This is a genomic window from Actinosynnema sp. ALI-1.44 (assembly GCF_001984155.1).
GTDB lineage: Bacteria > Actinomycetota > Actinomycetes > Mycobacteriales > Pseudonocardiaceae > Kibdelosporangium.
Genome location: NZ_MTQO01000052.1, coordinates 226,087 through 341,429 on the forward strand (window position 1 = coordinate 226,087; position 115,343 = coordinate 341,429).

Annotated in this window: 105 protein-coding genes and 4 pseudogenes (2 of these 109 only partly in view); 49 read left to right on the forward strand and 60 right to left on the reverse strand. The window is 68.7% G+C overall.

The features are described from left to right. The 4 genes in view from ALI144C_RS38950 to ALI144C_RS38965 are tightly spaced (at most 11 nt apart) and all read right to left on the reverse strand, a layout consistent with a single transcriptional unit that may run on beyond the window. Positions 1–107 carry the 5' portion of an ABC transporter permease gene (locus ALI144C_RS38950; RefSeq protein ID WP_076992250.1) on the reverse strand. It extends 742 nt beyond the left edge of the window, so only the first 107 of its 849 coding nucleotides appear in the window; its start codon is at positions 105–107; the stop codon falls past the left edge of the window. Next, a complete protein-coding gene (locus tag ALI144C_RS38955) occupies positions 100–1,083 on the reverse strand; it encodes an ABC transporter permease (protein WP_076992251.1) in 984 nt (327 codons plus the stop codon). Before ALI144C_RS38955 ends, ALI144C_RS38950 begins: the two co-directional genes overlap by 8 nt. An 11-nt stretch (positions 1,084–1,094) precedes the next feature. Continuing rightward, entirely contained in the window at positions 1,095–2,465 is a 1,371-nt protein-coding gene (locus tag ALI144C_RS38960) for an ABC transporter ATP-binding protein (RefSeq protein WP_193441264.1), read from the reverse strand. Between the two features lie 11 nt (positions 2,466–2,476). Next, positions 2,477–3,526, reverse strand: coding sequence for a BMP family ABC transporter substrate-binding protein (locus ALI144C_RS38965; RefSeq protein WP_076992252.1), 1,050 nt, complete (start codon positions 3,524–3,526; stop codon positions 2,477–2,479). Between the two features lie 267 nt (positions 3,527–3,793). Between ALI144C_RS38965 and ALI144C_RS38970 the strand changes: the two genes are divergently transcribed. After that, complete coding sequence (locus tag ALI144C_RS38970) at positions 3,794–7,114, forward strand: EAL domain-containing protein (RefSeq protein ID WP_168211465.1); 3,321 nt, start codon at positions 3,794–3,796, stop codon at positions 7,112–7,114. Between the two features lie 22 nt (positions 7,115–7,136). Continuing rightward, on the forward strand, positions 7,137–8,297 hold the full coding sequence (locus ALI144C_RS38975) for a cyclase family protein (protein WP_076992254.1): 1,161 nt from the start codon (positions 7,137–7,139) through the stop codon (positions 8,295–8,297). Between the two features lie 13 nt (positions 8,298–8,310). Here the strand turns inward: ALI144C_RS38975 and ALI144C_RS38980 are convergent, their stop codons facing one another. Beyond that, a complete protein-coding gene (locus tag ALI144C_RS38980; protein ID WP_076992255.1) occupies positions 8,311–10,200 on the reverse strand; it encodes a S9 family peptidase in 1,890 nt (629 codons plus the stop codon). Between the two features lie 15 nt (positions 10,201–10,215). Beyond that, complete coding sequence (locus ALI144C_RS55965; RefSeq protein ID WP_168211466.1) at positions 10,216–10,584, reverse strand: DUF2294 domain-containing protein; 369 nt, start codon at positions 10,582–10,584, stop codon at positions 10,216–10,218. Positions 10,585–10,756: 172 nt separating this feature from the next. Between ALI144C_RS55965 and ALI144C_RS38990 the strand changes: the two genes are divergently transcribed. The 3 genes from ALI144C_RS38990 to ALI144C_RS39000 all read left to right on the forward strand — a co-directional run bounded on the left by ALI144C_RS38990 (position 10,757) and on the right by ALI144C_RS39000 (position 12,159). Further along, the gene (locus tag ALI144C_RS38990; protein ID WP_076992257.1) at positions 10,757–11,287 is read left to right on the forward strand and encodes a cysteine dioxygenase; all 531 of its coding nucleotides are present in this window, start codon (positions 10,757–10,759) and stop codon (positions 11,285–11,287) included. After that, positions 11,284–11,679: a rhodanese-like domain-containing protein gene (locus ALI144C_RS38995; RefSeq protein ID WP_076992258.1), complete on the forward strand. Its 396-nt coding sequence runs from the start codon at positions 11,284–11,286 to the stop codon at positions 11,677–11,679. Before ALI144C_RS38990 ends, ALI144C_RS38995 begins: the two co-directional genes overlap by 4 nt. 102 nt (positions 11,680–11,781) lie before the next feature. Continuing rightward, positions 11,782–12,159 (forward strand): YybH family protein, encoded by a 378-nt coding sequence (locus ALI144C_RS39000; RefSeq protein ID WP_076992786.1) that lies wholly within the window; start codon positions 11,782–11,784, stop codon positions 12,157–12,159. A 57-nt stretch (positions 12,160–12,216) separates the two neighbouring features. Here ALI144C_RS39000 and ALI144C_RS39005 read toward each other — a convergent pair whose 3' ends face one another. The 6 genes from ALI144C_RS39005 to ALI144C_RS39030 all read right to left on the reverse strand — a co-directional run bounded on the left by ALI144C_RS39005 (position 12,217) and on the right by ALI144C_RS39030 (position 18,127). After that, a complete protein-coding gene (locus ALI144C_RS39005; RefSeq protein WP_076992259.1) occupies positions 12,217–13,812 on the reverse strand; it encodes a solute symporter family protein in 1,596 nt (531 codons plus the stop codon). After that, positions 13,809–14,156 (reverse strand): DUF485 domain-containing protein, encoded by a 348-nt coding sequence (locus tag ALI144C_RS39010; protein ID WP_076992260.1) that lies wholly within the window; start codon positions 14,154–14,156, stop codon positions 13,809–13,811. The genes ALI144C_RS39005 and ALI144C_RS39010 overlap by 4 nt, the downstream gene beginning before the upstream one ends. A 65-nt stretch (positions 14,157–14,221) precedes the next feature. Next, positions 14,222–15,967 carry a sodium/solute symporter gene (locus ALI144C_RS39015; protein WP_076992261.1) on the reverse strand — a complete coding sequence of 582 codons (1,746 nt, stop codon included), beginning with the start codon at positions 15,965–15,967 and terminating at the stop codon, positions 14,222–14,224. Then, a complete protein-coding gene (locus tag ALI144C_RS39020) occupies positions 15,964–16,311 on the reverse strand; it encodes a hypothetical protein (protein ID WP_076992262.1) in 348 nt (115 codons plus the stop codon). The genes ALI144C_RS39015 and ALI144C_RS39020 overlap by 4 nt, the downstream gene beginning before the upstream one ends. Beyond that, complete coding sequence (locus ALI144C_RS39025; RefSeq protein ID WP_076992263.1) at positions 16,311–17,060, reverse strand: LytR/AlgR family response regulator transcription factor; 750 nt, start codon at positions 17,058–17,060, stop codon at positions 16,311–16,313. Before ALI144C_RS39025 ends, ALI144C_RS39020 begins: the two co-directional genes overlap by 1 nt. Continuing rightward, positions 17,060–18,127: a sensor histidine kinase gene (locus ALI144C_RS39030; protein ID WP_083753785.1), complete on the reverse strand. Its 1,068-nt coding sequence runs from the start codon at positions 18,125–18,127 to the stop codon at positions 17,060–17,062. Before ALI144C_RS39030 ends, ALI144C_RS39025 begins: the two co-directional genes overlap by 1 nt. Positions 18,128–18,215: 88 nt before the next feature. On the opposite strand from ALI144C_RS39030, the gene ALI144C_RS39035 reads away from it, so the two are divergent. From ALI144C_RS39035 to ALI144C_RS39050, 6 genes and pseudogenes are all read left to right on the forward strand, one after another. Next, positions 18,216–18,800 (forward strand): 3-keto-disaccharide hydrolase, encoded by a 585-nt coding sequence (locus tag ALI144C_RS39035; protein WP_237774527.1) that lies wholly within the window; start codon positions 18,216–18,218, stop codon positions 18,798–18,800. A gap of 18 nt (positions 18,801–18,818) precedes the next feature. Continuing rightward, complete coding sequence (locus tag ALI144C_RS39040; RefSeq protein WP_076992264.1) at positions 18,819–19,700, forward strand: hypothetical protein; 882 nt, start codon at positions 18,819–18,821, stop codon at positions 19,698–19,700. Positions 19,701–20,005: 305 nt separating this feature from the next. Next, complete coding sequence (locus tag ALI144C_RS58055) at positions 20,006–20,191, forward strand: hypothetical protein (protein ID WP_237774528.1); 186 nt, start codon at positions 20,006–20,008, stop codon at positions 20,189–20,191. A 140-nt stretch (positions 20,192–20,331) separates the two neighbouring features. After that, a pseudogene (locus tag ALI144C_RS58555) lies at positions 20,332–20,514 on the forward strand (aspartate--tRNA(Asn) ligase); the annotation flags it as partial. 121 nt (positions 20,515–20,635) lie between these two features. Beyond that, complete coding sequence (locus ALI144C_RS58560; protein ID WP_269086732.1) at positions 20,636–20,755, forward strand: amino acid--tRNA ligase-related protein; 120 nt, start codon at positions 20,636–20,638, stop codon at positions 20,753–20,755. A gap of 19 nt (positions 20,756–20,774) precedes the next feature. After that, positions 20,775–21,740, forward strand: coding sequence for a magnesium transporter CorA family protein (locus ALI144C_RS39050; protein ID WP_193441265.1), 966 nt, complete (start codon positions 20,775–20,777; stop codon positions 21,738–21,740). 4 nt (positions 21,741–21,744) lie between these two features. Here the strand turns inward: ALI144C_RS39050 and ALI144C_RS39055 are convergent, their stop codons facing one another. Beyond that, entirely contained in the window at positions 21,745–23,895 is a 2,151-nt protein-coding gene (locus tag ALI144C_RS39055; RefSeq protein ID WP_143231136.1) for a DUF7507 domain-containing protein, read from the reverse strand. A 123-nt stretch (positions 23,896–24,018) separates the two neighbouring features. Between ALI144C_RS39055 and ALI144C_RS39060 the strand changes: the two genes are divergently transcribed. Beyond that, a complete protein-coding gene (locus ALI144C_RS39060) occupies positions 24,019–24,792 on the forward strand; it encodes a bestrophin-like domain (RefSeq protein WP_076992266.1) in 774 nt (257 codons plus the stop codon). Here the strand turns inward: ALI144C_RS39060 and ALI144C_RS39065 are convergent. The 3 genes from ALI144C_RS39065 to pruA all read right to left on the reverse strand — a co-directional run bounded on the left by ALI144C_RS39065 (position 24,789) and on the right by pruA (position 29,116). Continuing rightward, positions 24,789–26,483 carry a PHP domain-containing protein gene (locus ALI144C_RS39065; protein ID WP_076992267.1) on the reverse strand — a complete coding sequence of 565 codons (1,695 nt, stop codon included), beginning with the start codon at positions 26,481–26,483 and terminating at the stop codon, positions 24,789–24,791. The two genes, ALI144C_RS39060 and ALI144C_RS39065, sit on opposite strands and share 4 nt — an antisense overlap. Positions 26,484–26,566: 83 nt before the next feature. Then, positions 26,567–27,481, reverse strand: a complete 915-nt coding sequence (locus tag ALI144C_RS39070; RefSeq protein WP_076992268.1) for a proline dehydrogenase family protein — start codon at positions 27,479–27,481, stop codon at positions 26,567–26,569. 9 nt (positions 27,482–27,490) lie between these two features. Beyond that, positions 27,491–29,116 carry an L-glutamate gamma-semialdehyde dehydrogenase gene (gene pruA / locus ALI144C_RS39075; protein ID WP_076992269.1) on the reverse strand — a complete coding sequence of 542 codons (1,626 nt, stop codon included), beginning with the start codon at positions 29,114–29,116 and terminating at the stop codon, positions 27,491–27,493. 62 nt (positions 29,117–29,178) lie between these two features. Here pruA and ALI144C_RS39080 point away from each other — a divergent pair, with 62 nt between their 5' ends. Beyond that, entirely contained in the window at positions 29,179–30,729 is a 1,551-nt protein-coding gene (locus ALI144C_RS39080) for a PucR family transcriptional regulator (protein ID WP_076992270.1), read from the forward strand. On the opposite strand, the gene ALI144C_RS39085 is transcribed toward ALI144C_RS39080, so the two are convergent. Then, complete coding sequence (locus tag ALI144C_RS39085) at positions 30,692–31,807, reverse strand: FAD-dependent monooxygenase (protein ID WP_076992271.1); 1,116 nt, start codon at positions 31,805–31,807, stop codon at positions 30,692–30,694. The two genes, ALI144C_RS39080 and ALI144C_RS39085, sit on opposite strands and share 38 nt — an antisense overlap. A 117-nt stretch (positions 31,808–31,924) precedes the next feature. Here ALI144C_RS39085 and ALI144C_RS39090 point away from each other — a divergent pair, with 117 nt between their 5' ends. After that, on the forward strand, positions 31,925–32,872 hold the full coding sequence (locus tag ALI144C_RS39090) for a GntR family transcriptional regulator (RefSeq protein ID WP_076992272.1): 948 nt from the start codon (positions 31,925–31,927) through the stop codon (positions 32,870–32,872). On the opposite strand, the gene ALI144C_RS39095 is transcribed toward ALI144C_RS39090, so the two are convergent. After that, on the reverse strand, positions 32,862–33,701 hold the full coding sequence (locus ALI144C_RS39095; protein WP_076992273.1) for an ESX secretion-associated protein EspG: 840 nt from the start codon (positions 33,699–33,701) through the stop codon (positions 32,862–32,864). The two genes, ALI144C_RS39090 and ALI144C_RS39095, sit on opposite strands and share 11 nt — an antisense overlap. Before the next feature lie 78 nt (positions 33,702–33,779). Between ALI144C_RS39095 and ALI144C_RS39100 the strand changes: the two genes are divergently transcribed. The 3 genes from ALI144C_RS39100 to ALI144C_RS39110 all read left to right on the forward strand — a co-directional run bounded on the left by ALI144C_RS39100 (position 33,780) and on the right by ALI144C_RS39110 (position 36,483). Continuing rightward, positions 33,780–34,778 (forward strand): serine hydrolase, encoded by a 999-nt coding sequence (locus ALI144C_RS39100; protein ID WP_193441266.1) that lies wholly within the window; start codon positions 33,780–33,782, stop codon positions 34,776–34,778. 148 nt (positions 34,779–34,926) lie between these two features. Beyond that, complete coding sequence (locus tag ALI144C_RS39105; RefSeq protein ID WP_076992274.1) at positions 34,927–35,451, forward strand: general stress protein; 525 nt, start codon at positions 34,927–34,929, stop codon at positions 35,449–35,451. A 186-nt stretch (positions 35,452–35,637) separates the two neighbouring features. After that, complete coding sequence (locus tag ALI144C_RS39110; protein WP_076992275.1) at positions 35,638–36,483, forward strand: alpha/beta fold hydrolase; 846 nt, start codon at positions 35,638–35,640, stop codon at positions 36,481–36,483. A gap of 6 nt (positions 36,484–36,489) precedes the next feature. Here ALI144C_RS39110 and ALI144C_RS39115 read toward each other — a convergent pair whose 3' ends face one another. Continuing rightward, the gene (locus ALI144C_RS39115; RefSeq protein ID WP_076992276.1) at positions 36,490–37,095 is read right to left on the reverse strand and encodes a TetR/AcrR family transcriptional regulator; all 606 of its coding nucleotides are present in this window, start codon (positions 37,093–37,095) and stop codon (positions 36,490–36,492) included. Positions 37,096–37,235: 140 nt separating this feature from the next. Here ALI144C_RS39115 and ALI144C_RS39120 point away from each other — a divergent pair, with 140 nt between their 5' ends. Next, positions 37,236–38,459: a cytochrome P450 gene (locus tag ALI144C_RS39120; RefSeq protein WP_076992277.1), complete on the forward strand. Its 1,224-nt coding sequence runs from the start codon at positions 37,236–37,238 to the stop codon at positions 38,457–38,459. A 6-nt stretch (positions 38,460–38,465) separates the two neighbouring features. Next, positions 38,466–39,623 carry an NAD(P)/FAD-dependent oxidoreductase gene (locus tag ALI144C_RS39125; RefSeq protein WP_076992278.1) on the forward strand — a complete coding sequence of 386 codons (1,158 nt, stop codon included), beginning with the start codon at positions 38,466–38,468 and terminating at the stop codon, positions 39,621–39,623. A 427-nt stretch (positions 39,624–40,050) separates the two neighbouring features. On the opposite strand, the gene ALI144C_RS58565 is transcribed toward ALI144C_RS39125, so the two are convergent. Continuing rightward, the gene (locus ALI144C_RS58565) at positions 40,051–40,176 is read right to left on the reverse strand and encodes a hypothetical protein (protein ID WP_269086726.1); all 126 of its coding nucleotides are present in this window, start codon (positions 40,174–40,176) and stop codon (positions 40,051–40,053) included. Between the two features lie 192 nt (positions 40,177–40,368). On the opposite strand from ALI144C_RS58565, the gene ALI144C_RS39130 reads away from it, so the two are divergent. After that, positions 40,369–42,474 carry a dehydrogenase E1 component subunit alpha/beta gene (locus ALI144C_RS39130; RefSeq protein ID WP_237774529.1) on the forward strand — a complete coding sequence of 702 codons (2,106 nt, stop codon included), beginning with the start codon at positions 40,369–40,371 and terminating at the stop codon, positions 42,472–42,474. Here the strand turns inward: ALI144C_RS39130 and ALI144C_RS39135 are convergent. From ALI144C_RS39135 to ALI144C_RS39200, 14 genes are all read right to left on the reverse strand, one after another. Next, the gene (locus ALI144C_RS39135; RefSeq protein ID WP_168211467.1) at positions 42,464–43,345 is read right to left on the reverse strand and encodes an ABC transporter substrate-binding protein; all 882 of its coding nucleotides are present in this window, start codon (positions 43,343–43,345) and stop codon (positions 42,464–42,466) included. The two genes, ALI144C_RS39130 and ALI144C_RS39135, sit on opposite strands and share 11 nt — an antisense overlap. 303 nt (positions 43,346–43,648) lie before the next feature. Continuing rightward, positions 43,649–44,170, reverse strand: coding sequence for a G/U mismatch-specific DNA glycosylase (gene mug / locus ALI144C_RS39140; protein WP_237774530.1), 522 nt, complete (start codon positions 44,168–44,170; stop codon positions 43,649–43,651). Next, positions 44,167–44,553 (reverse strand): metal-sulfur cluster assembly factor, encoded by a 387-nt coding sequence (locus tag ALI144C_RS39145; protein ID WP_076992280.1) that lies wholly within the window; start codon positions 44,551–44,553, stop codon positions 44,167–44,169. The genes mug and ALI144C_RS39145 overlap by 4 nt, the downstream gene beginning before the upstream one ends. Next, complete coding sequence (sufU, locus tag ALI144C_RS39150) at positions 44,550–44,993, reverse strand: Fe-S cluster assembly sulfur transfer protein SufU (RefSeq protein ID WP_076992281.1); 444 nt, start codon at positions 44,991–44,993, stop codon at positions 44,550–44,552. Before sufU ends, ALI144C_RS39145 begins: the two co-directional genes overlap by 4 nt. 2 nt (positions 44,994–44,995) lie before the next feature. Continuing rightward, positions 44,996–46,303, reverse strand: a complete 1,308-nt coding sequence (locus ALI144C_RS39155) for a cysteine desulfurase (RefSeq protein WP_076992282.1) — start codon at positions 46,301–46,303, stop codon at positions 44,996–44,998. After that, positions 46,300–47,073 (reverse strand): Fe-S cluster assembly ATPase SufC, encoded by a 774-nt coding sequence (gene sufC, locus ALI144C_RS39160; protein ID WP_076992283.1) that lies wholly within the window; start codon positions 47,071–47,073, stop codon positions 46,300–46,302. Before sufC ends, ALI144C_RS39155 begins: the two co-directional genes overlap by 4 nt. Positions 47,074–47,104: 31 nt before the next feature. Further along, positions 47,105–47,431 (reverse strand): non-heme iron oxygenase ferredoxin subunit, encoded by a 327-nt coding sequence (locus ALI144C_RS39165; RefSeq protein ID WP_076992284.1) that lies wholly within the window; start codon positions 47,429–47,431, stop codon positions 47,105–47,107. Next, entirely contained in the window at positions 47,428–48,588 is a 1,161-nt protein-coding gene (sufD, locus tag ALI144C_RS39170) for a Fe-S cluster assembly protein SufD (RefSeq protein WP_076992285.1), read from the reverse strand. The genes ALI144C_RS39165 and sufD overlap by 4 nt, the downstream gene beginning before the upstream one ends. A gap of 1 nt (position 48,589) precedes the next feature. Then, positions 48,590–50,041: a Fe-S cluster assembly protein SufB gene (sufB, locus tag ALI144C_RS39175; protein WP_076992286.1), complete on the reverse strand. Its 1,452-nt coding sequence runs from the start codon at positions 50,039–50,041 to the stop codon at positions 48,590–48,592. After that, positions 50,038–50,748, reverse strand: a complete 711-nt coding sequence (locus tag ALI144C_RS39180) for a helix-turn-helix transcriptional regulator (protein ID WP_237774531.1) — start codon at positions 50,746–50,748, stop codon at positions 50,038–50,040. Before ALI144C_RS39180 ends, sufB begins: the two co-directional genes overlap by 4 nt. A 104-nt stretch (positions 50,749–50,852) precedes the next feature. Beyond that, on the reverse strand, positions 50,853–53,090 hold the full coding sequence (locus tag ALI144C_RS39185; RefSeq protein WP_076992288.1) for a hypothetical protein: 2,238 nt from the start codon (positions 53,088–53,090) through the stop codon (positions 50,853–50,855). 32 nt (positions 53,091–53,122) lie between these two features. Next, on the reverse strand, positions 53,123–53,905 hold the full coding sequence (locus ALI144C_RS39190) for a hypothetical protein (RefSeq protein WP_076992289.1): 783 nt from the start codon (positions 53,903–53,905) through the stop codon (positions 53,123–53,125). Continuing rightward, a complete protein-coding gene (locus ALI144C_RS39195; RefSeq protein ID WP_076992290.1) occupies positions 53,905–55,239 on the reverse strand; it encodes an NACHT domain-containing protein in 1,335 nt (444 codons plus the stop codon). The genes ALI144C_RS39190 and ALI144C_RS39195 overlap by 1 nt, the downstream gene beginning before the upstream one ends. Positions 55,240–55,242: 3 nt before the next feature. After that, positions 55,243–55,932, reverse strand: coding sequence for a hypothetical protein (locus tag ALI144C_RS39200; RefSeq protein ID WP_076992291.1), 690 nt, complete (start codon positions 55,930–55,932; stop codon positions 55,243–55,245). A gap of 45 nt (positions 55,933–55,977) precedes the next feature. On the opposite strand from ALI144C_RS39200, the gene ALI144C_RS39205 reads away from it, so the two are divergent. Then, positions 55,978–57,729 carry a GNAT family N-acetyltransferase gene (locus ALI144C_RS39205; protein ID WP_076992292.1) on the forward strand — a complete coding sequence of 584 codons (1,752 nt, stop codon included), beginning with the start codon at positions 55,978–55,980 and terminating at the stop codon, positions 57,727–57,729. On the opposite strand, the gene ALI144C_RS39210 is transcribed toward ALI144C_RS39205, so the two are convergent. Next, positions 57,671–58,408, reverse strand: coding sequence for an AMP-binding enzyme (locus tag ALI144C_RS39210; protein WP_076992293.1), 738 nt, complete (start codon positions 58,406–58,408; stop codon positions 57,671–57,673). The genes ALI144C_RS39205 and ALI144C_RS39210 overlap by 59 nt on opposite strands. A 51-nt stretch (positions 58,409–58,459) precedes the next feature. Between ALI144C_RS39210 and ALI144C_RS39215 the strand changes: the two genes are divergently transcribed. The 6 genes from ALI144C_RS39215 to ALI144C_RS39240 all read left to right on the forward strand — a co-directional run bounded on the left by ALI144C_RS39215 (position 58,460) and on the right by ALI144C_RS39240 (position 64,757). Continuing rightward, positions 58,460–59,215, forward strand: coding sequence for a nucleoside phosphorylase (locus tag ALI144C_RS39215; RefSeq protein WP_076992294.1), 756 nt, complete (start codon positions 58,460–58,462; stop codon positions 59,213–59,215). A gap of 211 nt (positions 59,216–59,426) precedes the next feature. Then, positions 59,427–61,055: a polyprenol phosphomannose-dependent alpha 1,6 mannosyltransferase MptB gene (gene mptB, locus ALI144C_RS39220; protein WP_237774532.1), complete on the forward strand. Its 1,629-nt coding sequence runs from the start codon at positions 59,427–59,429 to the stop codon at positions 61,053–61,055. Positions 61,056–61,066: 11 nt separating this feature from the next. Next, positions 61,067–62,002: an ABC transporter ATP-binding protein gene (locus ALI144C_RS39225; RefSeq protein ID WP_076992295.1), complete on the forward strand. Its 936-nt coding sequence runs from the start codon at positions 61,067–61,069 to the stop codon at positions 62,000–62,002. A gap of 86 nt (positions 62,003–62,088) precedes the next feature. After that, positions 62,089–62,802 carry an ABC transporter permease gene (locus ALI144C_RS39230; RefSeq protein WP_083753858.1) on the forward strand — a complete coding sequence of 238 codons (714 nt, stop codon included), beginning with the start codon at positions 62,089–62,091 and terminating at the stop codon, positions 62,800–62,802. A 37-nt stretch (positions 62,803–62,839) separates the two neighbouring features. After that, on the forward strand, positions 62,840–63,790 hold the full coding sequence (locus tag ALI144C_RS39235; protein ID WP_076992297.1) for a COX15/CtaA family protein: 951 nt from the start codon (positions 62,840–62,842) through the stop codon (positions 63,788–63,790). Between the two features lie 4 nt (positions 63,791–63,794). After that, positions 63,795–64,757, forward strand: a complete 963-nt coding sequence (locus ALI144C_RS39240; protein WP_076992298.1) for an acyl-CoA desaturase — start codon at positions 63,795–63,797, stop codon at positions 64,755–64,757. Here the strand turns inward: ALI144C_RS39240 and ALI144C_RS39245 are convergent. Then, positions 64,752–65,495, reverse strand: a complete 744-nt coding sequence (locus ALI144C_RS39245) for an aminotransferase class IV (protein WP_076992299.1) — start codon at positions 65,493–65,495, stop codon at positions 64,752–64,754. The genes ALI144C_RS39240 and ALI144C_RS39245 overlap by 6 nt on opposite strands. Positions 65,496–65,580: 85 nt before the next feature. On the opposite strand from ALI144C_RS39245, the gene ALI144C_RS39250 reads away from it, so the two are divergent. After that, positions 65,581–66,543 carry a quinone oxidoreductase family protein gene (locus ALI144C_RS39250; RefSeq protein WP_076992300.1) on the forward strand — a complete coding sequence of 321 codons (963 nt, stop codon included), beginning with the start codon at positions 65,581–65,583 and terminating at the stop codon, positions 66,541–66,543. Positions 66,544–66,583: 40 nt separating this feature from the next. Here ALI144C_RS39250 and ALI144C_RS39255 read toward each other — a convergent pair whose 3' ends face one another. The 3 genes from ALI144C_RS39255 to ALI144C_RS39265 form a co-directional block, all read right to left on the reverse strand. After that, positions 66,584–67,243 (reverse strand): HD family phosphohydrolase, encoded by a 660-nt coding sequence (locus ALI144C_RS39255; protein WP_076992301.1) that lies wholly within the window; start codon positions 67,241–67,243, stop codon positions 66,584–66,586. A 126-nt stretch (positions 67,244–67,369) separates the two neighbouring features. Continuing rightward, positions 67,370–67,996: a hypothetical protein gene (locus ALI144C_RS39260; RefSeq protein WP_076992302.1), complete on the reverse strand. Its 627-nt coding sequence runs from the start codon at positions 67,994–67,996 to the stop codon at positions 67,370–67,372. 1 nt (position 67,997) lies between these two features. Next, a complete protein-coding gene (locus ALI144C_RS39265; RefSeq protein ID WP_237774534.1) occupies positions 67,998–69,002 on the reverse strand; it encodes a hypothetical protein in 1,005 nt (334 codons plus the stop codon). Between the two features lie 197 nt (positions 69,003–69,199). Here ALI144C_RS39265 and ALI144C_RS39270 point away from each other — a divergent pair, with 197 nt between their 5' ends. Then, positions 69,200–69,802: an FKBP-type peptidyl-prolyl cis-trans isomerase gene (locus ALI144C_RS39270; RefSeq protein ID WP_076992303.1), complete on the forward strand. Its 603-nt coding sequence runs from the start codon at positions 69,200–69,202 to the stop codon at positions 69,800–69,802. A 175-nt stretch (positions 69,803–69,977) separates the two neighbouring features. On the opposite strand, the gene ALI144C_RS39275 is transcribed toward ALI144C_RS39270, so the two are convergent. The 4 genes from ALI144C_RS39275 to ALI144C_RS39290 form a co-directional block, all read right to left on the reverse strand. Beyond that, complete coding sequence (locus tag ALI144C_RS39275) at positions 69,978–70,445, reverse strand: nitroreductase family deazaflavin-dependent oxidoreductase (RefSeq protein ID WP_076992304.1); 468 nt, start codon at positions 70,443–70,445, stop codon at positions 69,978–69,980. A 20-nt stretch (positions 70,446–70,465) separates the two neighbouring features. Then, on the reverse strand, positions 70,466–71,230 hold the full coding sequence (locus ALI144C_RS39280; RefSeq protein ID WP_076992305.1) for a polysaccharide deacetylase family protein: 765 nt from the start codon (positions 71,228–71,230) through the stop codon (positions 70,466–70,468). Between the two features lie 78 nt (positions 71,231–71,308). Then, positions 71,309–72,328, reverse strand: coding sequence for a PQQ-dependent sugar dehydrogenase (locus tag ALI144C_RS39285; RefSeq protein ID WP_076992306.1), 1,020 nt, complete (start codon positions 72,326–72,328; stop codon positions 71,309–71,311). A gap of 89 nt (positions 72,329–72,417) precedes the next feature. Continuing rightward, on the reverse strand, positions 72,418–73,350 hold the full coding sequence (locus tag ALI144C_RS39290) for a heme o synthase (protein WP_076992307.1): 933 nt from the start codon (positions 73,348–73,350) through the stop codon (positions 72,418–72,420). Between the two features lie 204 nt (positions 73,351–73,554). On the opposite strand from ALI144C_RS39290, the gene tkt reads away from it, so the two are divergent. The 5 genes from tkt to opcA are packed head-to-tail and all read left to right on the forward strand — an operon-like array spanning position 73,555 to position 80,943. After that, positions 73,555–75,753, forward strand: coding sequence for a transketolase (gene tkt, locus ALI144C_RS39295; RefSeq protein ID WP_202819162.1), 2,199 nt, complete (start codon positions 73,555–73,557; stop codon positions 75,751–75,753). After that, on the forward strand, positions 75,750–76,862 hold the full coding sequence (gene tal, locus ALI144C_RS39300; RefSeq protein WP_076992309.1) for a transaldolase: 1,113 nt from the start codon (positions 75,750–75,752) through the stop codon (positions 76,860–76,862). The genes tkt and tal overlap by 4 nt, the downstream gene beginning before the upstream one ends. Before the next feature lie 9 nt (positions 76,863–76,871). Further along, positions 76,872–78,479: a glucose-6-phosphate isomerase gene (locus ALI144C_RS39305; RefSeq protein ID WP_076992310.1), complete on the forward strand. Its 1,608-nt coding sequence runs from the start codon at positions 76,872–76,874 to the stop codon at positions 78,477–78,479. Then, a complete protein-coding gene (gene zwf, locus ALI144C_RS39310) occupies positions 78,476–80,002 on the forward strand; it encodes a glucose-6-phosphate dehydrogenase (RefSeq protein ID WP_076992311.1) in 1,527 nt (508 codons plus the stop codon). Before ALI144C_RS39305 ends, zwf begins: the two co-directional genes overlap by 4 nt. Then, positions 79,999–80,943: a glucose-6-phosphate dehydrogenase assembly protein OpcA gene (gene opcA / locus ALI144C_RS39315; protein ID WP_076992794.1), complete on the forward strand. Its 945-nt coding sequence runs from the start codon at positions 79,999–80,001 to the stop codon at positions 80,941–80,943. Before zwf ends, opcA begins: the two co-directional genes overlap by 4 nt. Positions 80,944–80,954: 11 nt before the next feature. Here opcA and ALI144C_RS39320 read toward each other — a convergent pair whose 3' ends face one another. Beyond that, entirely contained in the window at positions 80,955–81,473 is a 519-nt protein-coding gene (locus ALI144C_RS39320; RefSeq protein WP_076992312.1) for a hypothetical protein, read from the reverse strand. Positions 81,474–81,561: 88 nt separating this feature from the next. Then, a complete protein-coding gene (locus ALI144C_RS39325; RefSeq protein WP_076992313.1) occupies positions 81,562–81,969 on the reverse strand; it encodes a hypothetical protein in 408 nt (135 codons plus the stop codon). A 156-nt stretch (positions 81,970–82,125) separates the two neighbouring features. On the opposite strand from ALI144C_RS39325, the pseudogene lon reads away from it, so the two are divergent. The 6 genes and pseudogenes from lon to ALI144C_RS39355 all read left to right on the forward strand — a co-directional run bounded on the left by lon (position 82,126) and on the right by ALI144C_RS39355 (position 88,552). Then, positions 82,126–84,475, forward strand: a pseudogene (lon, locus tag ALI144C_RS39330) (endopeptidase La). A 91-nt stretch (positions 84,476–84,566) separates the two neighbouring features. Beyond that, the gene (locus ALI144C_RS39335) at positions 84,567–85,256 is read left to right on the forward strand and encodes a Clp protease N-terminal domain-containing protein (RefSeq protein WP_076992314.1); all 690 of its coding nucleotides are present in this window, start codon (positions 84,567–84,569) and stop codon (positions 85,254–85,256) included. Between the two features lie 55 nt (positions 85,257–85,311). Then, the gene (locus ALI144C_RS39340) at positions 85,312–86,244 is read left to right on the forward strand and encodes an asparaginase (protein ID WP_076992315.1); all 933 of its coding nucleotides are present in this window, start codon (positions 85,312–85,314) and stop codon (positions 86,242–86,244) included. A gap of 4 nt (positions 86,245–86,248) precedes the next feature. Then, positions 86,249–87,013 carry a 6-phosphogluconolactonase gene (gene pgl / locus ALI144C_RS39345; RefSeq protein WP_076992316.1) on the forward strand — a complete coding sequence of 255 codons (765 nt, stop codon included), beginning with the start codon at positions 86,249–86,251 and terminating at the stop codon, positions 87,011–87,013. A 50-nt stretch (positions 87,014–87,063) separates the two neighbouring features. Next, positions 87,064–87,390, forward strand: a complete 327-nt coding sequence (locus ALI144C_RS39350; protein WP_076992317.1) for a hypothetical protein — start codon at positions 87,064–87,066, stop codon at positions 87,388–87,390. Next, positions 87,365–88,552: a serine/threonine-protein kinase gene (locus ALI144C_RS39355; RefSeq protein ID WP_076992318.1), complete on the forward strand. Its 1,188-nt coding sequence runs from the start codon at positions 87,365–87,367 to the stop codon at positions 88,550–88,552. Before ALI144C_RS39350 ends, ALI144C_RS39355 begins: the two co-directional genes overlap by 26 nt. Position 88,553: 1 nt before the next feature. Here the strand turns inward: ALI144C_RS39355 and ALI144C_RS58065 are convergent, their stop codons facing one another. Together ALI144C_RS58065 and ALI144C_RS58070 are read right to left on the reverse strand one after the other, a co-directional pair. After that, positions 88,554–89,540 carry a glycerophosphodiester phosphodiesterase family protein gene (locus ALI144C_RS58065; protein ID WP_237774568.1) on the reverse strand — a complete coding sequence of 329 codons (987 nt, stop codon included), beginning with the start codon at positions 89,538–89,540 and terminating at the stop codon, positions 88,554–88,556. 15 nt (positions 89,541–89,555) lie between these two features. Next, positions 89,556–90,596 (reverse strand): annotated as a pseudogene (locus ALI144C_RS58070) (glycerophosphodiester phosphodiesterase family protein); the annotation flags it as partial. Positions 90,597–90,745: 149 nt separating this feature from the next. Here ALI144C_RS58070 and ALI144C_RS39370 point away from each other — a divergent pair. Beyond that, positions 90,746–94,087: a phosphodiester glycosidase family protein gene (locus ALI144C_RS39370; RefSeq protein WP_076992319.1), complete on the forward strand. Its 3,342-nt coding sequence runs from the start codon at positions 90,746–90,748 to the stop codon at positions 94,085–94,087. A 65-nt stretch (positions 94,088–94,152) separates the two neighbouring features. Here ALI144C_RS39370 and pabB read toward each other — a convergent pair whose 3' ends face one another. Both pabB and ALI144C_RS39380 read right to left on the reverse strand, forming a co-directional pair. After that, positions 94,153–95,505: an aminodeoxychorismate synthase component I gene (gene pabB, locus ALI144C_RS39375; protein ID WP_076992320.1), complete on the reverse strand. Its 1,353-nt coding sequence runs from the start codon at positions 95,503–95,505 to the stop codon at positions 94,153–94,155. Between the two features lie 4 nt (positions 95,506–95,509). Beyond that, positions 95,510–97,267, reverse strand: coding sequence for an ABC transporter ATP-binding protein (locus ALI144C_RS39380; RefSeq protein ID WP_143231138.1), 1,758 nt, complete (start codon positions 97,265–97,267; stop codon positions 95,510–95,512). 971 nt (positions 97,268–98,238) lie between these two features. Between ALI144C_RS39380 and ALI144C_RS39385 the strand changes: the two genes are divergently transcribed. Continuing rightward, positions 98,239–99,333 (forward strand): sensor histidine kinase, encoded by a 1,095-nt coding sequence (locus tag ALI144C_RS39385; RefSeq protein ID WP_076992322.1) that lies wholly within the window; start codon positions 98,239–98,241, stop codon positions 99,331–99,333. Between the two features lie 75 nt (positions 99,334–99,408). On the opposite strand, the gene ALI144C_RS39390 is transcribed toward ALI144C_RS39385, so the two are convergent. From ALI144C_RS39390 to gap, 5 genes are all read right to left on the reverse strand, one after another. Beyond that, positions 99,409–99,750, reverse strand: coding sequence for an RNA polymerase-binding protein RbpA (locus ALI144C_RS39390; protein ID WP_033385843.1), 342 nt, complete (start codon positions 99,748–99,750; stop codon positions 99,409–99,411). Between the two features lie 81 nt (positions 99,751–99,831). Continuing rightward, a complete protein-coding gene (gene secG / locus ALI144C_RS39395; protein WP_042196955.1) occupies positions 99,832–100,065 on the reverse strand; it encodes a preprotein translocase subunit SecG in 234 nt (77 codons plus the stop codon). A gap of 135 nt (positions 100,066–100,200) precedes the next feature. Next, positions 100,201–100,986: a triose-phosphate isomerase gene (tpiA, locus tag ALI144C_RS56935; protein ID WP_076992323.1), complete on the reverse strand. Its 786-nt coding sequence runs from the start codon at positions 100,984–100,986 to the stop codon at positions 100,201–100,203. Positions 100,987–100,992: 6 nt separating this feature from the next. Further along, positions 100,993–102,189 (reverse strand): phosphoglycerate kinase, encoded by a 1,197-nt coding sequence (locus tag ALI144C_RS56940; RefSeq protein ID WP_076992324.1) that lies wholly within the window; start codon positions 102,187–102,189, stop codon positions 100,993–100,995. A 10-nt stretch (positions 102,190–102,199) separates the two neighbouring features. Further along, positions 102,200–103,207, reverse strand: coding sequence for a type I glyceraldehyde-3-phosphate dehydrogenase (gap, locus tag ALI144C_RS39410; RefSeq protein WP_076992325.1), 1,008 nt, complete (start codon positions 103,205–103,207; stop codon positions 102,200–102,202). A gap of 201 nt (positions 103,208–103,408) precedes the next feature. On the opposite strand from gap, the gene ALI144C_RS39415 reads away from it, so the two are divergent. The 3 genes from ALI144C_RS39415 (at position 103,409) to ALI144C_RS39420 (ending at position 104,998) form a co-directional block, all read left to right on the forward strand. Next, the gene (locus ALI144C_RS39415) at positions 103,409–103,849 is read left to right on the forward strand and encodes a Rieske (2Fe-2S) protein (protein WP_076992326.1); all 441 of its coding nucleotides are present in this window, start codon (positions 103,409–103,411) and stop codon (positions 103,847–103,849) included. Positions 103,850–104,038: 189 nt separating this feature from the next. Next, complete coding sequence (locus tag ALI144C_RS55970) at positions 104,039–104,176, forward strand: hypothetical protein (RefSeq protein ID WP_168211469.1); 138 nt, start codon at positions 104,039–104,041, stop codon at positions 104,174–104,176. A 9-nt stretch (positions 104,177–104,185) separates the two neighbouring features. Beyond that, positions 104,186–104,998 (forward strand): alpha/beta fold hydrolase, encoded by an 813-nt coding sequence (locus ALI144C_RS39420; RefSeq protein ID WP_076992327.1) that lies wholly within the window; start codon positions 104,186–104,188, stop codon positions 104,996–104,998. Positions 104,999–105,061: 63 nt separating this feature from the next. On the opposite strand, the gene ALI144C_RS39425 is transcribed toward ALI144C_RS39420, so the two are convergent. The 6 genes from ALI144C_RS39425 to ALI144C_RS39450 form a co-directional block, all read right to left on the reverse strand. Continuing rightward, positions 105,062–105,943, reverse strand: coding sequence for an LLM class F420-dependent oxidoreductase (locus ALI144C_RS39425; RefSeq protein ID WP_076992328.1), 882 nt, complete (start codon positions 105,941–105,943; stop codon positions 105,062–105,064). 133 nt (positions 105,944–106,076) lie between these two features. Continuing rightward, positions 106,077–107,063, reverse strand: coding sequence for a DNA-binding protein WhiA (whiA, locus tag ALI144C_RS39430; protein ID WP_033385886.1), 987 nt, complete (start codon positions 107,061–107,063; stop codon positions 106,077–106,079). Then, positions 107,054–108,106, reverse strand: a complete 1,053-nt coding sequence (locus tag ALI144C_RS39435) for a gluconeogenesis factor YvcK family protein (RefSeq protein ID WP_330359640.1) — start codon at positions 108,104–108,106, stop codon at positions 107,054–107,056. The genes whiA and ALI144C_RS39435 overlap by 10 nt, the downstream gene beginning before the upstream one ends. Beyond that, on the reverse strand, positions 108,103–108,975 hold the full coding sequence (gene rapZ / locus ALI144C_RS39440) for an RNase adapter RapZ (RefSeq protein ID WP_076992329.1): 873 nt from the start codon (positions 108,973–108,975) through the stop codon (positions 108,103–108,105). The genes ALI144C_RS39435 and rapZ overlap by 4 nt, the downstream gene beginning before the upstream one ends. Further along, positions 108,968–110,938 (reverse strand): excinuclease ABC subunit UvrC, encoded by a 1,971-nt coding sequence (uvrC, locus tag ALI144C_RS39445; RefSeq protein ID WP_076992330.1) that lies wholly within the window; start codon positions 110,936–110,938, stop codon positions 108,968–108,970. Before uvrC ends, rapZ begins: the two co-directional genes overlap by 8 nt. Before the next feature lie 95 nt (positions 110,939–111,033). Then, the gene (locus tag ALI144C_RS39450) at positions 111,034–111,225 is read right to left on the reverse strand and encodes a hypothetical protein (RefSeq protein WP_076992331.1); all 192 of its coding nucleotides are present in this window, start codon (positions 111,223–111,225) and stop codon (positions 111,034–111,036) included. Between the two features lie 236 nt (positions 111,226–111,461). Between ALI144C_RS39450 and ALI144C_RS55975 the strand changes: the two are divergent. From ALI144C_RS55975 to ALI144C_RS39465, 4 genes and pseudogenes are all read left to right on the forward strand, one after another. After that, positions 111,462–111,659 (forward strand): annotated as a pseudogene (locus ALI144C_RS55975) (Scr1 family TA system antitoxin-like transcriptional regulator); the annotation flags it as partial. Positions 111,660–111,669: 10 nt separating this feature from the next. After that, on the forward strand, positions 111,670–111,840 hold the full coding sequence (locus ALI144C_RS39455) for a DUF397 domain-containing protein (protein ID WP_076992332.1): 171 nt from the start codon (positions 111,670–111,672) through the stop codon (positions 111,838–111,840). Between the two features lie 141 nt (positions 111,841–111,981). Continuing rightward, the gene (locus ALI144C_RS39460) at positions 111,982–114,216 is read left to right on the forward strand and encodes a WD40/YVTN/BNR-like repeat-containing protein (protein ID WP_076992333.1); all 2,235 of its coding nucleotides are present in this window, start codon (positions 111,982–111,984) and stop codon (positions 114,214–114,216) included. A gap of 124 nt (positions 114,217–114,340) precedes the next feature. After that, positions 114,341–115,343, forward strand: partial view of an FIST signal transduction protein gene (locus tag ALI144C_RS39465; protein WP_083753791.1) — the 5' portion only. It continues 173 nt past the right edge of the window; 1,003 of the gene's 1,176 nt are visible here — the first part of the coding sequence; its start codon is at positions 114,341–114,343; the stop codon falls past the right edge of the window.

Below are 115,343 nucleotides of genomic sequence, written 5' to 3' on the forward strand. Positions count from 1 at the left end.
GAAATGTTGAACACACCGGCGCGCTGGCACAACGCCCCACCCAACGCCGCGAAGAGGATCGGCGTCAACGCGGTCAGCGTGGACGAGATCAGGCTCAGGTCAAACACGAGCACCTCGCTTGCGCAGCAGCCCCGAAGTCGCCGCCAGGAAGAGGATCAGCACCGCCTGCAGGATCGCGGTCAGCTCGCGCGGTACCTGCGTCGCGCGTTCCATCGCGAACCCGCCGCTGGTCAGCGCGGCGAAGAACACCGCCGCCACGAGCGTCCCGAGTGGATTCGCCCTGGCCAGCAAGGCCGCCAGCAGGCCGATCCACGTGTACTGCGGCGTGATCAGCGCGCCGTCGATGAACCGGTACGGGAACCCCATCGCCACCATCGCCCCGACCAGCCCGGCCGTGCCCCCGGAGAAGGCGAGCAACCGCACGGTCAGCCGTGGCCGGTCGATCCCGGCGTACTCGGCGAACCGCGCGTTCCACCCCGTCACCCGTGCTTCGAAGCCCGCCGGGGTGCGTGCGTCGACCACTGTGTACACCAAAACCACCACGAGCACGACGACGAGCGCGGCCAACTCGGGCAGCCGGGCGCCGTCCGGCAGCTGCGGGGTCTGCGGCAGGCTGGATCCCTCGTCTTTCAGCGGAAAGCGCACTAGATAGCTAGCCAGGGACATCGCCGGATAACTCAGTAGCAAGGTACTGACCAGGAGCGGCACACCGAACCGGTTCTCGCACAACGCCGCCAGGACCGCGTACGCGCCTCCGGCGAGGATCCCGGCGAGCAACGCGAGCACGGCACTGCCGGTGCCGAGCCCGACCGTGACGGCACTGATCGCGCCGAGCACCAGCTGACCGTCACCACCGAGGTTCACCATGCCCGCCCGCAACGGGATGGCCAACGCCGTGGCCAGCCCGGCGACCGGGACCACGTAGGCCAGCGTGTCGGCGAACCCGTCCGGGCCGAACGCGCCCGACACGATCGACTGGTACGCCACCAGTGGATCCGCACCCGTGGCGAGCAGCAACACCGTGCCGATGACCAGCGCGGCCAGCACCGCGACCCCGACTGTCTTCAAGGGGGCTGTCTTCAAGGGGGCTGTCCTCACGGGGCACCACCCGCCATCGCCAGGCCGATCCGGTCGGGGTCGGCGTCCGCGCGGCCGAACTCGGCGGTGATCCTGCCCTCGTACATCACCAGGATCCGGTCCGACAAGGCCAGGATCTCGGTCAGCTCCGACGAGATCAGCAGGATGCCGTGCCCGGCGTCGCGGTACGCGACGAGCTGCGCGTGGATGTTCTCGATCGCGCCGACGTCCACACCTCGCGTCGGCTGCTCGACCACGAGCAGCGGCGCGTCGTGCGTCAGCTCCCTGCCGAGGATGGCTTTCTGCTGGTTGCCGCCCGACAGCGTGCCCATCGGCTGCCGCTCGGTCGCCCGCACGTCGAACCGCGAGATGATCGCACGGGCGTGCTTCCTGATCTCCGACGGGCGCAGGAGTCCGCCGCGCGACAACGGACGGCGGCGGTGGAACCCGACCGCGAGGTTGTCGGCCACGCTCGCCGACGCGGCCGATCCCGTCTCGCCGCGCTCCTCCGGCACGTGCGCGGCTCCGGTGACGCGCGAGACCAGCTCGTTCTGGCCGTTGCCCGCCACTCCGGCGATGCCGACGATCTCGCCTGCCCTGACCGTCAGCTCGGGCAGCTCCAGCACCGGCTCGCCCGGTGTGCCCGCCGGGTGGACCCGGTCGAGGTCGATCTCGCGGCCGGTCATGGCCGACGCGAGCGAATGCGGCGTGAAATCGGTTGTCGGACCGTGCGCGCTGACCTTTCCATCACGCATCACGGTCACGTGATCACTGACAGCGAGCACTTCCTGGAGCTTGTGCGACACGAACAACACCGTGCGCCCTTCGGCGGCCAGCGCCCGCAGCACGCCGAACAGGCCGTCGGTCTCGCCAGGAGTGAGCACGGCCGTCGGCTCGTCCAGGATCAGCACGTCCGCCGAGCGGTAGAGCAGCTTGAGGATCTCCACTCGTTGACGTACCCCGACCGGCAGGTCGCCGACCCGGTCACCGGGCCGCACCCGCAGGTCGTGCCGGGCGACCAACTCGTCGACGGCCCGCGCGGCGGCCTTGCGGTCCAGCAGCCCCCGGCGGGTCGGCTCACGTCCGAAAACGACGTTCTCGGCCACGGTCAGCTGCGGGAACAGCGCGAACTCCTGCTGCACCATGCCGACACCCGCGTCGATGGCCTGCGACGGCGAGCCGAACGCGACCGGCTCGCCGCGCAGCGCCACCGTGCCGGAGTCCGGCCGGTACAGTCCATAGAGGATCGACATCAGCGTCGACTTGCCCGCGCCGTTCTCGCCCATCAGCGCGTGGATCTCCCCCGCGCCGACATCGAGGTCGACGTGGTCGTTGGCCAGCACGCCGGGGAACCGTTTGACGATCCCCCGCATCGACACGCCGCTCATCGCTTGGCTGCTCACTGCTTGGCTGGGTCTTCGACCGTGATGGCGCCGGAGACGATCTGGTCGCGCAACTCCCCGACCCGTTCGATCACGTCCGGATAGCGTGCGACCACGCACTGCGACGAAGCCGCCTCCGGCTGGAGTCCGGTCAACGCGATGCCATTTTCTTTGAGTCCGTACGACTTCGTGCCGCCGTTCTGTCCACTCAGGATCGCGTCGACGCCGTCGCCGATCACCACGTCGGTCCGCTTGACGACGTTGTCCACGACCTGACCAGGGCTCAAGGGGCACTGGTCGACATCGACGCCGTACGCGAAGAACCCGCCCTGCTTGGCCGCTTCGAACACGCCGGGGTTGCCCGCCGCCGAAGCAGCACCCATCACCTGGTCGACGCCCTGCCCGCCGAGCGTCGCGGTGAGCGCCTTCGCCCGCGCCGGGTCGTTGAACGGGTTCGAGCCGCCGATGTACAGCGGTGTCAACGTTGTCCCCGGCTTGACCTTCTCCGCGCCCTGACCGAACGGGACGGAGAACCGGCGGAACTGCGGCGTGTCCAACGCGACCACCGCACCGACTTTCCCGGTCCTGCTCAGCAGTCCCGCCTCGGCACCGGCGAGGTAGCTCCCCTCGTACTCGCGGAACACCGCGCAGGTGACGTTCGCGAACGGCTTGGCCGTGCACGAGTCCACGAACAGGAACTTCTGGCCGGGACTGCGCTCGGCCTCGGCCGCGATCGCGTCCGCGAAGTTGAAGCCGACGGCGACGACGACAGCGGGCTTCTCGCGCACGGCCGCGGCGAGGTTCTGCTGAATCGATGCGGGATCGGTGCTCTGGTAGACCTTCTGGCCACCCTTGTGCCTGGCCGCGGCCGACTCGACCCCGCGCACGGCCAGTTTGAAGAAGTCGTTGACACCCACCGGGTTCGGTGTGACCAGCACCAAGGCCGGACCGCCGGAACTCCCGGCCGGGCCCGGCGCCGCACCGGGGGCCCTGGCCGCATTGCACCCGGCGAGCAACCCCACAGCCGCGGCGAGTGCACCAACCTGCAACAATGTTCTCGGTGTCATGCCGGGGATGCTAATCCGAAAGTCCCACCATATGATCAACATCCCAGTCCACGAGACGACACCCGGCGAGCACGACGATCATAGGATGTCTTTCGAACTGATCACGTTTTGACACATTCCGGCAGTACAGTTCACGTCCCTCGCACATATTGATGGTTGCGTCACTTCGAAGGCGCGGCAGATGATTGCCGCGCACGGGGTACGAGTTGCGACATCCAGGTGGTGGCCCTGCCGATGCACGCGCCGGCCGTTAGGCACGGAAGCACAGTGACTGAACGGGAAGACGAGGTACGGCCGAAGCGCAAACGTTGGCGGATATGGCACAAGCTGGCCACCATCGGCATCGCGTTCACCGCGTTGCTCGCGGGCGCGACATATCTGTTGCTCGAAGCCAACTCCCGTCGCATCGACATGACCGCCAACGAACTGCGTGGTGTCGAATACCTGCGTCCCCTGACGACGCTGTTGCCTGATCTGGCAACCCACAAGAAGTACACGCGTCAGGTTGGCACTTCGACACGGCCCGCAGCAGATCTTGTGCCCCTGCGTGAACGGATCAACAGCGGTTATGCCCTCTTGGCCGAAGTGGACGCGCGGCTCAACGGGGACCTGCGGACCACAAGTGCGGATCTGAACGCCACCGCGTTGCCTGCCGCACAGGCACAGAGCTGGCAGAGAGTCCTGTCCGGACCCCAGGAACGGACGAACACCGACGCGGCGCAGGCGATGTTGATCGGCGACGTCCGGACGCTGATCGGGTACGTCGGGGCGACGTCCAACCTGGTGCTCGACCCCGATCTGGGCACGTACCACCTCGCCGACGCGATGGTGGTGTGCTCGCCGGAGCTGGTGATCAGGATCAGCGGACTCGGCAACACCGTGGACGACCTGCTCACCAGCCGCGAGATCACCCTGCCCGACCGGACCAAGGTGGCCGGTGACGTGGCGATGCTGATGCGGCACGCGGACGTGCTGCAGGACAACCTCTTCACCGCGTTCCGCGCGATGAGCACCACGGCCGACGGCCGCGAGATGCGTGACCACCTCGCGCCGCGGCTGCGTACGGCGTACCTGGCATTGACCGATCTGGCCACAATGACCACTCGCGATTTCGTCGAGGCGACGACAGTCCGGCTCGACCGGACCGCATACGCGCGTGCGATCGACGGCGCAGCGGCCACAATGGCTACGCTCTGGACGGCGATCCTGGATCAGGAAACGCGCATGCTGCGGATCCGTCAGGACAGCGACATGGCGGACCGGGCGTTCGCGCTGACCGGTGTGCTCGCCGCATTCGTGATCGCGGTGCTGCTAACGGTATGGCTGGCGCGACGGATGAGTACGGATATCGGCGCGGTCGCCAGAGGAGCGACCAGCTTGGCGAAAGGCAACTTGGCGGAACGCGTACAGGTGCGTAGCCGCGACGAGATCGGTGACATGGCGACTGCTTTCAACGGAATGGCACACCAGTTGCAGGAGATGGTCGAGGAACAACGGCTGTCGGAGCTGCACCTGAGACAGGAACACGACTTCGTCGACGCGGTGCTGAACGTCGCGGGCAGCCTGATCGTGGTGTTCGACCGCGGCGGGCGGATCGTGCGGTTCAACCGGGCGTGCGAGCTGATCACCGGATACGCGTTCGCCGAGGTGGTGGGCAGACCGTTCTGGGATCTGTTCCTGCCGGAGGAGGAAAGGGCGTCGACGGCGCTCTACTACCGGGACATCGAACCGTCGGACCTGCCCGCGGTCTACGAGCACACGTGGATCCGCCGCGACGGCGAACGGTTCGACGTGTCCTGGTCCAACGGCGCGATCGTCGACGACGACGGCGAGGTCACGCACGTGATCTCGACGGGAATCGACGTGACCGCGCGCCGGGCGGCCGAACGGGACCTGCGCGACGCGGAAGCGCGGTTCCGGCAGGCCTTCGACCACGCGTCGATCGGGATGTGCCTCGTCGGCGAGGGCGGGGTGTTCCTGCAGGTCAACAAGGCGTTGTGCGACATGCTCGGCCGGACAGAGGACCAGTTGCTGTCGTTGCGGGTGGTGGACGTGAGCCACCCCGACGACTACGCGGTGGGCGGCGCGGCGGTCGCGGCCATGAAAGCGGGCAGCAACGAGCCCTTCCACGGCATCAAGCGGTACTACCACGCGGACGGCCGGGTCGTCTGGGGCCAGGTCACGGTGTCCCCGGTGCGCCCGCACAACAACGCGCCGGTGTACCTGGTCACGCAGATCGAGGACATCACCGAACGCCGTGCGGCGGAGGCCCGCCTGGTCCACCAGGCGCTGCACGACTCGCTGACCGGCCTGCCCAACCGGGCACTGCTGATGGACAGGCTCAAGCAGGTGCTCGCCCGCGCCGACCGGCACCCGTCGCTGACCGCCGTGATGTTCATCGACCTCGACGGGTTCAAGGACATCAACGACAGCCTCGGCCACGACATCGGCGACGAGGTGCTGCGGGAGATCGCGAAGCGGATCAGCGGCCAGGTCCGGCCCGCGGACACCGTCGCGCGGCTGGGTGGCGACGAGTTCGTGGTGCTGTGCTCGGACCTGGCAGGCGAGCAGAACGCGGTGGAGATCTCCGAACGGCTGACGTCGGCGGTGGGCAAGCTCGTGGTGCTGCCGGGGCACGAGGTCGAGGTCGAGGTCACCGCCAGCATCGGCATCGCGTTGTCCGACAACGAGTCCCTGACGCCGGAGGACATGCTGCGCAACGCCGACGCGGCGATGTACGGCGCCAAGACCCAGGGCAAGAACCGCTGGCAGATCTTCGACGAGACGCGGCGGGCCCGCGCGGTCGACCGGGTCGCGGTGGCGTCCACGCTGCGCCAGGCGTTGCGCGACGAGAAGTTCGTGCTGCACTTCCAGCCGGTGATCGAGCTGGGCACGGGCAAGGCGGTCGCGGTGGAGTCGCTGGTGCGGCTGCGGGAAGAGAACGACCGCCTGCTGCCGCCTGCCGCGTTCATCCAGGTGGCCGAGGACAGCGGGCTGATCGTGCCGATCGGGACGTACGTCCTGCAAGAGGCGTGCCGCCAGCTCGCGCTGTGGCGCGCGGACGGTGTCGTGCCGCCGGACTTCCGCACGGCGGTGAACCTTTCGGCCCGTCAGGCGACTCAACCGGACCTGGCCAGGACGGTCGCCCGCGCGCTGGCTGCCGCCGAGCTGGAACCGTCGGCGCTGGCACTGGAGCTGACCGAGACCGTGCTGATGGACGCGGACACGTCCACGCTGCGGCAGTTCGACGAGCTCAGGGAGATGGGCGTCGGGCTGGGCATCGACGACTTCGGCACCGGCTACTCGTCGCTGAGCTACCTCAAACGGCTGCCGGTCAGCATCATCAAGGTGGACCGGTCGTTCGTGGCCGGGCTGGTCACCGACCCGTCCGACCGGGAGATCGTGACCGCGGTGATCCGGCTCGGTCAAGCGCTCGGCCTGACCACGATCGCCGAGGGTGTCGAGGACGCCGAGCAGTTCGCCGTGCTCCAGGAACTCGGCTGCGACCAGGCGCAGGGCTACCTGCTCGGCCGTCCGCAGGCGCAGCCGCCCGCGCTGTCGGTCAACGGGATCGCGATGAATTCCTGACCCCGCGCGGGTCAGTACGGGTATGAATGTCGATCTGTTGCGAGCCAGCCTGTCCCGCCGGGGTGTGCTGAAGGCGGGCGCGGCGGGCACTGTGCTCACCGCGTTGCCGTCCGAAGCCCACGCCACGAGCCCCGATGACGTGCCGTTCGACTACGCCGACCCGGCGAACCTGCGCGATTGGGCGCCCAGCCGGTACGGGCCGCGCGACCAACGGGGCACCCTCAACGAGGTGACGCCTGCGAAGACCGCCCGTGTCCTGCGGCAGACCTTGGACGCGAACCGCCCGGTGAAGACGTACAACCTCGGCGCGTTGATGTGGAGTGGGTTCCCGACAATGCAGCCGTACCAGCCGGAACGGCGGCACGAGCTGAAGCTGCTGCTGGGCGGCTATCCCGCACCGCCCGGTTTCGGTGGCCACGTGGCGTTCGACGAGCCGTTCGGGGCCAACAAGCTCAGCGTGCACGAGGAACGGTTCGAGGCGTCGAACACGTTCCAGATCGGGTCCCAGTTGGACGGCCTGAACCACGTCGGCGCGGCCGGGTTGTTCTACAACGGGTTCCGGGGCCAGGACATCGCCCGTGACCACGGCACCGCGATGCTCGGCAGCGAGCACACCGGGCCGATCGTCACCAAGGGCATCCTGCTGGACGTCGTCGGCGTGAAGGCCGCGACCGGCCAGCACGACGCGCTCGGACCACCCGCGGCCAACGGTCAGCCGGTGCTCAAGGACAACTACCGGATCACGGTCGAGGACATCAAACAGGCAATGGAGTTCGGCCACATCGAGCGCATCGACCCCGGTGACGCCGTGCTCCTGCGCACCGGCTGGACCAACCTGCTGGCCCGGCGCGATCCCGCCGAGCTCGCGCGGTGGGGCGGATCCGGTGGCATGCCGGGGATCTACCTGCGCGAAGCCCGGTACCTGGCGAGGTTCCGGCCGGTGCTGATCGGCAGCGACACGTGGACCCTCGAGGTGATGGGCAATCCCGTGAACAACGACGGCGCGGTCATCCCCGTGCACCAGGAACTGCTGATGCGCCACGGGATCCGCATCGCTGAGTCCTACGTGCTCGACCAGTTGGCGGCTGACCGGGTGCACGAGTTCGTGTTCATCGTGACGCCCCAGTTCGTCGAGGGCGCCACGTGCGGCAACACGCCACCGGCCGCGCTGGGGCAGCCCTGACGACGTCGGCCCGTCATGTGCCGAAGACGCGGCGGTAGAAGGCCAGTTCGGCTTCCAGGCTCGCGCGGACGTTCGCCGGTTTGCGGAAACCGTGCGACTCCTTGGCGAACGCGATGTACGTGTGGTCCACGTCGTGCTCCGCCAGTTCGCCGATCAACGCGAGCGCCTGCGACGGCGGCACGACGGGGTCGGTCAGGCCCTGCAGCAGCAACAGCGGGCAGGTCTGCGGGCTGACGTGCCCGAGTGGCGAGCGTTCCCGGTACAGCTCAGCGCTTTCCGGCAACGGCCCGACCAGCGAATCGAGGTATCCGGCTTCGAAGTCGTGCGTCTGCTCGGCGAGCAGGGTCAGGTCGCTGACGCCGAAGTACGACACACCCGCGGCGAAGACAGTGCTGCGCGTCGCGGCGACCAGCACTGTCCACCCGCCTGCCGACGCGCCCCGGATGCCCAGCCTGGACTCGTCGGCCTCGCCCTGCGCGACAAGGGCTCGGGCGGCGGTCACCGCGTCGGCCACGTCGACGATGCCCCACTTGCCCAGCAGACGGTTGCGGTACGCGCGGCCATACCCGCTGGATCCGCCGTAGTTCAGGTCGAGCACACCGATGCCACGGCTGGTGAAGAACGCCTTGCCGACGTCGAACGCCGACGTCGAATGGCCGGTCGGCCCGCCGTGCGCCCACAGGACGTACGGCGGCTTCTCGCCGTCCGGCGCGCGGAACCCGGGATTCGACGGCGGGTAGAGGAAACCGTGCACCGGTTTGCCGTCGTCACCGGTGAACTCCACTGCCCTGGCGGACGGCAGGTACGTCGTGTGCACGAGCGCGGCCTCCGGGCGCACCACGTCGCAGTGGCCGCTGATCAGGTCCACTGTGATCACCGCGGCGGGCAGGTCGGGGCTGTAGCCGACGCAGGAAACGGTGTGACCGTCCACAGTCAACGCCGGGGCGAACGAGGTGTACGGCGTCGGGACGTCGGTGATCTTGCCCGAATCCGGTTCGAGGATGCCCAGGCGCAGCTCCCCTCGGCCGTGCAGCACGACGAGCCGCCCATCCGGGAGCACGCCGAACGGGCGACCGCCCAGGCTCCACAGCGGCTCGGCGAACTCCTCCTCACGCGGGCAGAGGTCCCGCACTGTCCCGGCCAAGTCGACCACGTGCGGGTTCCACCAGCCGGAGCGGTCGGAGATGGCGTACAGGCTTTCGCCGTCACGCCACAGCGGCGCCAGCGCCGACTCGCCGGGCCCACCGAGCACCGCTCGCTCCGGTTCGGATCCGTCGAGCCGGGCGACACGCACCTGTGCGGAGTCCCACGGCATGTCCGGCCGGTTCCAGCACATCCACGCCAGGGCCGTGCCGTCCGGCGACGGCGTCGGGAAAGCCAGGAAATCGCCTGTGTCCACCAGTTCCCGGACCGCCGCGCCGCCGTCCAGCGGGACGGCCACGATCGCGCGGACCGGAGGCGAACCGGGGATCTCCCGGACGCACCAGACCTCGGTCCCGTCCGGGGACAGCACGAAATCGGCGTAACGCCCGGAATCCGGCCGGGTCAGCGGTACACAGCCCCCGTCAACCTCGTCCCCGCCGGTGACGAGGTACAGCCGCTGGTCCTCGTGGTTGGCGAACACCAGGCCGACGCCCGGGACCGGCAGGTAGGACTTGCCGCCGTACTCGTGCACGCGGGTACGCGCCTCGTAGCCGGGCGGGAGAACGGAAGTGATCGTGCCGTCGACGGCCCTGTGCATGACGGTGGTTCGTCCGCCGTTGCCCGGCGGGATCTCCTGCCACCACAGCTCGCCACCTTGGATGTGGGGAAAGGCGACCCTGATCCGGGCACTGGCGACGTCGGCCGCCGTCACCGGTGAGTCCCATTCCCCGTACGGCGCGACAACAGGATCACTGTTCACCCGGGCGACCCTATCTCAGGCCTCGTCGCCGTCGTCCTGGTCGCTGAAGACGAACACCCGCACCGCGAGGCCGGTGGTGGGGTGCACCTGTGCCAGGTACGCCGACACCGGGCTGCCGACGATCTCCTCGATCGCTTCCTGGAACTCCGCCTTGGTGGCTTCGTGCAGCGCCTCGTGGTGCCGGATCACCGCGTCCTTGAGCCCGCGCTCGCTGAGCACGGCGTCCGCGACAGTCAGGCTGTCCACCGACAGCACGACCAGGCTGATCGGGTCGTCGTCGCTGACCGACACCTTGACGCTGCGCGGACCGCGCCCGTAGAACGACCGCTCAAGGCTGGTGATCTTTTCGGCCACCGCGTTGCGCTGTGCTCTGGTTATCCGCACCTGGCCACCATATAGTGGCCTTTCGGGCTTTGCCGTGGTGAACGCGCCGACAACGGTGTGTTTTGCGGCGGCAGGAGCTCGAGCGAGATACCAATCCATGCTGGCCTGGAGCGACGGGTCGCCGACCCGGCGGACCAGGACACCGTGGGTTCTTGGCGAAAGGGCTTGTCTCGTGGAATTCCCACACGACGCCGTGCTGCCCGCCGGGCAGTTACGGGACATCGTCGAAACCATCGCGAAATCGCCGGATTCCTGGCGTGCCGAAATCAAGTTCGACCTCTACGAGCGGCATTGCGTCCGGCTCAGCCGGGACGCCACCCACGAGGTGTGGCTGATCTGCTGGGACATCGGCCAGGACACGTTGCTGCACGACCACGGCGGCAGCGTCGGCGCGTTCGCCGTCGCCAGGGGTTCGCTGGTCGAGGACTACGGCACGGTCGGCACGACGCGGCTGCGGACCAGGCGGCACGCCCAGGGCGCCGCCGTCGGCTTCGGCGCGGATTACCTGCACAATCTCGTCAATGTCGGAATGACCCCGACCGTGTCGATCCACGCCTATTCACCGCCGCTGCGGGTCATGAATTTCTATTGCTCGCTCCCCACCGGGACGCACCATTTGCGGGCGATCGAATGTGACACCCCGGAGCCGGACACCGGCGTCCTGGAGGCCGAGGCGGCAGCGCTTCGCGCGGCCCGGACGTGAGCGCGATCTCGCGGCTGTTGGAGCGGGCGCGGGAGGAGATCACCCGCTACACCCCTGCCCAGGCAGCGGAGGCGCTGCGGACCGGCGCGACCCTGGTCGACCTGCGGCCGACCGAGTACCGGTGGCGGTTCGGCGAGATCCCCGGCGCGATCGGGGTCTCCCGGCACGTGCTGGAGTGGCGCCTGGACGTGACGGGGCCGTGGCACATCAAGGAGTTGCGGCACGCCGAGCACGACCAGGAGATCATCCTGATCTGCAACGAGGGCTACACCTCCAGCCTCGCCGCGCACCAGGTGATGACCCAGCTGGGGCTGACCAGGGTCCGTGACGTCATCGGCGGGTTCGCCGCGTGGCGTGACGCGGGCTTCCCGGTGATGTCCAGGCTGATCTGACCCCGCTTGTCCACCGTTCCAGCACCTCGAGTGATGCGTGCTGGAACGGTGGACACGAGTGGTCACGGCCCGGGTGACCTGGCGCGATACACTGTTTTGTTCATGGCAGCAGATCACGACGGCATCACCAGAACTATCGAGTCCTTTGTGGACGCCTTTAACCGCGGCGACGCCGAGACCGTCGACGGGATGTTCGAAGAACACGGCGTGCTCGTGCCCGCCCCCGGCCAGCCGATGACGGGGGACGCGCGGCGAGCGGCCCAGAAACACCTGCTCGGCTTCGGGTTGCCGATGAACGCCGACATCCGGCACGTCTACCGGGCCGACGACATCGCGCTGGTTCTCATCGACTGGTCCATCAAGGGCACGACACCGGACGGCGACGAGGTCGACCTGACCGGCACGTCCACCGACGTCCTGCGACTGGGCGCGGACGGTGAATGGCGGCTCGTCTTCGACAACCCGAACGGAACGGCATAAGCGAGAGGGCCGTCCGGCGCACCGGACGGCCCTCACTTCTTCTGCTGGAAACGCCCCTTAGTGGGCGACAGCCTTCTCGGCGCCCGCGCCCGTCAGCGCGCGGACCTCCATCTCGGCGTACTTGGCGTCGTCACGCTCCTTCGACAGGACCGTGCCCAGCCAGCCGAGGAAGAACGAGACGGGGATGGACACGATTCCCGGGTTGGGCAACGGGAACCAGGAGAAGTCCACCCCCTTGATCATCGATCCCGACGTACCCGACACGGCGGGCGAGAAGATGATCAACAGGATGCAGACCGCGAGGCCGCCGTAGATGCTCCACAACGCGCCCTGGGTGTTGAACCGCTTCCAGAACAGCGAGTACAGGATGGTCGGCAGGTTCGCCGACGCGGCCACCGCGAACGCCAGCGCGACCAGGAACGCGATGTTCTGCCCGTTGGCGAAGATGCCGCCCGCGATGGCCACCGCGCCGATCACCAGTGCGGTGATCCTGGCGACCTTGACCTCCTTGGCCGGGTCTGCCTTGCCCTTCTTGATCACATTGGCGTACACGTCGTGGGCGAACGACGCCGACGCGGTGATCGTCAAACCCGCCACCACAGCGAGGATCGTGGCGAACGCGACCGCCGCGATGAACCCGAGCAGCACCGGCCCGCCGAGTGCGTCGGCCAGCAACGGCGCCGCCGAGTTGACCCCGCCGGGTGCCGTCTTGATCGCCTGCGGCCCCACGATCGCGCCCGCGCCGTAGCCGAGGACCAGCGTGAACAGGTAGAAGATGCCGATCAGCCAGATCGCCCAGACCACCGACCGGCGGGCTTCCTTGGCCGTGGGCACGGTGTAGAAACGCATCAGGATGTGCGGCAGACCCGCGGTGCCCAGCACCAGCGCCATCGCCAGCGACACGAAGTCCAGCTTCGTCTCGGCGGTCTTGCCGTACTGCAGGCCCGGGTCCAGCACGGCCGGGGTCGCCTTGTCGACCGCGCCCTGCAGCAGCGACGACAGGTTGAAGCCGTAACGGCCCAGCACCCACAGGGTGATCGCGGCGGCACCGGTGATCAGCAGGGCGGCCTTGATGATCTGCACCCACGTGGTGCCCTTCATGCCGCCGATCAGCACGTACACGATCATGATCACGCCGACGATCGCGATGACCGCGGCCTGCCCGGCCTTGTCGGTGATGCCCAGCAGCAACGCGACCAGACCACCGGCACCGGCCATCTGCGCGAGCAGGTAGAAGAAGGACACCGCCAGGGTGGACGTCGCCGCGGCGGCGCGGACCGGTCGCTGGCGCATCCGGAACGCCAGCACGTCACCCATCGTGTACTTGCCCGTGTTCCGCAGCAGCTCGGCGACCAGCAACAACGCCACCAGCCACGCGACCAGGAACCCGATCGAGTAGAGGAAACCGTCGTAACCGTTCACGGCGATCGCACCGGCGATGCCCAGGAACGACGCGGCCGACAGGTAGTCGCCGGAGATCGCGATGCCGTTCTGCGGACCGGTGAACGCACGCCCGGCGGCGTAGTAGTCGGCCGCCGTGCGGGAGTTCTTGCTGGCGCGGAACACCACGACCAGGGTGACGAGGACGAACGCGGCGAAGATCGAGATGTTCAGCGTCGGGTTGGAGTTCGACGCGGCCTGGGCGATGCTCACTGTGCGTCACCGCCTTCGATCCCTTCGCGGATCTCCTCCGCTTTCGGGTCAAGTTTCTTGTTGGCGTACCGGACGTACAGCATCGTGATCGCGAAGGTCGACACGAACTGCAGCAGGCCGAGGATCAGGGCGACGTTGATGTTGCCGAAGACCTTGGTGGACATGAAGCCGTGCGCGTAGTCGGCCAGCAGCACGTACACCAGGTACCAGACCAGGAACAAGCCGGTCATCGGGAACACGAACCGGCGCAGCCTGCGCCGCAGGTCGGCGAATTCGGGACTGGCCTGGACCTTCGCCCAGTCCTGGGCGTCCGGTGGCCGGGTGTCAGGTTCGACGGTACTCACGCGACCTCCCTGTCACGGCGTGTGTTCCGCGACACGATAGGGGGATGGTCAGCGCCCCAGACGGGTTAGCGGACAAACCGCCGAACCATGCGACGAACGGTCGACGAACGGTCAAGCCCGAACGTCGAGTGGCCCAGGTCACGTTCTGGTTGCTCTCGTAGGTGCAGGCGCAGCATCGCCGTCGTCGTCCACGGCGGCGGCCTGCCGAACAAGGACACCACGACCATGGTGCCGAACGCGAGCGGAACCGACCACGGCGCGGGCTGGGCGACCAGGATCGCCAGCCAGCCGTGCACCGGCGAGCCGAACAGCGTCATCACGATCGCACCCGCGGTGGCGAGCAAACCCACTGCCACACCGGCGATCGCGCCGGCGGCGGTGAGCCGCGGCCACCAGATGCCCAGCACCAGAAGAGGGCTGAACGTGGACGCCGCGACGGTGAACCCCCACGTCACCAGGATGCCCGCGTCCAGCCGGGCGGCGGGCAACGCGAGCAGCACGACGGCGACCGCCGCCAGAAACACCGTCACGCGCAGCTGTCTGAGCCCGCCTGCCAACAGGTCGTGCGAGATCGCGCCGGAGACCACGAGCAGCAAACCCAGTGAGGTGGCCAGGAACGACGCGAACGCACCGGCGGTCAGCAACGCTGTGAACGCGTCACCCCACGCTCCGTCATCCACCTGGGACGGTAGTGCGACGACTGCCGTATCCGTTGCGCCCGTCAGGTAGAGCTGCGGTACCAGCACACGGCCCAGTACGCCGTAGATGCCGGGGAAGAGGTAGAACGCGCTCAGCAGAACGACTGTCAGCGCCGCGGTCCGGCGCGCGGCGCGACCGTCCGGGCTGGTGTGGAAACGCATGAGGACGTGCGGCAGCCCCATCGTGCCGAGCATGGTGGCCAACAGGACGGCCCACGTGCCCAGCAGCGGGTACCCCTCGCCCTGCACGTCGATCAGCGGTCGTTCCCACCCGGCCCCGCCGGGCGGTGTCTGTCCCTTCAGGCCGGGGACGGCCGCTCCTTCGGGAAAGATGTACTCACTGCCCGCCGCTATCTGAAATTCCCCCACAGGCATCGTGAGTTCACCGCCTGCTGTGTCACGAACAGTGGTCGGCGTGGTGATGTCCACTGTGACCGCCGTACGGAAAGTCACGGCGGTGTCGTGACCGAAGTGGGTGAATTCGGTCGGGTTCACCGCTTCCTGGCGGACGTCCGGCCCGACGCGCAGCAACAGCCAGATCGCCGGGATGATGAACAGCACCAGTTTCAGGCAGAACTGGAACGCCTGGACGTAGGTGGCTGCCCGCATCCCGCCGAGCGCGAGCGTCACGGCGACCACGACCCCGGCGATCACCACGCCGACCCAGTACTGCGATCCACTCACGACACTGAGCACCAGCCCGGCGGTGCGGAACTGCGGGACCAGGTAGAGCCCGCCGATCACGAGGATCGCCACGGCCGCGAGCCTGCGCAGCGGCGGCGAGGCCAGTCTCGCCTCGGCGAAGTCCGGCACGGTCAACGCGCCGGACCGCCGCATGGGCGCGGCGACCAGTGCGAGCATCGCGATGTACCCGGCGGTGAACCCGACCGGGTACCACAGCGCGCCGAGCCCGTCCTTGACCACGAGACCGGCCACGCCGAGGAAGGACGCGGCGGACAGGTATTCGCCGGACACCGCGGCCGAGTTCAGCAGCGGCGACACCCGGCGTGATGCGACGAGGAAGTCGGACGTGGTGCGCATCGCGGCGACCCCGCGCAGCCCGATCAGCAACGTGATCAGCACGACCGGGGCCACCGCGAGAGCGGCGATCACTCCTCGTCCTCGGGCTTCTCGGCGCGCCGCAACTGCCACACCGCGAGGAAGACCATGGCCGGGAACGGGATCAGCACGACCATCAGCCAGGACACCGGAATCCCCAGCAGGTGCAGCGTGTCCAGCCGGGGCCACAGCGCGAACACCAACGGCAGCAACAACACCAGCGCGAACAGCCAGCCGACCGCGGCCGCGGCCCGTCGGCGTTGCACCCGGAAGAGCCGCTGCGCCCGTTCCGCGTCGGCCGGGTCGAGCACCGGCACCCGCCACCGGGCACGCAGGCGTTTGCGCGCGTGCGCGAGGCGGGTCTGTGGGCTGGTCACCGCGACCCTGCGATGCGGCATCAGGCCCGCCGGTCCAACTCGCCGTGCTGCGCTGCCCGGAGCAAGCGCTCGCGCAGTTCACGGGAGTGCCTGCGGGACACCGGGACGTCACCGGCCTCGGTGTGCGCGAGCAGTCCGCCCGCGGAGTCGCTGCGCAGTTCGCGCACGGATCCGATGGACAGCAGGAAACCGCGGTGCACGCGGACGAAACCCGCGCTCTCCCAGTACTCCTGCAGCCGTGAGATCGGCATCCGCACGAGGTGCGATCCCGCCTTGGTGTGCAGCCGGACGTAATCACCCTGCGCCTCAACGAAATACACTTCGCTGCGGCGGATGTAGTGGGTCCGGCCAGCGGCTTCGACGGGCAGCGCGGCCATCGCGTCGAGTCTCGGCGCGGGTTCGGTGCGCCTGCCGAGCCGGGCGAGGGTGTCGGCGAGCCGCTCCGACCGCAACGGCTTGAGCAGGTAGTCCACCGCGCCGATGCCGAACGCCGCGACGGCGTGTTCCTCGTGGGCGGTGACGAACACGATCGCGGGCGGCTCGCTGAGCTTGCGCAGCAGCGCGGCCAGTTCGAGGCCGTCGAGCCCGGGCATGGAGATGTCGAGGAAGATCGCGTCGAACCGGCCGCTGTGGATCATCTTGAGCGCGGCGATCGGGTCGGCCGCGCCGTGCACCTCGTCGACCTCCGGGGCGTCCCGCAGCATCCTGACCAGTTCGTCCAGCGCCGCGGGGACGTCGTCGACGGCGAGCACGGTCAAGCCCTGTCCCATCACGGCATCACCCCGGGCTGGAACATCGGCACCCGGACGACCACCCTGGTCCCGGCGTCCGGCGCGGTCTCCACCACGAGCCCGAACCAGGAGCCGTAGACGTTGCGCAGCCTTCTGTCCACATTGGTCAGCCCGACGCTGTCGGAGCGGCCGTGCCCGGCCAGTACCCGTTCGGCGACGGCCGGGTCCATGCCCACCCCGTCGTCCTCAATGCTGATCACGCAGTCCGACCCCTCGGCTTCGCCCCGCACCTGCACCAGTCCCGACCTCGAACGCGGCTCGATCCCGTGCCGCACGGCGTTCTCCACCAGCGGCTGCAACACCAGGTACGGGATCGCCACCGCGAGCACCTCCGGCGCCACCCGGATCTGCACACGCAGCCTGTCGCCGAGCACGGCGCGCTGCAACGCCAAATAGGTCTCGATCGCATGAAACTCGTCGGCGACGGTCGTGTAGTCGCCGTGCCGGGCGAGGCTGTAGCGGGTGTAGTCGGCGAAGTCGAGCATCAGTTCCCGTGACCGGTCCGGGTCGGACCGCACCAGCGACGCGATCACCGTGAGCGCGTTGTAGACGAAATGCGGTGAGATCTCGGCGCGCAACGCACGCAGTTCGGCCTGCGCGGCCTGGTCGGCCATGGCTTCGAGGCGGTTGCGTTCGAGCGCGTCGCTGATCCAGTCGGCGACGTCACGCACCGGCCCCATCCGGCTCGCGCCCGCCACCACCAGCACACCGGACAGCTCGTCGCGGGCGTGCAGCGGCAACGCGACGGTCGGCAGCCTGCCCGCCTTCGTCTCACTGTGCAGGACGTCTTCGACCAGAGACATCACGTCGACACCCGAGGGTGTCTGGCCGACCCACTCCAGCCGCCCGGACAGGTCGGCGAGACCGGTGCCGTCGACCTCGAGCAGCCTGCGCACGCCTCTGACCGCCGCGCGCACCCGTGGCCCGCTCAACCCGCCCGCGACGTCGCCCGCGACCCGCATGGCCACGCCGAGCGTCGCGAGAGCGCCCCGCTTGAGGGGCCGCCAGGACCGGGCGGCGGGGTCCTGGCCGGGCAGCACAGACATCGCGGCTCCATCGCATCGATGTACCAGGTCTGAGATCTTACGTCGCAGGTACGGCGACCAGCCGGGCCGTGACGTACCGTGGGCAGTGATGCGGCAGATCTTGGTAGTGGTCGCCTTGCTGCTGGCCGCGTGCACCCCTGGGCCCCTACGGCTCTACAGCGGGTCCACCGTGGGTTGGTCGCAGGCAGGGCCGGGTGGCTTCGCCAACCACAACGGCGTGTTGACCTCGTCGGGCGGCATGGGGCTGTTCTGGTACTCGGCGCACGAGTTCCGGTCGTACACGCTGCGGCTGGACTGGCGGACGCAGGGCGACTCGAACTCGGGGGTGTTCATCGGCTTCCCGGCGAGTACGGACCCGATGTCGGCGGTGGACAACGGCTACGAGGTGCAGATCGACGCGACGGACGAACCGTCGCGGACCACCGGGGCGATCTACGGCTTCCAGTCGGCGGACATCGCGGCCAGGGACAGGGCGCTGCGACCGCCGGGCGAGTGGAACACGTTCGAGCTCGTGGTGTCCGGCGAACGGGTGCGGGTGCTGCTCAACGGCGTGCAGGTCAACGACTTCACCAACACGGACCCGAAACGGTCACTGGCCTCCGGGCACATCGGCATCCAGAACCACGGGGAGAACGACGTGGTGTCGTTCCGTGACATCCGGCTGACCGAGTAGCCGTGCTACGTTCCCGTGATGTCGCGGGTCTACGTGACCACCACAGCGCGGGCGTCGGCACTGGAACTGGTGTGGGCGGACGTGTTGGCACGGCACTACCGGATGACCGGCGCACGAGTGCGGTTCCTCGGCGGCGGAGAACCCGAACTCCGCTCAACGCTCACGTTGTCGTACAACGATTACGACGCGACAGAAACGCCGATCCCCCGATACGTGGACGTGCTCGGCCCAGCGCACTACCAACGCTGGTGGGCGGGAAGCGACGCACGCGTCCACGTCATCGGCGAACCCGCACAACGCCAGCACTCGGAAGCCTGGCGCGCGCACCTGCTGTCCTCGAACGCGCCCCTACCGACCGCGATCGTGGTGCACCCCGACATCGACATCCCGGACATCGGTGCGCTTTCGTCGCAGTACGGCTCGGACGCCGTGCGCTGGTGGCTGCTGCGCGACCCGACGCTCAACCCCGACCGGATCGTCCACCTGGCCAACAAGGACCTGCACAAACGCCTGAGCACCCTCATCGACCGGGCAACCGGCCTGGTGCACCGCTACCGCGACGGCGAACCACCGGCGGGCGGCACCTGGCCACCGGTGTCCGGCCCGGTCCACGCCGCACTGACCAGGTCCGACTTCGTCGCGGCGACTGAGGCCGTCTGGCAGATCGTCGATGCCGCGGCCAGCTATCTGACCAGGTCACGACCATGGGACCTGGCCATCAGCGGTCCGGATCAGGAGCTGGACACCGTACTGGCGACGCTGCTGGCCGCTTGTCGTACGCTCGCCAACGAGTTGACACCGTTCTTGCCGGACCTGGCCACTCGGGTCGCCGAACAGACGTTCGCGCTGTCCGGCTCGTTGGCTCCACCTCGCAGCGTGTACGCCCGACTCAGCAAGTAAGTAATCCGAGCCCACTGGACCCCGACGTGCCGCCGGGTGATCTGCTCGCCCAGGTGAAATCGACGTGCCGAGCCGGTGTGGTTGTCCTACCCTTCTCGGCAACGCGTTGACGGAGACGAGCGCAGGTTGTCCTGCCTGGCCCGGCTGGGGTCAGCGAGGAGACTGTCGTCGAGGTCGAGGGCCTCGTTGTCGCCAGTGCGCAGGCTCTTGGTGGCGCCGAGATCACCGAGCCGGTGGTCACGTCGTTGTCCGGGCCTGTGCAGGCTCCCCCGTTCGACCTCTACCGCCCCGGGCTCAGTGCATCCTTGCCCACCATTTTGGACAATGCGCCCGTTGCTCTTCGGCATCCGCGGTCACGGGCCGGGTTCGCGATCACCGCGGCCAGTGTCGCCGGGTATCGGGCCGCGCTCGACGCGCTGGGGTTCACCGAGGTCCACACGCCCAAGATCGTCGCTACGGCCACCGAGTCATCGCCGACCACCACGACGTGATGGCTGTGCTCCGCGAGGCCGTGGCCGGGATGGTCGAAAAGGTCCGTGACCGTGCGGCCGGCGCGGTGGCGTTGCTCGGCGTGTGACTGCCGGAGGTGCCTGCCGAGATCCCGGAGATCCACTTCGCGGACGCGCTCGCGGTGGCAGGCGCCGCACCGGACGAACCGGACCTCGCCCCGGCGGACGAACGGGCGTTGTCGGAGTGGGCATTGCGCACGTACGGCTCGGAATTCCTTTTCGTCACCGGGTATCCGATGCGCAAACGACCTTTCTACACGCATCCGGACCCGGCGCGGCCCGCGTACTCCACCAGCTTCGACCTGCTGTTCCGTGGCGTCGAACTGGTCACCGGCGGTCAACGGCCGCACCGGTACGCCGACTACCTGGCCGTCTTGCCCGACCCGGAGCCGTACGAGGGGTTACCTCGCCGCCTTCCGGCACGGCATGCCGCCGCACGGCGGGTTCGCGCTCGGCCTGGAGCGCTGGACCGCCAGGTTGGTGGACGCGCCGAACATCCGGCAGACCATCTTGTTCCCGAGGGATCTGCACAGGCTCAGACCCTGACCTGCACTACTGTGCGATCATGACACGATCGCGGGTGTACCGGGACGGCAGGCTGGAAGCCGAGAACTTCCCGCCCGACCGGCTGGCGGCCAACCTCGCCGATCCCAGCACCGTCGTGTGGGTGGACCTGGCGGCGCCCAGTGAGGACGACCTCGCCGAGCTCAGCGAATCGCTGGGTCTGCACCCGCTCGCGGTCGAGGACGCGGTCCAGCAGCACCAGCGGCCGAAGCTCAGCCGCTACCCCGGGCACGCGCTCGTGATCTGCTACGCCGTCGAGACGAACGGCGACGGCGAGCTGACCGCGCACGAGCTCGCGGTCATCGTGACCAAGCAAACGCTGGTGACCGTGCGCAAGGACCCCGCGTTCGACGTGGACGCTCTCGTGCAGCGGTGGGACAACGAGGCCGTGATGGACGGGGTCGCCTACCTGCTGCACGGGATCCTCGACTACGTCGTGGACTCCTATCTGGACGCGGCGCAGTCCCTCGACGACCGCATCGAGTCGCTCGAGGACGACGTGTTCACCCAGCCGCCGAACTCGACGGCGGTGCAGCGGCTCTCCTTGACGCTGCACAAGGCCGTGGGGCAGTTGCGGCGCAGGGTGTCCCCGATGCGTGAGGTGCTCGTCCCGTTGCTCCGGCCGGACAACAACCCGATCTACAACGAGCGGATGCTGCCGTACTTCCAGGACGTGCTCGACCACGTGATCTGGGCGTCGGAGCAGGTTGAGTCGTTGCGCGACCTGATCGCCACGGTCAGGGACACCCAGCTCAACCTGCAGGGCAACCGGATGAACCTGATCATGAAGAAGGTCACGAGCTGGGCGGCGATCATCGCGGTGCCGACCGCGATCACCGGGTTCTACGGCCAGAACATCCCGGTTCCCGGCGTGGACCAGATGTGGGGTTTCTGGCTGTCCACAGTGGTCATAGCGATCGCTTCGATCACGCTCTACGCGACCTTCAAACGCAAGGACTGGTTGTAGCGCTTCACCTCGCCCGCGCGGTCGCACCGATCGCGCCGACCGTGACGAACATGCCGATCACGGCGAGACCCGCGACGACCGCGGCGACCGGCGTGTTCTGCAGCGGCGGGGAGTACGCGGCCTCCTTGACGACCGGTGGCTGCGGCGGTGGTTCCACAAGCGACACGGTCACGGCCGGTGTCAGAGCGACTGTCTCGATCTTGGTCTCGGCCAACTGCCCGTTGACGAACGAATCCGCCACAACGGTCAACGACGTCGTCAGACGGGCGCGCATCACGACCGAGCACGTGTACTCCACGGTTTGCTGCGGCGCCAACGTGCCGATCTCACGGGCGCACGCGGAGGGCGACCCGGTCACGCGGACGCCGCTCAGCGCGATCGGCGTCGGGTTGCGCACGGTCACCGTGAACGTCACGGTCTCCCCCGCTCGCGCCGCGCGAGTAGACGGCCGCACGGAGAACTCGACGCGCGGATGAACGACGGTGAACGCCGCGCTGGCGTCGGCGGTCACCTTCTTGCCGGTCTTGTCGTTGCCGTTGACCGCGACGGCGTTGGTGAAGCCCTCGTCCGCCGCGGTGATCGAACACTTCAGGGATTTCCTCTCGTCCACCCCGAGTGTGCCGAGATCCGGTTTGTCGCAGGCGTCCACTTGCTTGTCGTCGACGGCTACCGCGGACAGCGGTGTGTCACCCGTGTTGCGGATCTCGACGGTGTACCCGACCTCCTGGCCACTGAGAGCGGTGGTGGGCGCTGCCGCCTTGGTCACCGCGATCCCCGGCCGGACGACTTCGAGGAAGGTGGACGCCGCCGCGGTGAGCTGCTCGCCGAGCAGGCTCTTGCCACTCGCCTGCACGGACGGTTTCACGTCGTCGCCGGGTGCGGGGCGGGCGCACGTCGCTTTCGCCTGGTGTCCCGGTTCGACGCGGGGAATGGTCTGGTCGCAGGACGATCCCAGGTCCATGTGCAGCACGACATCCGTGGCGGGTGCACTGCCTGTGTTCGTCACCGTCACCGATTGGGTGACTTGCTCACCCTCATGCGCGACGGCGGGTTCGACCGAGGTGACCACGGCCAACTCGGGCCTGCCTGAGGACATCACGACGCCGGACACGAGGTACGCGTCGCTTCCGCTGGTGAACGCCAGGTTCGCGCCGCTCTCGCGTGGTTTGACCACGTCGCCGGGCAGCTCGACCGTGCGGGCGTCCACGCTCATGTTGTTGGCGCTCTTGGGATCGAGCTGTCCGTCCGCCGCGGACGCGAAGAAGTTGTCGGTGCGGGCGACGTTGCGGCCGTTGACCTCGAACCGGTCACCGGTCACCGCCCAGTCTCCTTCGAACCCGGTCACTCCGGCGCGGGTGAGACCGCCCGCCGACCGGATCGCCTCGAGCCGGGCATGGGCGCTGGGTTTCGTGGTCAGCACCCGGGAATACGTGTCGTAGACGACGACCTGCTTGCGCGCCGGAGCCGAGGACTGGGGCGCGTCGAACATCCAGACGGCGGTCAACGACCACCCGCCGAAGCAGTCGAAGCCTTGGGGCGTCCAGACATTCCCGACTGTGACGGTCGACGGGCCGGTGATGCCGCGGAAGTGGTCGGTGACGTCGGCGTTGGCGCTGTAGAACTGGTGATCGGTGTGCGCGATGGCGCCGAGTGGGTCCTCGGTGTACCTGCCGGGCGCGACCAGCCCGCCCCTGTCCCCGACCTTCAGCGAAACCTGCTGCCGCTCGGGCGACCCGGGCGGGCGGCTCGGCCCGCGTCCGCAGGGGACGCCGGTCAGCGCGCCGGTGTTCCCAGCCCACGTCAGCTTGGCGAAGGCGATCCGCGCTCCGGCCGGGATGGGCAACCGCGCGCTCGACGAGTTGTAGGTCGCGGGATCGGCGTCCACGTCGGCCCACGCCATCGGATGGCCGTTGTTCTGCGCTGGAAGCCCTGTACCGACGCGGTTCTGCGCGTCGAGGCAGCGTTTGACCGGGTGGTGGCCGGGTTCCCGGGGGCAGGTGGTGACTGTGTTGCCGACCAGCGCGAAGTCACCGTAGATCGTCTGGTCGAAGCTCACCGGCGCGGTGGCCGGTCCGCCCGCCGAGGTCACCGGTGCGGTGGGGAACGCCGTGAACATGAGCACCGAGAGCGTGCCCACCAAGCCCCTTATCCGCACTGTGGACCTCCGTCAGGTTAGAACGGACAATAGGACAAGCGCATAACTGCCCGCCAGGATGTTCACTCCTCCCGGTACATTTGAAGGCCGACCCATGGCGCTGCCGACGACGGTGTGTCAAACATGGAGGTCGTGCCGGGTTACGCGTATCTCTTCGTCGCCGCTGTAATGGTCATCTCAGCAGGGGTGATGATTGCCCTCGGCCGCAGGAAACGTGCCAAGGAAGGAACCTACAACGCGGAAGCGTTCGGTTTCATCGGCGGCGTGCTGAACGCGTTGTTCATCGTCGTCATCGCTTTCTACACGGTGATCACGTGGACCGAGGCGGACGCGAGCGAGCAGCACGCCGACGAGGAGTCCTCCAGCTTGATCGAAATCTATTGGCAGGTGGCCAACTCGCCTGCGCCGCAGAAGGACCAGATTCGCGCGCTGGTCAAGGAGTACACGACGGAGGTGATCGACCGCGAGTGGCCGATGCTGGAAGACCAGCAGGCCGATCCGAAGGCCGACGACCTCGTCGTGGCGCTGCGGGCGGAGATTGCCAAACTCCCCGCCGAATCGGATCGGGACCTGGCCACGCGGGACGAGGCGCTCAAGAGCGTGCGGAAAGTCGCCGACGAGCGCAGGGGGCGGATCGAACAGGCGACCGGGGACAGTTCGCTGCTGCACCTGCTGTTGTTCGGCACGATCATCGGCGGGGTCATGATGGTGGCCTTCCCGTTGCTGATGGGGTTCAGCAACGAACTGCGGCACGTCGTCGGACTCGTCGGGCTCGCGGGAATCGTGGCTTTCTCGCTCTACTTCGCGATCGAACTCGACGAGCCGTACAACGGCATGATCAAGGTGGAACCCGACGCGTTCAGGACGGCACTGGCCGAGTACGACCGCATTCCCTAATACGGCAGCGCCCAGATCGGGTTGGTGTAGAACCAAAGATCCCGCCACGGGTCCGCGTCGCCGACGACGTCGATCGCCGGCCCGGCCGGGTCGACCGCGGCGCCGTGAAAGCCGGGCGCGACCCGGTTGCCGTCCGTCCCCCGCACCCGCACGTAGACCGGCCGGTCGAGCCGCCCGAGCTGGTAGGTGAACGCCACGGTCCCGGCGGACTTGTTGACCTCGAAGGACTTGACCACCTTCGTCCGGGGCGCCGCGAACGTGTCCCGGTCGCGCACCGGCCCGGTCACATCGCCCTTGATGACGTCCACACGGGACAGAACAGGCACGAACCGCGCCCAGTTCGGCCCGTTCGCGAGGTCGATGCTGATCACCAGCTCCACCGGCGTGCCGCGGCGAACGTGCAACGAGCCGCCGAGCGTCGCACTGGACAGCCAGCCGCCCTGGCTGCGTAGTCGCACGTCGAGGCCGCTGATCAGCCCGCCGTGGTCGACCCACACCCGGCCCGCCCGGATGCCGTCCATCACCGCGCGATACGAGAAGTCAAGCGCGCCAACGTGTGTACGGCTGTAGCAGCCCGGCCAGAAGTCGCCGTCGGTCAGGTTGAGCGCACCGCCGTGCACGGGGTCGGAGTGCCTGCCGTTGGTGGTGAAGTCGCTGTTCGGGCCGCGCACCGAGGAGTCCGCGTACACGCTGTGCGAATCGGAGTTCGCCGTGATCCACCACGGCTTCCCCTCCGCGAGCAGGCTGTCCCACAGTCCACCGACGGTCGCGGTCAGCCAGTCGAAACCACCCCACGTGTAGTAGCTCTCCCGCGGGTAGCCGGGAAACGCGTTCGAGGCGGGCGAACCCTCGTAGAAACCTCGCGCGCGGCCGCCACCGTGCGGTTTGGGGATGCCGGCCGCCTGGTGTCCTGGCGCGCCTTCCATCCCGACCGCGATGCCCGGTGCGGCGTCACGCCAGCCACGGATCTCGTGCGGTGAGTCCACGCCTTTGCGGGCAGGGTGGTTCGCGAGCATCAACGCGTCGTCGACACGGCGGTCGCGCACGCCGTCGGCGAGGAAGTTCACACCCGCGATCGCCAGCGCTTCCTTGTCCGTGACGGTCTCGTTCGTCTGGCCGTCGTAGCCGAGTTCGAACTCCTTCAGGAACGACGCCTCGTTGCGTCCGGGCGCCACGAAGACCGTGCCGTGCTCCGCACCGGGGATGTTCCATTCCAGTCCCTGGAACACCAGCGTGCCGTCGTAGCGGTGCCGCGCCTGCTTGATGTCCGGGTTGACCTTGTCGACGCCGATCTTGGCGTGCACCGGTCCGCCGTGGTCGGTGATCACCATCCAGCCGAGTCCGTAGGCGTTCGCGTGTCGCACGTGGTCCACGACGCGGTACTTGCCGTCGTCGCTGTACTGCGTGTGGACGTGGTGGTCGCCCGCGAGCCACCGGAACCCGCCGCGCGGCACGCTGTTCTCGGCGACCCCGACGGCGACCGCGGGCGTCGCGTCGAGGACGTTTCCCGCTGTGGCCAGGCCCGCGCCGAGCAGTCCCGCTCGGCGGAACACCGACCGGCGGGTCAGCTCGTCGCGGTTGAGCTCTTCGTCCGGGACGTCCAGGTCCGCGGCCCGCGGCAGCTCGTCCGAGTGGATATGGAGGTGGACGTGGGGGTGATCATGGCCGTCATGGTGGTGATGATGTCCCACGTCCGCTCCTCATGTGCTCGTCGAAGACGGCGCAACACTGACCGCAGCAGATGAACGGCCGGGGAACCCGGACTTAACCGACGCTACCCCCGTGTTGCCATCGCGCGCAGGAAGAACGCGAGGTTGGCCGGGCGTTCGGCCAAACGGCGCATGAAGTACCCGTACCACTGCACGCCGTAGGGCACGTACACGCGCATCGTGTCCCCGCGGCCCGCGATCGTTTCCTGCTCCTGCGGCCGGATTCCGTACAGCATCTGGTACTCGAAGTCGCGCCCGGCGCCCAGTTCCGCGGCGATCGAGATGATCCGGGGGTCGTGCGAGGCGACCATCGGGTATCCCTGACCCTCCATCAGGACCCGGAGCACGCGCACGTAGTTGCAGTCGACTTCGGTCTTGTCCTGGTAGGCCACCGAAGCCGGTTCGCGGTACGCGCCCTTGCACAACCGCACCCGCGATCCCGGCCCGGACAGGTCACGCGCGTCGCCCTCGGTGCGGTGGAGGTACGCCTGCAGGACCGCACCGACCCACGGGAAGTCCGCACGCAGTTCGGACAGGATGTCCAGGGTGGAGTCCGTGGTGGTGTGGTCCTCCATGTCCAGCGTCAGGGTGGCGCCCGCACCGGACGCCGCCTCGGCGATCAGCCTGGCGTTGTCCAGCGCGATCTTGTGACCGTCGCCGGGCAGTGCCTGGCCGACCGCGGAGAGCTTGACCGACACGTCCGCACCAGCCGCGAGCCCCTGGTCGGACAGGGCCGACAGCAGTTCGGTGTACGCCTTGACCGTGTGGCTGGCGTCGGCGACCTCGGTGGTGTCCTCACCGAGGTAGTCGATGGTGACCGCACGGCCGGACTCCACGAGTGCCCTGGTCGCGGCGACCGCGTCGGGCGTCTCGGCGCCGGCGACGAACCGGCTGACCACGGGCTTGGTCAGCGGGTTGCGCTCGACGAGCTTTCGGGCCAACGGCGAGCGTGCCGCGGCAAGCAGGCTGGTACGCAACATGTCTACCTCCTACCCCTGGTGCGGGTGGCGTGAAACGGTCGGCGGCACAAAGGTTTCCTTGATCGATCGGGGGCTGACCCAACGCAGCAGGTTCAGCGGGGAACCGGCCTTGTCGTTCGTGCCCGACGCACGGCCACCGCCGAAGGGCTGCTGACCGACGACGGCGCCGGTCGGCTTGTCGTTGACGTAGAAGTTGCCCGCGGCGAAGCGCAACTGCTCGGAGGCGCGCTCGACGGCCGCGCGGTCGTTGGCGATCACAGCGCCGGTCAGGCCATACGGGGACGCGTTCTCCATCTGCGCGAGGACGGTCTCGTACGCGCTGTCCTCGTACACGTGCAGGGCGAGGACCGGGCCGAAGTACTCGGTGGTGAACACCTCGTTGGCCGGGTCGGTACCGAGCAGGACGGTCGGCCGGACGAAGAAGCCCTCGCTGTCGTCGGCGGTCCCACCTGCGGCGACGCGCAGCGACGGGTCCGACTTGGCCCGCTCGAGCACGCCGGACAGCTTGTCGAACGAGCGGCGGTCGATCACCGCGCCCATGAAGTTGCCGAAGTCGGTGACGTCACCGACGGTCAGCGACTCGACCTCGCTGAGGAAGTCGCCGGACATCCGCTGCCAGACCGACTTCGGCACGTAGGCACGGGACGCCGCGGAGCACTTCTGGCCCTGGTACTCGAACGCGCCGCGGACGAGTGCGGTCCGCAGCACGTCGACGTCCGCCGACGGGTGCGCGAGCACGAAGTCCTTGCCGCCGGTCTCACCGACGATCCGCGGGTAGGACCGGTATCCGGCGATGTTGGCGCCGACCTGGCCCCACAGGTGCTGGAAGGTCTTGGTCGAGCCGGTGAAGTGGATGCCAGCGAGGTCCGGGTCGGCCAGTGCGACGTCGGAGACCGCGAGGCCGTCGCCGGTGACCAGGTTGATCACACCGGCGGGCAGACCGGCCTCTTCGAGCAGGCGCATGGTCAGGTGCGCGGACAGCGACTGGGTCGGCGACGGCTTCCACACCACGGTGTTGCCCATCAGCGCGGGCGCGGTGGGCAGGTTCGCGGCGATCGCGGTGAAGTTGAACGGCGTGATGGCGTAGACGAAGCCCTCGAGCGGCCGGTGGTCGGTGCGGTTCCAGATGCCGGGCGAGCTGATCGGCTGCTCGGCCAGGATCTGGCGGGCGAAGTGCACGTTGAAGCGCCAGAAGTCGGCCAGTTCGCACGCCGCGTCGATCTCGGCCTGGATGGCGGTCTTGGACTGGCCGAGCATGGTGGCGGCGTTGAGCCGGGCGCGCCACGGGCCGGTCAGCAGGTCGGCGGCGCGCAGGAAGATCGCGGCGCGGGCGTCGAAGGGCAGCGAACGCCACGCGGGTGCGGCGCGCTTGGCGGCGGCGACCGCGGCCTGGGCGTCTTCGTGCGTGGCGTTGGCGAGCGTGCCGAGGACCGCGCGGTGGTTGTGGGGCTGCACGACGTCGATCCGGGCGCCACCGGCCATCCGCTGCTCACCGTCGATGGTGAGCGTGAACTCATGGGTTTCCTTGGCCTGCGCGGTGAGCTCGGCTTCCAGCGCGGCGCGCGGCGCGGTGCCCGGCGCGTAGTCGTAGACCTGCTCGTTGACCGGGGCGGGAACTCGAGTCACTGCGTCCATGCGCCCACCGTAGGGCCCTACTGAGCTGCAATTTTTGTAAGATTGGCTAGGATCCGGCCATCATGATTAGCCGATCGGACAACACGCTGCGTCAGCTGCTCCAGGCGCTCGGCGACCCGCTGGTCGACGTGGTCGCGGCACCGCGCGGCCTCGACGGCGTGGTGCGGGACGTGGTGATCCTCGATCCCGAAGACGACCCCGAGGTACGGCCCGGTGACGTCGTGCTGATCATCGGTGTCCGTGGTCGCGCAGCGGTGGCCACGGTGCGCGCCGCGGCACGACGCGGCGCACTCGCGGTCGCGGTGAAGGGGCGGGACGAGGCGCTGGAGCAAACGGCCAACGACGCGGGCGTCGCCCTGCTGTCGGTACGGCCCGACGCGCGGTGGGAGCAACTGGAGTCGGTCGCCCGCGCCAACGTCGGAGCGGACACCGACAGCGAAACGGTCGGCGATCTGTTCTCCCTCGCCCAGACGATCGCCGCGTTGACCGGCGGACTGGTCAGCATCGAGGACACCGCCAGCCGGGTGCTGGCGTACTCGCGGTCCTCCGACGAGGTCGACGAACTGCGGCGGCTGTCCATCCTCGGCCGCCAGGGCCCCGAGTCCTACCTGGCCAAACTCCGCGAGTGGGGCGTGTACCGGCGGTTGCGGGAAAGCGAGGCGGTCGAGCGCATCGACGAACGCCCCGAACTGGGCATCCGGCGGCGGTTGGCGGTCGGGATCCACGCGGGCGGGCAGTCCCTCGGAACCATCTGGGTGCAGGAGGGCGCGACCCCGCTCACCGACCAGGCCGAACGGGCGTTGCTTGGCGCTGCCCGCGTGACCGCGCTGCACCTGGTTCGCAGCCGCAACAACCCAGCCGCGCCGCTGCGACTGCGGGAGAGTCTGCTTGAAGGCTTGCTGGACGGGCACACCACGGCCGCGGCCGTCGCGGCGAACATCGGCGCTGATGCCCGTCGCGCGGCGGGGGTGGTGGCTTTCGAGCTCACCGACGAGGCCGACCGGTCCACTCTGGAGCTCCGAAGGGCCGAGCTGATCAACGTGATCTCCGTGCACGCCGCGGCTTATCGTCGTGCCGCTTTGGTCACCACGCTACGGGCTCGTATCTACGCGTTGCTTCCCGACCTGCACGCGGGTGACGGGATGACCACCCTCGCCAGGGAAATCGTCGCCGCGGCTCGGCAACACGCCGGTATCGCCGTTCGCGCTGCTGTCGGGATGGCACCAGACCTGAGTCGTACCGCAGGTGCCCGGCGGGAGGCTGATCGGATACTCGATGCGCGACTGGACGTTCCCGTCGCTTCGATCAACGACGTGCGCGCGGAGGTCATGGTCGCCGAACTGCTCGGCCTGCTCGCCGAACACGAGGAGATCCGCGACCCGCGGCTGACCGACCTGGTCGCACAGGACAACAAGGACATCCTGGTGCCTTCTGTTCTGGCATATCTCGAGGCGTTGGGGGATGTTCGGGCTGCCGCGCAGGTCTTGCACATCCACCCGAACACGCTGCGGTACCGGGTCCGGCGCGCCGCTGAGGTCGCCGGGATGGACCTCGACGACCCGAAACAGCGCCTGATCACCCAGCTACAGCTGATGCTCCACCGGCAAGGCTGATCGCGTTCTTGGCGCGTTCGATCGACTCCTCCGCAGGCGGACCGGCCGGGTTCTCGGTCGCGAGCGCCTGGTTGAGTTCGACGAACGGGCGCATCCGCTGCTCATAGGCGCCGAAGTCGTCGCCGAGTTCCTGCGCCAGGACGTATGCCCCGACCAACGCGAGGCTCGTGCCCTGGCCGGACAGCGGGGACGCGCAGTACCCCGCGTCGCCGACCAGCGCGATCCGGCCCGTGGTCCACGCGTCCATGTGGATCTGGGCCATGGCGTCGAAGTAGAAGGTCGGCGCGTCCGCCATCGCCGCCAACAACCTGGGCACTTCCCAGCCCGTTCCCGCCATGCGGTCGGCCATGGTTTTCTTCTGCCACTCGACATCCCGGTGGTCGTAGTCCATCTCCTCCGCCGAGAACCCGAGGGTGACCCTGAGCTCTGTGTTGTCCCGCACGGGGTACACGGCTCCACCGGCGTGGGTTTCCCGGTCCTGGAACCACATCTGCCAGTTGTCCAGGGCGAGGAAGTTGCCGGTCGGGAAGATCGCCAGGTACTGGCCGAGGTGCTTGGTGTAGGCCCGCTCCGGCCCGAACGCCAGCCTGCGCACTGTCGAGTGGGCGCCGTCCGCGCCGATCACGAAGTCGAACGTGCGCCAGCCGCCGTGCTCGAACTCGACCCGCACACCGTGCTCGACCTGGTCCATGGCCGTGATCTCGTCGCCGAACACGAACTCCACCTTGTCCTCGGTCAGCTCGTGGAGCATCGCGGTCAGGTCCTCGCGCAGCAGTTCGACGTCGCCGCTGTCCAGCCTTCCGCTGCTCAGCACGTGCTCCTCCGAGCGGAACAGCTCGTTGCCTTCGCCGTCGAGCATGGACATACCCCGCATCCGGGTGCGCGCCGCGCGCATTCGGTCACCGAGGCCCATCCGGGCCATCACTTCGAGGGCCGCGCCGCGGATGTCGACCGCCTGGCCGCCGGAGCGCAAGCCGGGCGATCGCTCGACCACTGTCACCGAGAAGCCTGCCTCGCGCACCCAGTGGGCCAGGGTCAGCCCCGCGACGCCTGCGCCGGAGATGAGGACGTTGCGCATTGTGTGCCTCCTGGAACGTTGTCTCTTGGATACGCCGCACACTATGCGTCTAGCTGGGTTTTCTTGCCAATTCTGACCTAGTACAGTTGGCCATCTGTACTAGCACAGGGAGCGTCCGTGGCCAGGTATCTCACCATCGTCGACGAGCTCAGACGCCGGATCACGGACGGCGAGCTGCCGCCGGGCGCGAAGGTGCCGTCCACGCGCAAGATCGCCGCCGAATGGGGCGTCGCCATGGCCACCGCGGCCAAAGCACTCGCCACCCTCAGCCACGAGGGGCTCGTCCGTGCCGAACCACGCTCCGGCACGGTCGTCGTCGGACCGTCCCGGCCGGTGAACGCGCCGAAGCAGAACACTCCGAAGCAGAACACCCCGCGGCCGCGCACCGGCAACGCGCCGGAGCTGACCCGGGAACGCATTGTGCGGGCCGGGATCGTGACGGCCGACGTCGAAGGGATCGACGCGCTGTCCATGCGCGGTGTCGCGGCGCGGCTGTCGGTCGCCCCGATGGCGCTGTACAAACACGTTGGGAGCAAAGAGGAACTCGTCATCCTGATGGCCGACGCGGCCTTCGGCGAACGCGGCTACCCGACCGAGCCGCCCGCGGGGTGGCGCGCGCGGCTCGAACTGTCGGCCCGGACCATGTGGTCGCTGTACCGCCGTCACCCGTGGCTCGCCCAGCTCGCGCCGATCACCCGGCCCCTGCCGTTGCCGAACCTCCTGACGCACGCGGAGTTCATTCTGTCCACATTGGACGGATATGGCCTCACCCCCGCGGCCATGTGCGACCTGCACGTGCTGCTGTTCAGCTACGTCCAGGGCATCGCGATCCACCTCGAACGCGAACAGCAGGCCGCGGGGTCGTCCGGACTGTCCGAAGACGACTGGATGGACACGCAGGCGCCCGCGATGGACACGATCGTCAACGACAGCCGCTACCCCACGTTCAGCCGGGTGCTGGCCACGCTGAACGCCGAGGGATACGACCTCGTTCTGGACAAGCTGTTCGAACAGGGTCTGCGCGCGTTGCTCGACGGGTTGGGGCTCGGCGAGCTCAGCGCGTGAAAGCCGGTTCGGTCGCGCGCGCCAGTTCGCTCGTCAGGTGGCCGCTCAACGTCAGCAAGGTCCGGTCGATGCACTCGACCAGCATCTTGCCGGTGGCCGGTTCCACAGTGGTCCAGTCACGCCCGTCGGCGGCGCGGTACTCCTCGATCAGGTAGCGGCCGTTGGGCGAGTCGAAGAAGCCGACCAGTTCGTCGTCCCGCACGGAGTACCCCATGTGGTCGATCACAGCCGCGGTGAACTCGCCGCGGTCCCCCGCGCCGTAGATGGTCTCGGCCAGCCAGTTGGCCTCTTCGGACCCGATGCGCGGCGCACGCGGCCTGGTCCTGGTGCCGGGTCCCGCGATCGACCGGAACCGGGCGTCGGCGATGACCTCGTTGGGCAGCGAAACCGTGCAGCCCGGCCCCGGCGATGCCTCCAGCAGCAACGACACGGGCGCGCGGGCAACGTCCTGCGGGCGGATGGCGTGGATGTTCACGTAACCGCCGACGTGCACACCGAAAGCGGCCTGGTCGCCCGCTGTCGCGGCGTACGCGCGGACCGGCCCGCCCAGCCACAGTCGCGCGCCGACGGCCCGGCTGGGCCGAGCCAGGATGTTGAGCAGCGCGACCAGCCGGGGATGGGGAGCGGTCGAGTCGGCCAGACCGGCGCGTTGCAGTTCCGCCCACGCCTTGGACACCATGCCGCGCTGGCCGGGGCCGTGGTGCGACACCGTCAGCGTCTCCGGCATGTCCAGCAGGCCGAGGTACTCCCACAGCACCTGGAACGCCAGGTCGGAGATGGTGAAGACCGGTCCGGGCGCACCCGCCGGTCTGCTTCTTGCGGTTTTCATGCACACCCCTCCCATCTGCCTTGCTATACGGACACTTGCCACTGTTCGGTTCACCCGTTCGTGGTTTGATCTCCGACCATGGGGTACCGACTCAACAGGCGTGCGGCGTTCGGTCTGGGGACCGCGGTCGCCGCAGGCAGTGTTCTCGGCAGCGCACCAGCGCTCGCGCAGGAGGAAGAAGCAAGTCCGGCCAGGCCGGACCGGGCCCGCGCCAGGGTCAAGCGGGTCTACGAGGAGAAGTCCGCCGACGCGGGCGGCACGTGGAACGCGTACATCAGCGTGGCCGACGGGGTCGCGGTCGACCAGGGCTCCGACGAGGTGGTCGAGGCGTACAGCGTCAACAAGGTCGCCGTCGCCGTCACGGTCCTTGACAAGATCGACCGTGGTGAGCTGGCGCTCGACCAGCAGGTCGAGGTGCCCGCCGACATCGTGATCAAGGATGGCGACGGGATCATCCCGCTGGACGGCGCGTACCCGAGCGTGTTCACGGTCGGGCACATCCTCGCCTTGTTCCTGACCGTCTCGGACGACACGTGCGTCCGGCTGGTCGGGCTGGTCTGCCCGCCCGCGGAGATCAACGCGACCCTGCAGGCGAAGGGGTTCCCGAAGACGCAGGTCATCCCGGTCGCCAACCCGAAGCGGTACTTCCTCGGCAAGACCACCCCGCGTGAGACGCACGACCTGCTCCAGGGCCTGGTCAAGGGCACGCTGCTCAGCCAGGCGTCGACCGACTACGCGTTGAGCCTGCTGCGCTCGCAGGTGGCGTTCACCGACGGGATCCGCCGGGTGATGTCGTCGGCCGACCGCGCCCGTGTCGCCACGAAGGCGGGTTGGCTCAACGACGGCCGCAACGAGGCCGGTGTCGTGTTCGACAAGGCAGGCAAGCCCGTCCTGACGTACGCGCTGTTCGCGCGCGGGCTGCCGGAGCACGCCGCGGACTTCGGCGGCACGCACCCGTTCGTGGACGCGCGTTCGGAGATGGGGCCGAAGTTCCTCCGCGCGGTGGACAGGATCTCCGGTGACAGCACCGCCAGGACGCTGCGCGCGCAGCCGTACCAGCCGTCCAACGGCGGCTGAACCGCGATGGGGCGGGGAACAGCCGTTTCCCGCCCGCTCCCCTGAGAGGGAGCTGATAGCTCTCTGTGAACATCCGGCTGGGGGCACAACTCACCCGTACCTCACGTTCAATGGGATGTACGAACCAACACCCCAGAGGTGAGAGCAGATGACCACAGCAGCCTTTCGTCCCACGAACTCCATTCCTTCGTTGCCGACGATGCCGAACGGGTGGCCCATCGGCTCATACGACACGTACGCCGAGGCCCAGCAGGCCGTCGACTACCTGGCGGACGCCAACTTCCCGGTGCAGGACGTCACCATCGTCGGTGTCGAGCCGTTGCTGGTCGAACGGGTCGCCGGGCGGTTGAGCTGGAGCCGCGTGCTCAGCGCGGGAGCGGCCAGCGGCGCGTGGTTCGGTTTGTTCGTCGGCCTGTTGCTGAGCATGTTCACGGCGGGCTTCGCGTGGGGACCGATCCTGGTCGGCCTGCTCGCCGGTACGGTCTTCGGGCTCGCGTTCGCCGCGATGAACTACAGCGCGACCCGTGGCCGCCGTGACTTCGTGTCGCACAGCCAGATCGTGGCCAGGCGCTACGACGTGTTGTGCCAGCCGCGCCAGGCCGAGGCGGCGCGCAACCTGCTGGCGAAGCTGTCCATCGGGATGCCCGCCAAGCAGGCGGCCACCCACGCCTGATCCGCACACCCGGGGCGGGACCGCGAATTCGCGGTCCCGCCTTTGTGCTATCATCGAAACCGGACCTCACAAGGCCATCTCAGTCATTTCTGTTTCCTTCATTTTTCGCCACCGAAAAGGCGCAATTTTTCGCCCAATAGGGCAATTCCGTCGACGACGGCTTGACCGATACCCATACTCGGCACCGTGATTCCGACATATGTTCTCGTTCATCCATCGGGCAGCAATTCCCGGGTCTGGACCGCCATGCAGCGGGAAATGGCGTTCCGCGGCCACCGGACGCTCGCGGTCGACCTGCCCGGCCGCGGCACGGGATTCACCAGGGCGTACCAGACGCAGGACCTGGCGGCGTTCGCGGCCGAGCCCTCGCCGATCGCGGACGTGACCGGGCCGCAGTGGGTCGGACACGTCGTCGACGCCGTGCGCCGGGTACGCGAACACGGCCCGGTGATCCTCGTCGGGCACAGCCTCGGCGGCCTGACCATCACGGGCGTGGCCAACGAGATCCCCGACCTGCTCGACCGGGTCGTGTACATCGCGGCGCAGTGCCCGGTCACCATGGCGGGCGCCGACTACCTCAGCGAGCCGGAATGGGCTTCCAGCGCGCTGTTCCCGGCGACGGCGCGGATCACGATGACCGATCCCGCCGAACGCGGCTACATCCGGCTCAACTGGCGCACCACTGATCCCGAGGCGTTCGACGCTTTGCACCACGCGCTCGGTGCGGACGCGACGCAGGAAGGATTCTGCGCGACGCTCAACGGATTCGAGCCCGACGAGGTCTGGTGGCAGACCAACCCGACGTTCGACATCCGCGTCGAGAAGGAGACGTGGGGCCGCGTGCCGCACAGCTTCATCATGCTGACCGAGGACAAAAGCATGCCTCCCGCCGCACAGGAGCGCTACATCAAGGAAGCGGACGCGTTGACGGCGGAAAACCCGTTCGACGTGCACCACGCGTCCGGCGGGCACGGCACGTTCCTGAACAAACCCGCAGAAGTGGCCGCCATTCTCAGCGGCTTCAGCGAATAGCCGCCGCTATGCGCGACCGGCGGGTGCGGGAAACGGCACCTCGCCGGTCCGCAGCAATTCCAACGCCCGGTCGGTCAGCGTGCGCATGCTGGCTTTCCCGCCGCTTTCCACCCATTCGCGGACGCTGACGTCGATCACGGCACACGCGGTGGACGCCGCCAGCCTCGCGGTCAGGTCGGGAGAACGGCTCCCACCCCGCCGGGCGACCTCGTCCGAGATCTCGTCGCACCACCGGTCCCAGATACCGCTGAACTGCGCGTTCACCGACGGCGTGCAGGTGGACATGTCGTACACGGCCAGCACACGGGCTTCGTTGGACACAATCGTGGCGATCACGCTGTCGATCAGCGCGTAGAGCGCCTCGGACAACGGCACATCGTCGGGCTGCTCGCGCAACCGTTGCACAGCTGCGGACAAGTGCGTCTCGACGAAGCTGATGATCAGGGATTCCTTCGTCGGGAAGTACCGGTAGAGCGTGCGCGGGCCGACCTCGGCGGCAGCGGCGATCTGCTCGACGGTGGTCCGGTCGAAGCCGTGTTCGGTGAACAGCTCGAACGCCTTGTCGGCGATCAGGTGCCGCGTGCGCTCCATCTTGATCTCGCGAAGCCCCACGGCCGTCCTCCTCCCCGGGCAAAGATCCAGGCGCCGATGCTACAGCGGGGTCCCGGCCACCGAACGTTGCGACAGTGGCCGCCTACTGGCAGTCTAGTTCTTATGGCACTCACTGCCACATTTTGGAAGGGATCTCCCCGATGACCGACCAGTCGACCCTGTCCACCGCGCCGACGTTCCCCACCACGAGGACGCCAGGCTGCCCTTTCGAGCCGCCCGCCGAGTTCACCGACCTACGCGACCGGGAAGCCATCACCCAGGCCAGCTGCCCCGCGGGCATCGACGCGTGGGTGGTCAGCCGTTACGAGGACGTCCGGACGCTGCTGTCGGCACCCGGCATCAGTTCACGAAAGGCGCCGTCGACGCACGTGACGCCCAACGCGGACCTGGACGAACCCATCCAGCCCGGCAACCTGCTCCAACTCGACGGCAAGGAGCACGCCCGGCTGCGGCGCATGCTGACCGGTGAGTTCACCGTCCGACGGATGGAAGCGTTGCGGCCGTACATCCAACGCGTCGTCGACGAGCACATCGACGCGTTACTCGCCGGCCCGAGGCCTGTCGACTTCTACGAGCACTTCGCGCTGCCGATCCCGTCGCTGGTGATCTGCGAACTGCTCGGGGTCCCGTACGAGGACCGCGAGTTCATCCACACCCGCAGCGCCGCGCTGATGCCGGTGGACGGCGACCAAGAAGTCGCATACGCCCACTACGTCGAAATACAGGAGTACATGGGCAGGTTGCTCGACGGCAAGCTGGCCGATCCGGGCGACGACCTGATCAGCCGGTTGATCGAGCGCAGTCGCGAGTCCGACGACCCGATCACCGCGGCCGAGATGGTCGAGCTGAGCACCACCCTGCTCATCGCGGGCCACGAGACGACCGCGAACATGATCGCCCTGAGCACGGCGGTGCTGGCCCAGCACCCGGACAAACTCCAGGCGCTGCGCGACGACCCCGAGCTCGCGCCGTCCGCCGCCGAGGAGATGCTGCGCTACCTGTCGGTGGTCCAGTTCGGGCTGCTGCGCTACGCCACCGAGGACCTCGAACTCGGCGGCCGGACCGTCAAGGCGGGCGACTGGCTGGTAGCCGCGCTGAACGCGGGAAACCGCGACGAGCGCGTCTACGACAACGCCAATGAGATCGACCTCGAACGCAAAGCCAAGACCCACCTGGCATTCGGGTTCGGCATCCACCAGTGCATCGGCCAGCAACTGGCCCGGATCGAACTCCAGGAGGTGTACGCACGGCTGTTCCGGCGGGTGCCCACCCTCCGGCTCGCGGTGTCCCTCGACCGGATCCCGTTCAAGGACAACACCCTCGTCTATGGTGTGCACGAGTTGCCGGTCACCTGGGAGGGCTGAAAGAGCATGGACCGGATCGTGGTCATCGGGGCGTCGGCTGCCGGGCTCACCGCGGCGGAAACGCTGCGCAAGGAGGGCTTCGACAGGCAGTTGACGCTCATCGGCGACGAGCTGCACCTGCCGTACGACCGTCCGCCGTTGTCCAAGCAGGTCCTGACGGGCATGTGGGACACCGGCAAGATCGCCCTGCGCAAGGAGGAGGTCTACGAGCAGTCGGGGATCGACATGCGGCTCGGGACGAGAGCGACGGGCCTGGACACCGGCGCACGCGTGGTGCGGCTCGACGACGGCAGCGAGATCGGCTACGACGGCCTGATCATCACCACCGGCGTCCGGCCCCGGCTGCTTCCGTCGGGCCACGATCTGACCGGTGTGCACGTGATGCGCACCCTGGACGACGCCGTCGCGTTGCGGGCCGAGCTGGCCACGTCGGCTCGGCTGGTCGTCATCGGCGCCGGGTTCCTCGGCTGCGAGGCGGCCGCGTCGGCCCGCAAGCTGGGGCTGGACGTCACGCTGGTCGACCCGCTCCCCCAGCCGATGGTCCGCCAGTTCGGCGACCGGATCGGCGGCCTGATCGCCCAGCTGCACACGAGCGAGGGCGTCGACGTCATGACCGGCGTCGGCGTGCAGGCCATCCTCGGCGACAGCCGGGTCACCGGGGTGCGGCTGACCGACGGAACCCAGCTCGACGCGGACGTCGTCCTGGTGGCGATCGGTGCCGTTCCGGCGACCGACTGGCTGGCCGACAGCGGTGTCCTGATCGGTGACGGCGTGCTGTGCGACGCCACCTGCCAGGCGCTGCCGGGCGTGTACGCCGCCGGTGACGTCGCCAGCTGGCACCACGAGGGCCTCGGCGAGCGGGTGCGCGTCGAGCACCGGATGAACGCGACCGAACAGGCAATGGCGGCCGCGCGCAACCTGCTCGGCGCGAACACGCCGTTCAAGCCGATCCCGTACTTCTGGACCGACCAGTACGACACGAAGATCGCGGCTTTCGGGCTGCTCGCGCCGGACGCGGACGTGACCGTGGAGCAGGGCGAAGCGGCGGAAGGCAAGTTCATCGCGCACTACACGCGCGCGGGGAAGCTGATCGGCGTGCTCGCCTGGAACATGCCAAGGGAGCTGCGCAAAGCGCGGGGCCTGCTGGCTGAATCGATCGGCTAGGTCGTGTTTCACATGTCCGGTCGATGAGAGTCGGGATCGGGGCGGTTCCTGGCGTCGCCGCGCGGACGCCGGAATACTGGTTGTCTTTTGGTGTTCGCGCGGTGGCGTCAGGGACCGCATCCGGCCCGACTATCGCGATCGGGCATGTGAAACGCGGCCTAAAACGGTTCAGAGCGCCTCGGCGCGACATGACCATGGGTGCAGTGCGGCGGACGCTGCCGCACTCAGCACACACTCACCGATTCGGCGTCCTGCTGGGACGGCCTGCCCACCCGCAGCCTGCCCAGCGCGCCCCGGGGGGTCCGGACGTGATCCGCGTCATCCTGATCGATCACGCGGGTTACCCCGTCCGTCCACATAGGTACGCAGCCGCGGCGTGCGACCGGCACCGGGTGCCAGTCCCGTCTATCCGATGTGGACTGTTCGACTACTCGCGGCCGCGCACGATGTTCGGCTCGAAGTAGTCGTCATCGTCCAGCTGGACAGGCAGTTCCAGCTCGTAGGCGCCTTCGGTGTCCTCCTCGAAGGACACTCTGTCCCGCATGGCGGTCATGGCCCGCTCCGCTCTTCCGTACCAACTGATTAATCAATGGAAGCGAAAGCGCAAACCACTCTCAACCCCTATTCCACGTTGTGACACAGATTTCACGACAACTTGTGAAAGCTCAGCGCACTGTTGACAGCATTCGCTCTTGACAAACCGGTGGGTTGCGTACTCGCGACGATCGCGGCCATGCTCGGGGTGGTGAGCGAGCCGATCGACGAGCACTTCACCCGTACGGTGCAGGCGCTGTCCCCCTATGGCGGCAACGACAACGACAACTGCGACGAAGTGCGACTGCTCGATCTGTTCGATTCGCAACTGGGCAGCAGGCACATCGATCTCGTCGCACGCGAACTGGGTGGTCAGGGCAAGGGTTTCTACAGCATCGGGTCGTCGGGACACGAAGGGAACGCCGCTGTCGCCGCGGCACTGCGACCGACCGATCCGGCGCTGCTGCACTACCGATCGGGTGCGTTCCACATCGAACGGGCACGCCAGGTAACCGGCGTCGATCCGCTGCTGGACATGCTCCTCGGGATCACCGCCGCGGCGGACGAACCGATCTCGGGCGGCAGGCACAAGGTGTTCGGAAACGTGGCGCTGTCGGTCATTCCGATGACGTCGACCATCGCGTCGCACCTGCCGCGCGCGGTCGGACTGGCACTGGGTGTCCAACGCGCGGCGAAAATCGGCCTGCCCTCGCCGTGGCCGGACGACGCCGTTGTCGTGTGCACGTTCGGTGACGCCTCAGCGAACCACTCGACCGCGCTCGGCGCCCTGAACGCCGCACGGCACTGCGCCTTCCAGCGACTGCCGCTGCCGGTGCTGTTCGTGTGCGAGGACAACGGCATCGGGATCAGCGTCCGGACACCACCCGGCTGGGTCGCCGAAGCCCACGCCGGAGCGGGGTTGAAGTACTTCTCGGCCGACGCGACCGACCTGACGTCGGTCGTGCCGGTCGCGGACGAGGCCGTGTCGTGGGTGCGCGCCAAGCGGGCGCCCGCGTTCCTGCACCTGCGGACAGTCCGGCTGATGGGGCACGCCGGATCCGATGTGGAGAGTGCGTACCGGTCGCAGGCCGAGATCACCGCCGACTACCCGCTCGACCCGCTCGTGCGGACCGCTGAGCTGCTGGTGTCGACGGGTCTGCTGACACCGTCCGAAGTGCTCGAACGCTACGAGGCGAAGCGCGCCGAGGTGCGGGCGCTGGCGCGCGACGCCGTGGCGCGGCCCAAGCTGGCCGGGGCGAAGCAGATCATGGCCCCGTTGGCCACTTCCCCAGTGGACGCACCGTTCGTGCCGGTGTCCGGCACCCTGGCGCAGGGCATCAACCAGGCGCTCGGCTGGATCCTGGCTTCCGACCCCGGCGCGCTGGTGTTCGGCGAGGACGTCGGCCGCAAAGGCGGCGTGTACGGCGTGACCCGCGGCCTGCACAAGAAGTACGGCCCGGCCAGGGTGTTCGACACCGTCCTCGACGAACAGTCCATTCTGGGCACCGCGCTGGGCACGGCACTGGCCGGGTTCCTGCCGATCCCCGAGATCCAGTACCTGGCCTACGTGCACAACGCGCTCGACCAGATCCGTGGCGAGGCGGCGACCATGCGGTTCTTCTCCAACGACCAGTACCGCAACCCGATGATCGTGCGGCTCGCGGGCCTCGGCTACCAGAAGGGCTTCGGCGGTCACTTCCACAACGACAACTCGATCGCCGCACTGCGCGACATTCCCGGGGTGCTGATCGCCGTCCCGGCGCGCGCGGACGACGCGGCAGCCATGCTGTACACGTGTGCCAGCGCCGCCCGCACCAACGGCCAGGTATCCGTCTTCCTGGAGCCGATCGCTCTCTACCACACGCGTGACCTGCATGAACCCGGCGACAACGGCTGGCTCGCGTCGTCGTCGGAGTCCGCCCCGATCGGTCGTGCCCGGATCTACGGTTCCGGTGCGGACCTGACCATCGTGACGTTCGCCAACGGCGTTCCGATGTGCCTGCGCGTGGCCCGTCGGCTCGCTTCCCGTGGTGTCGACGCGCGGGTGCTGGACTTGCGGTGGATCGCGCCGCTGCCGGTCGCGGATCTCCTGGCGCACGCCAACGAGACCGGCCGCGTTCTCGTCGCCGACGAGACCCGCCGGACGGGCGGGGTGTCCGAAGGCGTCTTCGCTGCGTTGCTCGACGGCGGCTACCGCGGCGCGCTGCGCCGGGTCACCAGCGAGGACTGCTTCATCCCGCTCGGCCCAGCGGCCCACCAGGTGCTGTTGGACGAGGACAGCATCTTCAAGGCCGCGCTGGACACGGTCACGGGGTGAGCCGCGCGCTCGGCAGGATCATGGACCGGGCGTCGAGCCGCTGGCTGAGCCCGCCGTAGCTGAGCATCAGGTCGGGGACTCGCTGCAACCGCGTCGGGTCGAGGCTCGTGGGGTACCCGACCAGGGTCACCAGCGCGGCCGTCTGTTCGTCCACGCCCGCGTACCCCCGGATCGACTGTTCGACAGCGGTCCGGTCGGTGACGGCGACCGCCGCGCCGCGGCTGAGCGCACGCTGGAAGGCGGCGATGGTGTTCGGGTTGTCCGCCGCGAACTTCTCCGTCGTCGCATACCCGGAGATCGGGATTTCCGCGGTCGGCCCGGCGGCGGCGTCGAACAGCGGTAGGGCGCCGTACCGTTTGGACACGTCAGTGATGTACGGCTCGGACAGCAGTGCCGCGTCCACACGGCGGCTGCGCAACGCTTCCCCCATCTGCGTGTAGGGCATCTCCACGAATGACGGCACAGTGACGTTGGCACCGCTCGTGCCCAGCACGGACTTGATGGTCAGATCAGCGAGGCTGTTCGCGGTGGTCACCGCGACGCGTTTGCCGGACAGGTCAGCGGGCTTGCGCAACGGCGAATCCTTGGCAACAAGCACCATCCACGTGCGTGGGTTCGCGTAGTAGCCGTCGGCGACGAAGCGGATCGCCGCGGTCCGCTTGGCCTCCGCGGTGAAGAACGACACGTAGTTGCCGAACACGAGGTCCAATTCACCCCTGGCCATCGTGGGAATCGCGGCACCGGCGCCCTGGATCGTGACGAACTCGACCTCAAGGCCCTCCGCCGCGAAGTAGCCGCGTTCCGCGGCGAGGAACACCGGTGCCGCGCCGAGAACGGGTAACACGCCTAATCTGATCCGCTTCTTCTCCACAGGTGAGCGGTCCGGGGTGGACCCTCCTGTGCATGCCGTCAGAACGACGACCGTCAGCAACGCGATCAGCCGACCACAACGCCGGAGCCAGCACACGTAGACCTACCGCCAATCCAGTCGTCCCCTGTGGAGGAAGACCCAACTCGACCGGTGCCCGGCAGACAAGCACAACGTGACCTACAACGCCGTCAGGGCGCGGAAATCGGCCTGGACCAGCGTTCGACCACTATGAACGGAACGCGTGGCGTGTCCACCGCTGCGGGGGATGGCGTGGCGAAGGGGCCGCATGCCGGTAAGGTGCCTTCACGATATACCCGAGCGCCCCTCAAGTGACTGGCGGAGCTTGCCGAACTCGGCCGCCAGCGCGGGCAGCTGGTAGTGCGCGTTCAGACCGGACGGGTTGGGCAGCACCCACAACCGCGCCGGGCCGAGCCGCTCGTCCTGCGGGCCGATCGTCGCCTTCGGACGGCCGAACCCGACCCGGTAGGCGCCGATGCCCACGACCGCAACCGTTTGCGGGGCGTATTCGACCGCCAAGGCGGTCAGGATTTCGGCCCCCTGGACGAATTCCCGACTGGACAGTTCGTCGGCGCGGGCCGTCGGCCGGGCGACCATGTTGGTGATGCCGAGGCCGTAGTCGAGCAAGGTGAACTGCTCGGACGGCTTGAGCTGCCGCGGCGTGAAGCCGGACAGGTGCAGCGCGGGCCAGAACCGGTTGCCCGGCCGGGCGAAGTGCTGCTTCAACTCGGCAGACAAAAGCCCCGGGTTGATTCCGCAGAACAGCACGGAAAGACCCGGGGCGATGATGTCGGGGACGGCCGTCAAACGGTGAATCCCAACGCGCGCAACTGCTCGCGGCCGTCCTCGGTGATCTTCTCCGGGCCCCACGGCGGCATCCAGACCCAGTTGATCCGGAAGTCCTCCACTAGCCCGCCACCCGGGCCACCGGTCAGCGCGGTCCGCGTCTGGTCCTCGATCACGTCGGTCAGCGGGCACGCCGCCGACGTCAGCGTCATGTCGATCGTCGCGGTGTTGTCGTCCTCGACCTTGATGTCGTACACCAGGCCGAGGTCGACCACGTTGATCCCCAACTCGGGGTCGACCACGTCACGCATGGCCTCCTCGAGGTCGTCGATCGCCGCGATGTCGGCCTTCGGCGCGACCTCGGGCATCCCCTCGGCTCCGCGCACCACTTCGGTCTCGCTCATGCCGAGTCTCCTTCCGCTCGTACGACCGCGTCCTTGAAAGCCATCCACCCCAGGAGAGCACATTTCACGCGTGCCGGGTACTTGGCCACGCCCGCGAACGCCACACCGTCCTCGAGCACGTCCTCGTCCGGCACGATCTGGCCCTTGCCCTGCATGAGCTCGGTGAAGGCGTCCAGGGTCTTGAACGCCTCCCCCACGCTACGCCCGACCACCAGGTCCGTCATGACGGACGTCGACGCCTGGCTGATCGAGCAGCCCTGGCCCTCGTACGACACGTCGCTGACCGTCTCGCCGTCCAGCTTCACCCGGAGCGTCACCTCGTCCCCGCAGGTCGGGTTGACCTGGAAGGACTCCGCGTCGAACGGGTCACGCAGGCCGCGGCCGTGCGGGTTCTTGTAGTGATCCAGGATGATCTCCTGGTACAGCTGCTCCATCTGCATCGTCAGCTCACCCCGAAGAACCGTTTGGTCTCCTTGACCCCGTCCACCAGCGCGGTGACGTCGTCGAGGTCGTTGTACAAGTAGAACGACGCACGGATGCTCGCCGGAATTCCCAGCCGCCGGTGCAACGGCCACGCGCAGTGGTGCCCGACGCGGACCGCGATGCCCAGGTCGTCCAGGACCTGGCCCGCGTCGTGCGGGTGCACGCCGTCGATCACGAACGCGACCGCGCCACCGCGGTCGGTCATGTCCGTCGGCCCGACGATCGTGACGCCGGGGATCTCGGCGAGACCGCGCAGCGCGGCCTCGGTGAGCGCGTGCTCGTGGGCGGTGATCCTGTCCATGCCGACCACCGACAGGTAGTCGATGGCCGCACCGAGGCCGATCGCCTGCGACGTCATCGGCACGCCCGCCTCGAACCGCTGCGGTGGCGGCGCGAAGGTCGAACGGGCCATCTGGACCATCTCGATCATCGACCCACCGGTCAGGAACGGCGGCATCGCCTCGAGCAGCGACCGCCGCCCGTACAGCACACCGATCCCGGACGGGCCGACCATCTTGTGCCCGCTGAAGACCGCGAAGTCCACCCCGAGCGCCTGGAAGTCGACCTTCTGGTGCGGCACGGACTGGCACGCGTCCAGCACCGTCAGCGCGCCGACTTCCTGAGCCTTGGCGACCAACGGGGCGACCGGGTTCACCACACCGGTCACGTTGGACTGGTGGGTGAACGCGACGATCTTCGTCTTCGGCGTGACCAGCTCGTCGAGGTTCGACAGGTCAAGACGGCCGTCGTCGGTGACACCGAACCACTTGAGCGTCGCACCGGTGCGCAGCGCGAGCTGCTGCCACGGCACGAGGTTCGCGTGGTGCTCCATCTCGGTGATGACGATCTCGTCGTCCGGCCCGAGCAGGAACCGCGCGGCCTCGGGCCCCGCGATCGACGCGTTGCTCATCGCGTACGCCACGAGGTTGATGCCCTCGGTGGCGTTCTTGACGAACACCAGCTCGCCCACGTCGGCGCCGACGAAGTCGGCGATCTTGCGCCGCGCCTCCTCGTACGCCTCGGTCGCCTCTTCGGAGAGCTGGTGCGCACCGCGGTGCACGGCCGCGTTCGAGGTCTCGAGGAACTCGCGTTCGGCGTCGAGCACCTGACGCGGCCGCTGCGAAGTCGCGCCCGAGTCGATGTAGTGCAACGGTTTCCCGTCACGCACCGTCCGCTGCAGGATCGGGAAATCCTTGCGGATGGTTGCTACATCAAGGGAGTCGTTCCCGGTGGGGGCGGGCGCCCCCGCAGGGGGTCGGCTTGTCACTGTGCGACGGCTTCCTCGCGCTTGCCGGTGAACCGCACGTAACCCTCGCTCTCGAGCTGGTCGGCGAGCTCGGGGCCACCCGACTCGACGATCTTGCCGCCCGCGAAGACGTGCACGAAGTCCGGCTTGATGTAGTTCAGGATCCGCGTGTAGTGCGTGATCAGCATGACGCCGACCTCGCCGGACGCGCGGTAGCGGTTCACGCCCTCGGACACGACGCGCAGCGCGTCGACGTCCAGGCCCGAGTCGGTCTCGTCGAGGATCGCGATCTTCGGCTGGAGCAGGCCCAGCTGCAGGATCTCGTGGCGCTTCTTCTCACCGCCGGAGAAGCCCTCGTTCACGCTGCGCTCGGCGAAGGCCGGGTCGATGTCCAGGTCGGACATCGCGGTCTTGACCTCCTTGACCCAGGTGCGCAGCTTCGGCGCCTCGCCACGCACGGCGGTGGCCGCGGTGCGCAGGAAGTTCGACATCGACACGCCGGGGACCTCGACCGGGTACTGCATGGCGAGGAACAGGCCGGCGCGGGCGCGCTCGTCCACGCTCATCTCCAGCACGTCCTCGCCGTCAAGCAGGACCTGGCCGGAGGTCACGGTGTACTTGGGGTGCCCGGCGATCGCGTAGGACAAGGTGGACTTGCCCGACCCGTTCGGGCCCATGATCGCGTGCGTCTCGCCCGCGTTGATCGTCAGGTTGACGCCGGACAGGATCTCTTTCTCGACCTCGTCGGCGGTGACCGAGACGTGCAGGTCCTTGATCTCCAGGGTGGCCATAACTTCGTCTTCTCCGTTTTGCGCAGTCAGTTCAGGGCCGCGGTTGGTTAACCACGGTGGTGGGGTCGACGTAGACGTCGTCGCCGTCGACGCGAACCGCGTAGACGTCAACGGGTTCGGTCGCGGGCGGGGAGGACGGCTGCCCGGTGCGCAGGTCGAAACACGAACCGTGCAGCCAGCACTCGATTCCCTTGCGGGTGACCTCGCCCTCGGACAACGACAGCGAAGCGTGCGAGCACTCGTCTCGCAGGGCGTGCACCTCGTCGCCCTCGCGCACCAGCACGACGGCGACGTCGCCGACCTCGACGGCAAGAGGCTTCTTGTCGTCCAGTTCGGACAGTGCACATGCCCGTATCACGCGCCGACCGCCTCGAGCTCGGCCTCGATCGCCGCTTCGAGCCGCTCGCGCAGCTCGGGGACGCCGATCTTGACCAGGATCTCGTGGAAGAAGCCGCGCACGACGAGGCGGCGCGCCTGCTCCTCCGGGATTCCCCTGGCCTGCAGGTAGAACAGCTGCTCGTCGTCGAACCGACCGGTGGCGCTGGCGTGCCCGGCGCTGACGATCTCGCCGGTCTCGATCTCCAGGTTCGGCACCGAGTCGGCGCGGGCGCCGTCGGTCAGGATCAGGTTCCGGTTCAGCTCGAACGTCTCGGTGCCCTCGGCGGCCGCGCGGATGAGCACGTCACCGATCCACACCGTGTGCGCGCCCTCGCCCTGCAGCGCGCCCTTGTAGACCACATTGGACTTGCAGTTGGGCACCGCGTGGTCGACGAACGTCCGGTTCTCGAAGTGCTGCCCGGCGTCGGCGAAGTACAGGCCCAGCATCTCGGCGTCGCCGCCGCGCTCGGTGTACGTCACGGTCGGCGACAACCGCACGACGTCGCCGCCGAGGGTGATCGTCGTGTGCCGCAGCGTCGAGTCCCGGCCCAGCTTGTTGTGGTGCGACGACACGTGCACCGCGTCGTCCGCCCAGTCCTGCACGGACACCACGGTGAGCCGGGCGCCGTCGCCGACGATGAACTCCACGTTGTCGGCGTACGTGCCGGAACCGCTGTGGTCGACGACCACGACGGCCTCGGCGAACTGCTCGGCGCGGACCTGCAGGTGCCCGTAGGCCACCTTGCCCGCACCGGGACCGGCCACCTTGACGAAGATGGTGTCCGGCCTGGCTTCCTTCGGGATCGTCACGACCGTGGCGTCCACGAAGGACGACCAGGCCTGCGCGGCGATCCGGTCGTCCGGCGTGCCCGCCGTGCCGAGCCGGGCGTCACCGCGCTGCACGGTCTCGACCTTCACCTCGTCGGCGGCTTCGACCGACACCGTGACGGCGCCGTCGGCGGCCGCTCCACTGTGGAGGCCACGCAGGCGCTTCAACGGCGTGAAGCGCCAGATCTCCTCGCGACCGCCGGGTACCTCGAACGCGTCCACGTCGAACGATGCGAACTGCGCCGCACGAGAGGAAGCGGGAACGACAGCGCCCGCGCCGTGCGAGTGCTCCTTGACTAGCTCCGCCATGTCAGCCGACGGCCCCTTCCATCTGCAGCTCGATCAGGCGGTTCAGCTCGAGCGCGTACTCCATTGGCAGCTCACGCGCGATGGGCTCGACGAATCCGCGAACCACCATCGCCATCGCCTCGTCCTCGGTCAGGCCGCGCGACATCAGGTAGAACAGCTGGTCCTCGCTGACCTTCGAGACCGTGGCCTCGTGCCCCATTTGGACATCGTCCTCGCGGATGTCCACGTAGGGATACGTGTCGCTGCGCGAGATCTGGTCGACCAGCAGCGCGTCGCACTTCACAGTGGACTTCGAGTGGTGCGCGCGCTTGTTGACCTGGACCAGACCGCGGTACGACGTGCGGCCACCGCCACGGGCCACCGACTTCGACACGATGGTCGACGACGTGTGCGGCGCCATGTGCACCATCTTGGCGCCCGCGTCCTGGTGCTGGCCCTCGCCCGCGAACGCGATCGAGAGGACCTCGCCCTTGGCGTGCTCGCCCATCAGGAACACCGACGGGTACTTCATGGTGACCTTGGAGCCGATGTTGCCGTCGACCCACTCCATGGTCGCGCCCGCTTCGGCCTTCGCGCGCTTGGTGACCAGGTTGTAGACGTTGTTCGACCAGTTCTGGATGGTCGTGTAGCGGCAGCGGCCGCCCTTCTTGACGATGATCTCGACGACCGCGGAGTGCAGCGAGTCCGACGAGTAGATCGGCGCCGTGCAGCCTTCGACGTAGTGCACGTAGGCGTCCTCGTCGACGATGATCAGCGTCCGCTCGAACTGGCCCATGTTCTCGGTGTTGATCCGGAAGTAGGCCTGCAGCGGGATGTCGACGTGCACGCCCTTCGGCACGTAGATGAACGAGCCGCCGGACCAGACCGCGCCGTTGAGCGCGGAGAACTTGTTGTCACCGTGCGGGATGACCGAGCCGTAGTACTCCTTGAACAGCTCCGGGTGCTCCTTGAGCGCCGTGTCGGTGTCCAGGAAGATGACGCCCTTCTCCTCCAGGTCCTCGCGGATCTGGTGGTAGACGACCTCGGACTCGTACTGCGCCGCGACACCGGCGACGAGGCGCTGCTTCTCCGCCTCGGGGATGCCGAGCTTGTCGTACGTGTTCTTGATGTCCTCCGGCAGGTCCTCCCAGCTCTGGGCCTGCTTCTCGGTCGAGCGCACGAAGTACTTGATCGAGTCGAAGTTGATGCCGGACAAGTCCGAGCCCCAGTTGGGCATCGGCTTGCGCTCGAAGAGCTGCAGGCCCTTGAGCCTGCTCTCGAGCATCCACTCGGGCTCGCTCTTCTTGGCAGAGATGTCCCGAACGACGTCCTCGTTCAGGCCACGGCGAGCGCTGGACCCAGCCACATCGTTGTCCGCCCAGCCGTACTCGTAACGACCGAGGGTCGCCAGAGTCTCGTCCTGGGTCATCGGCACAGCTGTGGTGGGAGTGCGCTGCTCGGCAGCGGCAGTCATGCGGGATTCCCTCCATCCGGGATCGGTGGGCCTGATGAGGTGGAATAAGGCTCCACCGGTATGTGCGTCGTGCACGCGGCATCGCCACGTGCGATGGTCGCCAGCCGCTGCACGTGGGTGCCGAGCAGGTCGGCGAACGCCGCCGTCTCGACCTCGCACAGCTGGGGGAACTCGGCCGCGACGTGCGCCACCGGGCAGTGGTGCTGGCACAGCTGTTCCCCCGCCCCGACCTTGCGAGTCGAGGCAGCGTAGCCCTCACGGGTCAACGCGGCGGCAAGGGCCTCCGCTTTCTCCTGCGGCGTGTCCGCCGAGGTCACGGAAGTCCGGTGTGGATCGACGAGGGTCTTGATCCGGCGCTCGGCGAAGGCCTGCACGGCCTCCTGCCCGCCCGTCTCGGCGAGGAACCTGATCGCCGCGACAGCCAGGTCGTCGTACGCGTGCCCGAACCGGGCCCGGCCCGCCTCGGTCAGCAGGAAGAGCTTGGCCGGACGACCGCGTCCCCGCGCCTTGCGCTGCGGAGCGTCCCTGGTGCACGCCTGGCCGTCGACCAGGAGAGCATCGAGGTGTCGCCGGACAGCCGGACCGCTGAGCTTGAGCTGCTCGGCGATCGCCACCGCGCTCACCGGGCCCTGCTCGAGCAGCAGCCGGGCGACGGCGAGCCTCGTGCTGCCGTCGGCCGCCTGCTGAGCGGGTCCGGTGTTTTTCACAACATTGATGTTACCTAATTGGCTCGCGCTCGCTCAACGAGGGCCACCCGTGACTCCAGTCATGTTCGATGGCGACGAACACGCAACGCTCAGTAGCCTCCGACTCACCTGTGCGTAGTCAGGGCCCTGAGGACTTCACGGGCCTCGGCACGGCACACCTCGCTCCACCTGGCGAGTGACCTGGCAGCTTTCACCCGGATGTGCCACGGCGCGGTCTCGTCGTGCGCCACCTCGCGAGCGACGACGGCTGCTTTCTCCCGGTAGTCACGGCGTAGTTCGGCCATCGCGGTCGCGGCTCTCAGACGCGTTCCTTGTGTGAGGTCGCGGTCATGTGTCATGTCGGCGAGGAATCTGGCGGCTTCGCTCGCGGCGATGTCGCCGATGGCTAGGAAGACCTGGATGCGTACCAGGGGATTCTCGGCTGTCCGCAGCCGTCGCAACCTGCGGAGGAGGTCACCGCGGAGGTCTGGCCTGGCCGTGGTCAACGCCCGAGCGGCATTCACCCGGGTGAGTGTCGGCGTGTCCTCGTCCGCGAGCATCGCCCGCAGGACCGGCACAGCGAGTTCACGGCCGCGCTCGCCGAACTTCAGTAGGTCCCGCGCTGCCCGCCACCGCAGCGGACATCGACGTATCGACGTGGCGATGTCGTGCAGGATGTGGGCACCTTGGGCCCGGTCGGCGATGTCGTACTCGCTCAGCTTGTCAGCGGCGAGCCACCGGACGGCGGCCGAGGCGCGTGGGTCGTCGCGCATTGCCCGCGCGGGATTCAGTCCGTCGTGCCCGCCCAGCGCGATACGAATCGTGAGTCTGTCCCTGTCCGAGGTCCGCTGATCCGCGACGACAGCACGCAGAACACCGACCATGGACTCCGGGACGTGCGGCATCAGGTACAGCAACCACCGAGCCGCATCGAGTCGTTGTCGCCACGCACCACTGTCCGCCGCAGCCATCGCCTGGTCGATGACCCGTTGACGCACTGGACGACTCAGGTCGCACAACTCGCGTAATCCGTACCGTTCGTCCGTGCTGCTCATGTCCTCCAACAGGCGCAGCGCCTCGGGAATGTGCCGGGGCGAGAGCCCGGCCAACGCGACCGCGGCCCTCATCCGCTCGATCGGAGAAGTCTCCACCGCCCCAAGCGTTTCCCGGATCACCATCTCCGCTTCGCCTGCCAGCCGTGGATTGCCCCACACAGTGATGCCATCGACTCGGTCCCGCACTGGAAGAGTCGAATCGGCAAGCAACGAGCGCCTCGTGACCATAAACGGCTTGTTTTGAAGACGCCGGGTGATTCCACTGAGCGTCGCAGCCCTCGTTTCCGGGTGAGCGGCGACGTTGAGTACCAACGCACTGTACTCAGGCGCATCAAAGGAACAGACATAGGACAACCATCTCAGGCCGAGCTCGCGGTCATCGGGTGTGCTCTCGAAGCTGGACACGAAGTGCCGAAGCATTGCGGCAGCCCTCGGAGCGCAGGACGCATCCAGATCAGCCAGTTGGGCCGCCGCCACACAACGATCACTGACCGGCTGCCGCGCGTCGTCCAGAACGGCCTTGTGGATGTGGACAGCCCAATCGACAGTGGCACGGTCGACTCCAGCCAGTGCGTAGGCGACGTCGGTGGACCAGTAGAAATCGAGGAACTCATCGCGGGCCTGCGCCCCCAACTCCTCCAGCGCCTCTTCACGTGCGGCCTCGTGGTTGCCCGCAAGGAGAAAAGCCGCTTTGTCACGGACCGTTCTGGGAGCGTCCGGATCCGACATCAATGTCCGTAGGCGCGGCACCACATTCGCCCCCAGCCTGGCCAGTTCGCTCACTCGTTGGCGCCACGAATACGCGGTCCCGTCGTGGTGGAGTCGCAACACCAGGTCGGCGGCGGTCTCGAGTTCTTGGGGCACCATGCGGACAAGGGTCACGGCAGCGTCGGCTCGTACCACCGAGTCCAGCACATCGTCGGCGACGATGTGACGCAGCCGGTCGACGATCTCCGGATCAGCCGGGTTCCCGATTCGCCATAACGCTTCGGCGATCGAGAGCACATCGCTCGCCGTCACATCCGAACGGCGAAGCCTCGAAAGAACCGCGTCGGCGAGCTCGGTTCGATGCACGGCGCTGAGCGCGGCTGTCAACCCGGACATCACGAACCTCAGCTGGTACGCAGGGAGATCGTCCGAGCCGAGCATGTCGATGATCGCGGCAAACGCCAACTGGTGGTACTTCCTGCCAAGCAAGATGAGCCTGTTCGCCGCATTGCCCCGGAACGCCCCCTTGCGACTGGGGTCGTTGGCCACGCCGGTCATCGCCGAAGCGATGAAGTCACGGGCGCCGTCGTTGTCGGTCAACGACGGCCAGTCGTCATAGTCCTCCCAGGACGTTACCTCTTCGGGTTCCAGCAGTCCGGGCAGCCAATGTGCGGCGTCCTGCGCGTACTTCGTGCCGGTGTTCCGCAGGATCTGCCATGCCCGCGTCTGGACGGCGGGATCACTCGATGTTCCACCTGACCCGTGAGCATCCTCCGCAACGCCACCACGGCCGAGTCCCGGTACGGCTCACCCAATTCGGCGAGCCTGCCGAGCGCACCTGCCCGTTCGAACGACTCGCTGCGTGGGTCCTCAACCAGACCGAGGTAAACCCCCGCGGCCTCCGCTCGGTACTCACTGCCCAACTCAGCGAAGGTCTGGGCCGCCCAGTAACGGTTGTTCGTGGTCGAGGACGGATCCGACAGTGCCTTGCGGAGCAGGTCGGCTGCCTGCACGCGCAGTCCCAGATCCGCCAGTGCCTCCGCGATGATGCGCAGGGCGTGCGGCCCCGGTGAGAACTCTGCCGCCATCGCACGCACAAGATCGGCTGCGACCTTCCGGTACTGCGGACCCAACTTGGCGAGGCCTGTTGCCGCTTTGGTGCGATGCATGGCACTGAACCGACAATCACCGGCTGCTTTGGCCAACGCGTCGGCAGCCTCAGCCAACTGGTCCGCTCCGAGCGCCGCCAACGCGAGTGCGGCATCTCTGAAGGGCGACAGCTCCGATCCGCCAGCGAGCACCGCACGGAACACGTCGGCGCACCTGTCGTGGAACTCGACCCCGATCTCCACCAGACCGTTGGCCGCTTCGACCAGGTCGCCATCCGGTGTCACAGGGTCATCGAGCAACGCCATCAGCGACTCGACCGCATAAGCACGGGCGGCGCCATCGAAGTTGGCCAGCACCAACGCCGCGTTCCGGCATTGCCGTGCGGTCGCGGCCGGGTCGGCGAGGACCGCTCGCAACCCCCGCTCGGCGGTTTCCCTTTCACCGCCACAATCCGACAGGGCCTCCGCCGCGCTGAGGCGGTGCCTGATGGCGATCGACTCGTCATCGACGACCTGTCGCAAGTGGGCAACAGCCTCGGCGGACTCGTCGCCGCGCAACCGTGTCGCCAGTGCCGTCGCGGCTTCGACACGGGACTCCCAAGGGCTTTCCGTTTCCCGCATGATCTCGGCAAGCCAGCTGCGATGCCCGGGTGATGTGCCGCCCGGCTGGTTTGTTGCAGGATTCGCAAAGCGGGGTACTGGGTGGTTTTCGCCCATGCTCTCGCGGTGGTCAGGAACGCGTCGACCACCTCGGTCGAAGCGGGGACATGTCCAGCGAGCAGTCGCGCAGCCAGGAGGTGTTCTTCGGCATTGTTGGCGCGCAGCCACCGGATCAGCACGTCGGCTTCGGCGGGGTGCAACCTTGTGAAGTGCAGGAGCACCGCTCGGGCGTACCTGCCGCGCTCATCGGGGCGCGCGGCGTGCAGCAGGCGCGCGAACTCGGGTTGCCCAGGGGCGAACTCGGTGGGCAGGAGACGGGCTTTCGCCGTGGCCGCGAGATGTTCGGCGAAGCTGTGGTGCAGGAAGCGCAAGTCGTCACCACGGCGGGTGACCGGGCCCACGGCTGCCAGACAGGTGACCAGATCTTCGCCCGGCGAGTCCGGCAGGTGCCGCGCCGCCCACTCCAGAGTCGCAGCCACCAGCGAGGTGTCGGTTTCCAGACGCACCACGCCCAGGTGCTCAAGCAACGCCCCGCAGGCCTGGTCGAGCGGGCTCGGCTCGTGAGAACGCGCGGATCGCAGGTACTTCAGATACACCTCGTACAGCGAATACTGGTTGTCCGGCAACGGGCGGTCGCCGTGCTGTTCGAAGATGATCGCCGCGATCGTGGCCAGCAGGGGCACACGCACCAGTTCGTCGAGGTGCGCCGCGCGGATCTGCCGCACGAACCGCTCTCCCAGCGACTCGTTCTCGAACCAGTTGACGGCGAACTGGCGCAGCGCTTCATGGTCGAACGGTTGCAGCTCGTACCGCGCCGCGCCGATCCGTTGCAGCGGCGCCAACGCCGAGCCCTCGATGGGACGGGTCGTGAGCACGATCCGGTAGGGCGAGTTGTCGTCCGACGCCCAATTGGCCAGGACGTTGACGAGCTTGTCCCGTGCCGCGCTGTCCGCGACTTCGTCGAGGCCGTCGACCAGCATCAGTCAACGGCAGCCCGCGACACGTTCCCGCACCACGGCCGGTTCGACCTGCTCGGCCAGCAGTGCGCCGTACTCCACGTGCACGCACTGCGCGACCGCCTCGGGGAACGGCACGGACAGACGCGTGGCCAGCTCGCGTGCCGTCAGCCGCAGTGGCACCACCGGTTCGGCCAAGGGGTCCGGTCCGAAACTCGCCCACCGCGCGGCCACGTCCGCCGCCAGCCGCAACGACAGGGTCGACTTGCCCTGGCCTGGGCCTCCGGTGACCAGCAGGTGGTCGTCTCCGTCCAACGCCGCCCTGACAGTCCGGGACGGCGGTCGGACAGCCAGGCGGGCCACCGGCGGGTTCGGGGAGTCGATCAGCTGCCCTCTGCTGTCGAGGATAGGTTCCGGACGTGTCTGTTCCGCCGGTTCCTCTGTCCCGGTCCCGAGATCCTGGCGCACGTACACCGTCGCCAACGACGGTCGCCGTGCCCCGGGCAGCCGGTACGGCAAGTCCTGCGCGGCTTGGACCTGCGCACGCAGCAAGGACCGGATCGGCGACGGGAGTTCGGGCAGGTCCGCCCAGTCGGCCGGGGGTGGCACCGGTGGCTTCCGCTCCGGTCCCACCGCGTGGAAGTGGACATCGCCGTGGATCTCGCCCGCCTGGACGAAGGGGCCGTGGAACGTGCCATCCATCCGGTTGCCCGACACATGACCCCTTCGCGCACGGTCGGATAATCGTGCCACAGTCAGGTTATGGATCTGAGGGCGGCGCGTCCGGACGAAGCCGTGGCGCTCAGCGAACTGACCATGCGTTCCAAGGCGCATTGGGGTTACGACGCGGCGTTCCTGGCCGACTGCCAGGACGTGCTCCGGCTTCGGCCTGACGACGTCGTCGCACGGCGCACAGTGGTCGCCGAACGGGACGGCGCGGTCCTCGGTGTGGCCACTTTGGACGGTGAGCCGCCCGGCGGGGAGATCGGCCTGCTGTTCGTGGCACCGGATGCGATCGGACGGGGCGTCGGGCGTGTGCTGTACCGGCATGTGATGGCCGAGGCGGCGCGGCTGGGGTTCACTCGGGTGCGGATCGAGTCCGACCCCCACGCCGAAGGGTTCTACCTGGCGATGGGCGCGGAGCGGCAAGACACGAACCGCGGCACGCCTGTGCTGGTGGCGTGGCCGGTTCGGCCGGAGCCGTCGTGGTCGGTGGCCTGGAGCGGGGCCGGATCGACCGTTCACGTCGGCAATGTCGCCGAGTTCAACGGCCAGTTCACCGGCCGGGTGCGGGGTCCGGACCACTACTCCTGCATGGCCGCGTTCTGCGGACGGAAGCCCGCGATGATCGTTCTGCCGCAACAGGTCGACGATTGGTGGGTGCGGGACACCGGTGCCGTGCTCGGTTGGGGCGACGTGGAGGTACACAGCGGAGTCGCCGATGACGGCCGCGTGTCCAGTGCGATCGTCGACCGGCCGGATCTGTTGGAACGTCTCACTTCCCGTGGGTCCGCAGTGCTGCCGTGGGGCCGGACGGCTGCTTTCGAACCGATTTCCCCGTCACCCGGTGGCGTGCTGGCGGCCATCAGCCGGTACGAGTCGAAAAAACACGGGCACGCGCTGTTCAGCGGGTTGGCTGCCGAAATCGACGGGATCATGGTCCCCTTGCAACGGCCTGCCGGGTCACGCCGGGCGCTCGCCAGGGAACTCGCCAGCGGGGCAAAGGTCGTGCTGAAGCAGGAGTACGGCGTCGGCGGGTCCGGAACGCTGATCGTGTCCCCTGGGGCGCAACGGATTGGCGCACTGACGCGGCGGTGGGCGGGCAAGCTGCTCGTGGAGGAGTACGTGGACGGATCGGGCCCGTACCGCAACCCCACCTTCGACGCCGTCGTCGACGCCGCCGGTGAGGTGCACCCGGTCGGCACCGGGCTGATGGACATCGACGGAACCAGCTACCGCGGCGTCACCGTCGGCCCCGGTGTCCTGCCCGAACGGCTCGCCGACACGGCCGCCGAGTTCGGGATCGCGCTCGGCCACGCCTTGGCCAGGGAACGCTATCGAGGGTGGTACGACGTCGATTTCGTCACCGACCAGTCGGGCCGCCTCGCCCCGGTCGAGATCAACCTGCGGCTCACCGGACCGGCCGTCGCGTTCCACATCCAAGCCGCACTCGACCGCGTGCGCGGGGGCCACCACCTCGTCCGCACGATCGACTGGTTACCGCTCGGTGCGCGGCTGCCCTCGGAGGCGCTGCGCGCCCACGTCGCCCGCGTTGCCCGACAGTGCCAGGAGATCGGCGCGACTCCGCTGGTCACGATTCCGACAGCGGCATTCGATCCCGTCCCCTACCTGGGTGTGGCGATCGCGGCCCGCACCAGCGCGGCACTCGCGGAGGCGGAAACCGCCATCCGCGGCGCGAACGCGGCACTGAGCGAGATGTTCGGCGACCTGGGGGTCAATCCACGCGACGCTCGCGCAGCGCGAAGGCGACGAGCACGGCCGCGGCGATCATGAGCGTGACGTTGAACCCGTAGACGAGGGCGGCCTGGCGGCCCCAGTCGGTCTTGGCCGCGAGCCGGTAGAAGTTGTCCTGCGGCCACCACGCGACGAGCAGCCAGACCACCGACAGGTGGGCGAGCGTGGTCAACCACGGCGGACGCCCCATCCGGGTCAGTCGCCCGCGGCCCAGGAGCAGGAAACCGATCCCCAAGCCGAGTGCCAGGCATTCCGCCGCGTAGAGGCCGGTGAAGAGCCCGGCGTACGGCTGGGGCACCACCGACAGATCCGTGGAGCCCGGCCAGAAGACGTTGGTCAGCACGAACGCGAGGAACCCGATGAACACCGCGAGGACCAGCACCAACCCCGCCAGCGGCCGGTCGCCCATGTCGAACAGGGCTTCCTTGCCGCCCGTGGCTCGGCCGGGCAGCACCGGGAGCGGAAGACCGCTGCGGTCCAGCTCACCGGAACTGGTGCGGGGCAGGGTGTCCACCGGGATCACGGCCTGCGGGATCCGCTTGGCGGGTAACCGGGGCTGCGACAGGAACGCCCGGATCCCAGCCGGATCGGCCGGGCCGGTGGTGACCACGTAGGCGACGAGCGTGTGCTTGCGCGGCCCGGTCCGGATCTTGGCCACCACGCACGCCCGTACTTCCGGGTGCTTGCGAAGTTCCGCCTCGACATCGTCGTACGCCATGTCACCACGCCCCCTCGCCCAGCGGTCGGACAATCGTGCCACAGTCGGGACATGGATCTTCCGCTGCTGCAGTTCGATTCGACCGGTGCGGGCATGTACTCCCCGTCGGCGCCGAAGTTGTCGGAGCCATGGCCGGAGAGAGCGGTGCTGTGCTTCTTCCGTGAGCAGATCGCGGCGCTTGTCGAGCGGGGTGCGGCGAGGCGGGTCGGCCGGTTCACCGTCGAGATGGGCGGCCACGACATCTACATCACCGAGGACTCCGCCGGTGAGCGCGTCGCGCTGTTCCACCCGACGGTTGGCGCGCCGACTGCCGTGCACCACCTGGAACGCGCGATCGCCGGTGGCGTGCGCAGCTTCGTGGTCTGCGGCGGCACCGGGGCGTTGGTGGAGCTCGCCATGGGGCACGTCGTGGTCCCGTCCGGCGCGATCCGGGACGAGGGCACCTCGTTTCACTACGCCCCACCGGGTGTGAGCATCGACACCGACCCGGACGTGGTCGACGCGCTGGTGGCGTTGCTCGAGGAGCAATCGGTTCCGCACGCGGTCGGCCTGACCTGGACGACCGACGCGCCGTTCCGGGAAACCCCCGCCATGGTGGCCGCCCGGCGTGACCAGGGCTGCCTCCTCGTCGAGATGGAGGCGTCCGCGTTGCTCGCGGCGGCCCGGTTCCGCGGTGTGAGGCTCGGGCTGCTGCTGTATGCGGGCGACGACCTGAGCGGCGGGAAATGGGACCTGCGGAACTGGACCGCGAGCGACGCCCGTGCCCGGCTGCTGCCGCTCGCGATCGAGGCCACCGGCCGGTTCTAGGGCTTCAGTGCCTGCTCGACGTCGGCGATCGCGCCCTGGTAGCGCACCGCGTTGACGTGCGGGTTGCTCCGCGCACGGCGTGGTGGAGATGAACACCCGGTTGGTGGTGCGCGAGCTCGCGGGCTCGGGCGCTGACGCCGTCACACGACTGCTGGGTTGAGGGTTCCGCCCCTCACCCGGTTGGCCTGCCGATACCCTTCGGTCCGTGGTGGTGAGCGAACCTGCGCCGGTCGACGTGGCGGTCCCGGCTGTCGTGGCGAAGCCACCGCCGCTGGACGAGCAGGACTGCCGTCAGCTCGACCTGATCCGGCGGTTCGGCACCATCGGCTCGCTGCTGCTGGTCTTCGGCTCGCTGGGCGCGGGTGCCCTGCCGATCTTCAACCCGTTGCCCAGCGTGCCCGTGCTCGGCCTCTTCGCCCGCATCCCCGCGGTGTCGCTCGGGATCGGCACGCTCGGCATGGGCATGATCATCACCGGCTGGCTGCTGCTCGGGAAGTTCGCCAAGCCGGGGCGGCCGCGGCTGATCAGCCGCGCGCAGCTCAACCGGACGCTGATGATGTGGGGCGTCCCGCTGATCTTCGCCATGCCGCTGTTCTCCAAGGACGTCTACAGCTACCTGGCGCAGAGCTCGATCGTGTCGCTCGGTCTGGACCCATACGAACTGGGCCCGGGCCAGGCACTCGGCCAGGACCACCCGCTCACCCGCGGCGTGTCCAACATGTGGCGGGACACGCCCGCGCCGTACGGACCGCTGTTCCTCTACCTGGGGCACCTGCTCAACTCCGTGACCGGCAACCACGTCGTCACGGGCGTTCTCACGCAACGCCTCCTGGCCATCGTGGGCATCGCCCTGTTCGTCTGGGCGTTGCCCCGGCTCGCGCGGCGTTTCGGGGTTCAGCCGGTCACCGCGTTGTGGTTCGGCGCGGCCAACCCGCTGGTGCTGTTCCACCTGGTCGGTGGCGGGCACAACGAGGCGCTGGCGATCGGCCTGATGATGGCGGGCATCGAGATCTCGCTGCGCTACCTGCCGCGGCCCGGTGATCCGCCGATCACGTCGGCACGCCGGGAATGGACGTTCGTCCTGCTCGGCATCGCGGTCATCACGCTCGGCGCGGCCGTGAAAGTGCCCGCGCTGGTGGCTGCCGCGTTCGTCGGCGTCCAAGTCACGCGCAGATGGGGCGGTGGCGTGCCACGGTTGTTCCCGGTCGGCGCGTTGTTCGTGGCCACCGCGGGCGTCACGATGACCGCCGTGTGCCTCGGTACCGGCCTCGGCTTCGGCTGGGTCGGTGCGCTGGACACACCCAGCCTGGTCCGCAGCTGGATGTCCCCGGTGTCCGAGCTGGGCAACCTCGGCGGCGTGCTGGGGATCACGCTCGGCCTCGGCAACCACACCACCGCCGTGCTGGAGATCTTCACGCTGCTCGGCTACGGCACCGCCGGGCTGATCACCGTGAAGATGATGTGGGACAGCCTCGCGGGCAGGCGCAGCGTGATGACCGGCCTCGGTGTGTCGCTGGCCGCGTTCCTCATCCTGCACCCCGCCATGCAGCCCTGGTACCTGCTGTTCCCGGCCATCCCGCTGGCCGCGTCGCTCGCCGGGACCAGGCGGTTCCGGCGCCTGGCCACAATGGGGTGCACGGTCGCGTCGGTGCTGCTGCCGACCACGGGCGGCACGTTCGCGGGCCGGACGTACGTGATGGCGTTCGCCTACATCGCGGCGATCATCGTGTTGCTCGGGCTGCTTTTCTGGCTCAACCGGAGTGTCCCGCTGCTGCCGCGCAAGGTGACCCCCGTCGCTCCAGCCGAGGGGTCCGACGACACCGCTCCGGCCAGGCCCTAGGCTATTTGGTTGTGAGCGCTTCCGAAACCCGTCCCGCCGTCGAGGTGTCGGGACTGGTCAAGCGCTACGGCTCGACCACCGCCGTCGACGGCCTCGAGCTGCGGCTGGCGCAGGGCAAGGTGCTCGCGTTGCTCGGACCGAACGGCGCGGGCAAGACCACCACCGTCGAGGTGTGCGAGGGGTTCCTGCGTCCCGACGCGGGCCGCGTGCGGGTGCTCGGCCTCGATCCGCGTGCCGAGGGCGACAAGCTGCGTCCCCGGATCGGCGTGATGCCGCAGGGCGGCGGCGCGTACCCGGGTGTGCGCGCGGGCGAGATGCTCAAGCTGGTCGCCTCGTGCGCGGCCAACCCGCTGGACACGGACTGGCTGCTGGACGTCCTCGGGCTGACCAACGCGCTGCGCACCCCGTACAAGCGGTTGTCCGGCGGGCAGCAGCAGCGGCTGTCGCTGGCGTGCGCCCTGGTCGGCCGCCCGGAGCTGGTGTTCCTCGACGAGCCGACGTCCGGAATGGACCCGCAGGCCAGGCGCCTGGTGTGGGACATGATCTGCGCACTGCGCGGCGACGGTGTGAGCGTCCTGCTGACCACGCACCTGATGGAAGAGGCCGAGACACTGGCCGACCACGTGGTGATCGTCGACCACGGCAGGGTCGTCGCGGAGGGCAGCCCCACCCAACTGACCACGGAGGACCCGGACACCCAGCAACTGCGGTTCAAGGCCCGGCCTGGGCTGGACACCTCGCTGTTGACCGCCGCGCTGCCCGAAGGGTGTCACGTGGCAGAGGCTGCTTTGGGTACATACATCGTTACCGGGCGCGTCGATCCGCAGGTAGTCTCGACGGTGACGGCGTGGTGTGCCCAACAAGGAGTGCTGGCCGAGGAACTGCACGTCGGCCGGCGCAGTCTCGAGGACGTGTTCCTCGAGTTGACCGGACGGGAGTTGCGTTGACGGCCACAGCCGCCTCCAACGGTGTCAACTCACGGTTCCCAGCTGGCACGTTCCGCCCCGCGCCCGGTGCCGGGAGCAAGGCACGCATGCTGCTCGCGCACGCGCGTACGGAAACCAAGCTGACACTGCGCAACGGCGAGCAGGTCCTGCTCACGTTGCTGATCCCGATCGCGTTGCTGGTCGGGCTCACCCTGATCGACATCATCTCGCTGCCCGAGCCCCGGGTGAACTCGGTCGTACCGCGTGTCTTCGCGCTGGCCGTGATGTCGTCGGCGTTCACCGGGCAGGCGATCGCGCTCGGCTTCGACCGGCGCTACGGCGTGCTCAAACGCCTGGCCGCGACGGCGCTGCCGCGCTGGATGCTGGTCGGCGGACGAGTCCTCGCCGGGCTCACCGTGGTGGCGATCCAGCTGGTCGTGCTCGGTGTCGTGGCGCTCGTCCTCGGCTGGTCACCGTCGCTGGGCGGTGTGTTGTGGACCGTGTTGCTCGCGGTGCTCGGCGCGCTGGCGTTCGGCGCGCTCGGCGTGCTGCTCGGCGGGACGCTCAGGGCCGAGATCGTGCTCGCGCTGGCGAACATCATCTGGTTCGTGCTGTTGCTCGCCGGCGGGATCATCGTCCGGGCGGGGTCGATGCCGTCCGGTTTCGCCGGGGTCGTCGAGCTGTTGCCGTCCGGCGCGCTGACCGAGGGCGTCGACTTGGCGCTCAACGGCGGCGGGCCTGGCTGGCAGCCGCTGGCGGTGCTGGTCGGGTGGGGTGTGGTGGCCGCCGTGGTGGCGGCGCGCACCACTCGGCTGACCTGATGTCGATCACTCGGCAGGCTACGCATACCATCGAGGAGTGGTGAACCGCAGCGGACTGAAACAGCGCATCGTCCAGGGGCAGTACGGCTTCGCCGTCGCCGCCGTCGTCGCCAACGTCTGCATCGCGATCACCGGTTCGGTCGTCCGGGTCACCGGCTCCGGCCTGGGCTGCAGCGAATGGCCCAACTGCCTGCCGGGCAGCATGGTCCCGGTCGAGCACCCCGAGTTGGACATGCTCCACCAGTGGATCGAGTACGGCAACCGGCTGTTGTCCGGCGTCGTCGGCATCATCGGCGGCCTGTGCTTCCTGGCCGCATTGCTGTCCCGTCCGCACCGCAAGCGCGTGTTGTGGCTGTCCGCCGCGATGATGGGCGGCGTTGTCGTGCAGGCGATCATCGGGGGCATCACGGTCCGGTCCGGGCTGCTGTGGTGGACGGTGGGCATCCACATGGTCGTCTCCCCCGTCCTGGCGTGGTTCGCGGTGATGCTGGTCCGCTCGTTGCGGGAAAGCGACGCCCCGCCACGGCCACGGACGCACCCGTGGGTCCCCCGGCTGCTCGTCGTGCAGACAGTGCTGCTCGTCGGCCTGCTTGTCGTGGGCACGATGGTCACCGGCGCGGGGCCGCACGCGGGCGACAAGAACACCCCACGCCTGGATCTGCCGGTGTCCACCCTGGCCCACGTACACGCTGCCTTCCTGTACGCGTTCCTCGCGCTGCTGCTGCTTGTCGGCTTCCTGCTGTGGCGCGCAACAGCGCCCCGCGACGTCTGGAAGCGGTACTTCATCCTGCTGGCCGTGGTCGTCGCACAGGGCTCGATCGGGTTCGTCCAGTACTTCACGGGGGTGCCGGGTGTGCTGGTGGTCCTGCACGTCTTCGGCGCGATGCTGGTGACGGTCGCGACCGCCTCGTTGTGGGCGTGGAGCAGGGAACGACCGGCCACTGTGGAGGCCACTGAGCACGAGCAGTTCGCCGCCGCTTCGCACTGACACTATGCAACCTTCATCGTCAGCGCCTAATGTCCGGTTCGTGACGACGACCGAATCCGGCCCGGCGCCTCTGCTTGGCGAACGCCGAACAGTCGCTCAGCAACTCGTTCTCAAGGTCTTCCTGCTGGTGCCGTTCGCGGCGCTGATCGCAGCCGTGCCACTCGCGTGGGGCTGGGGCCTGAGCTGGCTCGACATCGTGCTGACCGTCTCGTTGTACGTGATCGCCACGCTTGGCGTGACCGTCGGCTACCACAGGTACTTCACGCACGGCGCGTTCAAGGCCAACAGGGCGGTCCGGATCGCACTCGGCATCGCGGGCAGCTTCGCGGTGCAGGGCTCGGTGATCTTCTGGGTCGCCAGCCACCGCCGCCACCACGCGTACGCCGACCGCGAGGGCGACCCGCACTCGCCGTGGCTGTTCGGCACGTCGCCAGGAGCGCTGCTGAAGGGCTTCTGGCACGCGCACATGGGCTGGATGTTCTCCCGCGACGTCACCAACTACGAGCGGTTCGCACCGGACCTGCTGCGGGACGACGACCTGCGCGTGGTCAGCAAGCTGTTCGGGGTGTGGACGGCAGCCAGCATGGCGCTGCCCGCGCTGCTCGGCGGCCTGATCAGCTGGTCGTGGTGGGGCGCGCTGACGGCGTTCTTCTGGGCGGGCCTGGTGCGGGTCGCGTTCCTGCACCACGTGACCTGGTCGGTCAACTCGATCTGCCACATGGTCGGCGCCCGCCCGTTCGCCAGCCGGGACCGCGCGGCCAACTTCTGGCCGCTGGCCATCCTGTCGATGGGCGAGTCGTGGCACAACTCGCACCACGCGGACCCGACCTGTGCCCGGCACGGCGTCCTGCGCGGCCAGATCGACATCGCCGCACGCACGATCTGGATCTTCGAGAAGCTCGGCTGGGCGTGGGACGTGCGCTGGCCGACGGCGGAACGACTGGCCCGCCGCAAATTGAACTCATAGGGCCTCGCCGGGCACCGCCTGCTGGGCGGCCTTGAGCAACGCGGCGCACTCCGGGTCCGGCCGGAAGACGACGTCGTCGATCGACGCGATCGGCACCGGACCGCTGATCGCGTTGGTGCGGAACGCCGAGCGGAAGCCACGCAGTTGCGCGAGCGTCACCGCCCCGCGTTCGTCCGGGATGCCCAGCGCCAGGAGCCCGGCGCGCAGCGTGGTCATCTCGACCCCGGGCAGCGCGGGCGCGTCCGGCCAGATGATCTTCGAGCCGTCGTGGAAGGCGATGTTCCAGAACGAGCCTTCCGAGACGCGGCCGTGCTCGTCGACGAACACCACGTCGTCGTATCCGGCCTGCTGGGCGAGCCGCACCTGGTGGTACAGGCTGAACGTGCCGATGTGCTTCACTTCGGGCAGATAACGGCTGTACACCGCCGACCGCACCCGCGGCGACGGCCCTTGCCGCGGCTGCACCGTCCGCACCGTGACGGCGATGTCCGGCGGCTGGAGATCGACCACCCGCCCCGGCGTCGCGTCCCGGGCGAACACGGTGACACGGACGTTGGCAGGCAGCTCCTGTCCACGCAGGGCGTCCCGCACCCGCTCACGGACCAAGGCCCCGTCGATGCCGTGACCGAAGACCACCCGCGCGTCCCGGTCCAGCCGCTCGAGGTGCGCGGTGAGCCCCCGTGCACCATCCTGGTCGACCAGGATCGAGGTGTAGTGACCGTAGCTGACGTCTCGCACAGGGACATGATCGCGCGAACCCGGAACAAGTCCGCGCCCGGCGTGGTTGGTCGATGAAAGACGAACAACTCTACGAGGAGGCGGCGTGCCGAAAGCAGTGCGGGTTCACCAGACCGGCGGGCCGGAGGCCCTCGAACTGGTCGACGTGGACGTCGCGGCACCGGGTCCCGGCGAAGTCGCGGTGAACGTGCTCGCGGCGGGCGTGAACTACATCGACACGTACCACCGCTCCGGTCTGTACCCGCTGTCCACCCCGATCGGGATAGGGCTCGAAGGCGCCGGGATCGTGACCGACGTGGGCCAGGACGTGACCGGCCACAAGGTCGGCGACCGCGTCGCCTGGTACACGGTGCAGGGAAGCTACGCCGAGAAGCTCGTGATACCCGCCGCGTCGGCGATTCCCGTGCCCGACGGAGTCGACACGGACATCGCGGCGGCGCTGCTCCTGCAAGGCGTGACAGCCCACTACCTGCTCGCATCGGTGTACCCGGTCCAGAAGGACGACCCGGTCCTCGTCCACGCGGCGGCGGGCGGAGTCGGCCTGCTGCTGGTGCAACTGGCGAAGGCCCGCGGTGCCCGAGTCCTGGGGACGGTGTCGACACCGGAGAAGGAACAGCTGGCGAGGGAAGCCGGAGCGGACGAGGTCGTCGGCTACGAGGACTTCGAGAAGCACGCCCGCGACTTCACCGGCGGCGAGGGCATGGCAGCGGTGTACGACGGCGTGGGCAAGACGACATTCGACGCCAGCCTCGCCAGCGTCCGGCGCCGCGGCTACATGGTCCTGTACGGCGCGGCCAGCGGCCCGGTCCCCCCGGTGGACCCCCAGCGCCTCAACCAGCAGGGCTCGGTCTACCTGACCCGCCCGACCAGCCGCGACTTCTCCAGCCCGGAAGAACTCGCCTGGCGCACCGGGGAGCTGTTCGACGGAGTCCGGTCCGGCGCGCTGTCGGTGCGCATCGGCGGACGCTACCCGTTGAGCGGCGCGAGCAAGGCACACGAAGACCTGCAAGGTCGCAAGACGACAGGAAAGCTCCTGCTGATCCCCTGACGCAGGGGGTCACCTGGGCGCGGTTGGGGAACTTCAGGGGCTAACGGCTCTGGACAGCCTCAAGGAGTTCCCCAACCGACGGGTCGTCGAGACTCTCGACGACACACTGCCAAAGTTCGAGGTTCGCAGTGGCCCACCGCGAGTACATGCCCTTCGCCTCGGCGCTGTAGAAGTAGAAGCCTTCGTCGTGCTTGCCCTGCTGCTCACCCACGATCTTGTGGGCCAACTGCGCCAACGTGATGCCGTTCTCGCTCAGATACCGGTGGGCGAGCACGACCGGCGTCACCGGCAGCGCCTTGAACAGCGTGTCCGCGTCGCTCAACGCCTGCGCCGCGAGCGAGATGTCCCGGTGTCGGGTCCGCATCTCGGCCTCGACGACGATCCGGTCGATCGACTCGGCCACCGCCTCGTCCACACCGGATTTGGCGAGGATGCGCATCCGCAGGTCGCGTCCGGCTGCGGCATCCGAATTGCGTTCGACGATGTAGTTCAGGTCGTGCACCAATGCAGCGGTTTCCACAACGGCCGCATCGGACCCATTGGCACGCGCGAACGCGCCCGCCTTGGTCCTGACGAAGTGCACGTGGTGCCATCCGTGGAACGGCAGGTTGGCGGCGAACCGCTGGCACAGCCGTTTCACCCGTCTTTCCACCTGGTCGACCGCCAGGTCGCTGACGGAACCCAGCTCCTGGTCAAGCATCGGTCCCTCCCATCTCGAGCCCCCGCGCAAGTGAGGGCATCGTAGGTGGTGAGACGCCTGATCAGGGTGTACATGATGACACTACGACAGGTTTTGGCACCTTTCTACAAAGTCCATCCGCCCACATCACAGCCGGTCGGCGAGGTGGCCGAGGCGTTCCTCGACGGGCACGTGCCTGCGGCTGACGCTGGTGGCCGGGTCGAACGACAGGCTCCAGCCGCGCACCGGCCGCGACTTCACCAGGAACGTCATCGTGCCGTCCGCGGCCTTCGGGATGCGGTGGAACTGCTCGGAGAACATCGTGCCCGCCTCCCCCGTCTCGCACACCCCGCTGTGCACCATCGTGGCCGACTTGATCACCAGGCCGTTGGTGTCCATCTCGGCGTCGAACCGTTCGTGCACGTAGGACCCACGCAGGATCGTGGTGCAGAAGTGGTAGCGGTGGTTGTGGATCGAGTCGGCGTACCCGATGCGCCAGTCCCGCTGCGGCTTGTACTCGTGCAGCCAGAACGAGAACTTGTCGCCCGGTTGGTTGAGCAAGCACCACGCGAAGTGCGTGGTCGTCTCGCGTGACCGGGAGATCACCGCGGCGGCGACCTCGCCGGACAGGGTCCTCAGGTGGTGTCGTAGTTCGTCACGCAGCTCGTCGCGGCAGGCCCACTCGGTGAACCGGCCGCTCACGGCGGCCCAGTCGGCCTGGTCGACGGTGCGCAGTTCGCCGGCCAGTTCGGCCAGCGCGGACCTCGTTCGCATTTCAGTCCTCCAGCCCGGCGGCCTTGGTGAATTCTTCCCGGAAGGCGTGGAACTGGCGCTCCAGGCCCGCGAAACCCTCGTCGGACAGCGGTGTTCCCGTGATTTTCTCGAACAGGGCGAGGAATTCCTGCCGAGTCGTGTCCGGGGTGATGACGAATTTCTGCGCGGCCCTGGTGTCGCGCATGCGCTGGAACTCGGTTCGTTGCATCCCGTAGATGAACGAGCCTTCCGAGAAACGCAGCGTGCGCGGGTACAACGAGGTCGTGCCGCCGACGTCGCTGTACAGCGTCAGCCACACGCTGTCGTCGAAGATCTCCAGCCGGTCGAGCGGCGGTTCCGCGATCACCGCGATGTCGACCGAAGTGCACCGGCTGCGGGCGAGGAACAACCCGACGAGGCCGATCGAGATCTCGTCGACCAGCTGTGCGCGGATTTTGTCGTAGTCACCGCTCGCGCCTTCACCGCGCAGCAGGTACCTTGCCCGTCCGCTGATCGCCGAGTGCTGCCTCGGGTCGGCGACGACCGTGCGCAGTTCCCACTCCGACGAGGTCACCAGCAGCCGCGCGGCCGCGTGCCTGCCGGAGAACCCGCGGAAGAAGTACTGGCGGCTGGCCTTCAGGTCGGCCATGAGCAGCCGGTTGAACTCCGGGTCGGGTTCGGCGCTGGCCTCGAAGACGTGCGTGGGGAAGAACTCGGTGTTCAACGCCCGGTATTCGGCCGACAAATCCCGTAAGGCCCGCTTGCTTTCCTCGATCAACGGAGTCACGAGCGCTTTCTGCGACGAGGAAGCCGTGATCAACGTCTGACCGAAACCGACAACAGCCGACACCATTGTGCCGGTGCCGAGCGCGGCCACCAGGGTCTTGAAAAGACCGGCGTCCATCGCACTGGATATCCACAGGCTACCGATCGAGATCACCAGCAGGACCGCGAGCAACAAGCCGGTCCTCGTCCAGAACATCTCCTGGATCGGGTTCTTGCGGATGCCGTTGGCGTCCGCGGACACCGGGTCACCTCCTTGACAGGCACCCATACGGACGAACGCGTAGTGTGCCCGTTTGAGTGCGCGCAGTAACTGTACGCGCATCGCGGCGCAGTAGGAATCCGGAAAACGGGGGATGCTCCCGATCACAGTGCGGCGCGAACCGACGAGTCGGGCACCCGATGGAACCAGTGTATGACCCGGTTGCCTAGGGTGACCACATGCGTATTGCAGGCAAGGTCACGATGGTTTCCGTGGTGCTGGTGGCGGCGGCCACCTTGAGCGCCTGTGCCAACTCCGAGCAGGCCTCGACGGGCACCCTGCCCACCGCCGAGTCGACTCCGCCGCCGACGACGAAGACGTCCGCCAAGGCGACGTCGACGACGGCACCGGGCAACACCGCGACCGGGCCCGAGTGCACCGCGGAGGACATCAAGGTCGATGGCGACTTCGGCGCCAAGCCGACGATCACCATCCCGAAGACCTGCCAACCGCCGAAGAAGCTGCTCAGCAAGGACCTCAAGCCGGGCACCGGCGCCGCGGTCGCCGCCAACAGCAACGTCAGCGTGAACTACCTGCTGCAGACCTGGTCCGACAACAACATCGTCGACAACTCGTACGACCGCGGCAAGCCGCTGGACGTCGAGGCCCTCGGCCAGTCGACCCTGATCCAGGGGTGGAAGCAGGGTCTGGTCGGAGCCAAGGAAGGCGGCCGCCGCCTGCTGGTCGTCCCCTCGGACCTCGGGTACGGACCGAACGGGCGCGCACCGATCAAGGGTGGCGAGACACTCGTCTTCGTCGTGGACACGGTCAAGGTCAGTTGACGCGCTCCCGACAGTGATCAGTCCACGGTAGACCGGCCACTCCTCGCGGGCGAGTTTCGGCTGTGGCACCCTCGGCGTGAAGCCGTGCAACGGGGTCTGTGTCTGCCCCTGACCGAATGACCGCGTGGGTGCCTCCGTGGAATTTCCACGCAGGCACACCCACGACCGTCGATTCTCACCGGGGTGTGAGCCGGAAAACCCGGAGGTCCCGGGACGTCTTCGACTGGTACGTGTCGTACGCGGGCCACGTCTCGAGCAGGTGCGGCCAGATGTCGGCGCGTTCCTCATCGGACAGCAGCCGAGCGTGCACCGGGCGCGTACGGCCCTTGACGTTCACGGTCGCGTCCGGTTCGGCCATCAGGTTGAGTGTCCACACCGGATGCCCCGGTCCGCCCCAGTTCGAGCCGACGAGCAGGATGTCGTCGCCGTCGGGGACGTAGAGCAGCGGGACGTCCCGCTGCACGCCGGACTTGCGGCCCCTGACCCGCAGGACGAGCGACGGCATCCCGGCGATGCCGACCACGGTCACCCGTCCCCTGGTCAACCGGAAGAGCACCTTGTCCACGCTCAGCACGACGGGGCGGATCCTGGTCAGCCAGGGTTGGGCCGCGATCCACCTCGCGGCTTTGCGCAGCAACTCCATGGCAGCCCAACCTACCCTGGTCAGGCCAGGAAATCCCACAACGGCACCGGTGTCAGGCCGTCCTGCTTGGCCCGCTCGACGAACGCCTGGTAGTCGGCGGTGAACGTGTGCCGGAAGTGCATCAGCACGATGTCGCCCGCCTTGAGCTTGCTGCCTGACTGGAACTGCACCACGCCGTCGTTGACCGCCGCTGTCCACAGCACGATGGCTTTCATCCCGCACGCGGCGACGGCTTTGCGCGTGTTGTCGTCGTAGTTGCCGAACGGCGGCCGGAACAACGTCGGGCGCTTGCCGAACGCCTGCTGGATCGCGTCGGAGTCGCCGCAGATCTCCTGGTGCTGGACGTCGTACGGCTTGCCCTTCAGGTTCGGGTGGGTCATCGTGTGGTTGTTGATCTCGATGCCCGTACCCTGCAGCGCCTTGAAGTAGTCCTCGCTGCCCTTGAAGTACTTCGAGTTCAGGAACAACGTCGGCTTCGCGCCGGAGTCCCTGATCAGCTGCAGCGCCGCCGGGTCCTTCACCGCGCCGTCGTCGATGGTGATGAACACGTACGGCTTGTCCGTCGGGATCTTGCGGACCACCGGCGCCAGACCGTCCACCGTGGCCGGTGCGGTCACCTTCTCGACGGGCGGGCTCGCCGGCGTGTTCGTTGGCGTGTCGGGTGACGGACGGGCCTGAGCGTGCACTGTGGACGGATTCTGCGCCTGCGTCTGTGTCCCCGAGCAACTGGCTGTCATGGCCGCCGCCACACCGAGCGCGACGGCCATGACCAGCTTCTTCCGCATTCTTTACCCTCGCTTTTCCTTCCCCGCAAGGAAATTGGCCTCTACCAGAGTAGACGCCCGAGGGGCACCGCGAGTTGCCTAAGCTCCGTCACTCCTGACGATCCGGTCGTCGGCCGCGACCGGGGAGCCACGCCCGTCGCGGTTGCTGGTGGTGAAGTACAGGTTCCCGTCCGGGCCGGCGACCGGAGTCCGGATCCGCCCGAACTGGCCCTGGTACAGGGCGCGCGGCGTGCCGACACCGGTGGTGGTCACCGGGATCACCCACATCCGCGCGCCACGCAGCGCCGCCATGTAGAGGTTGTTCTTGTAGTAGGCGATGCCGCTCGGGGACGCCTGCGACGTTGACCACGTCCGCAGCGGGTTGACGAAGCTCGGGTTGTTGCACGGCCCCTCGCAGGTCGGCCAGCCGTAGTTGGCGCCGGAGGTGATCTGGTTCAGCTCGTCCAAGGCGTTGTTGCCGAGTTCGGCCGAGAACAGCCTGCCGTCCGGCGCCCAGGTCAGGCCCTGGACGTTGCGGTGGCCCAGCGAGTAGACCAGCGAGTTGAACGGGTTGCCCGGCGCGGGCTGACCGGCCGGGGTCATCCGCAGGATCTTGCCGCCGAGCGAGGTGCGGTTCTGGGCGTTGGCCGAGTTGCCCGCGTCACCCGTACCGGCGTAGAGGAAGCCGTCCGGGCCGAACGCGAGCCGCCCGCCGTTGTGAATGCTCGCCCTCGGGATCCCGGTCACGATCGGCTGGGGCGTCTGCCCGAGCACGACGCGAGCGATCCGGTTGTCCGACGAGCTCGTGTAGTAGATGAACACGGTCCGGTCCTGCGCGAACTGCGGGGAGACCGCGAGGCCGAGCAGGCCGCCTTCACCTCGCGCGACTACGCCGGGGACCGTCTGAACGTCGGTCACGACGCCGGTCGGGCTCATCTGACGGATCTTGGCGGTGTTGCGCTCGGTGAACAGGGCGGAGCCGTCGGGCGTGAACCCGAGGCCCCAGGGCACGGCCAGTTGTGAGGCCACCACGGTCGTCGCCGCCTGTGCGGGGGCCGCGGTAACAAAAAGCCCGGTCAGCGCCGTCGCGGCGATGACCAGGCTCGTACGGACCTTCATTGGTCTTGTCCTCCTTGACTGCAGGGTCAGAGGTACAGACCAACTATGTCGCAACGATCACATCGTTGGGGAACAGACTTTCGGGTGGTTCAGAAAATGTTCGTCACGGGCAGTCCGATCGCGGAGTCCACCGCGACCATCACGAACACCGCGCAGAGGTACGTGTTCGACAGGTGGAAGACCTTCATCGGATTGCTCTCGCCACCACGTCGGTACACGTTGTGCAGCTTGTGCACCGCGGTGAGGAAGATCGCTCCGAGCACCGCCGCGGACAGCGCGTAGATCCAGCTCGTCGCGGGCACGAGCAGCAGCCCGCACAGGACCATCGCCCACGAGTAGAGCACGATCCGGAACGACACCTGGCGCGGTGTGGCCACCGCGGGCAGCATCGGCACACCGGCCCTGGCGTAGTCGTCGCGGAACTTCATCGCCAGCGCCCACGAGTGCGGCGGCGTCCAGAAGAAGATCACGCCGAACAGGACGAACGCGGGCCAGCCCACGTCACCGGTGACCGCCGCCCAGCCGATCACCACGGGCATGCATCCCGCGATGCCACCCCAGACGATGTTCTGTGAGGTACGACGCTTGAGCAGCATCGTGTACACGAGCACGTAGAACAGGATCGCGCCGACGCACAACACCGCGGCCACCCAGTTCGTGGTCAGCCACAGGAATCCGCAGGAGACCACACCGAGGACGACGCCGAAGACCAGCGCGTTGCGGACCGGGACCTCGTGCTTGACCAGCGGCCGCGCGCTGGTGCGCTTCATCACCGCGTCGATGTCGGCATCGACGACGCAGTTCAGCGCACCGGCGCTGCCTGCCGCCAACGTGCCGCCGACCAGCGTGGCCAGCACCAGCCACGGCGACGGGATCCCGCGCTGAGCCAGCAGCATGGCGGGAATGGTGGTGACGAGCAGTTGCTCGATGATGCGCGGCTTGGTCAGCGCGATGTACGCACGGACGACGTCCTGGAACCTGCGTCGCGGAGTGGTGGTGGGTGCGTCAGCGGTGATGCTCACAGCGCTCCCTGCGCGAAGCACACCGGCGACATGACGCTCCTTGTGTGAATGGAAAACGTTCGGGTACGGACGGAATAGTAGACGGGCTACGTACGGAGACCTGCGGCGGGTACTCCCCTGTCGAACCGTCCGAACGGTTCCGTCCGTGAATGAAGGAAGAACACACCCCTGTCCAGCCGCGTCCGGCTCGCAAGGGCCGAAAGGATGACTACGCTGAGGCAAGGGACGAGGCAAACCAGCGGGAACACCGTTTCGCGTGGCAAGACGTGGTTCCCGCACGAGCAGGGAAAGTGGGAGCACAAGCCCGTGTCCGTAGACGACATCACCCGCCTGACCACGGCAAACGTTCCGGCCGACTGGACGGACCTCGACAAGCGGGCGGTGGACACGATCCGCGTGCTCGCCGCCGAGGCCGTGCAGAACGCCGGCAACGGCCACCCCGGCACCGCGATGAGCCTCGCGCCGCTGGCCTACACGCTGTTCCAGCGGACCATGCGGCACGACCCCGCGGACGCCGACTGGGTCGGCCGGGACCGGTTCGTGCTGTCGGCTGGCCACTCCAGCCTGACGCTGTACCTGCAGCTGTTCATGTCCGGGTACGGGCTGGAGATCGAGGACATCGAGCAGCTGCGCAAGTGGGGCTCCAAGACCCCCGGCCACCCCGAGCACGGCCACACCCGCGGTGTGGAGATCACCACAGGCCCGCTGGGCCAGGGCCTGGCTTCCGCGGTCGGCATGGCGATGGCCGCCCGCCGCGAGCGCGGCCTGTTCGACCCGGACGCCGCGCCGGGTGAGAGCCCGTTCGACCACCAGATCTACGTGATCGCCTCCGACGGTGACATCGAGGAGGGCGTGACCTCCGAGGCGTCGTCGCTCGCCGGGACCCAGCAGCTGGGCAACCTGACGGTGATCTACGACGACAACAAGATCTCCATCGAGGACGACACCGCGATCGCCCTGTCGGAGGACACCGCCAAGCGCTACGAGGCCTACGGCTGGCACGTCCAGGTCGTGGAGAGCGGCGAGAACGTCACCGGCATCATCGAGGCGCTGGACGCCGCCAAGGCCGAGACCGGCCGCCCGTCGTTCATCCTGCTCCGCACGATCATCGGTTTCCCCGCCCCGACCAAGCAGAACACCGGCAAGGCGCACGGCGCCGCGCTGGGTGACGACGAGGTCGCCGAGGTCAAGAAGATCCTCGGCTTCGACCCGGCGAAGAAGTTCGTGGTCGAGCCGGAGGTGCTGGCCCACGCGCGCGAGGTCGTCAAGCGCGGCGAGCAGGCCAAGGCCGAGTGGCAGCCGAAGTTCGACGCGTGGGCGAAGGCCAACCCGGAGCGCAAGGAGCTGTTCGACCGGCTGGTGGCCCGCCAGCTCCCCGACGGCTGGGACGCCAAGCTGCCGAGCTGGGAGCCGGACGCGAAGGGCATCGCCACCCGCAAGGCATCCAACGAGGTGCTCAACGCGGTCGCCGACGTGCTGCCCGAGCTGTGGGGCGGCTCGGCCGACCTGGCCGAGAGCAACAACACCACGATGAAGGGCGCGGACTCGTTCGGCCCGACCTCGATCGCCACCAAGGAGTGGAACGCCACGCCGTACGGCCGTACGTTGCACTTCGGCGTGCGCGAGCACGCGATGGGGTCGATCCTCAACGGCATCGCGCTGCACGGCCCGACCCGCCCGTACGGCGGCACCTTCCTGGTGTTCAGCGACTACATGCGGCCCGCGGTCCGGCTCGGTTCGCTGATGAAGTCCCCGGTGATCTACGTGTGGACGCACGACTCGATCGGTCTCGGCGAGGACGGCCCGACACACCAGCCGATCGAGCACCTCGCCGCGCTGCGCGCGATCCCCGGTCTGACCGTCGCCCGCCCGGGTGACGCCAACGAGACGGCGGCCGTCTGGAAGGCGGCGATCGAGCGGCCGAACGGCCCGATCGGGATCGCGCTGACCAGGCAGAACCTGCCGGTGCTCGAAGGCACCGACGCCGAGGGTGTCGCCAGGGGCGGTTACGTGCTTGCCGACGCCTCGAACGGGGACCCCAAGGTGGTGCTCATCGCCACGGGCTCGGAGCTGCAGATGGCGGCCGAGGCCAGGAAGGTTCTCGAGGCCGACGGCGTTGCCACGCGTGTGGTCTCGATGCCGAGTGTGGAGTGGTTCGACGCGCAGGACCAGGCGTACCGCGACCAGGTCATCCCGCCGTCGGTCCGCGCTCGTGTGTCCGTCGAGGCAGGCATCGCGCAGCCGTGGTACCGCTTCATCGGCGACGCCGGTGAAGCGATCTCGATCGAGCACTACGGCGCGTCCGCCGACTACCAGACTTTGTTCCGCGAGTTCGGTTTCACGACCGAGGCCGTTGTCGACGCGGCACGGCGCTCGCTGCAGCGAGTGGAGGAAGGCAAGTGAGCAACAACAACCTGACCGCACTGTCCGGCGCGGGTGTCTCCATCTGGCTGGACGACCTGTCCAGGGACCGGCTCAACACCGGCAACCTGGCCGACCTCATCCGTGACTGGAACGTCGTGGGGGTCACGACCAACCCGACGATCTTCGCCGGTGCGCTGAGCAAGGGTGAGGCGTACGACGAGCAGGTGCGTGAGCTCGCCGCCCGTGGGGCCGACGTGGACGCGACCGTCCGCGAGATCACCACCACCGACGTGCGCAACGCGTGCGACCTGTTCCGCGACGTCTTCACCGCCTCCGGCGGCGTGGACGGCCGGGTGTCGATCGAGGTCGACCCGCGGCTGGCGCACGACGCCGAGCGGACCGCCGCCGAGGCGCAGGACCTGTGGAAGGCCGTCGACCGGCCGAACCTGCTGATCAAGATCCCGGCGACGCAGGACGGCCTGCCCGCGATCACCCGGACGCTGGCCGAGGGCATCAGCGTCAACGTGACGCTGATCTTCTCGCTGGAGCGCTACGAGGCGGTGATGGAGGCCTTCATCGACGGCGTCGAGCAGGCCAAGGCCAACGGGCACGACATCTCGCGGCTCCACTCGGTGGCCTCGTTCTTCGTGTCCCGCGTGGACAGCGAGATCGACAAGCGGCTCGACGCGCTGGGCACCGACGAGGCCAAAGCGCTGCGCGGACAGGCCGCGATCGCCAACGCGCGGCTCGCCTACGCCGCCTACGAGCGGATCTTCGCCACCGATCGCTGGAAGGCGCTGGCGGACGCGGGCGGCAACGCACAGCGTCCACTGTGGGCGTCCACCGGCGTGAAGGACCCGTCCTACTCGGACACCAGGTACGTCGACGAGCTGGTCGTGGCCAACACCGTCAACACGATGCCGGAGAAGACCCTGCAGGCCGTGGCCGATCACGGCAAGATCGACGGCGACAAGGTCACCGGCACCGAGGAGCAGGCGCAGGAGGTGTTCGACGCGCTCACCGAGGCGGGCGTCAACCTCGATGACGTGTTCCTCGTGCTCGAGTCCGAGGGCGTCGAGAAGTTCGAGAAGTCCTGGACCGAGCTGCTGGAGACCGTTTCGGGCCAACTCGACAAAGCAAAGGGCTGAGATTCCCCGATGATCGAGATCTCCGTCGACATCGTCGACGACAAGCTCGCGGAGGAGACCGCGACGCTGGTCGAGACGCTGGTGGCCGACAAGGTCGCCAGCCGGATCGCCGCACAGGACGCGACGCTGTGGGGCGCCGACGCCCAGTCCGAGGCGGCCATCCGCCTCGGCTGGACCGCGTTGCACGAGACGTCCCGGCCGTTGCTCGCGGAGATCGACGCACTGCGCGCCGACCTGCACTCCGAGGGCGTCGACCGGGTCGTGCTCGCCGGGATGGGCGGCTCGTCACTCGCGCCCGAGGTGATCACCGCGACCGCGGGCGTGCCCCTGGTCGTGCTGGACACCACCGACCCGGCTCAGGTCGCCGACGCGCTGGCCGGTGACCTGACCAGGACCGTGCTGGTCGTGTCGTCGAAGTCCGGCGGCACGGTCGAGACCGACAGCCACCGCCGGATCTTCGAGAAGGCCTTCGCCGCGCAGGGCATCGACGCCGCGTCCCGGATCGTCGTCGTCACCGACCCCGGTTCGCCGTTCGAGAAGCTGGCGGGTGAGGCCGGGTACCGCAAGGTGTTCCTGGCCGACCCGAACGTGGGCGGCCGGTACTCCGCGCTGACCGCGTTCGGCCTGGTGCCGTCCGGTCTCGCCGGTGCGGACATCGCGACGCTGCTGGACGAGGCAGCCGCCGCGGCCTCGGTGCTGTCCAAGGACGAGGACACCAACGCCGGGCTGGCGCTGGGCGCCGCGCTGGGCGTGCGGCACTCGGAAGGCGCCGAGAAGGTCGTCTTCGCCAACACCGACACGAGCGTGAAGGGCTTCCCCGACTGGGTGGAGCAGCTGATCGCCGAGTCGACCGGCAAGCAGGGCACGGGGTTGCTCCCGGTGGCCACGGAAGGCACCGACGCACCCGGCTTCGCCGACGCCGGTGACGACGCCACCGCGACCGCGATCGGCACCCCGGGCGGCGTGGCCCGCATCTCCACGTCCGGCTCCCTCGGCGGCCTGTTCCTGTTGTGGGAGTACGCCACCGCGATCGCCGGGCGGCTGCTGGGCATCAACCCGTTCGACCAGCCGGACGTGGAGGCCGCCAAGAAGGCCGCCCGTGCGCTGCTCGACCAGCCGCAGGGCTCCGGCCACGACGAGAAGCCGTCCCTTGTGGACGGACCGGTGGAGGTGTACGGCCACTTCGAGGGCGGTTCGCTGCCCGAGGTGCTGCGGTCCTTCGTGGCCTCGGTGCCCGCGGCGGGCTACATCTCGGTGCAGGCGTACCTGGACCGGCTGGACGACGCGTCGGCCGCGCTGCTGCGGCCGGAACTGGCCAGGCGCACCGGTTTCCAGACCACCTTCGGCTGGGGGCCGCGGTTCCTGCACTCGACCGGGCAGTACCACAAGGGCGGCCACCAGAACGGGGTCTTCCTGCAGATCACCGGTGCGGTCGACGACGACCTCGAAGTGCCCGACCGGCCGTACACGCTGGGCGTGTTGCAGCGGGCGCAGGCGTTGGGCGACGGCCAGGTGCTCAAGGAGCACGGTCGTCCGGTGCTGCGGCTGCACCTGACCGACCGGGCAGCGGGCCTTGCCCACCTGGTGAAAGCCGTGCAGGAGGTGCAGAAACCGTGACTACATGGCAGAACCCGCTCCGCGACGAGCGGGACAAGCGGCTGCCGAGGATCGCCGGGCCGTGCGGCCTGGTGATCTTCGGGGTCACCGGTGACCTGTCGCGCAAGAAGCTGATGCCCGCGATCTACGACCTGGCCAACCGCGGCCTGCTGCCGCCGGGCTTCGCGCTGACCGGGTTCGCCCGCCGCGACTGGGAGAACGAGGACTTCGCCCAGGTCGTCTACGACGCGGTCAAGGAGCACGCGCGGACCCCGTTCCGCCAGGAGGTCTGGGACCGGCTGGCCGAGGGCATCCGGTTCGTGCAGGGCACGTTCGACGACGACGAGGCGTTCGACCGGCTCGCCCAGACCGTCCGCGAACTGGACGAGGAACGCGGCACCGGTGGCAACCACGCGTTCTACCTGTCCATCCCGCCCGCCGCGTTCCCCGTGGTGTGCAAGCAGCTCGCCCGCTCCGGACTGGCCAACCAGGACGGTGAGAGCTGGCGGCGCGTCGTGATCGAGAAGCCGTTCGGGCACGACCTGGAGAGCGCGCGCGAGCTCAACGGGATCGTCAACGAGGTCTTCCCCGAGGAGTCGGTGTTCCGCATCGACCACTACCTCGGCAAGGAGACCGTGCAGAACATCCTGGCGCTGCGGTTCGCCAACCAGCTGTACGAGCCCATCTGGAACGCCAACTACGTCGACCACGTGCAGATCACCATGGCCGAGGACATCGGTCTCGGTGGCCGCGCTGGGTACTACGACGGCATCGGCGCGGCGCGGGACGTCATCCAGAACCACCTGTTGCAGCTGATGGCGTTCACCACGATCGAGGACCCGGTGTCGTTCTCGCCGCAGTCGCTGCGGACCGAGCGGATCAAGGTCCTGTCGGCGACCAAGCCGGCGGAGCCGTTCGGCGAGACGACCGCGCGCGGGCAGTACACCGGTGGCTGGCAGGGCGGCAAGAAGGTGCCCGGCCTGCTGGAGGAGGAAGGCTTCCCGCCGGACTCCACGACCGAGACGTTCGCCGCGATCACGCTCGAGGTGAACACCCGCCGCTGGGCCGGTGTGCCGTTCTACCTGCGGACCGGCAAGCGGCTCGGCCGCAGGGTGACCGAGATCGCGGTGATGTTCAAGCGGGCGCCGCACCTGCCGTTCGACCAGACGTCGACCGAGGAGCTCGGGCAGAACGCGGTCGTCATCCGGATCCAGCCCGACGAGGGCATCACCATCCGGTTCGGCTCGAAGGTGCCGGGCACGACGATGGAGGTCCGCGACGTCACGATGGACTTCAGCTACGGCCGGGCGTTCACCGAGTCGTCGCCGGAGGCCTACGAGCGGCTGATCCTGGACGTGCTGCTCGGCGAGCCGTCGCTGTTCCCGGTGGCCGGTGAGATCGAGCGGTCGTGGGAGATCCTCGACCCGATCCTGGATTTCTGGACCAAGCAGGGCAAGCCGGACCCGTACGCGCCGGGCGAGTGGGGCCCGCCGTCGGCGGAGAAGATGCTGGGCCGCACCGGCCGCACGTGGAGGCACCCGTGATCATCGACATGCCGACGACGAACACGGCGAAGGTGAACGCCAAGATCGTCGAACTGCGCCAGCAGGGCGGCGCGGTCGCGCTGGGCCGCGTGCTGACCCTGGTGATCGTCACCGACGACGGCGAGAAGACCGAGGAAGCCATCGAGGCGGCCAACGAGGCCAGCCGCGAGCACCCCTGCCGCGTGATCGTGGTGGCGCGGGGCGCGCGGGAGGCCGCGGCACGGCTGGACGCGCAGATCCGCGTCGGCGGCGACGCGGGTGCGTCCGAGGTGGTCGTCCTGCGGCTCTACGGCGAACTGGTGGAGCACGGGGACACGTGCGTGATCCCGTTGCTGCTGCCGGACGCGCCGGTGGTGGCGTGGTGGCCGTTCGAGTCGCCGGACAAGCCGTCGGAGGACCGGATCGGTCAGCTGGCGCACCGCAGGATCACCGACGCGGCGACCGACAAGGACCCGGTGCGGGCGCTTGCCTGCCGTCGGTCGTCCTATTCGGACGGTGACACGGATCTGGCGTGGACGCGGCTGACCCAGTGGCGCGCTTACCTGGCCGCGGCACTGGACCTGCCGCCGTACGAGGAGATCACCGGCGCCACGGTGTCCGGTGAGGCGGACTCGCCGTCGACGGACCTGCTGGCCGGGTGGCTGGCGGCGTACCTGAAGATCCCCGTCCGCAGGCTGCCGCCGCAGCGCAACGCGCCCGGGATCAACTCCGTCGTCCTGGAACGGAAGTCCGGTCCGGTCGAGCTGTCCAGGCTCGACGGCAAGGTCGGCACCCTGCGTCAGCCGGGCCAGCCCGACCGCCGCGTGGCGCTCGCGCGCCGCAACGTGAAGGACTGCCTGGTGGAGGAGTTGCGCAGGCTCGACCCCGACGAGATCTACGAGGCCACGCTCGAAGGCCTCACCCAGGTCGAGGCGGACGCGCCGGAAGGCGCTCCGGCCTAGGAGATCGCATATCAGCCGGTGGGGTTCTCGCCCCACCGGCTTTGTGTTGCCCGCTTGGCCTGGGCGGCCCGCTCCCGCTGCCGCGCGGCCGTCGGCACGAAGACGAACGCGAGAGCCAACGACATCAGGACCAGCAGGGGTCCGCCCAGCAAGGAAACCTCGCCACGGGCCACGATGGCGAGGACTGTCGAGGTCCCGCCCAGTGCGAACATCAGTCCGGCCGCGACCCGCATGAGCGTGGGTGAGAAAGGTATGGCGAGTGTCGCGTCGACCAGTTCGGTCAACGGGCGCGCGAGTTCCGGGTCGTCCATCGCCTCCCCGCTGCGCATGGTGCGGGTGACGTGTCTGCGTTGGACTCGGTCAAGTCCCTTGAGCGGCCTGGGTTCCCACCCGGGCCGCATGAACACCGCCATCCCGACGCCGAAGAACACGCCGCCGACGACAGCGACCCACAGGTTGTCGTCAAAGAAGGCCATCATCACGCCGAACAACACGGCACTGAACAGTCCCAACCCGACAACACGCGCCATCGTCACTCCTTTCTGGGAGGACTACCCCAGAAACGGATCAGGCTCGCGCGTCGGACGCGAATTGCTCCGAACGCACCAACCCGGTTGGCTACGACTTGACCGGGCCGTTGCCCCAGCCCCACCGGTTCTCCGTCGCCCGCATGGACTGCTCGGCACGTGCTTTCCGCCTGCTGTCAGCGACGAAGGACAGCAGCAAGGCGGCAAGGACGGCGATCGGTGCCAGATCCAGCCAGTCGAAGGCCCCTTCGCCCAAGGAACCCAGCAGCACGAGAACCGCGCCACAGGCGACGAACGCGAAGGCCACGATCCGCCACACCCGCATCGAGGCGTGCCACCGCAGGACCGCCGACGCGTACGTCACCAACGGGTTCGCGAGTTCGAGGTTGTCCGCCGCGTCCCCGCGCTGGACAGCTCGGACGACACGTTTGCGCTGGTCCGCGTCGAGTCCCGTGAGCGCAGTGGCAGGCGGACTGAACGAGGTGGTCCAACGCGGCAAAACTATCCTCCTGACGAACCCCACCAGCGGAAATCCGCCGGTCACGATCGACAAGCATAGTCAGGCCGATCGCCGTGAGCGAACGGCGGAATTGTTCGTCGATCTACGTAGTTGAGCGAGTCAGACTCAATCTTCTTCGTAGAGGGTGTGACAGCCGTGAGCGAGACGTTGAACCTCCCCGTTCTGCCGCTGGATGACGTCGTCGTGCTGCCAGGGATGGTCGTGCCGATCCGGCTTTCCGAGGCCGACGCGCGGGCCGCCATCGACGCGGCGCAGGCCGCGGGCCAGTCGAAGATCCTGCTGGTCCCGAAGCTGGGACGGGAAGTACGCCAAGGCGGGCACGGTCGGCGAGATCGAACAGATCGGCCGCCTGCCCGGCGGGCAGAAGGCCGCCGTCATCCGCGGCATCTCCCGTGCCCGGATCGGTGCCGCCACCAGCGGCCCCGGCGCGGCACTGTGGGTCGAGGCCACCGAACTCGACGACGTCGTCGACGAGCGGGCGCGTGAGCTCGCCAAGGAGTACAAGAACCTGACCACCGCGATCCTGCAGCGCCGGGGCGCGTGGCAGGTCGTCGACCAGGTGCAGCAGGTGAGCGATCCGGCACAGCTGGCCGACCTGGCCGGGTACGCGCCGTACCTCACCGAGGAGCAGAAGCTGTGGCTGCTGGAGACGGCGGACGTCACCGAGCGGCTGGCCCAGCTCGTCACGTGGGCGCAGGAGCACATCGCCGAGCTCGACGTCGCCGAGACGATCAACAAGGACGTCAAGGAAGGCGTCGAGAAGCAGCAGCGCGAGTTCCTGCTGCGCCAGCAGCTCGCCGCGATCCGCAAGGAACTGGCCGAACTGGACGGCAAGCCCGCGTCCGAGGAGCAGGACTACCGCGCCCGCGTCGAGGAGGCGGACCTGCCGGAGCACGTCGCGAAGGCGGCGCTCGCCGAGGTCGACAAGTTGGAGCGCACCTCGGAGCAGTCACCCGAGGTCGGCTGGATCCGCACGTGGCTGGACACGGTCCTGGACATGCCTTGGAACAACCGCACCGAGGACAGCTACGACATCAAGGGCGCGCGGGCGGTGCTCGACGCCGACCACGCGGGCCTGGACGACGTGAAGGAACGCATCGTCGAGTACTTGGCGGTTCGCCGCCGCCGCGCTGACCGCGGCCTCGGCGTCGTCGGTGGACGGCGCAGCGGCGCGGTGCTCGCGCTGGTCGGGCCGCCCGGCGTCGGCAAGACGTCACTGGGTGAGTCCGTCGCACGGGCGATGGGACGCGAGTTCGTCCGGGTCGCGCTGGGCGGTGTCCGCGACGAGGCCGAGATCCGGGGCCACCGCCGGACGTACGTCGGCGCGCAGTCCGGCCGGATCGTGCGTGCCATCAAGGAAGCCGGTTCGATGAACCCGGTCGTGCTGCTCGACGAGATCGACAAGGTCGGCGCGGACTACCGCGGCGATCCGACCGCCGCGCTGCTGGAAGTGCTCGACCCGGCGCAGAACCACACGTTCCGCGACCACTACCTGGAAGTCGAGCTCGACCTGTCCGACGTGGTGTTCCTGGCGACGGCCAACGTGCTGGAGTCCATTCCCGGCCCGTTGCTCGACCGGATGGAGCTGGTGCAGCTCGACGGCTACACCGAGGACGAGAAGGTCGTCATCGCCCGTGACCACCTGCTGCCGCGTCAGCTTGACCGGGCGGGCCTGACCACCGACGACGCGAAGTTCGACGACGAGGCGTTGCGGTTGCTGGCTGCCGAGTACACCCGCGAGGCCGGTGTCCGCCAGCTGGAGCGGGCGATCGCCCGGGTGCTGCGCAAGGTGACCACCAAGCTGGCGCTCGGCGAGGACCCCACCTCCGTCCACATCGGACCGGCGGATGTCCGGGAGTACCTCGGCAGCCCGAAGCACAAGCCGGAGTCCGGCGAACGCACCTCGGTGCCCGGTGTGGCAACGGGTCTCGCGGTCACCGGGATCGGCGGGGACGTGCTGTTCGTCGAGGCTTCACTGGCGGACAAGGAAACCGGGCACACCGGCGTGACGTTGACCGGGCAACTGGGCGACGTCATGAAGGAGTCGGCGCAGATCGCGCTGTCGTACCTGCGGTCGCGCGGCGCCGAACTCGAACTGCCGGTCGGTGATCTGTCGGAGCGCAACATCCACATCCACGTTCCGGCCGGCGCGGTTCCGAAGGACGGTCCGAGCGCGGGTGTCACGATGACGACCGCGTTGGCGTCGCTGCTGTCGGGCCGCCCGGTGCGCTCGGAGGTCGCGATGACCGGCGAGGTGTCGCTGACCGGCCGGGTGCTGCCGATCGGTGGCGTGAAGCAGAAGCTGCTCGCCGCCCACCGCGCCGGGCTGACCACGGTCCTGCTGCCCAAGCGCAACGAGCCGGACCTGGAGGACGTGCCGGAGACCGTGCTGAAGGAGCTGACCGTGCACCTGGTCAGCGACGTCCGCGAAGTGCTGGACCTGGCGCTGGAACCGGCCACGTCCACGGCCGCGATCGCCGCCTGACCAGCAGGAAAACCAGCCACCCGCGTCACGTGCGCGGGTGGCTTTCCACTACCCTTTGCCTGTAACCCCAGACAGGGGTACAAATGGGGGTATGCCGAAAATCAACGTCTACGTCCCTGACGAACTCGCGGACGCGATCAAGGCGGCCAGCCTGCCGGTGTCCGCGATCTGCCAGCGCGCGCTGGAGCAGTCGGTGCGGCGGGTCAGCGCGATCCGCGCGATGACGCTGGACGACGTCGCCGATTTACAGCTTTCCCAGTTCACCGAACGGATGCGCACCGTGATCCGGCTCGGCATCGCGCGGTCGAGCGGCGCCGATGCCGTCGGCACCGAGCACCTGCTGCACGGCATGCTCAGCGAGGGCAGCAATCTGGCTTTGCAGGTCCTGCGGGCGATGGAGATCGACCCCCTGCTTGTGGAGCGAGCGCTGGCCGCGCACTTACCCGCCGCCGAGGGTCCGCGGGCGAAGCAGTTCAGCGGTCCGGCCGCGAACGCGCTGGAGCTGACCGTGACCGAGGCGCTCGCGTTGGGCCACAACTACGTGGGCTGCGAGCACCTGTTGCTCGGCCTGTTGAGCGAACCGGCCGGAATCGCGGGAGACGTCTTACGCGAGGTGGGCGTGGACCTGCGTTCCGCGCGGAAGACGGTCGTCGCCGCGCTCACGGGGTACGTCCATCTGCGTGCACAGGCCGGAATGGATCCGATCGTGGCCGCCATCCGCCAGGAGTTGAAGCCGGTCATCGAACGGATCGAACGCCTGGAAAACCGTCCGGACGCCTGATGGTCCGAGTCATCGTGCTCGTGATTGTGCTGGCATTCCTGTTAGGAGCTTTGGTGTGAGGCGTGTGCTGCTGATCACGACTGGCGACATGATGGCGTACTTGAGCGACCCGCCTGGTGTCGCGACAGGTGCACAGCTGGTGCGAGGTGTCGCCGATGTGCCGGGCGCGGAGGTCACGGTCGAGGACGTGATGGCCGAACCCAGCTGGGACACGTCACCCGCCACGATGCTGGCCATCGCCCGCCGAGCTCGGTCGGCGCTGACCGAGGGTTTCAACGGTGTGGTGGTCACGCACGGCGTCGACACGTTGGAGGAGACCGCATTTCTCACCGAACTCGTCGTCGGTCAGGTGCGTGGCGCCGTCGTGTTCACGGGCGCGACAGCGTGCTTCGACGAACCCGGCAGCGACGGCCCCGGCAATCTGGGCAACGCGATCACCGCCGCCGCTGATCCGAGCGTGGACAGCACGGTCGTGTGTTTCGGGGGCGAGCTCCATGCCGCGAGATGGGCGCGATTAACGACCGCGACGGCGTTCGAGTCGAGTCCGGTTCTCGGTTACGTCAGCCGCGGTGAGGGTGTCCGCACTGTCGCCGCTCCCCCGCGTCGCACGCCGGACATCGACGGTGTGCCGGAAACCGACGTGGCGCTGATCAAGGCATATCCGGGCATGCCGCCGTCGCTGCTGACCACGGTGACGGACGCGGGAGCACGCGGGATCGTGGTGGAAGGCACGGGTTCGGGCAACGTCCCGGTCGAGCTGTTCATCCCGATCAGTGAGCTGACCGAGTGGGGAGTCCCCGTGGTCATCGCCTCGCGGGCAAGGACGACCGGCATGACCAGCCTGGCCGGGAAGGTCGGGGCGATCAGCGCGAACGGTCTCAGCCCGGCGCACGCCCGGATCGCGTTGATGGCCGCGCTGGCAGACGGTGGCGCGGGCAAGAACCCGGTGGACTCGGCACGCGAGTGGTTCGGTCACCTGGTTGGATAGCGCCATGACAGCACCTCAGGTCGTGGTCCTCGCCGATTCGGACCTGCTCGCCAAGGCGGCAGCGGCACGTCTGGTGACCGCGATCATCGACGCCCAGGCCGCCACCGGATCGGCGTCCGTCGTGCTGACCGGCGGCCGGACGGGAACAGCGGTGCTCGCGCAGGTGCTGGCCGTGCCCGCGGAGAACGCGGTCGACTGGTCCCGCGTGGATTTCTACTGGGGTGACGAACGATTCCTGCCCGCCGGGCACCCGGACCGCAACGAAACCCAGGCACGGGAGGCGTTCCTGAACCACCTGCCGATCGACCCGGCACGCGTGCACGTGATGGAACCGTCGGACGGGAAGTTCGGCGACGACCCGGACGCGGCCGCCGAGGCATACGCGCAACTGCTGGCCACGAAAGCCCGTGACGGCGAAGCCGTGCCCGCGTTCGACGTGTGTCTGCTCGGTGTCGGCGAGGAGGGGCACACCGCCTCGATCTTCCCGGACTCCCCCGCCGTCCACGAGGCGGACCGGACGGTCGCGGCTGTCCGTGACTGCCCGAAACCGCCACCCACGCGTGTGTCCCTGACGCTGCCCGCGATCCGCCGCTCCCGCGAGGTCTGGCTGCTGACCGGCGGCGAGGGCAAGGCGGACGCAGTGGGCCAGGCACTCGGCGGCGCGGCGGAGACCGACATCCCGGCTGGCGGGGCGCGCGGGCAGGTGCGCACGCTGTGGCTGCTGGACGCGGCGGCGGCCACGCAGGTCCCGGGTGCGCCCCAGGCCTGAATTTCGCCAACCGGGCCGAATCCGGTCGGCGCGACCGGCAAGGTTGGCCCATGGCGACCGAACTCGATCCGCAGCGTCTCCTCCTCGTTCGCGAGCTGACCAAGCACGTGATGCCGTGGGTGGTGGCCAAGGCTTTCGACACCGATGAGATCCAGAGCGTCGTCGAGTACGACGACACCACCACGCAGGACCAGTTGGGGGTCGCGGCGCGGGAAGCCAGGAACGCCGTGGTCACGGCGGGCACGCGAGCCTGTGCCGGGCCGCACGGTGCCCACGCGCTGACGCGGCGAATCCCTTTGCGGCCTGTGCATATCCGGGCACAGGCCAGTCTCGGTGACCTAGCTTCGAGGCGTGGCCGAGGACTCAGGCATTCGTGAGCTCGCCGGTCGGTACCGGCTGATCACGCCGCTGGGACGGCGGGTGATGCGCGGGTGGGATCTGCACCTGCGCCAAGTCGTCGCGGTCCGGCTGTTCGGTCAGCAGGACGAGCCGGATCTCGTGGTGGAACGGGCGGGCGCGTTGACGGACTTGGCGCACCCCGGCCTTGTCCGTGTGCTCGACGCCGGTGTCACCGACGACGGTGAACCGTTCGTGGTTCAGGAGTTCATCGCCGGGACGACGCTCAAGGCCCGACTGGCCGGCGGGGCGTTGGACGCGGACGCCGTCACCGGGATCGGGTCCGCGATCGGCCGGGCGTTGGCGTACGCGCACTCGCAGGGTGTGGCGCACCGCGACATCCGCCCCGGCAGCGTCCTGCTCGGTCCGGGGATGGAGCCGTATCTCACCAACGTCGGCATCTCGACGGGCACGGACGTCTCCTATCTCGCACCGGAGCAGGTCAACGGCGACGACCCGACGATGGCGTCCGATGTGTACTCGTTCGGTCTCGTCCTGCTCGAATCGCTGACCGGGCGCACGGAGTACCCCGGCGACGGCAGGACGACAGCGCTCGCCCGGTTGAGCCGCGTGCCGATCATCGACCCGGATCTGCCGCACGCCGCGGCCTTGCGTGCCATGGTGTGCACGCTGCCGAACGAGCGGCCCGACGCGGCCACCTGCGTGGACTTGTTGCGTGGTTCGTCGGCGAAGTCGCGTGTTCAGACGCGGACGGTTCTCGTCGCGGCTGTCGCTGCCGCGATTGTCGCGACCGGGATCACGATCGTGCTGAACCTGCCGAAGCAGCGGCCTCAGCCACTGGTGGAGCCCCGGGTCGTACCGCGGCAGGCAACCAGTGTGACGGCCACACCACCGGAAACACCACCCACCATCACCGAGATCGTCGACCGGCCGGTGGACCGCACCGCCGAGCGGGTCGTGGACCAGACGGCACGGCGGCCACCAGCCGTCGTACAAGGAGTCCGCGACCAACCGGACGTCCTGCTCCCACCGCCCGACCCGCCGACCACAGCGGTGTCCACGACGACGTCAGACGCCGTGCTGCCGTGGGAGCCGTTCGCCCATCCGAGGTCCCCGAAGCACCACAAGCCCTGGAAGTCCCCTCCCCCGCGCGGGCACGGGGAAGAGGACCCGGAAGGGTGATTCAGCGCAGGCCGTTGCGGCGCGCCACCGCGATCAGCACGTCGGGGTCGTCCGAGATGATGCCCGTGACGCCGAGGTCGATCACCCGCTGGATGGTCGTCTCGTCGTTCACCGTGTACGGCACGACCTTCAGGTCGTACTTGGACTCCAGCTCACGCGCGCCGGGCCCGAAGTAGTACTTCGGGTCGGTGCGCAGGTACCAGTCGTCCGAGGTGACCTTGGTCTGCTCGGGGTCGTGCACCTGCCAGTTCGCCGACACCGTCGACGCTCCCGCGGCCCGCACGAGCTTGCCGAGGTCGCGGTAGCGCCACCAGTCCAGGCCACCGGTCCACGGGCTCTTCACCGCAGGGTCGCCGTACGCGGCCATCAGTGAGCACTCGTCGGCGACGGTCTTGCACTCGTCCGGCCCGTACTGCCAGATCAGCGCCACCGTCTCGATGCGCGGGTCGATCGCCCGCGACAACCGGATGGTGCGCCAGTCGAACGACTGGATCGTGGAGCGGCGGGCCATCCCGGCCTTCTCGATCGCACCGACCAGTTGCAGGGTGAACTGCCAGTACGGCGCGGTGTCGTTGGCCGTCGGGCTGATCTTGGTCTCGATGTTGACCCGGATGTCGGTCCGGCCGCTGCGCTCGACCAAGTCGAACACCTCGGCCAGCGTCGGGATGCGCTGACCGGGCACGGCGACCTGCTTGGGGAACTCCGGCAGCGTCTTGCTGCCGCAGTCGATCGTCTTGATCTGCGCCAGGGTCAACTGACGGATCTGCTTGCCGACGTACGGGAACTCCGGGTCACCCGGCTTCACCGGTGCGGTGTCCACGCAGTGCGAGCCGTTGACGGTCCGGTCGTGGATCACCACGAGCTGGTTGTCCTGCGTCACGCCCGTGTCCAGTTCCAGCGTGGACACCTCAGGCAGGCCAAGCGAGTACTGGAAGGACGCCAGCGTGTTCTCCGGGCGGACCGCACGGCCGCCGCGGTGTGCCTGCACGTCGAACGGCGACGCGTACGCACGCGGCAGTTTGAAGCCGCGCTGCTTCATCAGGTCACGCAGGCGGTCCGGGTAGTCGGTGATGATGCCGTCCACGCCGTCGTCGATCAGCTTGGCCATCGTCGGCACGTCGTCGACGGTCCACGGGATGACCTTGATGCCGTTGCGGTGTGCCTGGCGGACCATGTCCTTGGTGACGTACGGCTTGTAGTCCGGGTCGGTCACCTTGCCCGCCTGGGGGAATCCGTGCACCGGGGAGAAGGCGTCCGCCTTGAAGGACTTGATCGCGGCGATCGGGTCGGCGCCGAAGTCGTCGATGTCGATCCCGCCGAGCCACGGCGACTTGCCGGGCTTGCCGGTCTGGAGGAAGTCGTAGTTGGTCAACGCCACGATGGGCAGTTCCGGGGCGACCTGGCGCATGCGCATCAAGGCGCCCCAGTCGAAGCTCTGGATGCTGACCCGGCGGGCGAACCCGGCCTGGCGGATCTCCCGCGCGGCCACCTGCACGAACTGCTCGCGCGGCGCGGTCTCGTTCGGCGCGCCCGCCTCGACCTTGGTCTCGATGTTCAGCTTGACGCCGTCCGCGCGGTAGCGCTTGACCAGGTCGAAGACCTCACGCAGCAGCGGCATCCGCGAGCCGGGCGACAGCACCGCGCCCGGGTGCTCCGGCAGCTTGCGTGAGCCGCAGTCGAGGGTCCTGACCTGGGCGAGGGTCAGCGTGTTGAGGTACTTCCCGACGTACGGGAACTCCGGGTCTGCCGGTACTGCCGGGCCGGTGTCGACGCACTTGCGGCCGTCGATCCGGCGGTCGTGGGTGACGACGGCCTGGCCGTCCTCGGTGATCTGCAGGTCGAGCTCGAGCGTGCTGACGCCGAGCCGGATGGCGTTGCCGAACGAGCTGAGCGTGCTCTCCGACCGCAGGCCGAGCCCGCCCCGGTGTGCCTGTAAGTCGAAGTCGCCCCGCCAACGTTCGGCCTGTGCTGGAGCCGCCAGCAGGCCCGTGATCAGGGCGATCGCGGTTCCTGTGACGACTGTCGTCGGCCAGATGCTTCTCATGGGCGCGGATGCTCGCAGCCGGAAGCGAACGAACTTGAACCATTCACTGAACTTTTCGCCGGTCTACACCGAAAGGCGGTGTTCCGGGCAACCTCTTACCAGGTTGGCTGTCAACCCGTAAAGGGTTCACATGCACATTGGAGCAACCCGTGTCCTTACGTCAACGGGCCGCAGTCTTACCCCTGTTTCTGCTGGTAGGCCTGGCCACCCCGGCAATGGCCGCGCCGGTGGTCGACCTGCCCGATTCCTACTCGACACTGTCCGCTGTCGATCCGGCGAAGCGGATCGAGACCTCGCGGACGACCCGGCCGGTCGCCCCGGGCGTGACGCTCAGCTCGTTCGACTGGTACGAACCAGGCGACGCGGGCGGGTGGGTTCGCGGCGACTCACTCACGGTCGACCTCGGCGCGGGCACCACCGTCGACTACGTCGACCCCGGCCTGGTCACCAAGGCGGAGCCGCTGTCGGCCCAGGCGGGCGCCAAGCGCGCGGTCGCCGCGGTGAACGGCGACTTCTTCGACATCAACAACTCCAACGCCCCCGAAGGCGCGGCGATCAAGTCCGGTTCGCTGGTCAAGTCGCCGAACTCCGGCCACAACCGCGCGTTCGGGATCGACGCCGCGGGCATCGGCCGGGTCATGGAGGTCTTCTTCGACGGCACGCTCACCACGCCCGCGGGCCCGACCAAGCTGACACACCTCAACAGCGCGAGGATCGACGCGGGCGGCATCGGCGTGTTCAACCCGGTCTGGGGCACGTACTCCCGCGGCCGCGGCACCCAGGGCGCCACGAAGACCGCCGAGGTGATCGTGCAGAACGACACCGTCACGCAGGTCCGGCCGACACCCGGCGCGGATCCGTTGCCCGCCAACGGTTATGCCCTCGTCGGACGTGAGGCGGGAGCGGACACTCTCACCGCGCTGAAGCCCGGCGACAAGGTCAAGGTGCAGTACTCCTCGCGCACGAGCGACGGCAGCACCCCCAAGGCGCTGGTCGGCGGCAACCAACTGCTGATCCGTGACGGCCGGATCGTCGCCCCCGACGACCCGCTGCACCCGCGCACCGCGGTCGGTTTCTCCGCTGACGGCAAGAAGATGTTCCTGCTGACCGTCGACGGCAGGCAGGCGCCGTACCTGCTCGGCCTCAACCTCAAGGACCTCGCCGCCATCATGAAGGAAATGGGCGCCTACAACGCGCTCAACCTCGACGGCGGCGGTTCGTCGACGATGCTCGCGCGTGAACCGGGCACCACGGAACTCGACGTGGAGAACAAGCCGTCGGACGGCGCCGAACGCCCCGTGCCGAACGGGCTCGCGTTGTACGCGCCCGCGGGCAGCGGGAAGCTCACCGGTTTCTGGGTGGCCACGGCCAGCGACCGGGAGAAAGCACCCGGCACCGACCCGATTCCCGGTGGTCGTCCCGACCGCGTGTTCCCGGGCCTGACCCGCACGCTGATCGCGCACGGCCACGACGAGACCTACGGCCCCGCGCAGGGTTCGCACACGTGGCACGCGAGCGGCGGCGGCTGGATCGGCAGCGACGGCGTCTTCCACGCCACGACCAAGGGCACCGCGAAGGTCTCCGCCCGCAACGGACGGATCTCCGGCGAGACGGCGTTGACCGTCCTCGGACCGCTCACCCGGCTCACGCCGACCACCTCGCGGCTCAGCCTCACCGGCCAGGGCGCGACGGGCCAGGCGGGCATCGTCGGCTACGACGACGAAGGGTTCACCGCACCGATCGAGCCATCCGACCTGAAGCTGGACTACGACAAGTCGTTGCTGGAGATCACCCCCACCGCGGACGGCGCGCTGCGGTTCAAGGGGCTCAAGCCACTCGGCTCCGCGGTGGTCACGGTCACCGCCGGCCAGCAGGTCACCAGGATCCCGGTCACCGTCGGCCTCGAAGAGCGCACCTTCGCCACCTTCGACGACGGTGCCAAGTGGACCTTCGGCTCGGCGCGCGGCACCGGCTCGGTCGCCCCTGTCCCCAACGGACACACGGGCGCCGGGTTGAAGCTGGCGTACGACTTCACGTTGTCGACCGGAACCCGCACCGCGTACGCGAACGCGCCGCAGCCGATCAAGATCCCCGGCCAGCCGCTCGCGTTAGGCGCGTGGGTGTACGGCAACGGCAAGGGCGAGTGGACGGCGTTCACGGTGGTCGACGGCCAGGGCCAGTCCCGGTCGCTCTACGGCCCGTACATCACGTGGACCGGCTGGAAGTACATGGAGGTCGCGGTCCCGTCCGAGATGGCGTTCCCGTTGACGGTCACCAGGTTCTACACCATCGAGACCAAGGCAGACCGGCAGTACACCGGCGAGGTGCTGATCGACGACTTCGTCGCCAAGGTGCCGCCGGACGTGCGGATCCCGGCGGAGACCACGGTGCCCGACCGGCTCGTGGTGCAGGACGGGACGGTCGGCGGCAGGCCGTGGCGGTTCGCGGTGATGTCCGACGCTCAGTTCGTCGCCCGCAACCCCGACAGCGACCTGGTCAAGGCCGCCCGCCGGACCCTGCGGGAGATCAAGGCGCAGAAGCCGGACTTCCTGGTGATCAACGGCGACTTCGTCGACGAGGCCGCACCGGCGGATCTTCAGCTGGCGCACCGGATTCTCAACGAGGAACTCGGCAACGAGCTTAAGTGGTACTACGTGCCGGGCAACCACGAGATCATGGGACCGGGCACGATCGAGAACTTCCGCCGCGAGTTCGGCACCACGAACCAGACCTTCGACCACAAGGGCACCCGGTTCGTGCTGCTCGACTCGTCGACCGGCACGATCCGCGGCGGCGGGTTCGACCAGACCGCGATGCTCCGCAAGGCACTCGACTCCGCCAAGGCGGACAAGTCGGTGCGTTCGGTGGTGGTGATGGAACACCACCCGCCGCGCGATCCCACCCCGGCCAAGGGCAGCCAGCTGTCCGACCGGCTGGAAGCCTCGATGCTGGAGCAGTGGCTCGGCGCGTTCCGGCACGAGACCGGCAAGGGCGCCGCGTTCGTCGGCGGGCACGTCGGCGTGTTCCACGCGTCCCGTGTGGACGGTGTGCCGTACCTGATCAACGGCAACTCCGGCAAGGCACCGAGCGACGGCACGACGTCGGGCGGGTTCACCGGCTGGAGCCTGCTCGGCGTGGACAACAGGCGCGGCGGCGACTGGCTGGCCGCCGAGATCCGGCCGCACGTCGACTCGTTGGCCATCACCGCGCCCGCGACGTTGGCCTGGGGCCAGACCGGCAAGGTGTCGGCCACGCTGACGCAGGGTTCCCGCACGGTGCCGGTGTCGTACCCGGTGAGCTACGACTGGTCCGGGTCGCTCAACCTGCTGGTCGGCGACTGGAACGAGTGGCGGCCGTGGCACGTGGCCCGGCTCGACCCGAAGACGGGCGAGCTGACCGCGTTGTGGCCGGGCACTTTCACCGTCGCGGTGACGGTGAACGGCGTGACGCAGCGGTCGACCGTCCAGGTTGCGTTGCGCGCCGCCTCCTGACGCATTTTGAGGCAACCAATGTGGCCTTCGTTGCGGAAAACGCAACGAAGGCCACATTGGTTGCACTAGTCGAGTGGGAACTCGGCGCCGAGGACGCGCAGCATCGCCGTGGCCTTCACGACGGTCTCGTCGAACTCGGCGCCGGGGTCCGACGGGTCGATGATCGCCCCGCCCACGCCGAACTCCGCTTCGCCCTGCCGCACGACGAGAGTTCGGATCACGATGGACAGGTCGACGTGGCCGGACAACGAGAAGTAGCCCAGCGCCCCGGAGTACACGCCGCGGGGGCCCCGCTCCAGCTCGTCGATGATCTCCATCGTGCGGATCTTCGGCGCACCGGTCATCGAGCCGCCGGGGAACGCCGACTGGACACAGTGGACCGGTGACGTGCCGGGCGCGAGGGTGGCACGGATCGTGCTGACGAGCTGGTGCACGGTCGCGTAGGTCTCCACCTCGAAGATCGCGGGCACGTGCACCGATCCGACGACCGCGCACCGGCCGAGGTCGTTGCGGACCAGGTCGACGATCATCAGGTTCTCGGCGCGGTCCTTCTCGTTGCCTGCCAGGTCCTCGCGCAGCGCGCGGTCCTCGGCCGGTGTCGCACCGCGTGGCCGGGTTCCCTTGATCGGCCGGGATTCCACGGCACCGTCCTGGTCGATCCGCAGGAACCGCTCGGGGGACGAGCTCAGCACCGCCATGTCGCCGAGCCTGAGGTAGGCGCCGTAGGGCGCAGGGCTCTGGCCTCGCAGCAATCGATAGGCGTGCCACGGATCGATGTCCGCGCGCGCCGAGACCATGTTGGTCAGGCACACCTCGTAGGTCTCGCCCTGGCGGATCGCGTCCTGGCAGTGTTCGATCATCGCCACGTACGCGTCCCGGCTGTGCCTGGCCCAGACTTTCGCCGACTGGACCGGCCGGGCCGGTTCGGGCTCCGGTAACGCGGCGAGCAGGGCTGCGGTCTCGGTGATCCAGTCCCGGTCGGCCGACACCAGGTAGGTTTCGCCCAGCACGTGGTCGAACACGATCGTGCGGTCCACGTACATCATCACCGCGTCCGGGTCGGCGGATTCGTACGCCCGCGCGCCGCCGCACTCGGCTTTCAGCTCGTAGCCGAGATAGCCGACCCAGCCGCCGGTGAACCCGAACGGCACGTCCGGCACGTCGACCCGGATCCGCAGCGCGTCAGCGAGCCAGGCGAAGAAACCGGGCGGCAACACCCCCGTTCCGTCCAGCTCGATGCGGTCCGGCCACGCCCGCACGACCCGGCTGGCCGCGCCCATGAACGAGAACCGCCCACGGGATGCGCTGTCCAACCAGAACGCGTAGGGGGCGTCGCGGTACAGCGCGTCGAAGACCGCTTCGGCCGGTAACTCGGCCCCGAGCCGGGTGACCTCGATCTCGGTGACCGCGATGTTCATCCGGTCATTGTTCAACACCCTCGGGAACCAGCAGCTGTGATGCCGCCAACTCCCGGTAGAGCGGTGACGCGGCGAGCAGTTGCTCGTGTGTGCCCGCGGCCGCGACACGGCCGCGTTCGAGCACGACGATCCGGTCGGCGGACACCACGGTCGACAGGCGGTGTGCGATGAGCAGCACGGTGCAGCGGGCGGCGGCTTGGTCGATCGCCTCGCGTAACGCGACCTCGTTGCGTGCGTCGAGTTGCGAGGTTGCCTCGTCCATCAACAGCACCTGCGGGCGTCGGAGCAAGGCTCGGGCGATCGCGAGGCGTTGGCGTTCGCCACCGGACAGCGCCACGCCGCGTGTACCGACCATCGTGTTCAGACCATCGGGCAGGCGCTCCACGAGGTCCGACAGCCGGGTCGCGCGCAGCACGTCCTCCAGTTCCTCGTCGGTGGCGTCCGGGGCCGCGTACCGCAGATTGCTCTCCAGCGTGCCGGACATCGCGGGTGCGTCCTGTTCGACGTAGCCGATCCGGCGGCGGACCTCGGCGCGTGTCAGCTTCGCGATGTCTGTGCCGTCCACCGTGATCATGCCGCTCTCCGGCTCGTAGAACCGCTGGAGCAACGCGAACAACGTGGTCTTCCCCGCGCCCGACGGGCCGACGATCGCGGTCCGCCCACCGGCTGGCGCCTCGAACGACACGCCGTCCAGCGCCGCCGAACGGCCCGCGTACTGGAACTTCACGGTGTGCACCGCGATCCCGGGCGCCGCGCTCGCGACTGTCGTGACGGGCGCGTCGACGTCGGTCTCGATGGCCATGTCCTCGACTTCCTTGATGCGCTTCACCGCACCGAGGCCCTGCTGCAACGTGGTGACGCCCTGAACCAGCTCGGACAGCGGCTCGGTCATGTAGAAGACCGTCAGCAGGAACGCGATCAGCGTCGAGAGCTCCAGCGAACCGGTGGCCGCCCACGCCCCGCCCGCGCCGAGCACCAGCAGGAACGGCACCGAGAACGCCAGGTTCGTGATGCCGCCGACGAGCGCGTTGTACCTCGCGCCCGCGAACCCGGCGTGCATCGCCTCGCGCGCGGAGTCGGTGATCGCCGCTTCCTCCCGCGCCTCCGCACCGCTGGCCTTGACGGTGCGCGCCGCCCCCAGCGCGCGATCCAGGCCGGCGCCGACCTCACCGACCGCCTCCTGCGCCCGGGTGATCACCCGGCGGATCTTGGGCAGCAGCACGCCGATGGTCAGGCCGACCAGTGCCAGCGACCCGAGCGTGAGGCCGGACAGCCGGGGGTCCAGCGTGAACATCACGATGACCGAGCCGATCCCGCCGGCGGCGCCCTTGACGATGCTGATCAGCGCCTGGGTGGTGGCGCTTTGCAGCAGCGTGCTGTCGGACGTCACCCGCGAGGTCAGGTCGCCGGGCGCGGCCGCGTCCAGGTCCGGCACGCGCAGCCGCAGCAACCGGCCGATCAACTGGCCGCGGACCGAGAACACCACCTTCTCGGCGGTCCGGTCCAGCAGGAACGTGTACACGCCCGCGAGCAGGGATCCGACGACGACCAGGACCGCCAGCGTCGACACCGGGCCGCCGAGCGACGAACCGTCCGCGAGCGCGTCCACCACCGACTTGGTGGCCAGCGGTTGCGCCAGGTTCGCCGCGGCCGACGCGAGCGCGATCACCAGGCCGACAGTCAGCGCGATCCAATGGTCCTTGGCATACCCCAGTAGCGTCCGCACACCCGAATGGTTCACGTCCGGTATGTGCATTGCCATCCGTTTACAGGATGACCACGAAGTACTACTTCGGTCAGCGGTCGCTGCGGGTATAACGGCCGCACCCCGGCGTCGCACTGTGTCGTCCGTCGTCTGGTCGAACGGCCCTGTTCGCGCGATTGCGCCATTCGGCGGTCGGCGCCGTACCCCGGTCGCGGGCCGGGTGGCCGACAGCCGGAGGGTTCGCTCCGCCCCTCGCCGCCGTACTCGCCTATCCTGGGGGTGGGTCTCGCCCCGCACCAGGCCCGCTCCGTCACCGAGAGTCACCGACCGGGCCGGTCCCGGCGCTCCGCCGGACGATCTCCCCGGTCACCGCGCCATTGCCTGCTATCGATTGCAGGTGCAGCAATGGGGTACCGGTCTGATTCGTCGGGGACATCGTGTGGTCCGCACCGGCCGTGATTTGCCCGCCGCGTTCTCGCGGCACCAAATCGCGCTCCAGGTGGGCCAGTGTGCTCAGCCGGTTGTCGTACCCGCCTGGCCGATCTCGTGGCCCAGCGGGTGTCGACAAGCGCCCGAAAGGGTGAGGAGCGGCATACGTCGCACAACGCGCGCTACCGACGTTCGTCCATGAAGAATGTGCGTTTGCACATTCCTTGCCGACCGGGCGTCCGCGTTCGAGGATCGGACTGTCTTAACAGGGTGACGGAGGGCGTACACCCCACTCCCTTTCGTCAGAGAGGCCGAGCCACATGCCACGACAAAGACACCGGCCGGCCGAGGAGCATGGCGGGGCCACAAGCCCGAGCGATGTTCCCCGGCAGCGAGACGGCTCCCCCACCGGGTCAACGGCGACCGGGGACAGCCAGCCATTGCCGAGTTATGAGGACACGCAGGCCAAGCCAAGGGGTTCCACGGTGGTCACGCACACTTTGACAGCCGGGCACGCTGGGGAAGTGGCCCATCAGGTCACGCGCGCCCGAAATCCTTACGCCAACCTCGACCGCATCAAACGGATTCACCGCCATCCGATGGCGGGAAAGATCGCGCTGGACGCGCTCGCGGTCGTCGTCGCGGTACTCGACGTCTGGCTGGTCATCCCCAGCAAGGCCCAGCCGTACTCGATCGTGCTCTCCGGTATCGCCTGCGCCGCCCTGGTGTTACGCAGACGGTTCCCGTTCGTCGCCGTACTGGTCACCATCCCCGGTTTCCTCGCGGGCTGGGCGCAGATCGCGGCGATGATCGCCCTGTTCACCCTCGCCAGGCGAAAGCTCTGGATGTGGCAGACCATGGCCGCGGGCGCGTTGGTGTTCCTGTCCCGGTACGTGCTGTGGCCGCTGTCCGACTTCGCCGACCTGAGCTGGCGCCAGCACATCCTCAGGGGCATCTACGGCGTGCTGATGGCCGGTATGCCCATCGCGCTCGGCCTGCTGATGGCACTGCGCAAGCAGCTGTCGGACCGGCTGGCCGAACTGGCCGAGAGCCGCGAGCGAGAACAGCGGCTGCACGAGCAGACCATCCGTTCCGCCGAGCGGGCCAGCCTCGCCCGCGAGATGCACGACGTCGTGTCCCACCAGGTCACGTTGATCGCCATGCAGGCGGGAGCGCTCGCGGTCTCCGCGCACGACGAGGAGTCCCGGCAGGGCGCCAACACGATCAGGCAGCTCAGCAAACGCACCCTGGACGAACTGCGTGACCTGGTCGGCGTGTTGCGATCCAGCACGGTCGACGACGGCGTGCACCCCGGCCTCGAAGAGCTGCCGCAGCTGCTGCGCAACTCCGAAGTCCCTGTCGAACTGGCCGAACAGACTGTGCCCGACTTCGTGCCGCCCGCCGTCTCCCGTGCCGCCTACCGGACCGTGCAGGAGTCGCTGACCAACATCCACAAACACTCGCCGGGCGCCAAAGCCATGATCCGGGTCTTCCCCTGCGGATCGGCGTTGATCGTCGAGGTGGTCAACGACGAGGCAGACCCCGAGATGGCGCACTACGGACGGCTCCCGTCCGGTGGGCACGGGCTGCTGGGCGTGCGGGAACGGGCGGCACTGCTCGGCGGCACGTTCCACGCCGGGCACACCCCGGACGGCGGCTTCCGAGTCTGCGTGACCTACCCGATGGAGACCTGACCACAGCAGCGCAAACCTCGTGAGTGGTTACCGGAGTTCTGACCCCGACAACCACTCACGAGGTTGTTTCTGGGCTCAGCCTTCGCGCTGTGCGCGGAGCTTGGCCAGCGCCTCGGCGAGGATCGCCTCGCCGTCCGCGTCCGACCTGCGCTCCTTCACGTACGCCAGGTGAGTCTTGTACGGCTCGTTCCGGGGCGCGTTGGGCGGCGCTTGCTGATCACGGCCGCCCGGCAGGCCACAGCGCGGGCAGTCCCACGACTCCGGCTCCTCCGCGTCGACCGCGAACGACGGACGAGACTCGTGCCCGTTCGCACACCAGTAGGACACTCGGCGACGCGGAGCGGACTCACCGCGTTCCGATTCGCCCATAGGTCCAGCGCCGACCCGGGTACCCCGGATCGCGTTACCACCAGCCATCGGCCCTCACACCCCCATCACACACGGACATCCCGCAATGATTGATCGGCGAACACTCGTACGTCCCCAGCGTGCAGGCGCTCACGCGATCTTGATCAGCAACCCGAGCCCGACGATGCAGATCAGCCAGATGACACCGACCACCAGCGTGGCCCGGTCGAGGTTCTTCTCGACCACGCTCGACCCCGACAGGCTCGACTGCATACCGCCGCCGAACAGCGACGACAACCCACCGCCACGGCCGCGGTGCAGCAGCACCAGGAGGATCAACAGCACGCTCGTGGCGACCAAACCGATTTTAAGAGCCAGTTCCATTTCATCCTCGCTGTCGCACGGCAGGACTCACAGGTTACCTCGTACGTGTCCCGCTTTGACCACGGGCCGTGCAAAGACCCAACACTTGTGTTACGTAAACACGGGAACCGGGAGTGAGGTTCCCGAATTTGTCACTTAGACGAAGGGTCCGCCCGCGGCCATGGCGGAAAGCTTCGTGAACTCCTCGCCGTCCAGGCTCGCACCGCCGACCAGCGCGCCGTCGATGTCGGGCTGCGCGATCAGGTCGGAGATGTTGTTCGACTTGACCGAGCCGCCGTAGAGCACGCGCACCGAGTTCGCGATCTCGGCGCCGTACTTCTCCTCGAGCTGTTTGCGCAGCGCACCGCACACTTCCTGGGCGTCGGCGGGCGTGGCGACCTTGCCGGTGCCGATCGCCCACACCGGCTCGTAGGCCACGACGACCTTGGCGACCTGCTCGGCCTTGAGGCCCTTGAGGTCGGCGACGAGCTGCTCGTTGCAGTGCGCCACGTGCCCGGCGGCCTCCCGCACGTCGAGCTTCTCGCCGACGCACAGGATGGGCGTGATGCCGTGCTTGAGGGCCTGCTTGACCTTCTTGTTGATCAGCTCGTCGCTTTCCTCGTGGTACTCGCGGCGCTCGGAGTGCCCGACCACGACGTACTGGCAGCCGAGCTTGGCCAGCATCGGGCCGGAGATGTCCCCGGTGTAGGCACCCGAGTCGTGCGGGGCGACGTCCTGCGCCCCGTGCTTGATCTGGAGCTTGTCGCCCTCGATCACGTTCTGCACGGCGCGGATCGCGGTGAACGGCGGCAGGACCGCGACCTCGACCTTGGCGTAGTACTTCTCCGGCAGCGAGAACGCGATCTTCTGCACCAGTGCGATGGCCTCGAGGTGGTTGAGGTTCATCTTCCAGTTGCCTGCGATCAGCGGCGTGCGGGCCATCTTGTGTCAGTCCTCCAGAACCTGGACGCCGGGCAGCTCTTTGCCCTCGAGGAATTCCAGCGACGCCCCGCCGCCGGTCGAGATGTGCGAGAAACCGTCCTCGGGCAGGCCGAGCTGCCGCACGGCCGCGGCCGAGTCCCCGCCGCCGACGACGCTGAAGGACTTGCCGTCCACCAGCGCCTGCGCCACCGCGCGGGTGCCGCCGGAGAACGCCTCGAACTCGAACACGCCCATCGGGCCGTTCCAGAACACGGTGGCGGCGTCGGCCAGCTTCGACGCGAACAGCTTCTGGGAGGCCGGGCCGATGTCCAGGCCCTGCCGGTCGGCCGGGATCGCGTCCGCCGCGACGACCTCGTGCGGTGCGTCCGCCGCGAACTCGGTCGCCGCCAGCACGTCCACCGGCAGCACGAGCTCGACACCGCGCTTGGCGGCCTCGTCCAGGAAGCCCTTGACCTGGTCGAGCTGGTCGGCCTGGAGCAGCGACTGGCCGACCTCGTGGCCCTGGGCCTTGAGGAACGTGTACGCCATGCCGCCGCCGATCAGCAGCCGGTCGACCTTGGTCAGCAGGTTGGCGATGACGCCGAGCTTGTCGGACACCTTCGCGCCGCCGAGCACGACGACGTACGGGCGCTCGGTGTCTTCGGTGAGCTTGCGCAGCACCTCCACCTCAGCGAGCACCAGGCCACCCGCGTAGTGCGGAAGGCGCTTTGCCACGTCGTACACCGACGCCTGCTTGCGGTGCACGACACCGAAGCCGTCGGAGACGAACGCGTCCGCGAACGCGGCCAGCTCGTCGGCCAGCGCACCGCGCTCGGCCTCGTCCTTGCTCGTCTCGCGTGCGTCGAAGCGGATGTTCTCCAGCAACGCGACCTCGCCGTCCGCCAGCGACTCCACGGTTGCCTTTGCCGACTCGCCGGTGACGTCGGCGGCCAGCTTGACCTCGCCGCCCAGCAGCTCACCGAGGCGCTTGGCGACGGGCTTGAGGGAGAACTTCGGGTCCGGCTCGCCCTTGGGGCGGCCCAGGTGCGCGGCGACGACGACACGGGCGCCCGCGCCCGTGAGCTGCTGGAGCGTGGGCAGCGAGGCACGCACGCGGCCGTCGTCGGTGATCGTCTCGCCGTCCAGAGGGACGTTCAGGTCGGCGCGTACGAGCACGCGCCGACCCGACACACCCTCGGCCAGCACATCAGCCAGGGTCTTCATGGTGTTGTGTTCAGCCGATCTTCGAGGCGACCAGGGTGACCAGGTCCGCGAGGCGGTTGGAGTAACCCCACTCGTTGTCGTACCAGCCGACGACCTTGACCTGGTTGCCGATGACCTTGGTCAGCGGGGCGTCGTAGATGCAGGACGCCGGGTCGGTGACGATGTCGGCCGACACGATCGGGTCCGTGTTGTAGCGCAGGATGCCCTTGAGCGGGCCGTCCGCCGCGGCCTTGAACGCCGCGTTGACCTCGTCGACAGTGGTGTCGCGGCCGACGTTGACCGTCAGGTCGGTCGCCGAGCCGGTCGGCACCGGCACGCGCAGCGCGTAGCCGTCCAGCTTGCCCTGCAGCTCCGGCAGCACCAGGCCGATGGCCTTGGCCGCGCCGGTCGAGGTCGGCACCACGTTCAGGGCCGCGGCGCGGGCGCGACGCAGGTCCTTGTGCGGGGCGTCCTGCAGGTTCTGGTCCTGCGTGTACGCGTGGATGGTGGTCATCAGGCCGCGCTCGACGGTGAAGGTGTCGTGCAGGACCTTGGCCAGCGGCGCGAGGCAGTTGGTGGTGCAGGACGCGTTGGAGATGACGGTCTGCGAACCGTCGTACTTGCCCTCGTTCGCGCCGAGCACGACCGTCAGGTCCTCGCCCTTGGCCGGTGCCGAGATGATGACCTTCTTGGCGCCACCCTCGTCGACGTGCTTGCGGGCGTCGGCGGCGTTGGTGAAGAAGCCGGTGGACTCGACCACGACGTCCACGCCGAGGTCCTTCCACGGCAGCTTGCCGGGGTCGCGCTCGGCCAACGCCTTGATGGTCTTGCCGTCGACGACGATGCCCTCGTCGGACACGCTCACGTCGTACGGGAGGCGGCCGAGGATGCTGTCGTACTTCAGCAGGTGAGCCATGGTGGCGACGTCGCCCAGGTCGTTGAACGCCACGATCTCGATGTCGTGGTCGCTCGCGTCGACGGCTCGCCAGAAGTTCCGGCCGATCCGACCGAAGCCGTTGACACCTACTCGGACCGTCACGGTGTGCTCCTCTGTTCGTGCTGTCAGGGGTGAGTCGGGCGAACCAACACTACTGCCCTGGTCCTGGCGCCATTGCCACAGTGCCGACCAGGTCACTTTATCGAATCAGAACCCGGACGGTTGAACCGGATATATTCCGGCGGCGTGATCTTCGGGTGAGAACCCGGACCGCAGTCCTTCCCACCACCTTGGAGGCATCTCTTGCCGGACCCCACTCGCCGCACTGTCGTGTGCGGCCTGCTAGCCGGTCTGGTCGCGCCGGTCTCGCTCGCCGCCTGCTCGTCCGCTGACACCCCACCCGCCGCCACCCCGCCCGCGAACGGCGGTGCCACGAGCGGCGGCTCGGGCGCCACCGCGTTGGCCAAGCTGTCCGACGTGCCCGTCGGCAGCGGGAAGATCGTCGACGGCGGACCCGGCAAGGTCCTGCTGGTGCGATCGAGCGAGACCGAAGTGCGTGGCTTCGACCCCGTCTGCCCGCACGCCGGTGTGGCCGTCAGCCCGCCGAAGGGCGGCACGATCACATGTCCCGGCCACGGCAGCGTGTTCGACGCGTCGACCGGCGCGATGAAGAAAGGACCGGCGAAGACCGGCCTGACCGCCGTCGCCGTGAAGATCGAAGGCGACTCGATCGTCACCGCGTAGGTCCCCTTTCAGTGATGACGCCGTGTGCGACAGGTACACGGCGTTATCCTTACCGCCATGGAGTGGTTGCGCATCTTGTCGTTCAGGAACGACGGCAGGCATCGGCCGGGCGGAATGCTGTCCGATTGACTGCGTGACCGCGGCATCGACTGGCAGCCGTTCGGCGACCAGGAGGTCCGCGTCGACCTGATGCGCGTCACGGGCGGCAAGTGCTGGTGTGCCGTCCGTGTCCACGAGGACGCGCTGCGCAGGCTGGGGCTACACCCCGACCAGCCCGCGTCGAAGATCGTCGGGCCCAGTCCGTGGTGGCCGACCGGTCGGCGTTAAGGTCCGGCTGTGCCGACTTACCAAGCCGCTGACGGTGTCTCGCTGCATTACGACGTCCTGGGGGACGGCGGCCCGATTGTCACGCTCGCGGGTGGGGCAGCGCGGCATCCGAGCTATCTCGGGGATCTCGCCGGGTTGACCGGTCTGCTCGTGCCGCACCTGCGTGGAGTCGGCGAGTCGCCGCTCGAAGGCCGGGCGTCGTACTGGGAGCAAGCCGAGGACATCGAGTCGTTGCGCGAGCATCTTGGGCTGGAACGCCTGACGATCGTGGCGCACTCGGCGGGCACCAGGTTGGCGATCTCGTACGCGGCGCAGTACCCGGAGCGCGCGGAACGCCTGCTGCTGGTCACCCCGCCCGCCGCGTATCTCGTCGACGTGCCGTCGGACGCGCCCGCGCTGATCGACGCCCGCCGTGGCGACCCGGTGCTCGACGCCGCGATCGCCGGGTTCGAAGCGGGCCCAGATCTGTCCACTGAGGACGCTTTTACCGCGTGGGCCGCGCTGACGGCACCGGTCGGTTACGCGGCATGGACGTCGGCGGAGCAGGAGCACGCGCGGATCGGCCGGTTCAGCCTGGCCGCGGCGCAGGCGTTCTTCAGCGTCGCGCCACCGGACGACCTGGCCGCGCGGCTCCAGGCCGTGACCGCTCCGACCCTGGTCGTGGCCGGTGCCCAGGACTGCCTCACCGGCTTGGCGCCGGTGGTCGCGTTGGCGGGCCTGTTCGGGAACGGCGAGGTCGCGGTGATCGAGGAGTGCGGTCACTACCCGTGGGTGGAACGACCGAGCGAGTTCCGGGCGGTGGCCGACAAGTTCCTCGCGTAGCCGACCAGCGCAACGAAGGCCACATTCGTAGCACTTTTGGCAACGAAGGCCACATTGGTTGCACTAACCCAGGTCGTTGAGCCGTTCGACGGCCGGGCCCGCGTGCTGCCGCACCCACTCCGACGCCCGGACGCCGGTCGACGGAATGAGGATCACGGTGTCCACGCCGAGCTCGGCGTACTCGGACATCCGCGTGGTGAACGCGTCCAGCCCTTCGCCGCTGAGCGCGTCACCGGCGCCTGCGATCGTCTTGCCGACTGTGTCGTAGTCGCGTCCGACGGCCTCGCAGTGCTCACGCAGCACGTCGAGCTTGCGCCCGATCTCCTCCAGACCGAGCTGGAAGAACAGGTTGCACTCGTCCGCGTACCGCGCGACCAGCCGCAACGTCTTGCGTTCGCCACCGCCGCCGATCATGATCCGCGGCCGGGGTGAGCTGACCGGCGGCGGAACGCACAGCGTCTCCGCGAGTTGGTAGTGCGTGCCGTCGAACGGCCCGTTGGCGTCCGGGTCCCACATCCGCAGGCAGATCCGCAGGGTCTCCTCGAGCCGCTCGAACCGCTCCGCCACAGGCGGATAGGGAACGCCGAGCCCCCTGTGCTCGCGGTCGTACCAGGCGGCACCGATCCCGAGCGTCGCTCGCCCACCCGACAGCACGTCGAGCGTGGTGGCGATCTTGGCCAGCAGGCCCGGGTGCCGGTAGGTCACGCCGGTGACCAGCGCGCCGAGCCGCGTCGACGACGTGTGCGCGGCCAGGAAGCCGAGCGTGGCGTAGGCCTCGAGCATGGCCGCTTCCGCGCCGCCGTTGTGTTCCATCTGGAAGTAGTGGTCCATCACCGAGATCCAGCCGACACCCGCCGCCTCCGCCGCCTCGGCCGTGGCCGCCAGTTCGTCGCGCAGCTCACCGGCCGGTTCGTCGAACCTGGTGATGTGGATGCCGAGTCGCACTTCGCCATCGCCCCTTCTCCGTGTGCCCCGTCACACCGACGCTATCGCCTGGAGCGCGCTCCAGGTCAACTCCACGCGTCCCCACGGGCGAACCGGGCCTGCCTGTCCACACAGGACAGCAGGAGAGCAGGGCCTAGACCTCTTCCTCCAGCATCTCCGCGGTCACCGCCGACTCGGTCGGCGGCAGGCCGAGGTCCTTCGCGCGCTTGTCGGCCATGGCGAGCAGGCGGCGGATGCGGCCCGCGACCGCGTCCTTGGTCATCGGCGGTTCGGCGAGCTGGCCGAGTTCCTCCAGCGACGCCTGCCGGTTGGCCAGGCGGAGCTTGCCCGCGGCGGTGAGGTGTTCCGGTGCTTCGGGACCGAGGATCTCCATCGCGCGCTGCACGCGGGCAGCCGCGGCGACGGCGGCACGCGCCGAGCGGCGGAGGTTCGCGTCGTCGAAGTTCGCCAGGCGGTTGGCCGTCGCACGGACCTCGCGGCGCATCCGGCGCTCTTCCCACGCCAGCACGGAGGAGTGCGCGCCGAGCCTGGTCAGCAGCGCGCCGATCGCGTCACCGTCCCGGATGACCACCCGGTCCGCGCCGCGGACCTCACGGGACTTGGCCTGGATGCCGAGCCTGCGGGCCGCGCCGACCAGCGCCAGCGCCGCCTCCGGCCCCGGGCACGTGACCTCAAGCGCGGAGGACCGGCCGGGTTCGGTCAGCGAACCGTGCGCCAGGAACGCGCCGCGCCACGCGGCTTCCGCGTCGCAGACTCCGCCGGACACCACAGCCGCGGGCAGGCCGCGCACCGGACGGCCGCGCGGGTCGAGCAGGCCGGTCTGCCGGGCCAGCCCGTCACCGTCCTTCACGACGCGCACCACGTACCTGGTGCCCTTGCGCAGGCCGCCGGACGTGATCACGTGCACGTCGGCGTGGTGCCCGTAGAGCTCGTGGATCTCCTTGCGCAGTCGTCTCGCCGCCGAACCGGTGTCCAGTTCGGCTTCGACAACCACGCGGCCGCCGACGATGTGCAGCCCACCCGCGAAACGCAGCAGGGAGGACACTTCCGCACGGCGACAGCACGTCTTGGACACAGCCAGTCTGCTCAGCTCGTCCTTGACTGCCGCGGTCATCGCCACGTGTCCTCCTCTCCCCCGCCGGGCTCACGCCCTGCGTATCCCACCATCTCCTGGCCGCCCACGCTCGTCGTTCCGGCTAACGCGTGCCTCAAACTCCGCGCGAGCGCGCCCGGGTCGTGCCGGTCCGGCGCTCCCGGCGTCGCCACCGGGGCCAGGTGCGCCCGCGCGCCGAGCACGGCGGCGGCGGTCCGCAGCCGGTCCGGCGTGGGCACCGCGTTCGCGTCGGCGATGACCGCGTCCACACGGAGCTCTGGAGCGTGCTCGCAGAGTACGTCCAGATGTTGCTCAGGTGAGAACCCTGCCGTCTCACCCGGTTGTGGTACAAGGTTCAGCACGACCACACGTGTCGCTTTGGTCTCAACCAGCGCACGGTGCAGCTCTGGCACCAGCAGGTGCGGCAGCACGCTGGTGAACCACGACCCGGGCCCGAGCACCACGAGGTCCGCCGAGCGGACCGCGGCCAGCGCCTCGGGGCACGCGGTCGGCACATCCCCGTCGTGGGTCTGCACGCCGATCCGCCGGACCCGGCCCGGCGTGGTGGCCACAGCCACCTGACCGCGGATGCGGCGGACCGCAGCCGGGTCCTCGTCGAGTCCTTCCACGTCGGCCTCGATGTCCAGCGGTTCGCAGGACATCGGCAGCACCCGGCCGGTGATGCCGAGCATCCGCGCGGCCTCGTCGAGCGCGGCGACCGGATCGCCGAGCACCTCGATCAGACCGGACAGCACCAGGTTGCCGATGGCGTGCCCGGCGAGCGCGCCCGTACCGCCGAAGCGGTGCTGGAAGACCGAGTTCCACAGTTTGGCGTTGTCGTCGGCGCCCGCCAGGGCGACCAACGCCTTGCGCAGGTCACCGGGCGGGAGCATGCCCAGTTCCCGGCGCAGCCGGCCCGAGGAGCCGCCGTCGTCCGCGACTGTGACCACGGCTGTCACGTGCGGGGTGATCTCGCGCAACGCGCCGAGCGTGGCGTGCAGCCCGTGACCACCGCCGAGCGCGACCACCCGCGGTGCGCCCAGCGCCGGCCCCGTGGACCCATCTATCACTCGCGCCCCAAATCCCGGTGCACGACCTTCACAGCCACACCATCCTCTTTGGACAACCTGGTCGCCAGCTCTTCGGACATCGCCACACTGCGGTGCTTGCCGCCGGTGCAGCCGATGGCCAGCGTGAGGTACCGCTTGCCCTCGCGCCGGTAGCCGGCGCCGATCAGCCGAAGCAGCTCGTGGTAGCGCTCGAGGAAGTCCTCGGCGCCCTCCTGGGTCAGCACGTAGTTGCGGACCTCGTTGTCCAGCCCGGTCTGCTCGCGCAACTCCGGGATCCAGAACGGGTTCGGCAGGAACCGGACGTCCATCACCAGGTCGGAGTCCATCGGCAGGCCGTACTTGTAGCCGAACGACAGCACCGTGACGCGGGTCTGCATCTCCTCCGCGCCACCGAACGCGTCCTCGATCTTGGCGCGCAGCTGGTGCACCGACAGCGACGTGGTGTCCAGGACCAGGTCCGCTTCCTCGCGCAACGGGGTCAGCAGGTGCCGCTCGGCCTTGATGCCGTCGATCAGCCTGCCGTCGCCCTGCATCGGGTGGCCCCGGCGGACGTGCTCGAACCGCCGGATCAGCAGCTCGTCGGTGGCTTCGAGGAACAGCACGCGCGGCTTGTACGCACGGGCGTCCAGGTCCCTGATCACCGACGACAGGTCCTCGGTGAACGCGCGGCTGCGCACGTCCATCACCACCGCGACCTTCGTGATCGCGCCCCGCGCCTGCACGCCGAGCTCGACCATGGTCGCGATCAGCTCGGGCGGCAGGTTGTCCACGACGAACCAGCCCAGGTCCTCGAGGCACTTGGCCGCCGTACTGCGGCCCGCGCCGGACAGGCCGGTCACCACCGCCACTTCGATCCCGGATTCAGACATCGTTCCCCTCTTTGTCCCTGTCTCGGACGAGTGCCGCCGCGACGGCGGTCGCGGTGTGCCTGCCCACTCCAGGCACCTCGCTGATCTCGTCGATGGTCGCCGCGCGCAGCCGTTTCAGCGAACCGAAGTGCTTGATCAACGCGGTCTTCCTGACCTCGCCGAGGCCGGGCACCTCGTCGAGGGCCGACGTGGTCATCCGCTTGGCCCGCTTCTCGCGGTGGTAGCGGATTGCGAAGTCGTGCGCGGCGTCGCGCACCCGTTGCAGCAGGTACATCGCCTCGCTGTTGCGCGGCAGGATGTACGGCTCGCTCTCGGCGGGTAACCAGATCTCCTCGAGCCGCTTGGCGATCCCGATCACCGCCACGTCACCGATCCCCATCTCGGTGAGCACGTCCGCGGCCGCGTTGGCCTGCGGCCCGGCGCCGTCGACCACGAGCAGGTTGGGCGGGTAGGCGAACTTCTTCGGCCTGCCGGTCACCGGGTCGATGCCCGGCGTGGACCCGTCCGGCGCGGTCTCGCTGAGCATCCGGGCGAACCGGCGGCGGACGACCTCGGCGATCGACGCCACGTCGCCCTCGGCCTCCCGGATGGCGAACCGGCGGTTCTCGGACTTGCGCGGCAGGCCGTCCTCGAACACCACCAGTGAGGCGACCACGTCCATGCCCTGGGTGTGGCTGATGTCGATGCACTCGATCCGCAGCGGCGCGGTGTCGAGGCCGAGCTGGTCCTGTAGGTCCTGCAACGCCGCCGAGCGTGCGGTCAGGTCTCCGGCGCGCTTGAGCTTGTGCTGGACGAAGGCCTCTTTGGCGTTGCGCTCCACGGTTTCCATCAGCGCGCGCTTGTCACCGCGCTGCGGAACCCGCAGCTGCACACGGGAACCGCGCAGCGCGCTGAGCCACTCGGCGATCGCGGGGGCGTCGTCGGGCAGCTCCGGCACGAGCACCTCGCGCGGCACGGCGTTCTCGACTGACTCGACCGCGTCGACGGTCTCGGCCGAGGCGTCCGCGCCCGCCTGGTCGCCGTAGAACTGGCTGAGGAACTGGTCGACGAGGCCCGCGGTGCCCGTCTGCTCCGGCTTCTCGATCACCCAGCCGCGCTGGCCGCGGACGCGGCCGCCGCGGACGTGGAAGACCTGGACGGCCGCTTCGAGGTCGTCCTGCGCGAAGGCCACGACGTCGGCGTCCGCGCCGTCGCCGAGCACGACCGCTTGTTTCTCCATCGCCCGCTTGAGGGCGCCGAGGTCGTCACGCAGCCGGGCCGCGCGCTCGAACTCGAGCTCGGCGGCGGCCTCCTGCATCTCCTTCTCCAGGCGGCGCATCATCACGTCGGTGCGTCCCGCGAAAAACTCACAGAAGTCGTCGACTATGCGGCGGTGCTGAGCGGCGGTGACCCGTCCGACGCACGGCGCCGAGCACTTGCCGATGTCACCGAGCAGGCACGGCCTGCCGATCCGGGCCTGCCTGCGGAACACGTCCGGCTTGCACGTCCGCGCCGGGAACACCCGCAACAGGACGTCGAGCGTCTCCCGCAGCGCCCACGCGTGCGCGTACGGGCCGAAGTAGCGCACACCCTTGCGGCGCGCGCCACGGTAGACGTGCAGCCTCGGGAACTCCTCGTTGAGCGTGACCGCGAGCACCGGGTAGGACTTGTCGTCGCGGTAGCGGACGTTGAACCGCGGGTCGAACTCCTTGATCCAGTTGTATTCCAGCTGCAGGGCCTCGACCTCGGTGGTCACCACCGTCCACTCGACCGACGCCGCCGTGGTGACCATCTGCGCCGTGCGCGGGTGCAGCCCGGACACGTCCGCGAAGTACGAGTTGAGCCTGCCGCGCAGGCTTTTGGCCTTGCCGACGTAGATCACGCGGCCGCCGGAGTCGCGGAATTTGTACACGCCAGGCGCGTCCGGGATGGTTCCGGGCGCGGGACGGTAACTCACACGACGGTCGGTCGACGGTTCGGCCACCAGACAAGCCTAGGCGCTCGGTCTGACACTCTGTCGAGTGACCACCGTGTGCGTGATCAGGCGGAACAGGCACCTGTCCGTGAAAGACGGCCGGTTCACAGGTCGCCGGGCTCACCGCTGGCGAAGAAATTGTCCACGTCCACGAAGCGGTCGGACAGCGTGGTGACCTGATCCGGGCTGATCGTGACTTCCGGACCGTCGCCGCAACGGATCGTGACGGCGGGCCGGTAGACGGACAGCGTGATGGTCTCGTCCCCTGGAATGGTCCAGGTGCGCAGCGGTTCCATGGCGTCAAATATCGCATACCAAGCGATCGCGAGCGATCACCAAGTAGTGCGAACCTGCTGGACAGTGCGGGTATTGCCGGGGTTATGACAGTGGTGACTAGATCACCGGAGGCGCCACATGGCGAATTCCCCGGGTCGGCCGACCATCAAGTCTCGGCAAGTGGCGATCGAGCCAAGACGGCACCGCAAGCAAGCGGGCCTGTCGACGACTCAGGTAGGCAAGCCGCGGGCCGCACCCAGGCCTCGACGGCGCGTTCATGATCATGGAAGTGCCGGGCGGTCCTCCTGTGTTGTACCAGGAAAGCAAGACCCGCAACGCATTCCTGGAGCAGGAAGACCTCGATGTCCATATGCTGGCATGGCGACGGATCGAGGCTGTGGCGCTCTGCCCGGACGACTCGGTGGCAAGGATCGCCGCGGCGGACCTTCACTAGAGGGGCGATCATGGAGTGGCGCAAGAGCACCCGCAGCGGGAACACGAACAACTGCGTGGAGATCGCCAACACCGGGCCAGTCGTCGGAGTCCGCGACTCCAAGAACCCGGCACCGACTCTCGCCTTCGACCAGAACGCTTGGTCCGCCCTGGTTGGCCTCGTGAGTGGTTATCGGGGTTAGAACCCCGATAACCACTCACGACAGCCAATCACTCACGAGGTACTGTCAATAAGTCCCAACCAATGCCGGATGTCCGGATCGGGCGCTTGCTCGTAGCGTGCGCGGCGGCTCAGCCGACCGCTCACCCCACGGGGGTCCCCGATGCGAGTTCGCCATTGTCTGATCCTGGCCGCCGGCCTGTCGCTGTTGTCCGCTGTGCCCGCGCTGGCCGATCCGCCCGGCACCGGACAGCCGGGTGAGTACCGCCCGGTTCGCGGGCCGTCGGCGCCCGCCGAACACAGGTTCCTGCAGAAGGCGATGCGCGGCGAGACGATCCCGCGGCACGCGCACGACATCGCCGCCCAGGAGGCCGCGAAGCTGCCGGTCGTCGGTGCGCGCTGGCAGTCGTTGGGGCCGACCAACATCGGCGGCCGGATCGTGAGCCTGGCGCTTGATCCCCAACGGGCCGACACCGTGTACGCGGCCGCGGCCAGCGGCGGGCTCTGGCGCTCGACGGACGCGGGCCGCACCTTCGCACCGGCGTGGCCGGACAGTTGGACGCAGGCGATGGGCGCCGTGGCGGCCGCGCACGACGGGACTCTGTACGTCGGCACCGGCGAACCCAATCCGGGCGGCGGCAGCGTGACCTACGAGGGCACCGGCATCTACCGCTCCACCGACGGGGCCAGGACCTGGCAGAACATCGGCCTGCGGGACTCGGGGACGATCGGCGGGATCGCGGTCGACAGGACCGATCCGAAACGCCTTCTCGTTGCCGCCAACGGATCGCTGTACAGCCCTGGCGGCGACCGCGGCGTCTACCTGAGCGCCGACGGCGGAACGACCTGGCGACGCGTGCTCGACGTGGCCAACGAGTTCACCGGCGCGGTGGACGTCCAGATCGACCCGGCGAATCCCAAGCGGGTGTACGCCGTGCTGTGGGATCACCGCCGCACACCGGTCAAGCGCACCTACGGCGGCGAAGGGTCCGGCGTGTTCCGCAGCGAGGACGGCGGCCTGACCTGGCGACGGCTCGGTGGTGGGCTGCCGGCCGCCGGACCGGACGTCGGGCGGATCGGCATCGGTGTCGCCACATCCGAGCCGGGCCGGGTCTATGCCATCGTCACCAGCACCGCCGGGCCGTTCGCGAGTTTCCACACGTCCGCGGACGCGGGCACGACGTGGACCAGGCTGCCGGAGCCGGACGTGCTGCGAACGTCGCAGTCCTCGTTCGGCTGGTGGTTCGGCAAGATCTGGGTCGATCCCGACGACGCCAGGCAGGTGCACGTCGCCGGTGTCCCGTTGCTGACCACGAAGGACGGTGGGGGCACGTGGACCGCCGACGGCACCACGATCCACGTCGACCAGCACGCGATGATCTGGGACCCGCGCCGACCGGGTCGCGTGTACCTGGGCAACGACGGCGGCGTGTACCGGTCGGACGCGGACGGCCTAGGCGGCTGGGTCAAGGCCGAACACGAGCCGTACACCCAGTTCTACAGCGCCGCGATCACCCCGCAGGACACGTCCCGGATCTCGGGCGGCACCCAGGACAACGGCTCGCTGCGGTCGTGGAACGGAGAGGCGTTCAACGAGTACCTCGGCGGCGACGGCGAGGAGAACCTGATCAACCCACGGGACAAGCAGAACGTCTTCGCGTGTTACCAGTACGGCAACTGCTTCCGGTCGGCCGACGGCGGCGACACCATGACGTACTTCGCCCCGGCGACCACGTCCGACCGCCGCAACTGGTTCACACCGGTGCAGTTCGACCCGTCCGACCCGAAAGTCCTCTACTACGGCGGGAACCGGCTCAACCGGTCGGCCGACGGCGGCGTGACCTGGACGCCGATCAGCCCGGATCTCAGCGGTGGGCCCGGCCAGGACACCTATCCGTTCGGCACGATCACCACGGTCGCCGCCGCGCCGTCGGATCCGCGGACGATCTGGGCGGGCACCGACGACGGCCGCGTCTGGATCACCCGTGACCTCGGGGCGACGTGGACGAAGGTCCTCGACGGCCAGCCATGGGTCACCAGGATCGCGGTATCCGACCACGACGCGGCCACCGCATACGTCACGCTGTCGGGCTACCGCTCCGGTTCGGACCAGCCGCACGTGCTCGTGACCCGGTCGGCGGGCGCGCGGTGGTCCGACGTCTCCGGCAACCTCCCGTCGGCGCCGGTCAACGACGTGCTCCTCGGCCGGGCCGGGTTGATCTACCTGGCCACGGACCAAGGCGTCTTCGTCGGCCACACCGCGATCAGGGGTCACTGGGTCAGACTCGGTCACGGCATGCCACGGGTCGCGGTCGACGACATCGAGTACGACCCGCGCAACCACCGGCTTGTCGCCGCGACGTTCGGCCGGGGCCTCTACACCACTGCCGTCCCGTGAGACATCGGATGAGTCACCCGAAATGATCAGTACTCCGATCGGGTAACCCGGCCGGTCGCCACCGGCGCGCGGCACACCGCCGTCTACGGTGAGCACTGGGCGCTGGAGCCTCGCGGGAGGGCGCATGATCGAGCCGGGCAGGCGATGGATGGGCGTCGCACGCAGCACGGACGGCGCGAGCCGAGCCGCGGCGGCCCAGGCGGCGCGTGCCGCGCTCACCGGCGTCGGCCCGAAGCTGCTGATCGTCTGGTTCGCGATCAGCCACGACCCGACCGAGGTGCTCGCCGGTGTCCGCGACGCCGTGCCGGACGTACCGCTCATCGGGTGTTCGACGCACGGCGAGATCGCGCCGGGCGGCCCGAGCGACGGCACGGTTGTGGTGACGGCCATCGGCGGGCCGGGTATCGAGGTGACCACGGCGGTCGCCGAGGCCGTGTCCGGGCGGCAGCGGGAGGCAGGCGCGGAGATCGCGCAGTGCGCGCTACGGGCCCGTGCGGACCTGCCGCATCGTGTGCTGCTGATGCTCACCGACGGCCGGATCCGCGACCAGGAGGCCATTCTGCGCGGCATCTACGGCGTTGTCGGGGCGAGTGTGCCGCTGATCGGCGGCGCCGCGGGTGACGGCTGGCAGATGGAGCACACCCTGGTGATCGGCGACGACCGGGTGCTGGTCGACGCGGTCGTCGGCGTGACGATCGCGTCGGTCTCGCCGGTGGCGGTCGCGGTCGGCCACGGCTGGCGCAAGACCGGCGACCCGATGATCGTCACCGGCGCGGGCAACGGCCGGGTGTACACATTGGACGACCGACCGGCGATGGACGTCTACCTCGACCGGCTCGGCGCGCCGCGGGAGGCCTACGTCGACAGGGACGCCTTCCGGGATTTCGCCCTGTCGAGGCCGTTGGGGGTGCAACGGCGCAGCGGCGCCGAGGCGCGCAACATGGCCACCGAGATCGACATCGAGGGCCGGTCGATCGGCTGCGGCACCGCGATCGACCACGGCGGGCTGGCGTGGGCGATGACCGGCGACGTGGACTCGATCCTCGCGGCGACCGACGCCGTGTGCGAGAACGTGCTGGCCGGTCTCGGCGGCCGGGAGCCAGTAGGCTTGCTCGCGTTCAGCTGTT

Coding starts and splice junctions, on each gene's coding strand:
- ALI144C_RS39000 (WP_076992786.1), top strand. CDS start 11,782: ATGGCAGCAGATCACGACGGCATCACCAGAACTATCGAGTCCTTTGTG.
- ALI144C_RS39320 (WP_076992312.1), bottom strand. CDS start 81,473: ATGGCGCGTGTTGTCGGGTTGGGACTGTTCAGTGCCGTGTTGTTCGGC.
- ALI144C_RS39050 (WP_193441265.1), top strand. CDS start 20,775: ATGACACGATCGCGGGTGTACCGGGACGGCAGGCTGGAAGCCGAGAAC.
- ALI144C_RS39285 (WP_076992306.1), bottom strand. CDS start 72,328: ATGAAGGTCCGTACGAGCCTGGTCATCGCCGCGACGGCGCTGACCGGG.
- ALI144C_RS39070 (WP_076992268.1), bottom strand. CDS start 27,481: ATGTTGCGTACCAGCCTGCTTGCCGCGGCACGCTCGCCGTTGGCCCGA.
- ALI144C_RS39240 (WP_076992298.1), top strand. CDS start 63,795: ATGCAACCTTCATCGTCAGCGCCTAATGTCCGGTTCGTGACGACGACC.
- ALI144C_RS39390 (WP_033385843.1), bottom strand. CDS start 99,750: ATGGCTGGTGGTAACGCGATCCGGGGTACCCGGGTCGGCGCTGGACCT.
- ALI144C_RS58560 (WP_269086732.1), top strand. CDS start 20,636: ATGCCGCCGCACGGCGGGTTCGCGCTCGGCCTGGAGCGCTGGACCGCC.
- ALI144C_RS55970 (WP_168211469.1), top strand. CDS start 104,039: ATGCGCGTCACGGGCGGCAAGTGCTGGTGTGCCGTCCGTGTCCACGAG.
- ALI144C_RS39215 (WP_076992294.1), top strand. CDS start 58,460: ATGGATCTTCCGCTGCTGCAGTTCGATTCGACCGGTGCGGGCATGTAC.
- ALI144C_RS39020 (WP_076992262.1), bottom strand. CDS start 16,311: ATGCCGCATCGCAGGGTCGCGGTGACCAGCCCACAGACCCGCCTCGCG.
- sufB (WP_076992286.1), bottom strand. CDS start 50,041: ATGACTGCCGCTGCCGAGCAGCGCACTCCCACCACAGCTGTGCCGATG.
- ALI144C_RS39120 (WP_076992277.1), top strand. CDS start 37,236: ATGACCGACCAGTCGACCCTGTCCACCGCGCCGACGTTCCCCACCACG.
- ALI144C_RS38965 (WP_076992252.1), bottom strand. CDS start 3,526: ATGACACCGAGAACATTGTTGCAGGTTGGTGCACTCGCCGCGGCTGTG.
- ALI144C_RS39080 (WP_076992270.1), top strand. CDS start 29,179: ATGATTAGCCGATCGGACAACACGCTGCGTCAGCTGCTCCAGGCGCTC.
- ALI144C_RS39305 (WP_076992310.1), top strand. CDS start 76,872: ATGATCGAGATCTCCGTCGACATCGTCGACGACAAGCTCGCGGAGGAG.
- ALI144C_RS39385 (WP_076992322.1), top strand. CDS start 98,239: ATGGCGGGAAAGATCGCGCTGGACGCGCTCGCGGTCGTCGTCGCGGTA.
- ALI144C_RS38975 (WP_076992254.1), top strand. CDS start 7,137: ATGAATGTCGATCTGTTGCGAGCCAGCCTGTCCCGCCGGGGTGTGCTG.
- ALI144C_RS39195 (WP_076992290.1), bottom strand. CDS start 55,239: ATGCTGGTCGACGGCCTCGACGAAGTCGCGGACAGCGCGGCACGGGAC.
- ALI144C_RS38960 (WP_193441264.1), bottom strand. CDS start 2,465: ATGAGCGGCGTGTCGATGCGGGGGATCGTCAAACGGTTCCCCGGCGTG.
- ALI144C_RS39085 (WP_076992271.1), bottom strand. CDS start 31,807: ATGCGCAACGTCCTCATCTCCGGCGCAGGCGTCGCGGGGCTGACCCTG.
- pruA (WP_076992269.1), bottom strand. CDS start 29,116: ATGGACGCAGTGACTCGAGTTCCCGCCCCGGTCAACGAGCAGGTCTAC.
- ALI144C_RS39125 (WP_076992278.1), top strand. CDS start 38,466: ATGGACCGGATCGTGGTCATCGGGGCGTCGGCTGCCGGGCTCACCGCG.
- ALI144C_RS39040 (WP_076992264.1), top strand. CDS start 18,819: ATGTCGCGGGTCTACGTGACCACCACAGCGCGGGCGTCGGCACTGGAA.
- ALI144C_RS39205 (WP_076992292.1), top strand. CDS start 55,978: ATGGATCTGAGGGCGGCGCGTCCGGACGAAGCCGTGGCGCTCAGCGAA.
- pabB (WP_076992320.1), bottom strand. CDS start 95,505: ATGAACATCGCGGTCACCGAGATCGAGGTCACCCGGCTCGGGGCCGAG.
- ALI144C_RS39105 (WP_076992274.1), top strand. CDS start 34,927: ATGACCACAGCAGCCTTTCGTCCCACGAACTCCATTCCTTCGTTGCCG.
- secG (WP_042196955.1), bottom strand. CDS start 100,065: ATGGAACTGGCTCTTAAAATCGGTTTGGTCGCCACGAGCGTGCTGTTG.
- rapZ (WP_076992329.1), bottom strand. CDS start 108,975: ATGTCTGAATCCGGGATCGAAGTGGCGGTGGTGACCGGCCTGTCCGGC.
- ALI144C_RS39145 (WP_076992280.1), bottom strand. CDS start 44,553: ATGAGCGAGACCGAAGTGGTGCGCGGAGCCGAGGGGATGCCCGAGGTC.
- ALI144C_RS58565 (WP_269086726.1), bottom strand. CDS start 40,176: ATGACCGCCATGCGGGACAGAGTGTCCTTCGAGGAGGACACCGAAGGC.
- ALI144C_RS39455 (WP_076992332.1), top strand. CDS start 111,670: ATGGAGTGGCGCAAGAGCACCCGCAGCGGGAACACGAACAACTGCGTG.
- ALI144C_RS39350 (WP_076992317.1), top strand. CDS start 87,064: ATGGCGACCGAACTCGATCCGCAGCGTCTCCTCCTCGTTCGCGAGCTG.
- sufC (WP_076992283.1), bottom strand. CDS start 47,073: ATGGCCACCCTGGAGATCAAGGACCTGCACGTCTCGGTCACCGCCGAC.
- ALI144C_RS39095 (WP_076992273.1), bottom strand. CDS start 33,701: ATGAAAACCGCAAGAAGCAGACCGGCGGGTGCGCCCGGACCGGTCTTC.
- sufU (WP_076992281.1), bottom strand. CDS start 44,993: ATGCAGATGGAGCAGCTGTACCAGGAGATCATCCTGGATCACTACAAG.
- ALI144C_RS39335 (WP_076992314.1), top strand. CDS start 84,567: ATGCCGAAAATCAACGTCTACGTCCCTGACGAACTCGCGGACGCGATC.
- ALI144C_RS39450 (WP_076992331.1), bottom strand. CDS start 111,225: ATGGAACCGCTGCGCACCTGGACCATTCCAGGGGACGAGACCATCACG.
- pgl (WP_076992316.1), top strand. CDS start 86,249: ATGACAGCACCTCAGGTCGTGGTCCTCGCCGATTCGGACCTGCTCGCC.
- ALI144C_RS39025 (WP_076992263.1), bottom strand. CDS start 17,060: ATGGGACAGGGCTTGACCGTGCTCGCCGTCGACGACGTCCCCGCGGCG.
- ALI144C_RS39380 (WP_143231138.1), bottom strand. CDS start 97,267: ATGGCAATGCACATACCGGACGTGAACCATTCGGGTGTGCGGACGCTA.
- ALI144C_RS39210 (WP_076992293.1), bottom strand. CDS start 58,408: ATGGCGTACGACGATGTCGAGGCGGAACTTCGCAAGCACCCGGAAGTA.
- ALI144C_RS39260 (WP_076992302.1), bottom strand. CDS start 67,996: ATGCGAACGAGGTCCGCGCTGGCCGAACTGGCCGGCGAACTGCGCACC.
- ALI144C_RS39060 (WP_076992266.1), top strand. CDS start 24,019: ATGGAGGTCGTGCCGGGTTACGCGTATCTCTTCGTCGCCGCTGTAATG.
- ALI144C_RS39100 (WP_193441266.1), top strand. CDS start 33,780: ATGGGGTACCGACTCAACAGGCGTGCGGCGTTCGGTCTGGGGACCGCG.
- ALI144C_RS39280 (WP_076992305.1), bottom strand. CDS start 71,230: ATGCGGAAGAAGCTGGTCATGGCCGTCGCGCTCGGTGTGGCGGCGGCC.
- ALI144C_RS56940 (WP_076992324.1), bottom strand. CDS start 102,189: ATGAAGACCCTGGCTGATGTGCTGGCCGAGGGTGTGTCGGGTCGGCGC.
- ALI144C_RS39275 (WP_076992304.1), bottom strand. CDS start 70,445: ATGGAGTTGCTGCGCAAAGCCGCGAGGTGGATCGCGGCCCAACCCTGG.
- tkt (WP_202819162.1), top strand. CDS start 73,555: ATGACTACGCTGAGGCAAGGGACGAGGCAAACCAGCGGGAACACCGTT.
- ALI144C_RS39460 (WP_076992333.1), top strand. CDS start 111,982: ATGCGAGTTCGCCATTGTCTGATCCTGGCCGCCGGCCTGTCGCTGTTG.
- ALI144C_RS39270 (WP_076992303.1), top strand. CDS start 69,200: ATGCGTATTGCAGGCAAGGTCACGATGGTTTCCGTGGTGCTGGTGGCG.
- ALI144C_RS39030 (WP_083753785.1), bottom strand. CDS start 18,127: ATGTCTGTGCTGCCCGGCCAGGACCCCGCCGCCCGGTCCTGGCGGCCC.
- ALI144C_RS39255 (WP_076992301.1), bottom strand. CDS start 67,243: ATGCTTGACCAGGAGCTGGGTTCCGTCAGCGACCTGGCGGTCGACCAG.
- ALI144C_RS39190 (WP_076992289.1), bottom strand. CDS start 53,905: ATGGCGTTGCTCGATGACCCTGTGACACCGGATGGCGACCTGGTCGAA.
- tpiA (WP_076992323.1), bottom strand. CDS start 100,986: ATGGCCCGCACGCCGCTGATCGCAGGCAACTGGAAGATGAACCTCAAC.
- sufD (WP_076992285.1), bottom strand. CDS start 48,588: ATGGCGGAGCTAGTCAAGGAGCACTCGCACGGCGCGGGCGCTGTCGTT.
- ALI144C_RS39230 (WP_083753858.1), top strand. CDS start 62,089: ATGCTGCTCGCGCACGCGCGTACGGAAACCAAGCTGACACTGCGCAAC.
- ALI144C_RS39035 (WP_237774527.1), top strand. CDS start 18,216: ATGCGGCAGATCTTGGTAGTGGTCGCCTTGCTGCTGGCCGCGTGCACC.